The following is an 87,075-nucleotide window of genomic DNA, read 5'->3' as shown; positions in this document are numbered from 1 at the left end:
CGCCCCTCTCCGTCTCTCGCTGCCGGGGCGCCGCGGCGGGGGGGGGCCCCCCTTGTGGTCCCCCCGTGTCGCTGGGGGGGGGGGGGCCGCGCGGGCGGCCACCGCCACGCTGATCAACGGTCGCCGCGCGCCCGCGCCGACGGGTCGTCCGGCGGCACGGGCCGGGACACGCCGTCCCCGGTGAACCGCACCTCGTCGAGCGCGAACAGCTCGGCGCCGTCGCCGCGGAACACGAAGAACAGGGCACCCGAACCGCCCGGGTCGAGCACCGGAGCCGACGGCACGTCCACGTGCTCGCCACCGGTGCCCGCGATCTCGACTGTCTGCAGCAGTTCCCCGTCCGCGGAACCGGCCCGCACCTCGATCACGCCGCCGTCCCCGGCCGCCGCTACGCGGTAGCCGATGCCGTCGACCCCGGTCAGGTCCACCGGGTCGAACGAGATCCAGTCGCCGTCGTCGACGGCGCCGACCTCGCTGCCGCCCGCCGCGTCCGGGTTCGCCACGACCTCGACGCCGTCGGCCTCGGTGAAGAACTCGGCCTGCTTCTCCTTGGGCTGCAGCACGACCCGGCCGGTACCGGTCACCGGCGGCAGGCCTTCGGCACCGCCGTCGGTGTAGTCGGCGGTGAGCACGCCGAACAGGTCGGCGTCGAGCCCGTGGCCCTCGTCGGCCGGGGTCTCGATGACGCCTTCGCAGCCGCGTTCCTCCTTCAGCGGGTGCGCGTGCGTGTCGTGGCCGAGCGCGTAGCCGACGGCGACCCGGGAGCAGTCGATCTGCTCGTCCTCGGCGTCGGTGACGCTCACCCGGAACGGCACCTCCTCGCCGAAGGCGAACACCCCGCCGTCGGGCGGGAGTTCCACGTGCACCTGCGGCGGCGTGTTGCCGACGACGATCTGCACGCTGGCGTACCCGGTCCGGCCGGTCTCATCGGTGACGGCGAGCTTCGCGGTGTGCGCGCCGCGCTCGTCGTAGGTGAACGACACCGGCCCGGGTTCGGTCGAGTCCACCTCGCCGTCGTCGGTGAAGTCCCACGCGTAGCTCAGCTCCCCGCCGTCGGGGTCCGCGGTGCCCGCCGGGTCGAAGGTGACCGCCAGCGGCGCCTCCCCGGCGGAGGTGACGTCCGCGGCGAGCCGCGGGCGCGGCGTCTTCGCGTCGGGGCTGTGCTCGATGCGGTACAGCGCCGAATCGTCCGCGCCGCCGAAGTAGCTGGAGCCGTAGTCGAGCACGTACAGCGCGCCGTCCGGACCGAACTCGACGTTCATCGGCCGCACCAGGTCCATCGAGTCGAAGAACGGCCGGATCGCCGCCAGCTCCCCGTCCTGCCCGACCTCGAACTCCTTGATCCAGCCGCGGTCCCACTCGTAGTGGAACACCTTCCCGTCGTAGCGCTCCGGGAACTTCAGCGGCTCGTCCAGGTCCGGGTCGAAGTGGTACACCGGCCCGCCCATCGGCGATTCCGATCCCTCGCCGAGTTCGGGGACCGAGTCGTCGTCGTAGGGCAGCCACGCGGGTTGCGCGGGCGGCAGGTCGACGAGCCCGGTGTTGTGCGGGCTCTCGTTGCGGGGTGCCGCGCAGTCGAACGGCTCGCCGGATTCGCCGGTGGCGAAGTCGTGGTCGATGAACGGTTCGTTGTCGCCGATGCAGTACGGCCAGCCCAGGTTCTGCGGTTCCCGGATCAGGTCGTACTCGACGATGCCCGCGGGTCCGCGGTCCGGGTCGGCGGCGCCCGCGTCGGGTCCGTACTCGCCGAGGTGGATCCAGCCGGTGCGCTCGTCGACGGCGAACCGGAACGGGTTGCGCAGGCCCATCGCGTAGATCTCGGGCCGGGTGCGGTCGGTCCCGGCCGGGAACAGGTTGCCGTCCGGGACGGTGTAGGTGCCGTCCGGTTCGACGTGGATGCGCAGGATCTTGCCGCGCAGGTCGTTGGTGTTGCCCGCGGTGCGCTGCGCGTCGAAGGCGGGGTTGCGCTCGGGCCGTTCGTCGATCGGCGCGAAGCCGTCCGAGGAGAACGGGTTGGTGTCGTCCCCGGTGGACAGGTACAGGTTCCCGTCCGCGTCGAAGTCGATCTCGCCCCCGGCGTGGCAGCAGGTGCCGCGGTTCGCCGGGACGCGCAGGATCTCCTGCCCGGCGTCGAGGTCGAGCGTGCCGTCGTCGGCGAGCGGGAACCGGGTCAGCGAGTTGTGCCCGTCGAACGGCGCGAAGTCCGCTGCGGTCCCCTCTTCGGGGGCGTCGCCCTCCGGGGTGTCCAGCCGCGGCGCGTAGTACAGGTACACCCACCGGTTCGCCGCGAAGTCCGGGTCCACGGCGATGCCCTGCAACCCGTCCTCGTCGTGGTTGTAGACGGGCAGGTGCGCGGCGAGCGTGGTGGTGGCGTCGGGCGTGGTGAGGAAGACGTCGCCGTCGCGGGAGGTGTGCAGCACGCGCCGGTCGGGCAGCACGGCCAGCGCCATCGGCTCGCCCAGCTTGGTCTCACCACTGGCGAGCGTGATCTGGTCGAACGCCGCGTCCGCCGGTGGTCCGGCGGTGGCGGGCGGGATGGTCAGGGCGGCCGCGGTCACGGCCGCGAAGGTCGCGCAGGCGACCGATCTGGGTAATCGCACCGGGAGGCTCCTCATCGTTCGCGGTCCCGGCGGCGGTGCCGGGACGGGTCGGGTGGTTCGCCCGGTGGCGGTGCGGAAGCCGCCGGACGTCGGGAATTCCGGTTCACCGGAGGGTTTTCGCTCACGAGGCGAAGCCGACGTCGAGGTACTGGTCGACGTTCGCCCGGGTCACCACGGCCGAATAGGTGGTGATGGTGCGGGGGATCTCGTGCTCGGCCAGGTCGGACATCCCGCGCGCCTGGCCGAGCAGCCGGGCCAGCGAGATCGCCGAGGAGCACATCGACGGGTTGTAGAGGACCGTCGCCTGCACCACGCCGTCCCCGGCCTTGATGCGGTCCATCATGTTGCGCGAACCGGCGCCTCCGACGAGGAAGAAGTCGTCGCGCCCGGCGGCCTGCACCGCGGCGAGCACGCCGATGCCCTGGTCGTCGTCGTGGTTCCACACCGCGTCCAGCCGTGCCGCGGCCTGCAGCAGGTTCGTCGCCTGCCGCTCCCCGGATTCGGCGGTGAAGTCGGCGGCGACCCGGCGCGCCACCCGGATGCCGTGCCGGGCGAGCCCGTCCCGGAACCCGGCGCTGCGCTCCTGGGTGAGCGGCAGCGAGTCGGTGCCCGCGATCTCGGCGACGACCGGGTCGGTGACGCCGCGGCGCCCCAGTTCGGCGGCGATGTGCTCGGCGGCGTTGACGCCCATGCCGTGGTTGTCCCCGCCGATCCACACCCGGTAGGCGTCGGCGGAGTCGAAGACGCGGTCCACGTTGACCACCGGGATGCCGGCGCGGGTGGCCCGGCGCGCCACGTCGGTGAGCGCCTTGCCGTCGGCGGGCAGGATCACCAGCACGTCGACCTGTTCGTTGATCAGCGTCTCGACCTGGGCGATCTGCTGGTTGACGTCGCTGCTGCCCTCGGTGGGGCGGAACGTGACGTCCGGCAGCGCTTCGGCCTGCGCGCGGGCGTTGGTGGTCATGGCGGCCATCCAGCCGTGGTCGGCGGCGGGCGCGGAGAACCCGATGGTCACCGGGGCGCCGGGGGCCGCGCCGTCGCCTCCGGCGGCGACGGCGGCCGGTCGTTGCTGCTGCGGCGGATCGTTCGCGAGGCATCCGGTCAGCAGCGCGGTCGCGCCGAGTGCGCCGGTGCCGAACAGGAATCCACGACGAGGAGTTGCGGACATGGCGGTCTCCGGGAGGCGAGGAGGGATTCAGCGGAGTGCGGTGCCGCGGCGCCGCGTGCGGGCCTGCAGCAGCACGGCGAGCACGATGATCGCGCCCTTGACGATGTTCTGAACGTCGGTTTCGAGGTTGTTGAGCGTGAACACGTTGCTCAACGTCGTGAAGATCAGCACCCCGATCACGGTGCCGGTCATGCTGCCGCGCCCACCGGCGAGCAGCGTGCCGCCGATGACGACGGCGGCGATCGCGTCCAGCTCGTAGTACAGGCCGTTGGTGGACGCCCCGGAGGTCGTGCGCGCCACCACCATGATCGCGGCGATGGCGCAGCAGAACCCGGCGAGCGCGTACACCAGGGCGAGGTGGCGCCGCACGTCGATCCCCGCGAGCCGCGCCGCTTCGGCGTTGCCGCCGACGGCCAGCGTGCGCCGCCCGAACGTGGTCCGGTTGAGCAGCGTCCAGCCGCCCGCGAACACGGCGGCGAAGATCCAGATCAGCACCGGCACGCCCAGCAGGTCGGCCTGGAACGCGGCGCCGAACGCCGGGACCTCGACGACCTGCGTCTGCCTGCCGCTGATCCGCTCGGCCAGGCCGCGCGCGGAGGCCATCATCGCCAGCGTCGCGATGAACGGCACCACCCGCCCGTAAGCGACGAGCAGCCCGTTGACCAGCCCGCACCCGGTGCCGACGAGCAGCGCGCAGCCGACCATCGCGAACGCCCCGTACGACTGGGTGGCCCAGGTGGTCATCCACACGCTGCTCAGCGCGACCATCGAGCCGACGGACAGGTCGATGCCGCCCGCCGAGATCACGAAGGTCATGCCGATGCTGACCACGCCGATCGCGGCGGCCAGCCGCAGCACGGTGGAGATGTTGCCCTCGGTCAGGAACGCGTCCGGCCGGGTGGCGTAGCCGACCGCGCACAGTCCGACGAGGACGAACACCAGCGCGGTCAGCCGGATGTCGGCGCGCGCCCACCAGCGGGTCAGCCGGGAGGGGCGGGTCGGGGTGGTGCGAGCCTGCTCGGTCATCGCGCACCCTCCACGACGAGGTCCAGGACGGCGGATTCGGTGAGTTCGGCGGCGTCGGCGGTGCGCACCGCGGTGCCGTCGCGCAGCACCAGGACCCGGTCGGCCAGCGCCAGCACCTCCGGGAGGTCGCTGGAGACGACCACCACCGCGAGGCCGTCGGCGGCGAGCGCCCGCACCAGCGCGTACAGCTCGGCGCGCGCCCCGACGTCGACGCCGCGGGTCGGTTCGTCCAGCAGCAGCGCGCGGCAGCCGCGCAGCACCCACCGGCCGATGACGGCCTTCTGCTGGTTGCCGCCGGAGAACGCGCCGATCGGCCGGTGCGGGTCGGCGGGCCGCAGCTGGAGGCGGTCCACCACCTGCCGGGTCGCGGCGATCTCCGCGGCGCGGTCGGTGAACCCGAACCGGCTGAACCGGGCCAGCGCGGCGAGGGTGACGTTCGCGGCCAGCGGCAGCTGCGGGAGCAGCGCCTGGCTCTTGCGCTCCTCGGGGGTGAGGCCGATGCCCGCCGCCACGGCCGCCGGGACGGAACCGGGCCGCACCCGGCGCCCGTCGACCCGCACCTCACCGGAATCCGGTGTCCTGGCGCCGAAAACGGTCTCCAGCAGTTCGCTGCGACCGCAGCCGACGAGCCCGGCGAGACCGACGATCTCGCCCGCGTGCGCGGTGAAGCTCACGTCCGCGAACTCGCCGCGGCGCCCGAGCCCGCGCACCTCCAGCACCGGCCGTTCGGTGGCGGTGCCGCCCGCGGCTTCGACCTCCGGTGGCGCGCCGCCGGTCATGAGGGCGACGAGTTCGCCGGTGGTCACCTCCGCCACCGGGAGCCCGGCGGCGACGGTGGCGCCGTCCTTGATGACGGTCACGCGGTCGGCGATGCGGCGGATCTCGGCCATGCGGTGCGAGATGTAGACGACGGCGACGCCGTCGGCGGTGAGTTCGCCGATGACGCGGAACAGGTTGTCCACCTCGCCGGCGGACAGCGCGGCGGTGGGCTCGTCCAGCACGATCAGCCGCGCCTCGTACCGCAGTGCCCTGGCCAGCGACACGAGCTGCCGCGCCGCCGCGGGCAGGTTCCCGACCTCCCCGTCCGGGTCGATCTCCGGATGTCCCAGCCGGGTCAGCAGCCGGGTCGCCCCGGCGCGCGCCCGGCCGCGGCGGGTGAACCCGGCGAGGGCGGGCTCGTCGCCGAGGAAGATGTTCTCGGCGACGCTCAACCCCGGCACCAGGTCCAGTTCCTGGTGCACGGCGGCGATGCCGCGCCGCAGCGCGCCCGCCGGGGAGCCGGGCGCGAAGTCCGTGCCGAGCCACCGGATCGTGCCGCCGTCCGCCGGGTGCGCACCGGCCAGCACCTTGATCAGCGTGGACTTCCCGGCGCCGTTCTGCCCGAGCAGGCAGTGCACCTCGCCCGCGCGGACCCGCAGGTCCACCCCGTCCAGGGCGCGCACGCCCGGGAACTCCTTCACGATGCCGGACATCACCAGCGCCTCGGCCGTCCACGGCTGCGTCATCTGGCGCCTCCGACCGGTATCCACCTGCTGTGGTCGGCGGCGCTGCGCTGCACCGCGTCGAGCACCCGCTGCACCCGCAGCCCGGCGGCGAAGTCCGGGCTGGGCGCGGTGCCGTCGCCGATGGCGGTGACGAAGTCCCGCAGCTGGTGGGTGAAGGTGTGCTCGTAGCCGAGCACGTGGCCGGGCGGGTACCAGGCCCGCAGGTACGGGTGGTCGGCTTCGGTCGCGAGGATGCGGCGGAACCCCGCGGTGGCCGCGTCCTCGGTGGCGTCGTAGAAGGACAGCTCGTTCATCGACTCGAAGTCGAACGCGAGGCTGCCCGCGCTGCCGTTGATCTCGATGCGCAGCCCGTTCTTGCGGCCGGCGGCGTACCGGGTCGCTTCGAAGGTGCCGAGCGCGCCCTCGCCGAACCGGGCGGTGAACATCGTCGCGTCGTCCACGGTGACCGGTCCGGTCCGGTCGGCGCCCGCGTCGAGGGGCCGTTCGGCGACGAAGGTGTCGACGAGGCCGCAGACGCTGACGACGTCGTCGCCGAGCAGGTACTGCGCGAGGTCCACCAGGTGCGCGCCGAGGTCGCCGAGCGCCCCGGAACCGGCCCGTTCGGCCTGCAGCCGCCAGGTGAGCGGGGCCTGCGGGTCGAGCAGCCAGTCCTGCAGGTACTGCGCCCGCACGTGCCGGATGCGCCCCAGCCTGCCCTGCTCGATGAGCGTGCGGGCCAGTGCGAGGGCGGGCACCCGCCGGTAGTTGAACCCGACCATCGCCCGGATCCCCCGCTGCTGGGCGCGTTCCGCCGCCTCGGTCATGGCGACGGCTTCGGCGACGGAGTTCGCCAGCGGCTTCTCGCACAGCACGTGCTTGCCCGCTTCCAGGGCGCGGATCGCGATCTCGGCGTGGCTGTCGCCCGGGGTGCAGATGTCGACGACGTGCACGTCGTCGCGGACCAGCACGGACTTCCAGTCGTCGCTGTCCTCCCGCCAGCCGAGCCGGGCGGCGGCGTGGTGCACGGCGTCCTTGCGGCGGCCGCACAGCACCACCATCTCGGGGCGGGCGGGGAGGTCGAAGACCCGGCCCACGGTCCGCCACGCCTGCGAGTGGACCACTCCCATGAAGGCGTGACCCACCAGGGCGACACCGAGTGCGTTCATCCCGTCCTCCTGTCGTGCGCGGTGCATTCCGGAGCGGTTCGCGTAACGGGTGGTGCTGCGGGAGCTCGGTGGGCTCCGCGCCGGTGGATCTGCCGGGGCGCCCCGGTCACGGTGCGGCGGCGCCGCCGAGCACGTGGTCGCTGATCAGCCCGGCCGCGCCGACGACGCCGGCGTGCTCGCCGAGTTCGGACAGCGCGATCGGGAGGCTGCTGGTGGCCAGCGGGGTGGACCGCCGGTAGAGCTCGCTGCGCACTTCGGCCAGCAGCGGGTGCCCGAGCCCGGCCACTCCCCCGCCGACGACGATCATCGCGGGGTTCGCGAAGTTGACGAGCCCCGCCAGCACCTGCCCGAGCCGCCTGGCCCCGTCGCGCACCAGGCCGAGCGCCAGCGGGTCGCCGTGGCGCATCGCGGTTCCCACGTCGTGCGCGGTGAGCACCTCGCGGCCGGCGAGGAGTTCCCGCAGCCCCGGTGATTCGCCGCTGCGGGCCAGCGCGGTCGCGTCCCTGGCCAGCGCGGCGCCGCTGAACCACGCCTCCAGGCACCCGGTCCGCCCGCAGCCGCACACCGGTCCGCTGTCGCGCACCGCGATGTGCCCGATGTCGCCCGCGCTGCCGTTGCTGCCGCGCAGCACCCGGTTGCCGGTGATGATGCCGCAGCCGATGCCGGTACCGATCTTGACGAACAGGAAGTCCGGCACCGACCGGCCCAGCCCGCGGTACATCTCGCCGAGCGCCATCAGGTTCACGTCGTTGTCCACCAGCACCGGCGCGTCCAGGCGCCGCGCGAAGTACTCGCGCACCGGGTAGCGGTCCCACCCGGGCATGATCGGCGGTGCGACGGTGAAGCCGTCCCGGAAGCTCACCGGCCCGGGCAGCCCGACGCCCGCGCCGTGCAGGTCCGGCAGGTGCCCGGCGGCCCGGAGCTCGTCGATCATGTCGGCGGCGCGGCCGAGGACGACGTCCGGACCGTCCTTGATGTCGATGCCTTCGCTGGTGTGCGCGACCAGGTCCAGCAGCCCGTCGGTGATCCCGACGTCCAGCGAGGTCGCGCCGATGTCGACGCCGACGAAGCGCAGCCGCCGGGACAGCTGCACCAGCCCGGAGCGCCGCCCGCCCTGCGAGACGGCCTTCCCGGCGCGTTCGACGAAGCCGAGCTCGTGCAGCCGGGAGAGCTCCTGCCCGATCTTCGAGCGGGACAGCGACACCTGCGCGGCGAGTTCGGCGGCGGCCTGGGCACCGTTGAACCGCAGCGACGTCAGCAGGCGGGCTTGGTGTGCGTTCTCCGGTTGCACCGACTACCCCACTTCTTGCGCGGAGCGTACGAAGTCCGTCACAGAGTAGGCGAACGGTTTCTCCTGCGGTCAAGGAAGATTCCGCGATGTCCCCCGGATGTTCGCTGCCCGATCGGCCGCAGCCTGCCGCGTCCGTTCGGGCGCTCGTCACGGAATCCGGAATGCTGAGCGACGAACGCGCGATCCCGCTTCGGAGTTCTTGCACGGTCCACAATGGACTTGCTCGGACGCTGCGGGAACACCGCCCCGGACCGCCGATCGCGGACCAGCGGGCCACCCGCCATCGCGCCGAACCGCCGCAGCGCCGAAGGACCCCTCCCCGACTGGGCCGAACGCACTTTTCCACACAAAACGGACACCCGTTCCGAGGGCGTCCTCCCGGGCGGAGAACGGCGCCGCCGTCGAGGTGACGGCGGCGCCGGCGCTCCGCGGGCGGACTACTTCTCGGTGCTGAACGCGGCGTCGAAGGCGACCTCGGGCGGTTCGATCGCCACCAGCTTCCGCACGAACGCGAGCGCGTCCGGCGCCCCCAGCATCCGGTCCATGCCCGCGTCCTCCCACTCGACCGAGATCGGGCCGGAATAGCCGATCGCGTTGAGCCCGCGGAAGATCGGCTCCCACGGCACGTCCCCGTGTCCGGTGGAGACGAAGTCCCAGCCGCGCCGCGGATCGGCCCACGGCAGGTGCGAACCGAGGCGGCCGTTGCGCCCGTTGAACTGCTTCACCGACTCCTTGCAGTCCACGTGGTAGATCCGGTCCTGGAAGTCCCACAGGAACGTCACCGGGTCCAGGTCCTGCCAGAGGAAGTGGCTCGGGTCGAAGTTCAGCCCGAACGCGGGCCGGTGCCCGATGGCCTCCAGCGCGCGCCGCGTCGTCCAGTAGTCGTAGGCGATCTCGCTCGGGTGGACCTCGTGCGCGAACCGCACCCCCACCTCGTCGAACACGTCCAGGATCGGGTTCCACCGCGCGGCGAAGTCGGCGTAGCCGCGCTCCACCATCTTCGGCGGCACCGGCGGGAACATCGCCACGGCGTGCCAGATGGACGAGCCGGTGAACCCGACGACGGTCGACACCCCGAGCTTCGCCGCCGCCCGCGCCGTGTCCTTCAGCTCCTCCGCCGCGCGGGTGCGCACGCCCTCTGGTTCACCGTCCCCCCAGATGCGGGACGGCAGGATGCCGCGGTGCCGCTCGTCGATCGGGTGGTCGCACACCGCCTGCCCCACCAGGTGGTTCGACAGCGTCCACACCTTCAGCCCGTGCGCGTCGAGGAGGTCCAGCCTCCCTTGCACGTAGTCGTCCTCGGCCAGCGCCCGGTCCACCTCGAAGTGATCTCCGGAGCAGGCGATCTCCAGCCCGTCGTAGCCCCAGCCGGCGGCCAGCCGGCACACCTCCTCGAACGGCAGGTCGGCCCACTGGCCGGTGAACAACGTGACGGGTCTCGGCATCGTGATCTCCCTTGCTCGACGGCGGGGAAGGAACACTCACCGGGGGCCGCCTCGCGGCGGAGTCGGTCCACATCGGACCGTTGCGGCGCACCACATCCCCGGGACGACGCCCATCTTGGAGCAGCCGGCGGACTCGCACCAGGGGCGGCATGGTCGAGCGCCCACGTGCGCTCCGGGCCGGTGCACCCGTCGAGCGAGAACCGGCCCGAACGCCTCCACTGCCGGATCCCCGATCCGACCTCGTGGACAACAGTGCGAGGTGTCGATCTCGGCGCCGCCGCACCCCTCGACCAGCCCCGCGCCGAGAGTTCGGTCGCGCGCAGTGCACGGCCGATCACCTTCGGTGAACGAGTGAACCGATCGCCGAACCGGTGCCGGGCCGCCGACGAGGATCGTCGAGAATCCAGTGCTGCAGGGGAACTTCCGATCCGCGCCCGCCGGTGCGGATCGGTGACGACCTCCGACCGCGAGGTGGGGGCGAAGGGCGGGAGCGGGACATGTGGCTGGTGGGATTGGTCGTGGTGGCCTTGGCGGTCGCCGGGTTCTTCTGGATGCGCCGCACCCGCAGCGAACTGCACGCGATGATCGGCACCGAGACCTCCACCATCGACGAGCTGGAGGAACTGCGGCGCATCTCCGATGAGCTCGGCGCCCGCGGCGGGTTCCGCAGGACCGCCGAGGTCGTCGGCGCCGCCCACCCCCGCCCCGAAGGCCTGCTCACCTCGGCGCTCAGCGAATCGCCGTGCGTCTGGTACCGCTACCAGGTGGAACGCGTCTACGAGGAGGTCGAGCAGCGCGATGGCCGGACCCGGCGGGTCCGCAAGACCGAAACGGTCTCCGAGCACACCTCCGAAGAGGGCTACGCGCTGATCGACGAGCAGGGCCGCACCATCGGGATCGCCCCGGCGGGCACGAAACCCGAGGGCGTCGAGCAGTCGGTCGAGCGGTTCGAACCGCACGGCGGCGGTGGCGGCGGATTCGGCTTCCAGCTCGGCGGGTTCAGCTTCGGCAACCAGAACTCCACGATCGGGATGCGCTACAAGGAGTGGCTGATCCGCCCCGGCACCCGGCTCTACACCCTCGGCGAGGTGCACGACGCCATCGGCCCGCTGGTGCTCGGCAAGCCGCAGGAGAAGGGGCACTTCATCATCGCCGCCAAGACCGAGCAGCAGCTGCGGGACGAGCGCACCAAGCGCCACCGGCTGCTGGCCATCGGCGTCCCCGTCGCGTTCGTCGCGGGCACCGCCCTCACCATCTTCGACCTGGTGCGCTGATCCGCGCAGGTCACCGCACCGACGGCTGCGCTCGGCCGAGCAGGGGAATAGGTTGATCCACATGGCATCGACCGTTGAGAAGGCCGCACGGCTGCAGGAACTGCACGCGGCACCCGAACTGCTGCTCGTCGTCAACGCGTGGGACGCGATCACCGCGAAGGTGGTGGCCGAGACGCCGGGCACGAAGGCGCTGGCCACCCCGAGCCACGGCATCGCCGCCTCCCGCGGCTACCCCGACGGGGAACGGATCCCCCGCGACGAGATGATCGCCGAGGTCGGGCTGATCGTCCGCGTCGCCGGGGACCTGCCGGTGACCGCGGACCTGGAGGCCGGGTACGGCGACCCGGGCGGCACCATCGCCCGCGCCATCGACGTCGGCGCCGTCGGCGCGAACCTCGAAGACCAGATGAAACCGCTGGACGAGGCGGTGCGGGCCGTGGCGGCCGCGGTGTCCGCCGCGCGCTCGGCCGGGGTGGACTTCGTGCTCAACGCGCGCACCGACGCGTTCCTCAAGGCGGGCGACCGCGATCCGGCGGCGGTGCTCGACGAGGCGATCACCCGGGGGCGGGCCTACCTGGATGCGGGGGCGTCGAACTTCTTCGTGCCCGGCAAGCTCACCGAGGAGCAGATCTCCCGGCTCGTCGCGGAACTGGGCGAGCGCAAGGTGAACATCATCGGCGTGCCCGGTTCGGTGCCGCTGGAGACCGCGCAGCGGCTCGGCGTGTCCCGGGTGTCCTACGGCCCGTGGAGCCAGAACGTGGCGCTGACCGCGCTGGCCGAGCTCACCGAGGACGTCTACGCCGGTGGCGGTCTCCCCGCGAACACCCGCAAGCTCAACTGACGTCCCCGGTGAGTGGCCCATTCGCCCGTTCCTGTTGGGCGGGTGGGCCGCTCACCTCGCTCGATGCGGGGCGGGGTCGACGTCGAGGCGGCGGATCAGCGGGTCCGCCGGGTCCGCCGGCGGGTAGCGGTGCGAGACGGCCGGGTCGTGGCCGGGCACCACGTGCTCCGGGCCGTCGGCGAGCTCGTCGAGCCGCTGCGAGGTGTCGCAGTACTCGTCGCTGCGCACCACCACCGCGAACGGCGCACCCGCCGCCGACTCCCCGCCGACCCGGTTGTCCAGGTAGTGCCTGGCGTCGGAGGCGAGCACCACGTGCCCGCGCGCGGTCGGCACCCGCACCGCCTGGCAGCCCGGGGTGTGCCCGGCCGCCGGGTGCGCGGTGATGCCGGGCGCCACTTCGTACTCGCCCTCCCGCAACCGCACCCGGCCCTGGTGCAGCAGCGCGACCACCTCGCACACGTTCGCCGGATCGTAGGGGCGGCGCAGGAACCGGTGCTGCATCGACGGCCCGGTCGCGTAGGCCAGTTCGGCCCGCGCGACGTGGAAGGTCGCGCCGGGGAACGCACCGAGGTTCCCGGCGTGGTCCCAGTGCAGGTGGGTGAGCACCACGTCGGTGATCGCGGCCGGATCGATCCCGAGGCGGCGCACCGAATCCGCCGGGTTCCGCTCGTAGTCGAGGCCGCGCGCGGTCGCCTCGTCGGCGCCCACGTCGATCAGCACCGCCCGTTCCGCGGAGACGGCGAGCCAGCAGAAGCAGTGCAGCGACTGGTCGGTCTCGGGGTAGCGGAACCCGGGCGTGGGCGCGTAGTTCTCCGGCGCGGTCCGCGGGCCGACGCCGTAGCGCAGCGCGTACAGCTCGTAGGTCATCGCGCGGTGCCCTCCTCGGTCAGGTCGACGACGATGCGGCCGGGGTACCCGGCGTGCAGCTGCGCCATCCCCGCGCCGATCTCGGCCAGCCGGATCGAGCCATCCCCGGCGAGCCGGTCCACCGGCAGCCGACCGGCGCGGTGCAGCTCGGCGAACCGGGGCACGTCGCGCTGCGGTGATCCGGAACCGAGGTAGCTGCCCGCGACGGTGATGTCGTGCGCGACGAGCTCGGCGGGCGGCACCGGCCAGCGCGCCGCCGGGTTCGCCAGCCCGACCGTGGTGAGCCGTCCGCCGCGGCGCAGGCAGCGGTACGCCGAGTCCACGGCCGGTACGGCCCCGGCGGCCTCGATGGCGTGCCGCACCCCGCCGCCGGTGAGCTCGCGGATCGCCGCGATGCTCGCCTCGTCGGCGGGGAACACGTGGTCCGCGCCGAGCTCCCGGGCCCGCGCCCGGTTCGCCTCGTGCAGGTCGACGGCGATGATCGGTGCGGCGCCGACGGCCCGCAGCCCCAGCACCGCGGCCAGCCCCACCCCGCCGCAGCCGAACACCGCCGCCGATTCGCCGAGCCCGACCCGCGCCGAGTGGCAGACCGCGCCGACGCCGGTACTCACCGCGCAGCCCAGCAGCGCCGCGCTGCGCAGGTCGGTGCCGCGCGGCACCGGGATCACCGAGTCCGCGTCGACCACCGCCCGGGTCGCGAACGCGGAGACCCCGAGGTGGTGGTGGATCGGCGAGCCGTCCGCCGCGCGCAGCCGCCGCCCGCCGCCGGCCAGCTCACCGGCCCCGTTCGCGGCGTGCGCGCGGGAACACAGCACCGGCCGGCCTTCCCGGCAGAACTCGCAGCGCCCGCACGCGGCGACGTAGGTGAACACCACCGGGTCGCCGGGCCGCACCGAGCTCACCGCGCGCCCGGTGCTCGCCACCACCCCGGCCGCCTCGTGGCCCAACACCATCGGCAGCGGCCGCGGGCGGTCGCCGGTGAGCACCGACAGGTCGGAGTGGCACAGCGACGCGAAGTGCACGTCCACCAGCACTTCCCCGTCGCCCGGTTCGTCCAGCAGCACCTGCTCGGCGGCCAGCCGCCCGAAGTCCGGTGCGGCGCCGGGTTCGCCACCGGGCCCGCGCAGCACGGCGGCGGTGATCGTCGAGGTCATGCGCGTTCCTCCGCGAGTTCGTCGTCGACGGTGTCGGTGAGGCGGCGGCCGGTGGTCCGCTCGCCGAAGGTGAACAGCACCAGACCCTGGCACAGGATGAACAGCGCCGCGGCGAGGAACGCGCCGCTGAACCCGAACACGGCGAACACCGCCGCGATGAGCACCCCGTTGACGGTGCCCGCGAGCCGCCCCATCCCGTTGGCCAGCCCGGCCCCGGCGCCGCGCAGCGCGGTCGGGAACACCTCCGGCAGGTAGCTGTAGAGCACGGCGGTGTTGGTCTGCAGCAGCAGGGTCGCGAGGAATCCGCCGAGCACCACCAGCCACAGCTGCTGGCCGACGGCGAACAGCCCGATCGCGGCGGCGCTGCTCGCGGCCAGCACCAGGCTGACGGTCTTGCGCTCCCAGCGGTCCGCGACGAGGGTGCCCGCCAGCGCCCCGGCGAACGGGGCGATCGCGAAGACGGTGGTGATGGTCAGCGTCGTCTCGTGGCTGTAGCCCTGCTCGACCAGCAGCGTCGGCACCCAGGCGTTGAACCCGTAGAACCCGAGGATGTGGAACACCATCACCATCGAGGTGACGGTGGTGGTGCGACGGGTGCGGCCGCGGAACAGGGCCGCGAGCGGGGCGCGGTCCGGGCCGCGGTCCGGGGCGGCAGTGCGGGCGACGTCCTGTTCGGCGGCGCGGACCACGTCCTGGTCGGGGGCGAGCCCGGCCTCCCGCTCCAGCCGGGCGATGATCCGCTCCGCTTCGGCCTCCCGGTCCTGCACCAGCAGCCAGCGGGCCGATTCGGGCAGCGCGAACCAGGCCACGGCGGCGGGCACGAGGCCGACGGCCGCGACCACGAACATCCACCGCCAGGACGAGTCGCCCAGCGGCACCAGCAGCCGGGCGGCGCCTGCGATGAACGGCACGCCCAGCAGCCCGATCCCGAGCATCAGCGCCTGGATCCGCCCGCGCCGCCGCTGCGGGAACATCTCGGCGATGTAGACGATGAGCACCCCGGTCACGGCCTGCACCCCGAGCCCGCTGAGCAGCCGGAACACGCCGAGCAGCGCGAAGTTCGGCGCGAGCGCGCACAGCAGCGAGGCCGCCGCGTAGAACAGCGTCGCCCCGATCACGACGCGCCTGCGGCCGAACCGGTCGGCGAGGCGTCCCCCGGCGAGCGCCCCGGCGAACATGCCGAGGAACGACAGCGAGGTGAGGTGGCCGATCTGCTGCACCGACAGCCCCCATTGCTCGCGGATCGCGGGCGCCGCGTAGGAGAGCACGTTCAGGTCGGCCAGGTCGGCGATGAACAGGGCGCCGAGCAGCACCATCCAGGTGCGGTGCGAGCGGGTGGTGTGCGGTAGCCGGTCCAGGCGGGCGACCAGCAGGTTCCGGTCGGGTGCGGTGGTGCCGTCCATGACTCTCCTTTGAGCACGGGACTGCGGCGCGGGGGCGGGGTCAGCCGGGTAGCAGCGATCGGTAGGTGCCGCCGTGGAACACGAGCGGTTCGGCGTCGGCGGCGATGCCGGTGGCCAGCACCCGCAGCAGCACGATGCGGTGGTCCCCGGCGGGCAGTTCGTCGTGCGGGGTGCACTCGAACCAGGCGGCGGCGTCCTCGACGAGGACCGCGCCGCGGTCGGTGGTGCTCCAGCGCACCCCGGCGAACCGGTCGGCGACGCGCGCGGCGAGCCTGCGGCTGAGCTCGCCCTGCCGGGCGCCGAGCACGCTCAGCCCGAGGCCCGGCAACCCGGCCAGCCGTGGCCAGGTGGTGGAGGTGCGCTGCACGCACACCGACACCAGCGGCGGGTCCAGCGACACGGAGGTGAAACTGCTGGCGGCCATGCCGACCGGTTCGCCGTCCAGCCCGCACACCGCGAGCACCCCGGCGGGCACCGTGCCGAACACCTCCCGCAGCGCGGTGGTGTCCCGCACCGGATGCAGCGGCGGGCCGCTCATGCGGGCACTTCCAGGTCGAGCAGCGGCGCGTGCTGCTGGGCGCCGAAGGTGTCCCGCTCCCCCGCGCCGCCCTGCGCGCCCGGCCGGACCAGCGTGAGCTTGAAGGCGAGCGCGGGCGCGAAGAACGTGCACACCCGCACCTGATCGACGCTCGTGCGGTAGAGCGCGGCGAGCCGTTCCGGGGTGAGCACGCCGCTGCCGCGCACGTGCGCGAACACGGCCTCGTCGGAGAACATCACGTCGAAGGTGATCTCGTACGGCCCGGCGTTCTTGCTGCGGACCACTTTCGCCAGTTCGCGCAGCGCGGTCATGCGCCGACCTCCTCGCGCACCACGGCGTGCTCGATGCCCTCGGCGTCCACCAGGTGGTAGAGGCTGAACGCGCACACCGGTCCGATCGGGTTGTCCAGCGGGGTCAGCGGCAACGCCAGGTTCCCGGCGGTGGCCAGCTGTCCCGGGTAGTTCAGGTGCAGCACCCCGACCCGCGCGCTGGTGCAGATGGCCTTCGCCAGTTCCGGAGTGGGCGCGACGGCTTCGCCGAGCACGCCGACCTCGTGGCCCGGCACGGGATGCGGTTCGCGGTCGCCCATCACCGCGTCCCGGCCGTAGACGTGGAACCGGACGGTCGCGGTGCCGTCGGCCAGTTCCGGGTGCAGTTCGGCGGTCTCCGCCTCGACGCGGGCGAGGAAGTCGTCCAGCTGTCCGATGAGGACCGGGTCGTGGATGCCGCCGATGAACGTGCAGCGGTGCCCGGTGATCCGGGCGCCTTCCAGCTTGAGCAGCCGCCGCTCGGTGGGTTCGAACCGGCTGCCGCGGACTCGCACGGTGCGCTCGTCGAGCTGCTCGTAGTCGCAGCCGCTCACGTCGAGCACTCCGCCGGGCCCGGCGAGCAGGTCCGGCCTGCTGTTCTCGTAGAGGGTGTGCGCGGCCACCGACAGCGGGGTGCAGCGCTGCTCGGGCCCCATCGGCCGGATGTCGAAGGAGTCGGCGCGGGCGGTGGCCAGCGCGCCGCCGCCCTTCGGTTCCGCGCACACCCCGCCGCATTCCAAGATCTTCCCGAGGTGCCAGGCGATTCCGGGTTCGACCCCGCGCGGCACGAGGAACGCGGCGTAGGGCGCCGGGTCGTAGGCCCGCCCGGCGACGACGACGTCGACCGGTTCGGACAGCGCCTCCTCGAAGGGTTCGGCGCCGATCTGCGCCACCACCGCGACCGTGTCGTCCACATCGGACTCGGTGGGCCGTTCGCCGCGCACGTTCGGCTCGATCCGGCCCTGCGCCAGCCGATCCCGCACCAGTTCGTGCGGCACCTGCGAGTAGATCGCCGCGACGCGCAGCGCGATGCCCTGTTCGGCGGCGATGCGGCCCAGCAGCGCCACCATGCCGTCGACCTGCTCGTCGGTGCCCGCGCCGCCCGCCGAGCCGATGAGCAGCGGGATCCGGTACCGGTGCACGGCGCGCACCATGGGGCGCAGGTCGCGCAGGTAGGACTCCTCGGTGACCAGGGTGTGCCCGAGCCCCAGCATGGACGGGCCCGGATCGGTCGACCCGGAGTCGACGACGATGGCGTCCACGCCCTCCGCCACGCACGCGTCGAAGTCCGCCTCCCGGTAGCCGTAGCCGAGCATGCCGACCGGCGACAGCACGGTGAACTCGCCGCTCATGCCACCGCCCCGTCCGCCGCCGGGAGCCCGAGGTTGCCGCGCAGCGTCGTGGCCGCGTAGTCCGGGCGGACCAAGCCGCGCCGCCGCAGTTCCGGGGTGACGAGCCGGGAGAAGTCGTCGTAGCTGCCGGGCACCGAGGCGGCGGCGAGGACGAACCCGTCCCCGCAGGTGCCGTGCAGCTCCTCCAGCCGGTCGGCGACGACCTCCGGGGTGCCCGACACGATCTCGGCCTCCCGCAGCCGCCCGCGGCCGGAGAACTCCACGAAGTCCCGCACCGACGGGTTCTCCTTGCCGCTCAACGTGATCACGCGGTCGCGCAGCCCCTGGTAGGACATGGCGCGCAGTTCCGCGGCGGTGAACGGCTCCTCGTAGGGGCGGGCGCCGAAGTCGGTGTTGAGCGCCTCGCACAGCAGCGCCAGCCCGTCCTCGTCGCGGGCGAGGCCTTCCAGCATCTCCTGCTTGCGCCGCACGAGCTCCGGGGTCTCCGCGGTCACCACGTTGATCAGCGGGGCGATCACCACCGAGTCCGGGTCGCGGCCCGCGTCCGCGATGCCCTGGCGCAGCCGGGTGTAGGTGCGGCTGCCGGATTCGACGTTCGCGAAGTGGGTGAAGATGACGTCGGCCCAGCGCGCCGCGAACTCCTGGCCGCGCCCGCTGGCCCCGGCCTGCAACAGCACCGGCCTGCCCTGCGGGGAGCGCGGCACGGGGAACGTGCCGTGCGAGGTGAAGAACCGGCCGTCGTGGTCGAGCCGGTGCACCTTCGCCGGGTCGGCGAACTCGCCGCTGCGCTTGTCGACGAGCAGCGCGTCCGGTTCCCACGTGTCCCACATGCGCGTGACGATGTCGACGAACTCGTCGGCGCGCTCGTAGCGCAGGTCGTGGTCGAGGTGCTCGGTGCGGCCGAAGTTCGCCGCCTCCGAATCGTTCAGCGAGGTCACGATGTTCCACCCGGTGCGCCCGCCGGTCATCAGGTCGGCGGTGGCGAAGTGCCGGGCGATGTGGAACGGCTCGTAGTACGTCGTCGAGTAGGTGGCGGCGACGCCGAGGTGCCGGGTGGCCATCGCCATCGCCAGCATCACCACCGTCGGGTCCATCTTGACCGAGCGGATCCCGTGCCGGACGGCGAGTTCGTGGTCGCCCCGGTAGATGTCGGGCATCGCCAGCCGGTCGTCGAAGAAGGCGAGGTCGAAGCCGCCGTCCTCCAAGGTGCGGGCGATGCGGGTGAAGTAGTCCGCGGTGAGGAAGTCGCTCGCCGAGCCGGGCGCGCGCCACGACCCGACGTAGTTGGAGCAGTTCTGCGCCTGGAGGAACGCGATCAGCGCCATGCTCCGCGGTGAGCTCGTCATCAGCACTCCTGGGTTCGCCGTGCCGGTTTCGCACCGCCGGCCGCGGGCGGCCGGTGGTTCCACAGCGTCGGCGAGCCGTGGCAGCATCTCCAAGCGGAGTGGCAGCATCTGCAACCAACGGGGGTGGCGGGATGGGCGAGGAGCTGTCCGGACCGGCGCGCGTGCTGCACGTGCTCGAAGCGCTGGCCGGGCTCGAACAACCGGCGAACCTGGACGTGGTGGCGGCCGAGGCCGGGCTGGGCAAGTCGAAGGCCTACCGCTCGCTGCGGGTGCTGCAGGAGGAGGGCTACGTCGACCACGTCGGCCGCAGCGGTTACCGCATCGGGAGCCGCGCGGTGGCGCTGTCCTCGCTGATCGGGCCGCGTCCGGCGCTGCTGCGGCTGGCCCGGCCCACGATGGCCCGGCTGGCGGCGGAGGCCGCGGAGACCACCCACCTGCACCTGCGCAGCGGCACCCACCGGGTGGTGATCCTCTCCGAGGACCCGCCGCGCAACCCGGAACGCCAGGGCGGCACCGTCGGCGAGCGCTCACCGCTGACCTCGGGGTGCGGGGGCACGTCGATCCTGGCGTTCCTGCCGCCGGAGCAGGCCCGCGAAGTGCTGCGCAGCGCCGGGACGCCGAAGCCCCGCGGGTTGCGGGCGCGGCTGTCCCGCATCCGCGACACCGGTTTCGCGCTGTCGTTCAGCGACAACCACCCGGCGCTGAACGGGATCGCCGCGCCGCTGTTCGACCCGGAGGACGGCGCCCCGATCGGTTCGATCTCCATCGCCGGACACGAGAGCCGCCTGCCGGAGCGGGTGCTGCTGCGCCTGGTCGACCCGCTGCGCGCGGCCTGCGCGGACCTGGCGCCCCGGCTGGCGGCGTTCCTCGGCCCGAACTCCTCCACCCGGCTGGCGAAGCTCGACGTCACCGTGCAGAACCTGCTGCCCGGCTGAGCGAACCGCCCACCCGGCCCCGCGCCGCCGGACGTCACGCTCGCGGCGGATGCCGCGCGGTGATCGAGCTGCTTGGCTGGGTGGGGCTGATGGGCTTCGCCGTCGACGGAGGGAGCGTCGGTGACCACCTCCGGGGAGTTCGGCGCGCTGGTCGTGCTGCGCGCGAAGCAGGGCGAGTTCGCCGCGCTGCACGCCGTGGACGGGCGGGCGGACGTCGAGCGCCTGCAGCCGCTGCTCGAATTCATCCCGAACGGGACGGCACCGGCGGGTCAGCTGGACGAGGTGGAGGCGGTGGCGCGGCGGCTGCACGGGCTCGGCCGCGCGATCATGGTCGACGCCGCCGAGGTGGCCGGCGCATCCGGGTTCGGCCCAGGTCCGGCGGGCGCGCTCGGGGAGCTGGCCGACCGGCTGGCACACCCGGTGGGCCTGTTCGACGAGCAGGTGCCGGTTCCCTTCGTCCCAGTCGTCCGCGATGCCGCGACCGACGCCGAGCTCGCCGGGCTCGGCCGCCTCTGCCACGAGCTCGGCGCGGGTGGCGCGCTGCGGATCCGGACGGCCGCGGCGGAGCGGGTGGGGCTGCTGCTCGACCGGCTGCGGGTCGAGCCGGGCGAACTCGATCTCATCGTCGATCTCGGCTACCTGCCGGAGCTGCCCGCGCGGGTCGTCGAGCGGGCCGCCGCCGCGGTCGACGTCGCCGCCGGGTGCGGGCCGTTCCGATCGGTCAGCGTGCTGAGCGGCTCCATCCCCCGGTCGCTCGACCGCACCTCGCTCTGGGCGCAGCCGCGAGTCGAGGAGCGGCTGTGGCGGGCACTGGCAGAGGACGGGCGCAGCGGCCTCCGCTTCGGCGACTACGGCGTCGCGCATCCGGTGATCGGCGACTCGTGGGGTGGCAAGCACGTCGCCCTCCGGTACTCCTGCCCGGACCACTGGCTGTACTCGCGGGAACGGCAACCGGTTCCGGACGGCGCAGCGGAAGCGGAGGGCGGACGGGCGCGCACCGTGCGGTCGGTGTGCCGGAACCTCGTCGAATCCGACGAGTACGCGGGTCCCGACTTCTCCTGGGGCGACCGGAACATCCTCGATGCCGCCGAAGGCCGGGGCAGCGGGCTCGGCGCGACGAGCAAGCCGCCCGCGTTCGCGACGTCGCACCACCTCGCCTACTTGGCCGACCGCGCCGCGTAGCAGAACTCCGGCCGTGCGCTCACCAGCGGCGAGTCCGATGTGGACGATCCGATTCGCCGCCGCTCCAGCGCACCCGGGCCGGGCCGGCTTTGCGCTCCGCCGATCTTGCCGGTACCTTGCGTGGCATGGTTCTAGACGAGAGCGGCGTGCTCACCCACTTGCGCCGCGGGGTGCTGGAGTACTGCATCCTCGCGATGATCGACGTCGAGCCGCTGTACGGCCTCGAGATCGCGCGCAGGCTCGGCGAGCACGACATCCTGCTGCAGAGCGAGGGGACGCTGTACCCGCTGCTCGCCCGCCTCCGGCGGCAGGGCCTCGTGGAGACCAGCCAGGTGAAGTCCACCTCCGGCCCGCCGCGCCGCTACTACGCGCTCACCGCGGAGGGCCGCACGGCGCTGGCCACCTTCCGCACCACCTGGTCCAGCTTCCGCAGCGCAGTCGATTCCGCCATGACAGGAGAACAATGATCATGACCAAGACCCACTCCCGCGTGCACGCATACCTGGACGAGCTGAACGACCTGCTGCGCGACGCGCCCGCATCGGTCCGCCGCGACGTGATCGCCGGCGTGCACGAGCACTTCGAGGCCAGCGTCGGTCCGGACGCGGACGCGGCCACCGTCGACGACGCCATCGAGCGCATGGGCACCCCCGAGCAGGTCGCCGCGGAGGCGGGCGTCGAGCCCGGTCGCGCACAGGCCACCCGGCAGGGTTCCGTGCTCGCCGCCGCGCTGGCCTGCCTCGCCCTGGCCGGCGCCTGCTCGCTCACCTACCTCATCGGCGGTCTCCTCGCGCTGTCCGCGGGCTTCGACGCCGACGCCGACTGGGAGATCAACGGCGCCACCGCGGCCGCCGCGATCGTGCTCTCGTTCGCGGCCTGGCTCTGCGGCACGATCCTCGTGGCCGTGAACCGCTCCTGGTCCCGGCGGCAGAAGGCGCTGCTGATCGCCTCCTGGCCGGCGGCCCTGGTCCTCTCCGAGCTCTGCACCCTGCCCACCGGGCCGGTGTTCCTGGTCAACGTGCTCAGCTTCGTCGTCCAGGGCGTCATCGGAGTCCTCTTCGCCGTCGCCATCGCCAAGCTCTGGTTCGCGACGCGGCGCTGACGGCCGGTCCGGTCGCCTCGGACGACAGCGGTGCGGCCCTCGATCTCCACCGCGGGCCGCACCGGACCGAGCACGCAGCCCGGGCGCCCGGGCGGACGAAGCCGGATCCCGCATCCGGTGTCACCTGCGCTCCAGCCGATCCGCTCCCGCACTCGCCTCGCGCCTGGCGCGCTTTCCGGCCCGCATATCGTTCTCGATCGCACGAAAAGCCTTGATCGCTTCTTCTTCTCGCCGGAGCTCGGCCAACACGTGCGCAGCCTCCAACCTGACGGTGTCGTCGCCGCGCTTCGAGGCGATGCTCTCCAACAGAGACACCGCCTCGCTTCGACTCTTGCCACCCCGCACAAAACACACCCGATGCGAACGGGAACAGGAAGAGTCGGCAAACAATGCGAAGATGACCCGCCGCCACCGAACGGGGGCGTGCCGCCACAACTCTCGGGAGGCCTTCTCGACTGCGGTTTCCGACAGGGCACTATCCCGCACCAAGATCTCGAGCAGGCCACCGCAGAATTCGGAACCATATTTGATCGGCTCCAACGCGGCGGCTACACGATCACCATCATCGATGCTCCGATCTTCAACGATTGCCGAGAACGCTTGACGGGCTCGCCCCCGGTCACACTTAGCCGCCAAGTGTGCAGCATCGATTCGAACCTGATATCTTCCAGGCCTTCGGGCAACGAGAACACACAGCTCCGCCTGCTCCTCGCTACTCCTTCCCGGCTCAATCTTCAGAACACGGAGTTGATCTTCAGGGCCGAACCGGTCGATCCGAATCAGCTTGACCAGACCTTCGCGGGCGGCTCCAGGATCGAACCGCAGGAGCGCCTCCAACGCATCGATGCGCATCGGGCCGCTCAATGAAGCACCCTCCAACACATCCAACAGAACGATGCGCGCCAACGAACCGTCACAAGACCCCGCCCGCACGACGGATTTGATCCGCAAAGGTACCGACAACCTGCCGTCTCGCACAATATCAAGAAGAGTTCGATGCCCCTCGTCGAACCTGTCGACCAGCATAGCGGCGGCAGAATGACGCCGACCCGGAGCACTCTCGCTGCTGTTAGCGATCACTCCCAGACATTCGCGCAACTCGCGCACGTCATGTGCGCCGAGCAAATCAGCCACCCGACCCCAGAGGCCCTCGTCCCGAACTTCTTCAAGCAGCACGCGAAGTTTGCTCAGCCCTAAATCAGAATCCACTTTCAGGATTTCCCGAACGGCAGCAAACCGGCCATAATCAGTGAGATTTTCGCCTTCCGAAAGACCAACGAGGACACGCATGCCGCTTTCTTGCGATATTGACACCAATCGCGCGGCAACCTCAACGCGGCGACTTTCCTTGATTTCCGCACATTCCGCCATCCGAGAGAGAAGCGCGATAGCCGTCGCACGGTCATGCTGCCCCAATGCCTCGATCAGCGCCTTTCGGGCTTGCACGTTGGTGTCGTCACGAACCAAGAACGACTCGGCCAATCGAGGAACGCCGGGCACCGCAAGGAAGATCAATTCGCGAAGGGCTTGCAGACACCGTCCTTCGTCCGGATTCGCGCTCCGGTCGGCCAGCCCTTCCAACTCGTGCACGGCGAGCTCCGGATTCACGACCTCGAGCCGCCGGACAGCCTCCTCCCACGCTCCCACTGGAGTCTTGGTGTCGTGCATCTTCCGAAGCACCAGCTTTTCCACGCGACGCCGCACCTTCTCGTCCAAGCGCAAGCCGTGCTGCACCGACTCGACGAGAAAACCGACGTTCTCCTGCCGACGCCAACCCCGGAGCGTCCCGCGCAGGTACCTGCTCAAGTCCACCTCGTCCGCGAGCCAATGCGCAGCGAGGAAGATCCGCACCCGACCGGATGGCCACGCAGCACGGGTGCTCAGCAATTTTCGCACCGTACGACGGTTCGGGGCGGGGTGCTGATCGGCGATCGCGCGCGCCGCGAGGTACTCCTCAACGGTCTTGTGCATGAACTCGAACCGGTCGTCGCTGGTCTGGATCAACACACCGCTCTGGCGCAACGCATCGCTCAGCACCTCCTTCCACTCCTGATCGGAGATGCCGCGCGGCTTGCGGGATCCCGCCCAGCTCACGGCGTTGTCCAGCAGAGATCCTCGGTCTGCCGCCGTTGCACCGCCTTGCCCAAGATGTGCGACGTGCTTCAGCAGATCGTCGAGATCGTCCATCACCTCGTCCACGGCCGCCGCCGCGGAGGGGCCTCCAGCAACGCTGGTGCGCAACTTGTTCCGCACCACCGGATCATTCCGCTTCCGGCGTGCCCAATCCAAGAACTCACGGTAGAGCAGCGCCTGGTTGCTCGGCAGTTCGGCCGTCGGTTGATCCGTGTACAGGGTGCACAGCATCGTCGCGGTGAGCGGAACCTTGGCGAGTGCCAGCATCTCGGTGCGCCGAACGTGCTCCATGAAGTCGGCGGCGGACCCGTTCGTGCCATCGCCCTGTGCGGCCAGGAACCTCTCCGCGAACCGCTCCAGCTCCACGTCCGAGAACGGCTCGATCCGGTAGGTGGGGAAACCCGGCCGCTCGATCTTGCCGAGTTCGTTGTACCTCAGCGGACGACTGGTGATCAAGAACCGATACTCGTTCGACTTCCGGTGCTTTCGGATGCTGGTCATCACAGCGTCGCGCTGCGAGAGTCCAGCGATCTCGTCCAAGCCATCGGCGAAGATCAACCACGGCACTCCTGGAATCGGTTCCTCGCTGAACAGCTCGACGAGTTCACGGGTCGCCAGGCTGGAGCTGAACCACTTCGAGAACCCCTCGGCCAATGCATCGGGAAGCGGTTTGGGCAAGCTCAGGACAGCAGCCGGCACGAGCAACGGGACGAACTCCTCGTACCCGCGTTCGAGCCAGTTGTGGGCAGCGTCCGCGGCCAATCGCCGGACGAGGCTGGATTTGCCCATGCCTGGCGCATCAACGATCTGCACCCCTCCTGCGTGGCGTTGCAACAACTTTTCAGCTCGAAGCAGCTCCACTTCGTCGGCGTCGCCGCCGTCCTCGCGCCGGGCGTCGCGCGCAGCGGTGCGGGACACGTAGATGGTGGACAGCTCGGGGATGCGCGGACACAAGAAGTGGTACGAATGCTTCTGGTCGGCGCCGCTGATGGTCGTCAGGTAGCTGCGGAGCCGCTCGCCCGCGTGCCGCCATTCGCCCGCGCGAAGTTGGTCGGCGTCGAGCAGGTCGAGCCAGGCGTGGTTGGCGCGCCCTGCTTCTGCGGCAGCCTCCGGGACCGACGGGATCTCGACCACCTCGCGACCGTCGTACAGTCCGCACACGGCACCGGTCCGACGGTTCAGCACCGGTGCGCCGGCCGTGTCGGACAACCGAAGCAGGGCTTGGGCTTCGTCCGCAGGCATCCCCGCGGCGAGGCAGGCGATCGGGTGGTCCCCCAACTCGACGCGGACCAGGACGAGAGCGGAACCGACCCGACGCACCGGACCTCCGAGCGCCTCGACGAGCCCTGCACAGGTCAGGACGAGATCTCGCGCCACGACGACGCCTCGCCCCTGCCCAACGGGAACGGTCGCTGAAGCCATCGCTTCCCGCAGTCGGTGATCGGAGCGGGGAGCTTCGAAGTTGATGTTCCCGTTGATGGATTCCGCCTGCACGAGGGGCCCGTTCACCGTGCCGTGCGACTCGTTCTTGACCACCCGGACACACTAAGCGAGTAGATCGAACGCAGGTGTCCGTTTCTGGAATCAGTAGCAATCAGTCCGCATCCTGGCGCTTCCAGGAAGTTTTCTTCACCGGTTCGGCCTAACGTCGCCACTGGCGACGCACCCGGACGACCGAGACGCTCACGGAGACCGGACCGATCGACCACCGCCTCTGGAGAACCGACGAGTAGATCATCTTTGAGTTCGATGCTGGTGCAGGAGATCGAGGAACCAGCGGAGTTTGTTGACCGCGTCCTCAGGTACCGGGTCGGAGTGGAAGTGCATCACCTTGTTCCGGATGAGGCGGATCTCCTCCAACCGGGCGGTGAAGGTGACGCGGTCCAGCGACCACTGCAGCTTTTCCCACAGCTCTTCGTTCTCCAGGGTGCGAAGGTAGTCGCCGATGGAGAGATCATCGAATCCGGTGATCCGGCGACGGCAGATCGTCCGGATCTCGTCGAGCTCGAAGGACTGCCGCACGATCCACCGCAGGGTCTGGTCGACTTCACCGAGCAGGAAGAACGGCGTGGCCATCTCCCCGTAGCGGTGCGCCACATCCGCGGTGGTGACGATCCCTCTGATCTCCTTGGTCTGGTCGCGGACGAACACGAAGTACCGCTGTTGCAACACGGGCAGGATCTCGAAGAGATCGCGGTCGTAGTCGACGACCTCCACGGGGGTGTCGATGGCGTCCGCGACTGTGGCGTCGGGCTTCCGCTGCAGGGCTTGCGCGATCGAACGCCACGTCACGGCACCTCGGAGATGGCGCGGGCCGTTGAGCACCGCCAGTTGCGAGTAGTCGTCCAAGGCCATCTTGGTGATCGCTTCTTCCACCGTCCCGTCCGGGCCGATGAAACCGACTCCGCTCAGCGGCGACAAGTTCCCGACGGTGAGGCGGACGTTCAAGTCGTCCCCGCCGTCGTTCTCGACGCCCCGCAAGTCCGCGATCTCCGGCTCGTCGGTTTGCTCGGACACGTCTCCAGCAGGGGTCGTCAGCGATACGACGGTGTCGAGCGTGACGGCTCGGAAACCGGGCGACGTGGTCAAGCCGTGGTTGGCGAGGTCGGCTTCGATCTGATCGATGTGGTCCGTGCGATCCTTCACGCCCCAGAATCCGAGGAGTTCGCGAACCGTGAGCCGCTCGGGGTCATCGTTGTCGGCCCGTTCGCGCGCCCGGCGCAACCGTTCGTGCACCGCGGGGTGCGGCGCATCCGGCGCCTGCCGGTGCACGCTCGCCACCTTCCGGTCGAGCAGTTCCTGGCGCACGGAGTCCAGCAATCTTTCCTGGCCTACCACCACCCAGGCCCGCCAACCGTCGACGGCCCGCATCCCGGCCGCCACCATGGCCGCGCCCGAGGGACTGCGGAACTCTTCACCGAGCGAATCGACCCGGATGCGCCCTTGTTCGGTCACGGTGGCGAAGAACGTCTGACCAATGCGGTTGCGGTCGAACCGGAGGCGGGTGCCGGGCTCGATCAACCCCTGCTCGAGCAGGTCCGCGACCATCACTCGACGGCCCTCGATCAGGTACTGGGCGCGGCCGGCCGACTTGTCCCCCTCAGCCACGAATGCTCACCACTTCCGCAGCCCGGCGAACTTGCGACGGGAACCGATCGCCTGCTTGAGGATGCGGCGCTTCAACTCCTTCAGGCTCAAGCGCTCCACCCGGGTGAGCTGCAACTCCGCGGCAACGGCCAGCAGACCTGCACGGTCCAGGTGCTGCTCGTCGAGGTATGTGGCGCCTTCCGGCTCGGTCTCGGTGACGCGGAGCCTCGCGGCGATCCCGGCCGCGGCCTCGGGCACGTCAGTCGCCGGTCCCGCCGCGGGCGGCTGTTCCGGAGCCCTGGCCGCGTTGTCGGCTTTCGGATCGTGACCACCCCGAGCACCTACCAGCAGGTCGATGAGCCGCTCCTTCTTGAGGTTGCTGTAGCCCCTCACCCCGAGGTGCTTGGCCACTTCGCGCAGCTGTTTCGCGGTGAATCCGACCTGCGAGAGGTGCTTGCGCCGCGAGTCCTCGGATTCCAGCGAGGGCAGCAGTCGCGCGGTCCCGCTCGGGTCGAGTGCCGATCCCTCGGCCACCGCAGTCGACGGCCGCCGCAGGGGTGTCCGAGTGGTCGTGGCCACTTCCGAGCCACGCACCACCGCCAGCCGGCAGGCGCCCGACAGCAGCTCGTCGACCACGGACTCACCCTGTTCCCGGAGGAAGTCGTTCCAGATCTCGCCCAGCCGCACCACGTCGTCCAGCCGGCCGCTCATTCGATCACTCCCGCGCTCATTCCCAGCTTCCCCAGGACCTCGTCCGTGAGCCGCCCGAACTCGCGGACGACGTCGTCCTTCTGCGGATGGCGCAACATCGCGGGTATCCCGCCTTCTCCCGAGCCGCTGAAGTGCTTCGTGCTGTTGCGGACCATGTTGTGCAGCACCGGCATTTCCGGATTTTGCTTCACTTCCTGGATGTACTCGTGGTGCGCCGCCGTCGGCTGCTGCGAGTAGATCTGCACCATGGTGAACACGACGCCGAGGATCTCCGGCGTGATCGGCCGGTGACCGCCGAATCCACCGTTGTGGTGCGCGAAGTTGTTGAAGTCCCGCTTCAACTCGTCGCAACTCCCCGCGAGGTATTCCAACCCCAGCGTGGACAGGTAATCGGCCTTGGCCGGGACCAGGATCTGTTCGCTGGCCACGATCGCGGTCTTGGTCACGATGCCGAAGTTCGGCGCGCAATCGATGAGCACCAAGTCGTACTCGCTGAAGCGCTCGTCCTGCAACCCGCGCCGCAGGCAGCCATGCAGCTCCAAGAACCTCCGCTGGGAGCTGTCCAGCGTCGTGGTCCCGCCGAGGTGCGCTGCGAGCTGCAGGTCGATGTTGATGAGGCCCAAGTGGGAGGAGATCAGGTCCAGCCTCCCGCCGGAGTGGCCCACCAGGCGGTTCACCGGCTCCGGGGTGAGCACCAGTTCGGCCAGTGAGAACTCCCGCCCAGGAGCATCACCATCGAACCACCTCTTGATCGTGTGCTCGTTCCTGATCCGCTCGTGCCAATCGTCCACCGGGAAGAACGAGAAGGTCAGGTTGGTCTGCGGGTCGAGGTCGAGCAGCAGGACCTTCAACCCTCGACTCGCCGCCACCGCACCCAAGTTCGCGGTGAGGGTCGTCTTGCCCACGCCGCCCTTGTAGTTCATCACTGCCACGATTCGCACAAGTTCCCCCACGCTCTCGCGCCCGATGGTGCGGCGAAACGATGCCCACAGTCGGCCAAGCGGCCCCGATGACCTTGGCAGAGCACGCGTTCTCCAGGCAACGGAAGCGGGAACGCCTCGACACGAACGGACGCTGGGCGGTACCCCGTCCACCGAATCTGCACGGCCGAACGGGTGAGGATTCTCCGGCCATCTCGGTGAACATGCGCACGACCCGGATCGAACCCGAGCTGTCGGTGATCACACCTGCCTAACCTCGTACACGTGCCGCAGACACGGGAGAACGATTCGCAGCAACGACGCAGCCTGCTCGCCCAGCTCGACTACGTCGAACTGGCGGTGAGCGGACGCACTTCGGTGGTCGGCTCCGACCTCACCGATCCCGGGGTGATGGACTGGTCGGCGGCCGCGACGATCCGCGATCCATCGGACGAGGTGGGAACCGAACTGGAATCGGATCTACGGGTGGACGGCATCGCCCTCTCGACGACGACCACGGCTGACCACGGCCAGGTGCTCACCCTCTTCGAGGCGGATGGAATCATCATCGACCTCACCCGTGCGGACGACGTCTTCGACGCTCTAGATGCGCGGAGCGCCGACGACGCTCATTTCCTCCCCCTCTTCGACGGGGAGACCGGGTTCTCGGAGATCGCAGAAGAGCTGGACGCCACGCTGGAGATCGGCGCCTCACGCGTGCTCATCGTGCACCGCGTTCGGATCGCTCCGGCCTGGCGCGGTTTGGGCGGCGTGGGTCGACTGCTGATCGGTCGTACGCTGGCCTGGATGTGCACGGGGTCAGAACTCGTCGCCGTGAACCCCTTTCCCATCGACCTGGGACCACACGTCTCGCGCGACGGCGAACTCTTCGCCGACTCACTGCGCCAGGTCCAGCGCACCTGGGCGTCGATCGGGTTCAACCCCTTCAAGGACGACATCTGGATCATGGACCCTGCACTCGGTGCGCATGAGCGGGCAATCGCCGAGATCAGCCGCGAACTCGGCCTGGACTGACGGAGCCCGCCGAACGCATCGGCATCGTCCAGGTCACCGGGATCTTCGCCATCGCCGAGCTCTGGTTCGCGACGCGGCGCTGACGGGCGGGCGAGGGGATTCCCTCCGCTCACGGACGCGAGGCTCCGGGGCGGGCGGGATCGGGTTGACTGGGACGCGCAGCGGCCTCGGTCCCGAGGCCGTCCCGATCACGAGCGAGGTCCGATGACGCGCAAGATCCTGACCACCGCCGCGCTGGCCGGCTGCCTGTTCTCCGTCGCCGCACCGGCTGCCATGGCCGCGGACTGGCGACCGGTCGGCAGCAGCACGAACAAGGCGGCGCTGGAGGCCCAGTGCGCCGCGGGCAAGGCCGCCGGGAACTGGAACGAGTGCGATTACAAGAAGATCGGCAACGTCTGGAACCTGTTCGTGCGCTGACCCCGGCGGCCGTGCCACCGATCCGCGGCGGGGTCGATCAGGTCGCCGAGCGCGAGCGCTCCCCCGTCCCGGGGATCGCTCGTCGCGGTCCGGTCACCGGTCGTTCTCCGGGCAGCAGCGGGACATCCCGCGCCACAGCAGGTCGATGAGGTCCTCGGTCTGGGCGCGCCAGGCGCCGTGCTGGTCGAGGAAGAGCAGGCCGCCGAGGCCGCGCAGCACGACCTCCGGGTCGAGGTCGGCGCGGACGGTGCCGGCTTCGGCGTTGGCGGCCAGCAGCGCCGCGACGGAGCCGACCATCGCCTCGTGCGCGGTCTTCGGCAGTTCGCCGCGGGCAGCGGTGGCGGCGCTGAGCGCGTTCGCGAGGCCGCGCTTGGTCATCATGTAGTGCGCCAGGTGGTCCGTGGTCCACACCCGGAACGCCTGCTCCGGCGGGTGGCTCTCCAGCAGGCTGGGCACCACGTCGACCAGGTGCCGCACTTCGCGCTGGTAGACGGCGAGGATGAGGTCCTCCGGGGCCGGGAAGTGGCGGTAGACGGTGCCGACGCCGACTCCGGCCCGCTTGGCGATCGCGTTGAACGACACCTCGCCACAGCTCGACAGCGAGTCCGCGGCCGCCGCGAGGATCAGCTCGTGGTTGCGCCGCGTGTCCGCACGCCGGTGGTTCACCGCACCCGTGCTCATCGTTCCTCCCGTTTCCGCTCTGCCGCTGAGAGCCTCCCGACCTGCGAATACCGGCCACTTCCGCACACGTTTGCCGACCGGATACTAATCCGCTAATCTCGATATCGGACAGCGGATTTTTATCCGGTTCCCGGCGCGACGTAGCCAACGCCCCCACCACATCATGCCGCCCGGCTCCGGGGCGCAGTACAGGCGGAGAAGAGTTCCTTTGCACATCTCACTCGAAGTCAACGGCAGCCAGGAGCAGCTCGACGCCGAACCCGGCGTGACGCTGCTCGACGCGCTCCGCGAACGACTCGACATCACCGGACCCAAGAAGGGCTGCGACCGCGGCCAGTGCGGCGCGTGCACCGTGCACGTGGACGGCCGCCCCGTGCTCTCCTGCCTCACCCTCGCGGCCACCGTGAAAGCACCGGTGACCACCGTGGAGGGACTGGGCGAGGACGCGGAGCTGACCCCGCTGCAGCAGGCGTTCGTCGACCAGGACGCCATGCAGTGCGGGTTCTGCACCTCCGGGCAGATCATGTCGGCCCAGGCGGCCATCGACCAGGACGTCACCGACGTCCGCGAGTTCATGTCCGGCAACCTGTGCCGCTGCTCGGCCTACCCGAACATCATCGCCGCGATCGACCAAGCGAGGGGCACCGATGCGACAGTTTGAGCTCACCACCCCCGGCTCCGTCGAAGCGGCCACCGCGGAACCGGCCACCTTCCTGGCCGGTGGCACGACGCTGGTCGACCTGATGAAGCTGGACGTGCTCACCCCGCAGCGGGTGCTGGACATCAACGAGCTGCCGCTGCGCGGCCTCGACGCCGCCGACGGGTTGCGGATCGGCGCGCTGGAGCGGATGAGCGACATCGCCGCGCACCCTGGCGTCTACCCGATGATCTCGCGGGCGCTGCTGCTCAGCGCCTCCCAGCAGCTGCGGAACATGGCGAGCATCGGCGGGAACCTGCTGCAGCGCACCCGCTGCACCTACTTCCGCGACGTCGCGATGCCCTGCAACAAACGCGAACCCGGTAGCGGGTGCCCCGCGTTGGACGGGGCGAACCGGATGCACGCGGTGCTCGGCACCAGTGATTCCTGCTTGGCCACCCACGCCAGTGACGTCGCGGTCGCGTTCACCGCGCTCGACGCCGAAGTGCGGCTGCTGAGCTCCGAAGGCGCCCGCACCGTGCCGCTCGCCGAGTTCTACCGCGTCCCCGGTGACACCCCGGACGTCGAGAACGACCTGCGCCCGGGCGAGCTGATCACCGAAGTGGTGGTCCCGCGCCTGGACTGGGCCGCGAACTCCACCTACGTCAAGGTGCGCGACCGCCAGTCCTACGAGTTCGCGCTGTGCTCGGCCGCCGTCGCGCTGGACGTGCAGGACGGCCGCATCGCCGACGCGCGGATCGCGGTCGGCGGCGTGGCCACCGTGCCGTGGCGGCTGCACGCCGTCGAAGAGGCGCTGCGCGGCGCCCCCGCCACCGAGGAGTCCTTCGAGCGCGCCGCGGGTGCGGCCGCCGACGGCGCCCGGACGCGAGGCGCGAACGGCTTCAAGCCGGCCCTGCTGAAGCGGACCGTGATCCGCGCGCTGCTCGAACTGACCGAGGAGGACCGCTGATGCCCAGTCGACTCGACGGGCCGGTCAAGGCCACCGGCCGGGCCAAGTACGGGGTGGACCACAACCTGCCCGGCACGGCCTACGGATACCTCGCGCTCAGCACCATCGCGCACGGCGAGATCGCGTCGATGGACCTCGCCGCGGCCCGCGCCGCCGCCGGGGTGCTCGCCGTGTACTCGCCGTTCGACCCGCTGGAGCTGAGCACGCCGACGCTCCCCGCGTTCGGCGACACCTGGGTTCCGCTGCAGGACAAGGAGGTCGCGTACTACGGGCAGCCGATCGCGTTCGTGGTCGCAGAGACCTTCGAGCAGGCGCGCGACGCCGCGCTGCTCATCGAGGTCGCCTACCACGAGCGGCCCGCGCTGACCTCGCTGGAGGAGGGGCTCGCGACCGCCGAGGACGCGCCGAGCTCCGGCCACGGCGGCGGCCCGTCCCTGGACATCCTCGCGGACGGCGTCGAGTCCATCGAGGACGCGCTGGCCGCCAGCGCCGTGGTGGTGTCCGAGACCTACTCGACCGCACCGCAGAACCACGCGCCGATGGAGCCGCATTCGGCCGTGGCGTACTGGGATTCCACCGGGCTGACCATCCACAGTGGAACGCAGGGCTCCGACATGCAGGCCGCGGAGCTGTCGATGGCGCTCGGGGTCGAGATGTCCCGGGTGCACGCGCTGAACCCGTACGTCGGGGGCGCGTTCGGCGGCAAGGGCCGCACCTCGGCGCCCGCGTTCCTCGCGGCCGCCGCGTCCCGCGACCTCGGCCGGCCGGTGAAGGCCTCCCTGACCCGCGAGCAGGTGTTCACCGCCACCGCGGGCCGCGCCGCCACCGTGCAGGAGGTCTCGCTCGGCGCCGACGCGGACGGGACGCTCGTGGCGGTGCGGCACGACTCGTGGTGCAGCACCGGCATGGACCGCTCCTTCGTGGAACCGACCTCGCACGGCACCTCCCGCGAGTGGTACGCCACCCCGAACCTGTCGCTGCGGCAGAAGATGGTGCCGCTGAACCTGCCGCCCACCACGTTCATGCGCGCCCCCGGCGAAGCCCCCGGGTCGTTCGCGCTGGAGAGCGCGATGGACGAACTCGCGGTGGCGCTGGAGATGGACCCGATCGAGCTGCGGATGCGGAACAGCTCGATCGCCCCGCCCGGCAAGGACCTGCAGTGGTCGGCGAAGTACCTCGACGACTGCTACCGGATCGGCGCCCAGCGCTTCGGCTGGGACCAGCGCACCCCGCGCGGGCGCACCGACGGCGACTGGCTGGTGGGCCTCGGCACCGCCACCGCCATGTTCCCGGCGCTGCGCTTCCCCGCCTCGGTGCGGGTCACGCTCACCGCGGACGGCAGGGCGGAGGTCGCCACCAGCGGCGCCGACCCCGGCACCGGTCTGCTGACCGTGCTCTCGCTGGTGGGGGCCGAGACGCTGGACATCGCGCCGGAACGGGTCACGCCGAAGCTGGGCGACTCCTCGCTGCCCGCGGGCGGCATGTCCGGTGGTTCCACGGCGACCGCCAGCGCGGGTTCCTCGGTGATGCTCGCGGCCTCCACGGTGCTCGACTCGCTGCTGGAACTGGCGGCCGCGCCCGGCGCGCCGTTCGAGGGCGCCGAGGTCACCTACGCGGACGGACAGGTGTTCGCCGACGGGCGGAGCATGCCGTTCGGCGAGCTGCTGCGGGCGGTGGGCCGCGACTCGCTGTCGGAAACCGGCTCCACCGCGCCCGGCGAGGAGCTGACCAAGCACTCGTTCAGCTCGTTCGGCGCCCAGTTCTGCGAGGTCCGGGTGCACCGCTGGACCCGGGAGGCCCGGGTGTCCCGGCTGCTCGGGGTGTTCGACGCGGGCCGGATCATCAACGAGAAGGCCGCCCGCAGCCAGCTCAGCGGCGGCATGATCTGGGGCGTCTCGGCGGCGCTGCACGAGGCGATGGAGGTCGAGCCCAACGGCCGCATCGCCAACGGGGACTTCGCCGGCTACCTGCTGCCGGTGCACGCCGACATCCCCGACATCGACGTGCAGTTCGTCGAGCACCCGGACACCCTGCACAACCCGGTGGGGGCGAAGGGCGTCGGCGAGATCGGCACCGTCGGCCTGGCCGCGGCGGTCGCCAACGCCATCTACAACGCCACCGGCACCCGCGTCCGCCACATCCCCATCACCATCGAGGACCTCCTCGAGGACTGACGGCCTCCCCGGGGCGCGCGGGTTCGCGCTCCCCGGGGAGTTCGGCATTCGGGTGATGATGCGCCCATCGCCTCCACCGCGGAACGGGCGGGGCGGTATGCCGTTCTTCCTCGTGGCCGGCTTGGCCCGCCACGACCCGCGTCGTACTCCGTCCGGGCGTAACTCGATCAACCCGTTCTGCGGAAGCGCCTGATCGTTCTACCCTCCCGATCGATCTTGCTTCGCCGGACGATCGGGGAGATCACATGGCACAGGGCACGCCGTACCGGATCGAAGTCCTAGCGGGTGGAGACCCGTTGCGGACCGAGCGGTGGACCCGGTCGTTGCGGGACGACCTGGCCGAACTGGACGGGTTGTCGGTCGGGTTCGTCGAAAGCGCCCCCGGTGCCCCCGGCAGCAAGGGTGGCGCGTTCACCGATCTCGCCCTGGCGGTGACCGCGCTCGTCGCCTCCAAGCAGGCAGCACCCGTGCTCACCACGGCGATCATCGAGTGGTGCCGCCGGGAACGCCGTCGCGTCGTTCGCATCACCAAGGGCGACGCCACGCTAGAGATCACCGGCAAACCGGGTGCCGCTCAGCAAGAACTCGTGCGCGAATTCCTCCGCACGTTCGGAGACGAGGGGTGACGGGACGACCGCTGCGCCGACACGCGCTCCTCATCCACACCGAGAACTACCAGGACGGGCACTTCGAGGCCCTGCCATCGACCCGCGCGGATGTCTGGCAGCTCAAGCAGGTGCTCGAACACCGCAGCATCGGCGGATTCGCCTCCGTGCGGATCGCGAGCGATCGTACCGCCGACGACATGCGCGTCGAGATCGCCGAATTCCTCGACGAACGCGAGCCGGACGAACTCGCCTTCCTCTACTTCTCCGGGCACGGGGTGCGCGCGGTGGAGACCACCGGCGAATTCCACTTCATCGCGTCCGACACGGTGCACGACCGGCTCGCCACCACGGGGGTGCCCGCCGGGTTCGTCAACGGGGAGTTGGAACGGTGCTGGGCGGCGCACAAGGTCGCGATGCTGGACTCCTGCCGCAGCGGCGGATTCGCACTCGGATTCCGGACCGCCGACCCGACGCGAGGCGCGGCGAAATCCGGGCGGGATGCACCGCTGAACAGCCGAGGCGTCTACGTGCTCAGCTCCTCGGGAGCCGCGGAGGAGTCGTTCTCCGGTGCGGACACACCGGATGGCCCCGCGCCGTCGGTCTTCACCGGCGCGGTGGTGGAAGCCCTGCGCACCGGCAAGGTCGCCAAGGATGGTTCCGGAACCGTATCGGTGGACGAGCTCTTCGAACACGTCAGTGAACGGCTCCACGGGAAGCGCGGCCAGGTTCCCACGAAATCCTCGTTCGGGGTCACCGACCGGATCGTCATCGCCTCCTCCCCCGTGGGCGAACCCCCCGTGCTCAAACCGGCACGCCAGGCCGCGGCGGCAGAATCGCCGACGGGAACCGATCACCCCGTCGGGAGAACGGCGAAGGGGAATCCCGGTTGGCAAGGGCTGATCGACTACTACCGGTCCTGCGTGTTGGACGACAAGGTGGAGACGCCGTACCTGGCGGTGTCCGAACACGGCCGCGATTACGCGTGCCTGCCCGGGTCCGAACGCATGCTGTCCGGCGACCTGGACGAGGGCGGCACCACAGAGGTCCCCGAATCGGCGGACCCCTTTCTCGCGGCAGTCGGACCGAACGACGAGCTCTGGGCCGGGTACCCGGCCGTCATGCTCCACCGCGCGCGGGAACGGGCCGTCTGGGACTCGCCCAGGTTCGCGCCGCTGCTGATGCGCCGAGTCGAACTCGTCGGCGGAGCCGATGGTGAACGACCTCGGTTCCGCCCGTTCGGACCGGTGACGCCGCATCCCGGCTTGGCGAGTGATCAGCTCGGCGAGACGGAGGCGGCCGAGCTGATCGCGACGTACCAACCGACCTGGCACGCCGGCCAGCAGGACCGGATGGCCACCGACGCCCGCAACCTCCTGGCGACGGAGTTCGGCTTGGATTGCGTGCAGGAGCTCAAACCGGCTTTCCTCGAGGAGTCCATCGACGCGAAGTCGCCCGGCGACGGAGCCCGCAACGCGGCGGTGCTCATCCGCGTCTCCCGCTCCGACGACGGCGGGAACAGCCTGGTCAAGGACCTCGACCACATCGCAGCGAACGCCGACCGGATCCGGGACACCGCGCTGGCTGCGTTGCTGTCCGAGCGTCGCGCGGAACCCACCGCCACGTCCGGACATCCGATCACGCCGCTCGCGGCGAACGAAGCGCAGCTCGCCGTTTTGCGGTCGGCGAGCTCGCACCGGCTCACCGTGGCCACCGGACCGCCCGGCACCGGTAAGAGTCAGCTCGTCGCGAACGCAGTCGCGACCGCGGTCGCCCACCAGCAGTCCGTGTTGGTCGTGTCCACCAACAACGAAGCCGTGAACGAGATCTGGCGACGCTGCGACGAGCTCCTGCCGGACGGCGTGGTCCGCACCGGGTCGAGCACCGGCGAGCAGGACTACCTGCAGCACGAGATCGATGCGCTGCAGCGGCTGGCGAAGCACCAGCCACCGGAGTCGAACCTCACCACCGTTCTCGCGGAGCACCGCCGGTCGGTCGACGACCGTGCGAGTGTGCAGCGAGAACTCGCGCACAAAGCGCGGCTGGAGACACGGATGCTCACCGCGGGTCGCGAGCGAAGCCGGCACGCGCAGTCCCTCGGCCACACGATCGCGGGACTCGCGGCGCGGCTGGGTTCCCGATCGGCGCGGTGGGAGACCAGGGCCCGCAAGGTCGCTGCCACACGAGTTTTCGGAGCCTGGCGACGCGCTCGTCTGCTGCGGGCACTCGACGTCCAGGTCGATTCGGACCCGGCGAAGGCATGCCTCGATGTCGCCGGCTTCGCCGCGGCTCAGACAGAGTGGTCCCGCCACCGCGATGAAGTGCTCGGCAGGCCCTCGGACGAATCGCTCGCCGCGTCGGCGGAAGCGGCGGAAACCGCACTGCGAGCCGCTTCCCGGCGAGTCTGGCAGGTCGCCGCCGACACGGCGGTCAACGCGGGGAAAGCGGATCTCCGGGCCACGGTCCAAGATCTGTCGACGAGATCGCGCACCTGGTCGGCTCGGCTGACCGCGCTCCGGCACGTGCGGGCCTGGGCGACGACGAGCCTGTCCATCCGGCGATTCCCTCCGCGCCCGGGCATGTTCGACCTCGTGATCATCGACGAGGCCAGCCAGTGCTCCATCCCGCAGGTCTTGCCACTGCTGTTCCGGGCGAAGCGCGCGCTGATCATCGGCGACGTGATGCAGCTCGAACACATCACCACCATCGAAGCGAGACGCGAAGCGCTCATCCGGCGCCGCACCGGCGTCACCGCAGGATTCCTCGAACAGCGGCGACTCGCCTACCAACGCCACTCCGCATTCCACGCGGCCGAGCGCGCCAACAGCGGCAGCCTCCTCCTGGACGAGCACTACCGGTGCCACCCCGACATCGCGGCGGTGTCCAACGAACTCTTCTACGGCGGCGCCCTCACGGTGCTCACCGATATCAGAGGACGCCCCGACGCAGGTCGAGCTGCCGTGAACTGGGCGGATGCATCTGGCCGGTCGGAGCGTCCTCGCTCGGGCGATTCGTGGATCAACCGCGCCGAAGTCGCAACGGTGCGCAACTGCGTCGCCTACCTCCTCGAAAGGCTCCCGGCGCACGCCACGATAGGCGTGGCCACGCCGTTCAAAGCCCAGAAGGACCTGCTCGCCGACGCACTGCGTACCGAGGAACGCGTCCGCGTCGGAACGGTGCACACCTTCCAAGGCGGCGAACGCGACGTCATCGTCCTGTCCCTGGTCGCAGCTCCGGAAATGCGCCGTGGCGCGGTCAACTGGGTGAACCGGCAGCTGAACCTGTGGAACGTCGCGATCACGCGAGCCCGCTCGCACCTCATCGTCGTCGGCGGCAGGGAGTTCTGGCGGGGGCGAGGAATCGGTGGCGATCTGGTCGGGGCCGCCGAGCTCACCGATGTCGCCCGCACCGGACGGGATGGATCGCCCACGGACACCGCCCAGCGCCTGTACGAACTGGTCTCCGATGCCCCGGACGTGCGTATCGAGCTGGGTGGCAGGGTGAACGGCTACGCGGTCGACGCCATCGTGCGGCGCGACGACGGACGGGAGCACCCGGTGCTGATCGACAGCGGTGGTGCGGCGGGCTCCGATGCAGGTCACCACCTGCACCGGATGATCCGCCGCTGCTCGTTGCTCGACCCGGTCGATGCCGCCCCCGACGCCGTCCGCCTGCCCGAGTGGACGCTGTACGACGCCGGGGCTGCACTCGCCGGATTCGGCATCGCCGACGCCGCAACGCCACCCGAGCGGTGAGTCCGTCGTCGGCGGGAGCCGCCTCGATCCGGTCGGAGCTCCCCGTCACGCTCGTTTTCTGGTGGTGAGGAAGAGGAAGGTGCTCGGGCCGCCGGCGTCGACCACGTCCATGCCCGCTTCGTCGCAGGCGCGCGCGAGGTCGTCGAGGTCGAAGGAGCGCAGGCCGAAGATGCGTTCGTGGCAGCGTTGGAAGTGGCGTTGGAAGGAGCGGGTGCCGGGCCGGTAGGTGGTGGCGGTGAAGGTTCCCGCCGGGTGCAGGCAGCGGGCGATCTCGGCGATGACCCGCTGCGGCTCCGGCAGCACGTGCAGCGCGTCGGAGCAGTTCACCGCGCCGAGGAACCCGTCGGGGAACGGCAGGGCGCGGGCGTCGCCCTCGGTGAACAGCACGCCGGGGACCGCGAACCGGGCGACCTCCAGCAGCGCCGCCGCCGAGTCCAGGCCGAGCACGCGGTCCGGGCCGACCTGCTCGGCCAGCACCCGCGTCCAGCGGCCCGCGCCGCACGCCACGTCGAGCACCGGGCCGGGCGCGGGACGCAGGTTCCGGCGCAGGTAGGCGTCCTCGTCGCGGACCGAGACGGTCCGGTCCCAGTTGGCTCCGGGCACCGTGGCGGATTCGGGGCGCAGCAGTTCGGCGTCGCGCACCGCGACCGGGTCGTGCTCCAGCAGCCGCCGGTACGCGCCGGGCGGCACGGTCCCGGTGAACTGGGGTGGATCGGGCAGCTCCGGCCAGCCGATCTCCTGCTGCACCTGGTGTTCGGCGCGGGCGCCCTGGTAGGCGAGCAGCGCCGCGGTCTCCGCCTCCCACAGGTCCGCGAGTTCCGCACCGGCCCGGGCGGGGCCGGTGACCGGCACGAGCGGCTCCCAGAAATCGGGCGACGGCCAGGACCGCCCGAGCTGGGCGGTGCGGGTGGGATCGGTGAGGTCCGGGGCGGTCAGGCAACGCCGGATGCGGGACAGCTCCGCTTCGTCGGTGATCCGCCCCGCCACCGGCAGGATGCGATCGCGGTGCGCCGGGAAGTGCGCCAGCAGGTACAGCACCGCGGTGCGCAGGCACTGCTCGGTGTCGGGCCGTTCCAGCAGCCGCAGCGGCGCGTCGAGGCGTTCGGTGAACACGTCCCGGATCTGTCCGGGCAGGTACGAGCGGGTCGCGTCCTCCCCGGCGAGCAGCCCGAGCAGCACCGCGACCCGCGGCCGGTTGGGGTGCGGCGGGCCGGTGAGGACCTCCATCGGCCCGACCAGGTCGGCCGGGCCCACGGCGGCCGGGTCGAGCAGCTGTTCGGCGAGCCGGGTGAAGGCGGCATCGGCCGTGCCCCGGTCCGGGTGCGCCAGCGCGGCCCGCAGACCGCCCCAGCCGTGACCGGGTTCGCGGTCCGCGGGGACCCGGTGCAGTCCCGGTTGCTCTTGTGCACGCATCGACTCGACTCCTTCGCTGTTCCCACCGCTGCCCCGCGGCACCCGAGCGCCCGGACCGGGAGGCGCCCGGGGCGCGGCATCGCCGAATTCGGGAAGCGGTCGGGGACCCCTGTCGCGGGGCGGGATGTGCGGATCTGAAGGGGCGCGTCGTTGCGCCGGATCGCGGTCGGCGGAGATCCGCGCGACTGACCGCGGGGCCCGGACCTCCTCGTCCGGGGCGCGTTCGCCGCAGGCGGGCCGGGATCGATCCATCATGGACGCATCGGACCTGCGGTGACCACCACCGAAAGCGTTTTCCTGCATCCCCGCGTCGAGTGAGCACCGGACCGCTCCTGATCACCGACGGTGGATCCGCACCCGCACGACCGACCCCGTCAGCGCGGTGCACCTCCCCCCAACGGGTAGCCGTCGCCGATCTTCCTTGCCGTGCGCACGACGGCGCTGCCATGCTCGGCCGCGCCTTCCGGCGGTCGATCGTCGGTGCGCGCCGGGAGATCCGATCCACGATCCCGGTCGCGCGGAAACCCCTGCGCCGCAACGCATTCCCGTCCCGGCGCGACGGCGCGCAGGCGCCCGCTCCCCCGCTCCCGCGGAGATCCAGGAGAACACGATGCGCATCCCGTTATGCAGTGCCGCGGTTCCGCCGGTGCCGCGATGAGCGGCGACGAGCTGGCCCGCGCCCAGGCGATCCTCAGCGACCTCTGCTTCGCCCCGTGCGCCCGCCACCCGGAGGACCGGATCCGCGACCACCTGGAGCTCGACCCGGCCGAGATCGCCGAGCTGGAGCTGCAGCTGCGCAGCAGGCACCACATCCACCTCGACCTGTGGGACGCCTTCGACCACACGCTCGCCGAGCTCGCCGCCATGCTGGCCGACGGCGCCGCGACGCCCCTTCGGGAGGTGACTCCCGCCCCGGCGCACCACTCGATCAGGCCACGGCGTTGACGGTGCGCGACGGGTTCTGCCCGGGGGGCTTGGGCCGGGCGGGTGAGACGTTCCCTCTCGATCGAGTGCACCTGTCGTCGCGATCTTGGCCCGTTGCTCGAAACCTGGTTGCCTGCTCCACCGAGACCACTCCCCGTGGGCCGGACGGCGCATCCCGACGGCCCCAGCCGACCCCCGCCCGCCCCGGCGGAGTTAGGACAGGTGCGCACGTGCAACCGTTCCAGCTGCCCGAGTTCTACGTGGCTCATCCGGCGAGGCTGAACCCGCACCTGGAGCGCGCCCGCCGCCACACCAAGGAATGGGCCTACCAGCAGGACATGATCGACGTCCCGCAGCAGGGCATCGCGATCTGGGACGAGCAGGACTTCGACGCGCACGACTACGCGCTGCTGTGCGCCTACACGCATCCCGACGCGCCCGGCCCCGAACTGGACCTGGTCACCGACTGGTACGTGTGGGTCTTCTACTTCGACGACCACTTCCTGGAGCTGTACAAGCGCACCCACGACATGGCCGCCGCCCAGGAGCACCTGGACCGGCTGGCGCTGTTCATGCCGATCGAAGGGCCCATCACCGAGACGCCGCGCAACCCGGTCGAGGGCGGCCTGGCCGACCTGTGGAACCGGACCGTGCCCGCCCGGTCGGCGGACTGGCGGCGGCGGTTCGTGGAGAGCACCCGCAACCTGCTCGACGAATCGCTGTGGGAGCTGCACAACATCAACCGCGGCCGCCTGTCCAACCCCATCGAGTACGTGGAGATGCGGCGCAAGGTCGGCGGCGCCCCCTGGTCGGCGAACCTGGTGGAGCACGCGGTGAACGCCGAGGTGCCCGCGGAGATCGCCGCGACCCGGCCGATGGAGGTGCTGCGCGACACGTTCTCCGACGCGGTGCACCTGCGCAACGACCTGTTCTCCTACGAGCGCGAAGTGCTCGACGAGGGCGAGCTGTCCAACGGGGTGCTCGTGTTCGAGCGGTTCCTCGACTGCGCCACCCAGGATGCTGCGGAGGCGGTGAACGACCTGCTGACCTCGCGGCTGCACCAGTTCGAGCACACCGCGCTCACCGAGGTGCCCGCCCTGTTCGAGGAGCACCAGGTGGACCCGGCCGCGCGCGCCGGGGTGTTCGCCTACGTGAAGGGCTTGCAGGACTGGCAGTCCGGCGGGCACGAGTGGCACCTGCGCTCCAGCCGCTACATGAACGGCGAGACCCGCGACGACCCGGTCCCGGCGAACGGGCTGTCCGGGCCGACGGGGCTCGGCACCTCCGCCGCGCACATCGCCACCTCGCTGCTGCGCACCGCGCCGCAGCGCGCCCGGTCGTTCCGGCACCAGCCGTACCAGCCGGTGGGCCCGGTGCCGCGCCAGGCGATGGACATGCCGTTCACCGCGAAGTCCAGCCCGCACCTGGACCACGCGCGCGAGCACACCGTGGAGTGGGCGCACCGGATGGGCCTGCTGGACGGTTCGGTGTGGACCGAGCAGCTGATCCGGGACTTCGACCTGGCGCTGTGCGCCTCCGGCATCCACCCGGACGCCAGCGCCGAGCAGCTGGACCTCTCCACCGACTGGCTGGCCTGGGGCACCTACGGCGACGACTTCTACCCGGTGGTGTTCGGCCGCACCGGCGACTACGCCTCCGCGAAGGTGTGCACCGAGCGGCTGCCGCTGTTCATGCCGGTCGAGGACGAGCCGGTGCCGGAGCCGGCGAACGCGCTGGAGGTGTCGCTGCTGGACCTGTGGCGGCGCACCACCGCACCGATGGGCACCGATGCGCGCCGCACGTTCCGCCGCACCATCGTCGTGATGATCGACAGCTGGTTGTGGGAGCTGGGGAACCAGCTGCAGAACCGGATTCCGGACCCGGTGGACTACATCGAGATGCGGCGCCGGACGTTCGGCTCGGACCTGACGATGAGCCTGTGCCGCCTCTCGCACGGGAACGTGGTGCCGCCGGAGATCTACCGGACGCGGACGCTGCGGTCCATCGAGAACTCGGCGGCGGACTACGCGTGCCTGCTCAACGACGTGTTCTCGTACCAGAAGGAGATCGAGTACGAGGGCGAGCTGCACAACTGCATCCTGGTGGTGCAGAACTTCCTGGACTGCGACAAGGACCGCGCGGTGCGGGTCGTGGTGGACCTGATGAACGCGCGGATGAGCCAGTTCCAGCACGTGGTGGCCGAGGAGCTGCCCGCGCTGTTCGAGCAGTTCGACCTGGACGACGCGGCCCGCGAAGTGCTGCTCGGCTACGTGGAGGAGCTGCGGAACTGGCTGTCCGGAATCCTGGTGTGGCACGACGGCTGCTACCGGTACCAGGAGTCGGCGCTGCGCAGGCAGCCCGCGGCGGCGCCGGTGGTGGCGGCCGCGGTGCTGGGAGGCCCGACCGGGATGGGGACCTCAGCAGCCCGCATCGCGGAGACCCTGCGTGCCGCCGGGGTGAGTTGATCCCGTTTCGTAGGGCTCGAGTGGCGGAACCTCACTGCCTGCCTTTGAACTGGGTTTGCATAGCACTCGGGTAGCGGAACCTCAGCGGTTCCCTCGCTGCGGGATCGATTTCTCATGTACCAAGCCCGTACACAGCGAAATCGCTGTCCTCGCGAGGGAACCGCTGAGAACCCGCCGGTGGTCCGGTTGATCAGGTGGTCGGTAGCTCAGCGGCTTCGCCGCTGACAAGACACTGCAAGGCCGCCTGCGGTCGAGTTCGACGACGAGTGTGCGGAGCGACCGTCAGGTGCCGGTGGTGATGGGCCGCGGGCTCTCCTCGTCGGCCGTGCTGCGGCGGAACGGGGCCGCGAGGGTCGGCAGGACGTGGTGCCGGTTGCGGATCAGCGCCGCGATGGCGAGCACCGCGTACACCGCGCAGAGCACGTAGCGCGCGGTCTGGCCGGGCAGTGCGAACTGCGCGGCGAACAGCCCGAGCAGCGCCCACGCCGCCCAGCGCGGGAACCGCAGCGCCAGCAGCGCGGCCACGCCCAGCAGCGTCTGGGTGGCGGTGAGCAGGAACTCCTCGATCTGCCGGGCGTCCAGGTGCAGCGCAGTGCCGCCGCCACCGGCGAGGTAGGCCAGCGGGAGGCTGCCGACGAGCAGCGTCCACTGGTTCACCTTGCTGGAGATCAGCGTGCCGATCGCGTCGTCGCCCTTGCCGCGGATCGCGAACAGGATCGCCACGATGAACTCCGGCGCCTCGGAGGCCAGCGGCGCCAGCCACTGCACCAGCAGGAACCGGTCGATGCCGAGCTCGGTGCCCGCGGCGATCAGGTTGTGCGCGAACGGTTCAGCGCAGGCGAGGATGACGGCGGCGGCGAACACGAACAGCACCACCACCAGGGTGCGGCGCGGCCGCTGCGGCAGCCGGCCGATGGTGGCGGCCGGGCCGACCAGGTCCGGTTCCCCGACCTCGGCGCGGGAGACCTTCCACAGGTAGAAGACGAAGAACCCGAGCAGGGCGAAGCCGAGCAGCAACGAGATCTGCCCGGTCGCGGGCACGACGAACGCGACGACGGAGGCGATGGCCAGGAACCCGAGCTCCACCCGGTACGGGGAGTCCAGGGTCAGCTCGCGCACCGTCGCACCGGTCCGCTTCTTCGCGACGGCGAGCCCGATCAGCACCACCGACGACCAGCCGAGGCCCAGCAGCAACCGGTTCGAGCCGGTCATGTTCGCGGCCGCGTAGGCGACGTACTCGGGGTTCGACCCCGCGGTGTAGGCGAAGTACAGGTCGACGGCGTACTCGGGAAGCACGGCGATCACGGCGAGGATCGCGATCGCCAGGCCACCGGAGATGTCGACCTGCGCGGCCTCGGCGGCCCAGGCGAGCACGAACGAGGCGGCGACGACGGCCATCCCGAACAGCAGCAGGCCGAGCAGCGGCGCCGGGGCCGCTCCGGTGGCGCGCACGACGAGCGCGGGCGCGGTGAGCGCGGCGCACAGCCCGATCGGGCGCAGCAGCTTGACGAACACGGGGGTCCTTCCTGGACGGTGGCGCCTCGCCGGGACGTCCAGGGGGTCTCGGCCAGGCGGTGCGACGGCTGGCCGAAGGTCTCGCCCACCCGGCTTCGGCCGGGCCCCGCCGCCGGAGAACGCGGAGTTCTCAGCATGTCGACAGCGGGCTTGCGGGCTACTCCCCTTCGGAACGACTACGAGGCTGCCACCTGCGGAGATGTCGCCACAACCGATGATCGGAACGCCCCTGCGGCGAGATTTCCGCCGCTGCGCACCGGATTCGTCCCGTCGGCACGCCGAAACCCGCCGAACGGCGTCCCGCAGGAGCGGGCGTGCCCAGGGACGCCGCGCGGTGGCCGGTGCGACCGCGGCGGAGTCCCGGTGGTCCCGGCACCGGCACCCGGAATCCGGCGGCGTGAGCACGCTCACGTCCTCGGGTGCGGCGCACCGCACGGCGACCGGTGATCGGCGGATGGCGTAGTTTTGCTCCCAGGTGACGGGATTCCCGGTGAGGGATTTCCCGACGCCGTCCCCGACCGCCCCGCTCCCAGGGAGTAGCCATGTGCCGTTTGCTCGGTGTCGTCGCCCGCGAACCCGCGACGCTCGGCGACCTGCTGGCGGAGGAAATCCCTGAATTCCTGGAGTTGTCGCGGGAACACGCGGACGGCTGGGGAATCGCGTCCTGGTCCGGGACGGAGGCGGCGGTGGTGCGCGACGTCGCGGCGGCGCACGACTCGGCCCGGTTCGAGGCGGCGACCCGCACCGAGCTGGACTCGGGGCTGCTGCACATCCGGCTCGCCAGCTCCGGTTCGCCGGTGGCGCCGCAGAACACGCACCCGTTCATCGCGCCGGGAATCGCCTTCGCGCACAACGGTTTCTTCGCTCCCAGGGATGCGCTGGACGCGGTGATCCCGGGTGAGCTGCTGGCCACCGCGGCGGGCAACACCGACTCGGAGCGCTACTTCCTGCTGCTGCGCGCGCTGCTGCGCGAGCACGACCCGGCCACCGCGATCTCGCTGGCGGCCGCGCGGATCCGGGCTCGTGCCACCGAATTCGCCAGCTTGAACTGCCTGCTGCTGACCGAGGACGCGCTGTACGCGTACTCCGAGGAGGACCCGGAGTCCGAGGTGAGCAAGCGCCGCGGGCCGGACTTCTTCCGGCTGCGCTACCACGCCACGGCGGACCGGGTCGCGGTCGGTTCGAGTGGGATGCCGTCCGCGGAGGTGGACTGGACGCTGCTGCCGTACCGCCAGGTGCTGGAGATCGGTCGCGGCGACCTGCGGGTCACCGTCCACCCCGAACTCCCGGCGGTCACCGCGGCCTGACCCGTCCGCTTCGCCCGGTTCGCGGCCGGTTCCGCGCCGAACCTGGAACGAACCTTCCCACGATGTGGTACGCCCGCGAAGTGCCGTCGGCAGCGCTTTCCGGGGCTCCGGGCGGGTTTTGCGGGGTCCCGCCCGCTCGGGTACAAACGATCACGCACTTGATCAGGAAGTGCTCGGGTCCCGCGGACATCGCCGCCGCGGACCGATTCTCCCCGTGACGCGCCCCGCACCTCGGGTGCCCGCGCGCGTCCGCCGTTGACCCCGGGAAGCCGAGAACCACCATGAACAGCCCAGCACCACCCGCCGACACGACGTCCACATCGGACGGTTCGGCGCACTCCCCCCGCCTGCGCAAGGAGCTCGGCTTCTGGAGCCTGACCGCGATCGGGTTCAGCGGCATCATGGGCTCCGGCTGGCTGTTCGGCGCCCAGTACGCCGCGCAGGCCGCCGGCCCCGCCTCGCTGCTGTCCTGGGTGGTCGGCGGCGCCGCGTTCACCCTCATCGCGCTGGTGCTCATCGAACTGGGTGCGAGCCGCCCGGTCGCCGGTGGCATCGTGCGCTGGCCGTTCCTGTCCAACGGCCCGCTGACCGCGGGGATCGTCGGCTGGTCGGTGCTGCTGGCCACCAGCAGCGCCACCGCGGCCGAGGCCTCCGCCATCACCCAGTACGCCAGCCACTACCTGCCGTGGCTCTACGAGGACGACGCGCTGACCGCGCCCGGCCTGGTGCTCTCCGCCGCGCTGCTGGCGCTGGTGATGCTGTTGAACTGGTTCGGCGTGCGGCTGTTCGCGCGGGTCAACTTCGCGCTCACCGCCATCAAGTTCGGCGTTCCGGTGATCACGCTGGTCGCGCTGCTGGCCTCCGGGTTCTCCCAGGGCGGCGACCCGGTGGCCGCGGGCGGCGGGTTCGCCCCGTACGGCTGGACGGCGGCGCTGAGCGCGGTCGCCACCGCCGGGATCATCTACACCATCAACGGTTTCGCCCCGACGATCGATCTGGCCGCCGAGGCCCGCGATCCGCGCCGCGACATCCCGCGCGCGGTGCTCACCGCGATCGGGCTGGCGGTGCTGCTGTACCTGGGCCTGCAGGTGGCGTTCCTGTACGCGGTGCCGGAGAGCGCGCTGGCCGGTGGCTGGCACGGCATCGACTTCAGCTCCCCGTTCGGCGAGCTCGCGCTGCTGCTGAACCTGGGCTGGCTGGCCGCGCTGCTCTACGCCGACGCGGTGGTCTCCCCTGGCGGGGCGCTGCTGGTCGGCATCGCGGGCAACAGCCGCGTCACCTACGCGATGGCGCGCAACGGCGCGCTGCCGAAGCGGGTCACCGAGGTGCACGCCGGGTCGGGCGTGCCGCGGGCGGCGCTGCTGGTGAACTTCACGCTGGCGCTGATCCTGCTCGCCCCGTTCGACGGCTGGCAGGACATCATCGGCGTGGCGGGCAACCTGTTCCTGCTGAACTACTCGGTGGCGGCCGTGTCGGCGGCGGCGTTCCGGCGGGCCCGCCCGGACGCGGTGTCCGGCTGGGTGCCGGGGATGCGCTGGCTCACCCCACTGAGCTTCGTGGTGTCCGCCGAGATCATCTACTGGTCGAAGTGGGACAAGCTGAGCGTGGTGCTGCCGCTGGCGCTGCTCGCGGTGCCGCTGTTCGCGCTGATCACCAAGTACCGCGGGGCGTTCCTCGCGCAGCTGCGGCAGAGCGCGTGGCTGATCACCTACCTGGTGGTGCTGTTCGCGATCTCGGCGCTGGGCGGTTTCGGCGGCACCGAGCTGATTCCGGCGCCGCTGGACAGCGCGCTGGTCGCCGTCGGCGCGCTGCTGATCTACTTCTGGGGCGCCCGCTCCGGTGAGCGGCACCTGGCGAACTCGGACGCGGACGAGCGGGAGATCACCGACTGACCGGACACCGCGGCGGCCCGACCGCCGCACCGGAACGGCTCGCGGCGCACCACCGGCCGCGGGCCGTTCCGCGTTTCCGGGCCCGCCACCAGCGGCGTCCCGCATCGTGGCCGCAGCGGCGCGGTGGGGCGCGGCGAACGTAGAGTTCTCGGTGCGGCGAGCGGGAAACCCGGCTCGCCACCGCCCGGCGAGGGAGGAACCGATGCGGGACACCGTGCGCGGCCCCGGTTTCCGGGGCGCCCGCCGACGGCACGTGGACCTGCTGCGCATCGCCAGCGCGGCCTGTCGCTGAGCAGCTCGCTCGCGTCCGGTTCCGCTCCCTCCGCAGGAGGTCCGCCCCCGCATGTCCGCACATCCCGAGCACCCGCTGCACCTGGCCGTCGCGCTCGACGGCGCCGGGTGGCATCCCGCCGCGTGGCGCGATCCGCAGGCCACGCCACAAGCGCTGTTCACCCCCGGCTACTGGACGGCGCTGGTCCGCGCCGCCGAACGGGGCCTGTTCGACTTCGCGACGATCGAAGACGCACTGGGCCTGCAGTCCGACGACCACCTCAGCACCACCGACCGCCGCACCGACCGGGTGCGCGGCAGGCTCGACGCGGAGCTGATCGCCGCGTTCGTCGCGCCGCTGACCAGCAGGATCGGCCTGGTGCCGACGGTCACCACGACGCACACCGAGCCGTTCCACCTCGCCTCGGCGCTCGCAACGCTGGACCACGACAGCCTGGGCCGCGCGGGCTGGCGGGTGCAGACCTCGGTGCGCTCCGACGAGGCCGCGCACTTCGGGCGGCGCGCCCTGCCCGAGATCCGCCGCGAGCTCCTCGGCACCCCGGAGGTCGACGCCGCGGTGGCCGACCTGTTCGAGGAGGCCGCGGATGCCGTCGAGGTGGTCCGCCGGTTGTGGGACAGCTGGGAGGACGACACCGAGATCCGGGACGCCGCCACCGGCCGTTTCCTGGACCGGGACAAGCTGCACCACGTCGACTTCAGCGGCCGGTTCTTCTCGGTCCGCGGTCCCGGGATCGTGCCGCGCCCGCCGCAGGGCCAGCCGCTGGTGGTGGTGCTGGCGCACGGCCGGACCGCCTACGAGCTGGCGGCCCGCTCGGCGGACGTGGTGCTCGTGACGCCGCAGCAGGCGAGCGACGTGCCGCGGATAGTCGCCGAGGTGCGCGCGGCCGAACGGGCCGTGGGCCGCACCGGCGCTCCGCTGCGCGTCCTCGCCGAACTGGTCGTCGCGGTGGACGCGGACGCGGCCGCCGCGCGGGACCGGGTGCGGCCGCTCGACGAGCTGGCCGGTGCGCCGCTGCGCTCCGATGCCGCGATCGTCACCGGTTCCCCTGCGGAGCTGGCCGACGTGCTGCAGGAGTGGCGGGCGGCGTCGCCGGAGCTCGACGGGTTCCGGCTGCGGCCCGCGGCGCTGCCCACCGATCTCGACGCGCTCGCCGACGGGCTGGTGCCCGAGCTGCAGCGGCGCGGCGCGTTCCGCACCGAGTACGACACCGTCAGCCTGCGCGAGCGCTTCGGGCTGGCGCGCCCGGCCAGCAGGTACGCGAACACCGCGGAGGTGGCCCGATGAGCGCGGCCAAGCAGGTGGTCCTCGGCGCCTACTTCCCCGGCGTCAACCACGACACCGTGTGGAGCGACCCGGCCTCGGGCAGCCACATCGACTTCGCGTCCTTCGAGCACTGGGCGCGCACCGCCGAGCGCGGCAAGCTGGACCTGCTGTTCCTCGCCGAAGGGCTGCGGCTGCGCACCCGCGGCGAGGCGATCTTCGACCAGGACGTGGTGGGGCGCCCGGACACGTTCACCGTGCTGGCCTCGCTGGCCGCGGTCACCGAGCACGTGGGGCTCGCCGGGACGATCAACTCGACGTTCAACGAGCCGTACGAGCTGGCCCGCAAGTTCGCCACCCTCGACCTGCTCTCCGGCGGGCGGGCGGCGTGGAACGTGGTGACCAGCTTCGACGCGCCCACCGGGGAGAACTTCCGCCGCGGCGGGTTCCTGCACCCCGCGCAGCGCTACGAGCGGGCCGGGGAGACGCTGGCGGCGACGCGGCGGCTGTGGGACTCGTGGGGCTCGGACGCGGTGGTGGCCGACCGGGCGACCGGCCGGTTCCTGCGCGACGAGCACGTCGGCGACTTCGCGTTCCGCGGCGAGCAGTTCGACATCGCCGGGCGGTTCGCCACGCCGCGGTCGCCGCAGGGTCATCCGGTGGTGCTGCAGGCCGGGGAATCGCCTGCGGGGCGGGACTTCGCGGCGGCGAACTCGGATGCGATCTTCTCCCGATACCAGCGGTTCGACGAGGCACGTGCGTTCTACACCGACGTGAAGGCGCGGGTGCGCAAGGCGGGGCGGGACCCGGACGAGGTGAAGATCCTGCCGTCGGCCGCGATCATCCTCGGTGACACCGAGGCCGACGCCCGCGACCGGCACGCCGACATCCGCAGCCGCCAGATGGACCCGTTCACCTCGATCGTGCTGGCCGAGACGGTGTGGAACCGGGATCTGTCCGATGTGGACCCGGACGGGCCGGTGCCGGACCTGGAGCCGACGCCCGAGGCCCCCAAGTGGATCAAGGGCCGGGCGCCGTTGACGCAGGACGCGCACGCCACCGCCGAGGCCTGGCGGGAGCTGGGCCGCCGCGAGGGGCTCACGTTGCGGCAGGTGGTGACGAAGGTGTTCGACCGCAACGTCTTCGTCGGCACCCCGTCCTCGGTGGCCGCCGAGATCGACCGGTACGTGCGGGAGGGGGCGGTGGACGGGTTCATCCTCGGCTCGCACGTGAGCCCGTCCGGCCTCGACGAGGTGGTGGACCGGGTGGTCCCGCTGCTGCAGGACCGCGGCGTGTTCCGCACCGAGTACACCGGTACGACGCTGCGGGACAACCTCGGCCTCGCACCGGCGTCCCGCTTCGGCGAACCCGGCACCGCCGGCTGATCCACCAGGTGAATGGCCCATCGGCCCGGTCACGATGGGCGAATGGGCCATTCACCTGAGTGGTCCGGGGACTCGACGGAGCGAGGTCGCGGTCAGCAGCACCAGGAGCGCGGCCAGCGGGGCGGTGCAGGTGGCGGCGAAACCCCAGCGCGCGTCCAGGTCGTAGAGCGGCACCCACAGCACCGGCGCCAGCGCCCCGCCGAAGAACTGCGCCGCCAGCGCCAGCGACGCCGCCCCACCCCGGTTCGACGGGGCGCTCGTCGCGGCGAGCTCGTTGACGATGGTGCGGATGCCGGTGACCGCGGCACCCGCCGCCAGCACCCCCGCGACGACCGGCAGCGGCCCCGGGCCGAGCGCGGCGGCGAGCAACCCGGCCGCGAGCAGCCCGTTCAACACCATCCCCCGCCCCCGCGGCCCGGAGCGCTCCGCCCACCGGCCCAGCGGCCCGGCCGCCGCCACCCCGGCGGCACCGAACGCCGCGCTGACCAGACCTCGTTGCACCGGACCGAAACCGAAGTCGTCCGCGACCCGCAGCACCACCAGCACGGTGAGCCCGATCGCCCCCAGGTAGCTCAGGAACGACAGCGCCGCGGCCAGCCCCAGCCTGCGGTTGAGCAGCACCCGCCAGGACACCGCACCGGTGGCCCGGCGCGCCGAGGCGGCCGCGTCCGGCGGCAGCAGCACCAGCACCCCCGCCAGCAGCGCGGGGAAGGCGAATGCGAGCCGCCAGTGCCAGGCCGCCGCCACCCCGGTGAGCAGCGGGCTGAACCCCTGCCCCGCGGCCTGCATCGCCGCGAACCACCCGAGCGCGCGCCCGCGCCGCTCCTCCGGCACCGAGTCGATGATCGAGGCCACCAGCAGCGGCGTGATGAACGCGTTCGCCGCGCCCTGCACGGCCCGCCCGAGCAGGAACACCTCCATCGTCGGCGCGACCGCGCACAGCACCGACACCAGCCCGAACACCACCAGCGAGGCGCGCACCACCCGCCCGCGGCCCCAGCGCTCGGCGAGGGTCCCGGACACCAGCAGCAGCGCCGCGAACGGCACCATGTAGACGGTGACGGAGGCCGCGGCGACCGTCACCGAGCTGTCCAGCCCGACGGCGACCTCGTGCACCATCGGCGTGATCATCGTGCTGCCGTAGGGACCGAGGACCCCGCCCGCGTACAGCGGCCACACCCGAGGTCCGCGGCTCGACATGCTCGGCACCTCCCACCGGACCGGCCGGTGCCGTCCGCCGTCCCGCCGGTTCAGATCCGGACGAGGTTCTCGACCACCTTGCCGTATCCGGAGTCCTCCTGCACCAACCCCCAGCTCACCATCCAGTCGTAGGTGCGCTGGAACTCCGCCTGTGGGTAGGGGCGCGGTTCCACGAAGCGCAGCCGGTCCAGCCGGAAGTCCGCGGCGGAGAGCCGTTCGATCTCCGGCGGGACCTCGCCGATGAGGTGGTGCAGGTAGGGCCGCGGGTCCTCGTTGAGCTTGTGCACCGCCTTCACCACCGCGCGGTTGATCGCCTCGTAGGTGCTGGTGGGCAGGTCGGGGCTCGCGATCTCCGAACCGGCGTAGTACGCCTCGGCGAGCAGCCGGTACCCCTGCTTCTCGGCGACCGAGATCCACGGTTCCATCAGCGCGACGGCCGCGATCTCCCGGTCCCGCAGCGCCTCGAAGCGCTGCTGCGGCCCGCCGACGTGCACCACCTTGATCTCCTCGCGCGGCAGGAACCCTTCCAACGTCTGCAGGGCGAGGTAGTGCGACCCGTGGTGGAAGTTCACGCCGACCGCTTCGCGCGCCAAGTCCTGCGGGTGCACGGCGGGCGAGTCCGGGTGCACGTACAGGCCTTGGCTGAGCACTGCGGCGCGCTTGCTCACCACCCGCCCGCCGACCTGGGTGTCGACGGACCGCCGGATCTGGCCCCACTCGCAGGCGCGGTACAGGGTGGCCTCGCCGCTCTCGAAGTGGGATTTGGTGCTGCCGAACGCGCTGAGCAGCTGGTGGTCCTCCAGGAAGCCGACGCCGGCGCCCGCGTAGCCCTTGGGGACGAACTCGACCTCCAGGCCTTCCTCGGCGTAGTAGCCCTCGTCGGCGGCGACCAGCTGCGGCAGCGAGAACACCAGCGACAGCAGTTCCATGGTGACCTTGTCGTGGGCCATGTCGGCCTCCTCCTCGTTCGTCCGGTCTTGGTGGTGCGGGGGTCACGCCCCCGCGGTCAGGTCGGCGACGATGTCGCCGTGCAGCGCGAACAGCTCCGGGTCCTCCGGGGATCGAGGACGCGCGGCGGGCACCTCGTGGCTGCGCACGACGCGGGCGGGGCGGCCGCCGAGCACGACGATCCGGTCCGCCAGCAGCGCCGCCTCCAGCGGGTTGTGCGTGACGAGCAGCCCGGTGCGCGGCCGGGCCGTCCACAGCTCCTGCAGCAGCAGCCGAAGCCGACGGGCGGTCAGCTCGTCGAGGGCGCTGAACGGCTCGTCGAGCAGCACCACGGCCGGTTCGACGGCGAAGGCCCTGGCCACCGCGACGCGCTGGCGTTGCCCGCCGGAGAGCACCGAGGGGTAGGAGTCGGCGTGCTCGGCCAGCCCCACCGCCGCCAGCACGTCGGCGGCCGCGGCGGAATCCAGCCCGGCGGCGTCCAGGGCGAGTTCCACGTTGCGCCGCACCGGGATCCAGTCCAGCAGGCGCGGCTGCTGGAACACGACGCCGAGGCGTCCGGACGGCACGCGCACCTGCCCCGAGTCGGCGCGTTCCAGCCCGGCGACCAGGTGCAGCAGCGTGGTCTTGCCGGTCCCGGACGCCCCGACGACGGCGACGAGCTCGCCTTCCGCCACGTCGAGCGAGAAGTCCTCGAAGACCGGTTCGACCCGGCCGGTGCGCACGTCGCGGAACCGCTTCGACACCGCGCGCAGCGAGATCGCGCTCATACCGCCACCGCCTTGCGCCAGCGGGTGAGCCGCCGTTCCAGGTTCTGCAGCAGGCCGTACTCCAGCAGCGCCATCACCGCGCCGAACAGCAGCGTCCAGCTCAGCACTCCGGCGACGCTCTGCGCGGCGAACTCGTTGTTGAGCTGGTAGCCGACGCCGCTGGAGAGCCCGAAGACCTCCACCAGCACGATCACCTTCCAGGACAGCGACAAACCGAGCCGCGCCCCGGAGAACAGGGCCGGTTGCAGCGCGGGCAGCCACAGGTACCGCAGGCGGCGCCACAGCGAGAAGCGGTACACGTGGGTCATCTCCAGCAGCTCGCCCGGCAGCGCGCGGATGCCCTGGTGCACGTTCAAGGTCAGCGCCGGTGCGGCGGACAGCGCGACGGCGAGCACCGGGTTCGCCAGCCCCACCCCGAACCAGATGACGCACAGCAGCGCCCACACCAGTCCGGGGACGGTCAGCCCGAGCAGCACGGCGGGTTCGAAGAAGCGGCGGACGATCGCGTTGCGGCCCATCGCGATGCCCACCACGAGCGCGGCGGCGAAGGCGAGCGCGAAGCCGAGGGACACCCGGCCCAGGGTCACGCCCAGCTGGGTGAGGATGTCCCCGTCGACGACGATCTCGGCGAAGCGGGTGGCGATCTCGCCGAGTCCCGGCATCAGGACGCTGTCCGCGAGCACCGCCATCAGCTGCCAGCCCGCGCCGAGCAGGAGCACGAACGCGGCGGGCGGCCACGCGGCGGCGGCGAGGCGGCGCCACGAACCCGGCCCGGGTGGTGGTGCGGTCGCCGGGGCGACGGCCGGGCCGGGGCGGCGGGTTGCGGTGGTGGTGCTCATGCCCGCCCCACCACCCGGAACGGCTCCGCTGGGGGCGCGGACTTGATCAGCCCTGTTCGGACGGCGACGTCGATCTGATCGCGCAGCCCGGCGAACACCGATTCGTCCCAGACCGTCGGGTACACGTCGGCGAGCCGCTGCGGCAGCAGTTCGACGGCCCGGCGCTCGGTCGCGGGGATGCCGTAGTACTCGTGCAGCTCCGCCAGCACCGCCGGGTTCTCGGCGATCACCTGGTGGGCGGCGAGCCGCAGCCGGGCGATCCCGGCGGCCTGCGCGGGGTTCGCGTCGAGCCACTCGTCGGCGGCGCCCTGCCCGTTGAGCAGCAGGCGCCCGCCGTCGCCGGTGCCCTCGCTCCACAGCTGCTGCACCGAGACGAGTTCGCGGGCACCGCGGCCGACGAGCAGGGTGGCGTTCGGTTCGATGGTGACGATCGCCTCCACGTCGCCGCGGTCGAACAGCGCAAGCCCGGCCAGCACCGCGCCCTGGTGCACGTCGTAGTCGGCGTCGAAGTCGATGTCGTTCACCGCGGCCGCCAGCTGCGCCGAGCGGTAGGCATCGCTGTTGTTCGGCGGGGTCGCGATGGGTTTGCCGCGCAGGTCGCGCACCGTGCGGTACGGGCTGTTCTCCGGGACGAGCCAGTGCACGTGGTTGTTCAGGCTGGTGCTGAACAGGCTCACCTCGGCGCGCGCCTCGGCGGCGACGACGGCACCGATCGGCCCCATGCTGGCCACGTCGAGCGCGCCGGACAGCAGCTTGTTCTGCACGTCGCCGGGGCCGGTCCCCGCGACGTGCTCCAGGTCCAGGTCGCCGAAGAGGCCGTAGCGCTCGGCGATGGGCCGGATCACCGCGCCCGCGGTGCCCTTCTGGGTGTCCTCCACCTTCGCCGCCCCGGGCGATCCGCTGCCGCAGCCGGACAGCACCCCGGCGCTCGCGAGTCCGAGCGCCGCCGCCAGGCCGCCGCGCAGCACGGCGCGGCGGCCGACCGGGCCGCGGAGAACTGGTGGGGCACCACCGGTCCAGGTGTTCATGACGACGCTCCAAGAGCAGGGGACGGAGGAGTGGCCCGACCCGGGCACGCCGACGCGCGCCGGGGAGGGCGGAGAGGAAGCGGGAAGTGCGGTGGAGACCGGGGTTCAGCGGGAACAGAGCCCGCCGTTGAGCGAGCACCAGTCGACGTACCTGCGCCGGGTGAGACCGGCGGGCCGGTTCACCGCAACCCCAGCAGGGTGCGGTAGCCGTGCGCGCCGGAGGTGAGGCGCCAGGAGCGCATCCACGCGTAGCTCTCGGTGAACCGGCGTTCGGTCACCGGGGTGGCGCGGGTGTAGCGGAAGTGCTCGGTGCCGAGCTCGGATTCGTCGAGCTCGCCCGCCACCTCGGCGACCAGGTGGTGCCGGTACCGGGCGGGGTCGGCGTTGATGAGGTCGACCGCGGCGTCGACGACGCCGACGAAGGTCTCGCGGGCGGTGTCGGACAGCTCGGGGGCGATGACCTCCACACCCCGGTAGAAGTAGGTGCCGAGCAGGTGGGCGCCGCGCTTGCGCGCCAGGCTCAGGTACGGCTCCATCAGCATCACGGCGCGGACCGCGCCGGATTCGGCCCGCTGCAACCGGACTTCGGGGAAGCCGACGTGCTCGACGACGACGTTCTCCCGCGCCACCGCGCCTTCCAGCAGGTGCAGGGCGGTGTAGTGCGAGCCGGTGAACTCGTTGACGCCGACCGGGATCCCGCTCAGGTCGTGCGGTTCCTGCAGCGCGGGGTCGAAGCTCACCAGGGCTTGGGCGACGATCGCGGGTCGCAGGTAGCCGAGCCTGCCGGGCCTGCGATTGCGCTCCAGGCGGTCGATTCCGCCCCATTCGCACAGGTTGTAGACGTCGGCCTGCGCGTGCTCGAACAGCGATTCCTTGCGCCGTGCCGCAGGATCGCGCTCGGTGCGGTCCTCGGGTCCGGCGCGTTCGGCGAAGCGGACGTCCAGTCCGGCGGCGGCGAACATGCCGTGTTCCAGGGCGACGATCTCCGGCAGGTCGAACACCGGGTGGTTCGGGGAGATGACCACGTTCGCGTCGGATCGCTGCGGGCTCATCGGTCACCTCCCTGCCGGTCGCGGTATCGATGAGCAACGTAGGGCGGGGCGACGCGGCCGGTCAACGGCTACTTGCACGATGTGGCAACACCTCCCACATCACGGAAGTCGCTGGTGGCGGGTTGACCCGGACGAGGTTCGGTGGCACGCGCGCCCGGGACGTCAGGCGTCCGCGGCGCCCAGCGACAGCGGCAGCCCGTGCAGGTCCTCGGCGGCGGCGCGGACGGCCGCGCCCAACCGTTCCAGCTCCTCGTCCGCCATCCGCGCGGCCGGGCCTTGCACCTCGACGACCAGCCGCCCGCCGTCGCGGTGCCCCGGGACCGGGGCGGCGACGGCGCGCAGCCCGGCGCGGTCAGGATCGTCGAACACGGCGCATCCGCGGAACCGGGCCGCCATCAGGTCCACCTCGTGCTCCCAGCGCTCCTGCTCGCCGGAGCCGGGCAGCAGCTCGTCGAGAACCTCCCGCACCGGGCGGTCGCCGCAGGCCAGCAGCGCCCGGCCCATCGCCGAGCGCAGCAGCGCGCGGTGCTCGCCCTGCACGCCCTGGAACCGCAGCGGCTGCGCGGATTGCGCCACCAGCAGCACCAGCACCTGCTCGCCCTGGCGCATGCCGAGGCTCGCGGTCTCCCCGGTGCGGTCGACGAGGTCCCGCAACACGTCGGCCGCCTCGGGCACCCCGGCCGAGGCCAGCGAGCGGCGGGCGAGCCGCAGCAACAGGGGACCGGGCAGGAAGCGCTCGGTACCGGAGTCCCGGCACAGCAGGCCGCCGGAGCACAGGGTGCGCAGCAACCGGTGCACGGTGCTCATCGTCAGCCCGCTCTCGCGCACCAGCTCGGTCAGCGTCAACCCGTCGGCGCTGTCCACCACCGCTTCGAGCAGCGCCGAAGCGCGCGCGACGGATTGCACCTCCGAGCCGCGCTCCTTGGCACCGGTCCGCGCTGGGGTCTCACCTGGCTTCGACACGGCGCGAGTATCGGCCACCCCGCGCCGCGGCGGCAACGAGGCCCACGACAGGGGTGCTCGCCGCGCTCGCGGCGGACCGACGTGTCCGGGGTCACCCCGGCCGCCGCGGCTCACCGGAGCCCGCCCTGCGGCGGCAACCGGCGCGTTGACCTGCGACTTCCCACCTCGTGCGACGGATCGGCGGCGGCTTGACGGCGGCGGGCCCCGTCGTGAGACTTCCCGGCATGCCAACTCGGTCGGCCCGTTCCGGGCGGCTCAGCACGCAACACCCAGCCGCGCACCGCGGCTGTACCGGCTGACCCACCGCCGCACGTTCCCGGCGCGCCGCACGGTGCGCGCCGCCGCGATGTTCCGGCGCCGCAACGGCGTTCCAGCTCCAGTCCATTGCGGACACGATCTCCCGCGACCTCCCGGTCCACTGCGGACCGGGGTCGCCCCGGCACGCCCCGGTTCCAGCGGCCGCACCGCGGTGCGGCCGGGCGCGCACCGCCGCGCGCCGGAAAACCCCGCCACAGCAACGCGTTCCGCCGTTCGCGGCGACCGCGCACGATCTGCAGAAGGCACCGATGGGAAGACATCCGACCAAGAAACGCCCCCGGCAGCTGCACCTCGGCTACGCCCACCGGACCGGCGGACCGCCGGACGAGGCCGAACGAGCCGTGCGCCTCGCCGAGGACGCCGCGTTCGACTTCGTGTTGTTCGACGGCAGGCTCGGTCCTGGCACCGGGCTCGAACCGTTCACCGCCGCCGCGCACGCGGCGGTCCGCAGCACCCGGATCGGCCTGCTGGCCACCGGTGATCCGCTGCGGCAGGAACCGTTCAACCTCGCCCGGCTGGTGGCGTCCCTGGATCACATCTCCGGCGGGCGCGCCGGCTGGCTCGTCACCGAGGAACACCCCGGCGGCGACCGCACCGGTCCGCTCCCCCGGTCCGCCGCGGTGGAGCGCACCCGCGAGTTCGTCGAGCTGGTGCGGGCGCTGTGGGACAGCTGGGACGACGGCGCCTTCGTGCGGGACAAGGATTCCGGCGCGTTCGTCGACGCGGACCGCATCAGCGCCGTCGACCACGTCGGCGCGCACTTCCAAGTGCGCGGACCGCTGAACCTGGCGCGCCCGCCGCAGGGACGACCGGTGCTGGCGCACGCCGGCGACGAGCTCGCCGCCGCCGTCCCGGACGCCGAACTGGCGCTGCCCGGCGGTGCCGCGGCCCGCACCGGGCGCGGCTTGGTGCTGCCCGACCTGATCCCCGTCATCGGCGAGGACGTGGCCGACGTCCGGGACCTGCACGAACAGCTGCACGCCGAGCCGAGCGGCGAACGCGCGCTGGCCAGCGGATCGGTGCTCGTCGGCGATCCGGACACCGTCGCCCGGCACATCGCCGGGGCCTTCTCCGCCGGGACGGTGGACGGCTACCTGCTGCACGCGCCCCCGCAGCCGGGCCAGCTGCGCCGGTTCACCGAACTGGTGGTGCCGCTGCTGCGCCGCCACGGCGTGTTCCGCCACGACTACGCGGGCCGCAGCCTGCGCTCGCACCTGAACCTCGACCGACCGGCCCGCCGCGATCCCGCCCGGCGGCCCGCACCACCGCGAACGGGGACCGCGTCATGACCGCACGACGACTGCACCTCGGCCTGATGTTCTGGGCCACCGGCACGCACCCGGCGGGATGGCGGCACCCGTCGGCGCGCGCGGACGGCGCCTACGACATCGGATTCATCCAGCAGGTCAGCAGGATCGCCGAGGACGCCGCCTTCGACTTCGTGTTCCTCGGCGACCGGCTCGCCACCGATCCGGCGCTGGCGCGCACCAACCCGGCGCAGATGTCGCGACTGGAACCGTTCACCGCGGGCGCCGCGATCGCCGCCGCCACCAGCAGGATCGGCATCGCGGTGACCGCGAACCCGACCTACCACGACCCGTACTCGGTGGCCCGGCTGACGGCCTCCCTCGACCACCTCAGCGGCGGCCGCGCCTCGTGGAACCTGGTCACCGGCGCGGACGCCGCGGCGGCGGGGAACTTCAGCCGCACCGAGCACTGGGACACCGACCGGCGCTACGACCGGGCGGGCGAGTTCGTCGACGTGGTGCGCGCGCTGTGGGACAGCGGCGCGCACGGCGCCCCCATCGACCACCGCGGCGCGCACTTCGAGGTGGACGGGCCGCTCGACGTCCCGCGACCGCCGCAGGGGCAGGTGGTGCTGCTGCACGCGGGCACCTCGGAACGCTCCCGGGACCTCGCCGCGCGGGAGGCGGACGTGGTGTTCTCCGGGCACCCCGACTTCGAGTCGGCCCGCGAGTACTACGCCGACGTGAAGGCCCGGGCCGCCGCGCACGGCAGGGACCCGGGGCTGCCGCGCATCCTGCCCGGGCTGAGCGTGTACACCGGCGCCACCACGCGGGACGCCGTCGCCGAGTACGACCTGCTCAACTCGTTCCTGCCGCTGGACGAGGAGGAGCGGACCGCAGGCCCGCTGCACCGCGGCGGCGCCCTGGGGCAACGGCCCCGCCGCAACCTGACCTCGGTCTCCCGGGAGCTCGGCGTCGACGTGCGCGGCCACGACCCGGACGAGGAGGTGCCCGCCGCCCTCGCCGACGAGCTCGACGAGCAGGGCCGGGCGCTGCTCGACCAGGTGCGCGCGCACACCCACCGGGACCTCTCCGGCGAGCACCGCATCACCTACCAGGACCTGATCGACGGGCTCGGCACCGGCGCGGGCCGGGCCTCGGTGGTCGGCGATCCGGTGCAGGTGGCCGACTTCGTGCAGCACTGGTTCGACGGCGGTGCCGCGGACGGGTTCAACATCTTCCCGCCGCACGTCCCCGGTTCGGTGCGCGCCTTCGCCGACCTGGTGGTGCCCGAACTCCGGCGGCGCGGGCTGCACCGCGACGACTACGCGGGCGGCACGTTCCGCGACCACCTCGGGCTGGACGTGCCGCCGGTCGGCCCCGCACCGGTGAGGAGGCCGACCGCGCCATGACCGTTCGAGAAGCACCGGCCGCGCCGGCCACCGCGACCGCGCCCGCCGCCGGGAAACGACGGCACCGCACCGGATTCGCGCTCCTCGGCGGGCAGCTGCTGCTGGTCGCCGCCGTGCTCGCGGTGCTCCAGTGGGCCGTGGACAGCGGCCGGGTCAAGCGGATCTACCTGGCCTCCCCCACCGAGATCCTCGGCGCCTACCCGGCGCTGTTCACCGAGCAGGACCTGCTCGGCAATCTGCTGCTGACCCTCGGGGAGGCGGCCGCGGGCGCATCGCTGGCCCTCGTGCTCGGCGTCGCCACCGGCGTGTGGATGGGCCTGTCCCGCAACGCGGGGACGTTCCTGAACCCGTTCGTGGCCGCGCTGATGGCGGTGCCGAAGGTGACGATCATCCCGCTGCTGACGCTGTACCTCGGCATCGGTGCCGCGCACAAGATCGTGATCGTCTTCCTGTTCTGCTACTTCCTGTTCGTCTACAACACCATCGCGGGCATCAAGCAGGTCTCCGCGGACCACCTCAAGGTCGCCCGCTCGTTCGGGGCGAGCCGCGCGCAGCTGATCCGCAAGGTGGTCCTGCCTTCGGCGACGACCTCGATCGTGGCCGCGATCAAGGTGGAGACCGGGACCGCGCTGGTGGCCGCCCTGTTCGCGGAGATCACCGCGTCCAAGGGCGGGCTGGGCAACCTGCTCAACCGCGCGGTCGGGGTGTACGACACCGCCTCGGTCTTCGCGCTCGTCCTGTTCACCACCGTGCTGTCCGCGCTGATCATCTCCGGTGTGGGCCTGCTGGAACGCAAGGTCCTGCTGCGCTGGAAGCACTCCTGACACTCCTTGGAGCACACATGAACCGCCGCGAGTTCGCCCGGTTGTCGCTGACCGCCGCGGCCCTGCTGCCCCTCGCGGGCACCGCGGCCTGCGCCGGAGGCGGTGGCACCCGGACCGACGGCGCCGACGCCACCATCACCCTGCAGGCGGGCACCCAGTACACCCAGCAGCCGATCCGCTGGGGCGTGGAACGCGGGCACTTCGCCGCCCAAGGCCTCACCGTCGAGTTCACCGACGTCGAGGACGCCGTGACCGGTGTGGCCACCGGCGAACTCACCTTCGCCTTCGGCCCCACCACCGAGTACCTGCGCGCCGCCGTGCTCGGCTCCCCGCTGAAGATCGTGTCCTCGGCGTTCCGCAGCAAGGGCCCGTACTTCCTCATCGCCCGCCCCGGCATCACCCGCGTCGAAGACCTGCGCGGGCGCACCGTCGGCAACTCCAAGGCGGGCAGCAACCTGGACACCACGCTGCGGTACGTGCTGCGCGCCCACGGGCTCGACGCGGACCGGGACGTGGCGCTGGTGAACAACGGCATCAACGAGCAGGCCTACGGCACGCTCAGCACCGGCCAGGTCGACGCCACGATCATCCACCAGCCGTTCCCCGCGCTCGGCGAGTTCGAAGGCGAGGCGGTCACGCTGGCACGGGCCTGGGACTACCTGCCCGAGTACCACACGGGGGTGCTCATCTCGGGTGACGACGTCATCCGCGAGCACCCCGACGTGCTGCGCCGCGCGCTGCGCGCCTACTTCGCCTCGTACACCGATGCGAAGGCGAACTACGCGACCTACGTCCCGTGGCTGCAGGGGAAGCTGAAGCTCGCCCCGGAAGCCGTCGCCCGCGCCATCCGGCAGGAGGACGACGTGTGGGACGCGAACCCGGACGTCGACCCCGCCGCGATCCGGCACAGCCAGGAGATCGAGGTCGAAGTGGGCAACCAGGACCGGATCTACGACGCGGAGCGCTTCATCGACCTGCGGTTCATCCCGCAGGAGTTCCGCAAGCCCTTCACCTACCCCCGGCCCCGCGCCGGACGCTGAGCGGACGGGAGCAGACGCGATGGCGATCTTCGAGGTGCGCTCGGTGCACAAGTCGTTCGGTTCGAACGAGGTGCTCGCCGACATCGACCTGGACGTGGCCGCGGGCGAGTTCGTCTGCCTGCTCGGGCCGAGCGGTTGCGGGAAGAGCACCCTGCTCGAGGTGCTGGCCGGGTTGCAGGCACCGACCTCCGGCGAGGTGCGCTTCCGCGGCGAACCGATCACCGGACCGCGCGAGGGCATCGGGGTGGTCTTCCAGGACGCGTCGCTGTACCCGTGGCGCACCGTGCTGGCGAACGTGGAACTGGGCTTGGAGCTGCGCGGCGTGCGCCGGTCCGCGCGCCGCGCCGCCGCCCGGGAGCACCTCGACCTGGTCGGCCTGTCCGGCTACGAGGACGCGTACCCGCACCACCTCTCCGGCGGCATGCGCCAGCGGGCGGGCATCGCGCGGGCGCTGACCGCGGAACCGGAGGTGCTGCTGATGGACGAACCGTTCGGGGCCGTGGACCACCTCACCCGCACCCGGCTCCAGCAGGACCTGCTGCGCATCCGCGCGCGGACCGGGGCGACCGTGGTGTTCGTGACGCACGACGTCGGGGAGGCGGTGTTCCTCGCCGACCGGGTCCTGCTGCTGGCTGCCGGGCCGGGGCGGGTCGTGCGCACCTTCGACGTCGACCTGCCACGGCCGCGGGAGCGCGGATCGCTGCCGCTGCTGCAGGAGGAGAGCCGTCTCTACCGGGCACTGTCCGAATCGGACGAACGCGTCGGCCCGGCCGGGAGCTGAGCGGCCCCGTTCCCGCTCCCGCGATCACCGCACTCCGGGGTGGGGTTCGGCGCCGAGCAGTTCCTCGGTGGTCTGCCACAGCCGGCGGGCCAGGTCCGCGTCCCGGCCCTGCCGCGAGGTGGCTGCGGGGCGCATCCGGTGGTAGTAGCTCCCGTTGACCTCGCCCGGATCCGCCGCCAGGTGCACCAGCGGCTCGGCGCCCCGCTCCGGACCGAGCAGGAACGTCCGGCCCAGCCGCGTCCGGTACAGCAGTGCGATCCCGCCGCCGCTGTCCCGGCCGAAGCCGGAGCCGACGGTGCCGGGGTGGAAGGCGACCGCGGTGATGCCGGTGTCCGGGGTGCGCCGCGCGAGTTCCTCGACGAACAGCACCTCCGCCAGCTTCGCCTGCCCGTAGGCCTGCAACGACGAGTAGCGGCGGCGGGAGAAGTCCAGGTCCTGCAACGAGATCCGGGCGACCCGGTGCAGCATGCTGCTGGTCACCACGGTCCGCGCGCGGGACGCGCTGAGCCGCTCGTGCAGCAGCGACTGCAGCAGGAACGGGGCGAGGTAGTTGCTCTGCAGCGTCAGCTCGAACCCGTCCTCGGTGACGCGGCGGTCCGGGACGATGCCGCCCGCGTTGTGCACCAGCACGTCGATGGCCGGGCAGCGCGCCAGTAGCCGGTCGGCCAGCTCGCGCACCTGGGCCAGCGAGGCGAAGTCGGCGACCAGCGGCTCGACGCCGATCTCGGCGGCGACCGCGGCGGTCTTCTCCGGCGAGCGGCCGATCGGGACGACGGTGGCGCCGCGCGCGGCGAGCTCGCGGGCGGCGACGGCGCCGATCCCCGCGCTGGCGCCGGTGAGCACGATGGTGCGGCCGGTCAGGTCCCCGCTCACGCGGCCCGCTCCGAGGTCGTCGGGTGCGCGGCGTGCGAGCAGCCGATGATCGCGTCCAGCCGGTCCCGGGTCCGCACCAGCTCGTCGACCTGCCGGTCGATGCGGTCCCGCTCGGCGACGAGCCGGTCCATCATGCGCGGGTCGGCCTCACCGGTCTCCACGCACGGCAGCAGGCCGAGGATCAGCTTGCTGGACAGCCCGGCGCTGTAGAGCTGCTGGATGAGCCGCACCCGCTCGACCGCGGCCTCCGCGTAGGTCCGCTGCCCGCTGGGCGTGCGGTCGGCGCGCAGCAGGTGCTGCTCCTCGTAGTACCGCAGCGCGCGGACGCTCACCCCGGTCCGCTCCGCCAGTTCACCGATCCGCATCGGGCCTCCTCGTCTCGTGCGTCGCGACGCCGGGGCCTCCCTGCCGCGCCCGGGTAACCTCGGACACATTTCTTTGCCCCTGACGTCAGCGTCAGGTTTTAGCGTAGCGGACGCAGATCGCACCAGTACCCGAGGAGAGATCGTGTCCAGCAGCAGCACCACCGACCGCGCGGCGAAGGCGCTGTCCCGCCCGTTCGCGCTGGCCGGCATGACCGTGCCGAACCGCATCGCCATGGCACCGATGACGCGCGATCTCTCCCCCGGCGGAGTGCCCGGCGCCGATGTCGCGGCCTACTACGCGCGGCGCGCCGCCGCGGGCACCGGCCTGATCATCACCGAGGGCACCTACGTGGACCACGCCTCGGCCGGGCTCAGCGACTCGATCCCGCGCTTCCACGGCGAGGACGCGCTGGCCGGCTGGAAGAACGTCGTCGCCGAGGTGCACCAGGCGGGCGGGAAGATCGTGCCGCAGCTCTGGCACGTCGGCATGGCCCGTCCCGCGGGCGCCCCGCCGTTCCCGGACGCGCCGCCGATGGGCCCGTCCGGACTCGACCTCAAGGGCGAGGAGGCCGGGCAGGCCATGACCCAGGCCGACCTGGACGCGGTCATCGAGGCGTTCGCCCGGGCCGCCGCGGACGCCGAGCGCGTCGGGTTCGACGGCGTGGAGCTGCACGGCGCGCACGGCTACCTCATCGACCAGTTCCTGTGGGAGCGCACCAACCGGCGCACCGACGCCTACGGCGGCGACCCGGTGGCGCGGACGCGCTTCGCCGCCGAGGTCGTGGCCGCCGTGCGCCGGTCGGTCTCCGCCGACTTCCCCGTCGTGTTCCGCACGTCGCAGTGGAAGATGTACGACTACCAGGCGCAGCTGGCCACCACGCCGCACGAGCTGGAAGCCGTGCTCGCGCCGCTGGCCGAGGCCGGGGTGGACGCCTTCCACGCCTCTACGCGGCGGTACTGGCGCCCGGAGTTCGAGGGTTCCGACCTGAACCTCGCCGGGTGGACGAAGAAGCTCACCGGCAAGCCGTCCATCACGGTCGGCTCGGTGGGGCTGAACCAGGAGTTCACCAAGGCGTTCAGCGGCCAGACCTCCGAGGTCACCGACATCGACGAACTCGTGGAACGCCTGGAGCGCGACGAGTTCGACCTGGTCGCGGTGGGCCGCGGACTGCTCGCGGACCCGCTGTGGAGCGAGAAGGTGCTCTCCGGGCGCCTGGACGAGGTGGCCCCGTTCAGCTCCGAGCTGCTCACCTCGCTGCACTGACCGCACGCGCGACGGCTCCCGCCCGTTCCGGCGAACCGGAGGGCGGGAGCCGTCTCGGCGATGCGTCAGGTCGTTCGTCGCGTCAGGTCGTGGTCATCACTACCGGGGGCTCACTTGCGCCAGCCGCCCCAGTGGCCCCAGCCCCAACCGTGGCCCCAGCCCCAGCCGTGACCCCAGCCGTGACCCCAGCCCCAGCCCCAGCCGTGGCGCCGGTGCCGGCCCCAGCCGCCGGAGCTGTAGACGAAGATGCTCTTCACTTGCATGGTCATTACCTGCTTCCCACGAACCCGGCAGGCGAATTTCATTCCGTCCACCGGTGCCTCGGTGATGCTGCGGATTCGATGGGAGTCGTTCTTCGCGGCCCCGTACGCGTCGGGTGGTCGTCTCGGCGGGCCAGGCCCGGCGCGATTACGACCCACGCTAGCCGTCGGGCCGGCGGCCGGACCACGGGAATTCGGCCCGTGCACGATGCGTGGCGGGGGCGCCTGCGCGCGGCGCCCCCGCGCGGCCTCACTCGGTGGTGTTCAGGTCCACGTCGACGGTGAAGTCGTCCTCGCCGTCGAAGTAGTCCGAGTCGTCCTCGGACGGCGAGTAGGTGTCGACGATCATCTTGCCCGCGTCCACGTCGAACTGGAGCAGCCGCAGGTAGCCGAGCCCGCCCTCGGGCGCGCTCTGGTAGTCCGCGAGGATCTCCGGCACGGTGCGGCCGTCGCCGAGGTCCTTCACGTTGTGCGTGGCACCGTGGTTGTGCCCGCACAGCACGGCCTTCACGTTGCGGTGCGGCTCGACGATCCGGTCGAAGATCTCCTGGCCCTGCTCGCTGTAGGAGCCGTCGGTCTCCAGGTACGCGTGCACGCTGATGATCACCGGGGTGTCGGGGTGCGCGGCGAGGACCTGCTCGGCCCACGCGAAGTCCTCCTCCTGCATGTCCCAGGTCAGCGACAGCATCATGACCTGCTTGCCCGCCACGTCCACGAGGTCGTAGTGCTGGCGGTTGTTCTCGAACGACTCGCCGCGCACCGGCGAACCGGCGAACCGGTCGTCGCCGAAGTAGTCCTCGTACCGCCCGTCCACGTCGTGGTTGCCCTCGACGACGCCGTACGGGAACTTCGCGTCGTCCAGCTTCTTCATGCTGGCGTCGGCGTTCTTCCACTGGTCATCGTCGTCGGAGTCGTCGACGATGTCGCCGGTGTGCGTCGCGTAGCCGATCTTGCGCTCCGCGGCGTTGTCGACGAGCCACTGGGTCTGCGCGTCGAAGTGCTCGGGGTGGCTCTCCGAGTAGTACTGGGTGTCGGGGATCCAGGCGATCGCGGCGTCGTAGCTCGCGGGGTCGGGCAGCTCGGCGGCGCGCGCCCCCGGGCCCGCCAACGCGCTCGGCGCCGCGATCGCGGCGGCGGCGGTCAGGCCGGTGGCGGCCAGGGCGATCAGCAGACGGCGGTCAGGCTTCACTGCGGCTCCTCGGCTCGGCGTACGTCCGGCACATCGTGTCGCCACCGCGTGGAGCCGACCCGACACCACGACGTCGCCCCGGTGAACCACCCCTGAACACGCACCGATCCCCGGTTTTCCCGTTCTCGCCGGTGCGGTCCGGGGTGGTCCACCGGCCGATCAGCCGAGGTGGTCCAGGATCGCGGCGGTGACCTCGGTGGTCTTGGCGGTGCCGCCGACGTCGGGGGTGCGGATGCCCGCGGCCGTGGTGGCGTCGATGGCGTCGCGGAGGCGGGTCGCTTCGGCGTGCAGGCCGAAGTGGTCGAGCATCAGCGCCGCGCTGCCGAGGGCGCCCGCCGGGTTCGCCAGGCCCTGCCCGGCGATGTCGGGGGCGGAGCCGTGCACCGGCTCGAACATGGACGGGAACCGGCGCTCCGGGTTCAGGTTGGCGCTGGCGGCGAGGCCGAGGCTCCCGGCGAGCGCGGAACCGAGGTCGGAGAGGATGTCGGCGTTGAGGTTGGAGGCCACCACCACCGACAGGTCTTCCGGCTTGAGCACGAACTTGGCAGCCATCGCGTCGACCAGCACGCTCTCGGTCGCCACGTCGGGGTACTCGGTGGCGACCCGCGCGAACACCTCGTCCCACAGCACCATGCCGTACTGCTGGGCGTTGCTCTTGGTCACCGAGGACACCTTCTTGCGCGGGCGCTGCCGGGCGAGGTCGAAGGCGAAGCGGATGATGCGCTCGCAGCCGTGCTCGGTGAACAGGGCGGTCTGCAGCGCCACCTCGTTGCCGGGTCCGCGGCCGGAGAGGTTCCGCCCGCCGAGCCCGGCGTACTCGCCTTCGCTGTTCTCCCGCACCACCACCCAGTCCAGTTCGGCGTGGTCCGCCTTGCGCAGCGGTGAAGTGATGCCGGGGTGGAAGCGCACCGGGCGCACGTTGGCCCACTGGTCGAAGTTCTGGCAGATGTTGAGCCGCAGCCCCCACAGGCTGATGTGGTCGGGCACCGAGGGCCAGCCGACGGCGCCGAAGTAGAGGGCGTCGAAGTCGCGGAGCCGCTCCAGCCCGTCCGCGGGCATCATCCGGCCGGTCTCGGCGTAGTAGCCGCAGCCCCACGGGAATTCGGTCCAGTCGAAGGCGAACGCGCCGCCGGAGTCCGCGGCGAGGGCGTCGAGCACGGTGCGCCCGGCGGCGACGACCTCCTCGCCGACCCCGTCGGCGGGGATCGCGGCGATGCGGAAGGTGCGGGTGGCGGAGGCTGCGGACATCGGGTCTCTCCTGGGGATCGCTGCGGGCGGTGTGGCCCGAGTGAAGCCCGGCGGCGGAGCCCGCGTCCAAGACGTATCGGCGATGCGATTCATCGCCTGCGCCTATCCCCGCTGTTCAAGACAGGTAGTCCACGGCCCGGTGCGCACCGGCGACCGCGCGGAACGCTTCGGCGATGGGGGTGAGCGGCGCGGCGCGGCTCAGCAGCGCCACGTGCAGCCGGGCCGGGTGCTCGATGCGGGCGAGGCGCAGCCCGGAGCGCCGGGCCAGCGGCACCCACGCGGCGGGCAGCACGGCGAGGCCCACGCCCTGCAGCACCAGCGGCAGGATCGAGGTGCGGTGCGCGACTTCCGCGGCGATCCGCACCGGGACGCCTGCGGCGAGCGCGTCGTCGACGATGCCGCGCATCAGGCTGCCCGGCGGGGAGGCGATCACCCGCACGTCGGCGAGGTCCGCGGGCCGCACCGGCTCGCCCGCGGGGAACTCGTGTTCCGGGGCGCCGACGAGCACGAAACCCTGCTCCTCCAGCGGGAGCACGTCGATGCCGGGCGCGCGGGGTGGTTCGGGCGCGCCGACCAGGCCGAGTTCGCAGGCGCCCTGCTTGAGCAGCTGCACCACTTCGTCGGAGGTGAACGCGGCGTCGGCGCCGACGACGACGCCGGGGTGGCGGCGGGCGAACTCGGCGGTGAGCGCGCCGAGCGGTTCGATGCCGGGCGAGGGCATCGTGGCCAGCTCCACCCGTCCGCGCAGCACGCCCTTCACCGAGTCCACGGTGGCCCGCGCCGCCCGCAGGTCCCGGAGCACCTGCCGCGCGGGCCCGACCAGCTCGCTGCCCGCGTTGCTGATCACCACACCGCGCCCGACCCGGTGGAACAGCCGCACGCCGAGTTCGCGTTCGAGCCCGGCGATGGCCTGCGACAGCGACGGCTGCGCCAGGTGCAGCGCCTGGGCGGCGCGGCCGAACCCGTCGTGGTCGACGACGGCGAGGAAGTACTCCAGCTGCCTGGTATCCATCGCGGTCGGCCTCCCAGCGGGCGTCGTCGCAGCGTGCGCGGCATTCATTCGGTGAACCTATGACTCGGGTAGCAACTTACTCTTGGACGCCGCGACGGCGGCCGGGCCACGGTGGTTCCCACGTTCCGGCCGGGTCGAGGAGGATTCATGGGGCGGGTGCTGGTCGCGCTCGATTCGTTCAAGGGTTCGCTCGACGCGGCCACCGCCACCGCCGCCCTCGCCCGCGGGCTGCGCGGGCACCGCAGCCGCCCGGAGGTGCTGGAGCATCCGGTCGCCGACGGCGGCGAGGGCACCTTGGCCGCGTTCGAGGCGGCCGGTTTCGAGCGGGTGCCGGTGCGGGTGCGCGGCCCGGTCGGCGGCGAGGTGATCACCGGTTTCGCGCACCGCGCCGGCACCGCGGTCGTCGAGTCGGCGGACGCGTCCGGCCTGGGCAGGCTCCCGGGACCGCCGTCCCGGGAGACCGCGGTGGCGGCGTCGACCTGCGGCACCGGGCAGGTGATCGCGGCCGCGCTGGACGCGGGGCACCGCGAGGTGGTGGTGGCCCTCGGCGGCAGCGCGAGCACCGATGGCGGCGCCGGGCTGCTGGCCGCGCTCACCGGACGGGACCCCGAGCTCCCCCGGACGGCGGAGCTCGCCGGGCTGCACCCCCGGCTGCGCGGACCGGACGCGACGCGGCTGGTGGTGGCCTGCGACGTGGACAACCCGCTGTGCGGGCCGCACGGCGCGGCCGCGGTCTACGGGCCGCAGAAGGGCGCGGACGCCGCGCTGGTCGCCGAACTCGACCGGGACCTGCGGGAGTGGGCCCGGGAGCTGGCGGTGACGACCGGGCGCGCGGTCGCGGACTCGCCCGGCGCCGGAGCCGCCGGTGGCGCCGGGTTCGCGCTGCTGGCGCTGGGCGGGCGGCGGGCCGCGGGCATCGAGCTGGTGCTCGACCTGACGGGCCTCGCCGACCGGCTCGCCGGAGCGGACCTCGTCGTCACCGGCGAGGGCGCGCTGGACCGGCAGACGTTGCGCGGCAAGGCACCGGCCGGGGTGGCGCGCGCCGCCCGCGACGCCGGTGTCCCGATCGTCGCCGCCGCAGGCCGAAATCAACTGTCCACTTCGGACTTGTCGGCGGCCGGGTTCGCCGCGGCGTTCGCGCTCACCGACCTCGATCCCGACCCGGCGCGCTGCATGCGCGACGCCGAACCGCTGCTGGAACGCCTCGGCGCGCGCATCGCCGAGGAACTCCCCCGCGACTGACCCGGACCGCCACCCCACCTACGTGCAGGAGGATGCAATGACGCATACCGCACCGCAGCCCGCCCCGAAGCCCTGGTATCGGCAGTTGTACGTGCACGTGCTGATCGCGATCGTCGTGGGCGTGCTCCTCGGGTGGTGGCGTCCCGAGCTCGGCGAGGCGATGCAGCCGATCGGCACCACGTTCATCGCGGCGATGAAGATGCTGATCGGGCCGATCGTGTTCCTCACCATCATCGGCGGCATCGCCAACGTCGCGGACCTGAAGAAGGTCGGCATCACCGGGTTGAAAGCGCTCACCTACTTCCAGCTGGGCACGATCGCCGCACTGGTGATCGGGCTGGTCGCCATCAACGTCACCCGGCTCGGCGCGGGCGTGCACGCGCGGCCCGAGTCGCTGCACGCGAACGGCGACGCCCAGCAGTACATCGCCGACGGCGCGGGGCAGCACTGGTGGGAGCTGTTCACCCACCTGGTCCCGGAGAGCTTCTTCGGCGCGTTCGTCGACGGCGACATCCTGCAGATCATCTTCCTGGCCGTGCTGTTCGGCATCGCCGTCAAAGCGGTCGGGCCGGTCGGCGAGCCGATCATCGCCGGGGTGAACCGGCTGACCGAGGTCGTGTTCAAGGTCCTCGGCTTCGTGATGAAGGCCGCGCCGCTGGGTGCGTTCGGCGCGATGGCCTACGCGGTCGGCGCGTTCGGGGTGTCCACGTTGAGCAGCCTGGGCACGCTGATCGCCCTGTTCTACGGGACTTCGCTGTTCTTCGTGGTGGTGGTGCTCGGCGGGGTGCTGGCCGGCTACGTGCGGTTGAACGTGTTCCGGTTGTTCCGGTACTTCAAGGAGGAGTTCCTGCTGGTGCTCGGCACGTCCACCGCGGAACCGGCGCTGCCGGGGCTGATGCGGAAGCTGACGGCGCTGGGCGCGGACCGCGCGACGGTGGGCCTGGTGGTGCCGACCGGGTACAGCTTCAACCTGGACGGCGCGGCGATCTACCTGTCGCTGGCGGCGCTGTACATCGCGCAGGCCACCGACACGCCGCTGAGCCTCGGGCAGCAGCTGGGCCTGCTGGCGGTCATGCTGCTCACCTCGAAGGGCGCGGCCGGGGTGGCGGGCGGCGGGTTCATCGCGCTCACCGCCACGTTGTCGACCATCGGAACGGTGCCCGCGGCAGGCATCATGCTGATCTTCGGAATCGACAAGTTCATGTCGGAGTGCCGGGCGCTGGTGAACTTCTACGGCAACGCGGTCGCGACGCTGGTGATCGCGAAGTGGGACGGTGCGCTGGACGTGGAGCGCGCGCGGGCGGTCCTCGCCGACCCCACCGGCGCCGCGACCCTCGCCGCGGCCCCGGATCCGGCCGACCACGGCGATCCGGCCCCAGCCGATTCCCCTACCACCACGGGAAAAACCGCGCCGGCGGAGAACGCGGTGGATCAGGTGATCCGCTGACGCTCCCCACAGATGGAGGAGCCGCCGAGCCCCGCGACGGCCCCCTGGTCGTGGTTCCGGTCAGCGGCGGCGCCGATGAGCCGACGACCGCCGGCGCGACGGGATCACCCGCGGGTTCGCAGCGCTTCCTCGCGAGGAGGGCGAATTCTCCGGTGGCGGACCCGCCGACAACGCTCGCGCGACGAGGGCGCCGCGCCGCACCACCCCGGCGAACCCGTTCACCAGTCGAAGAAACCACGTCCGGTCTTGCGCCCGAGTTCGCCTCGTTCCACCTTGTCCCGCAGCAGTTGCGGCGGTGCGAACCGTTCCCCGAGGGTGGCGTGCAGGTGTTCGGCGATGGCGAGGCGCACGTCGAGGCCGACGAGGTCGGTGGAGCGCAGCGGTCCCATCGGGTGCCGGTAGCCGAGCTGCATCGCGGTGTCCACGGATTCGGCGTCGGCGACGCCTTCTTCCAGCATCCGGATCGCTTCCAGGCCGAGCAGCACGCCGAGGCGGCTGGTGGCGAAGCCCGGCGAGTCCCGCACGAGCACTTCGGTCTTGCCGAGGCCGTGCACCCAGTCGCGGGCACCGCCGAGCACGGCCTCGGAGGTGTCGGGGCCGGCGACGAGCTCGACGAGCTGCGAGGCGGGCACCGGGTTGAAGAAGTGCATCCCGAGGAAGCGGCTCGGTTCGCGCAGCGCGGCGGACAGCTCGGCGATCGGCAGCGAGCTGGTGTTGCTGGCCAGCACGGCATCGGGGCCCAGCACGCGTTCCGCGCCGGTGAGCACCGCGATCTTGAGTTCGAGCTGTTCGGGGACCGCTTCGACGACCAGCTCGACGTCCCCGGGCAGGTCGGCGACGGCGGGCAGCACCCGCAGCCTGGCGAGCAGGTCGGCGGCGTCCTCGGCGAGCCTGCCGCGTTCGGCGGCCCGCTGCACGCTGCGCTCGATCCGGTCGGCCGCCGTGGCGGCGGCGTCGGCACCGCTCTCCGCGACGGACACGTCGGCGCCCGCGATGGCGAAGGTCTGCGCGATGCCCGACCCCATCCGGCCGCCGCCGATGACGGCGACCTTGCCGGGGACAGCTGGTGTGCTCATGACGTTCCTCCGCTCCCAGGACCGAGGCGGTGCCCCGGCGTCGTCAGTTGCCGGCAGCGCGCACGGCCTGCCGCCGTCCGGGATCGGCGCGGCGGTCCCGGCGCGGCGCGGGGCGCGCCGGCCGGGACCCATTCTTAACCGTCCGGTCAGTCGGTGATCGACCGGTCCCCCGGTGGTGGGTTCCGGTGCCGCCGAACCGGTGAACGCCGCCATGCCGGACGCCGCTCACAGGCCCAGCATCACCGTCTTCGCCTCGGTGTAGGCGTCGAGGACGTCGGTGCCGTGCTCGCGACCGAGCCCGGACTGCTTGAACCCGCCGAAGGGCACGGTCCCGCTGCTCATCTCGTGCCCCGAGTTGAGCCACACCGTGCCCGCGCGCAACCGTCCGGCGACGCGGTGGGCGGTGCCGACGTCGCGGGTCCACACCGAGGCGGACAGCCCGTAGGTGGTGTCGTTGCCCGCCCGCACCACCTCGTCCTCGTCGGTGAACGACTGCAGCGCGGCGACGGGCCCGAAGATCTCCTCCCGCGCGACCCGCATGTCGGCGGTGACGTCGGTGAGCAGCGTCGGCGGCACGTACAGCCCGCCGATGCCCGCGCCGCCGGCGGCGATGGTGGCGCCTTCCTGCCGGGCGAGGTCCAGGTAGGAGGTGACGCGCTCGTAGTGCCCGCGGAAGGCCAGCGGACCCATCAGCGACCGCGGGTGGAACGGGTCGCCGATCGGGATGCGCGCGAGCTCGGCGGTCAGCAGCTCGGCGAACCGCTCGCGGACGGGCTCCTGCACGAAGATGCGGCTGCCCGCGACGCACGCCTGCCCGCTGCCCGCGCAGAAGCCCAGCGCCGCCTGCGCGGCGGCGGCCGCCAGGTCGGCGTCGGCGAACACGATCGCGGGCGATTTCCCGCCGAGCTCCAGGGTGACGCGCGCCAGCGAATCCGCCGAGGTGCGCACGATGTGCTTGCCCACCTGGCCCGACCCGGTGAAGCTGATCTTGTCGACGCCGGGGTGCGAGATCAGCGCCTGCCCGGTGACCTCGCCGGGACCGGTGATCACGTTGACCACCCCGGCGGGCAGTTCCGCGGCCAGCAGCGCGGCGAGCCGCAGCGCGCTGAGCGAGCTCTGCTCGGCGGGCTTGAGCACCACGGTGTTGCCGGTCGCCAGCGCGGGCGCCAGCTTCCACGCGGCCTGCAGCAGCGGCCCGTTCCAGGCGACGATCGCGCCGACCACGCCGACCGGCTGGCGCAGCACGTAGTGCAGCCGCGACGGGTCGGTCGGGCCGACCTGGCCGTAGAGCTTGGTGGGCCAGCCCGCGTAGTGCCGGAACACCTCGACGACGTGGTCGACCATGCCGCGGGTCAGCGCCAGCGGGGCGCCCATGTCCAGCGAGTCGAGGGTGGCGAGCTCCTCGCGGTGCTCCCGCACCACGTCGGCGATGCGCAGCAGCACGTCCCCGCGGCGCTGCGGGCTGATCGCGGACCAGGACGGGTCCTCGAACGCGGCGCGCGCGGCGGCGACGGCGGCGTCCACGTCACCGGCGTCGGCGAGGGCCAGGTCGGCGAGCTCCCGCTCGGTGGCCGGATCGACGGTCGGGAACGACGTCCCCGCACCGGCCTGCCGCCACTCCCCCGCGATGAACAGCCCGTGCGGGCCTGCCAGGAAGTCGGGGTGCGGGCGCGGCGTGGACTCGTCGAGGGTCAGCGGTGCGGACACGGTTTCCTCCGGTGGTTCGGCGGCCGCGCGCATCGCGGCCGTGCCACGACTCTGCGGCCATCGCGCGGAAACCTCGGAGGTCCGCCGACCCTAGGAATCCCCGACCCACCTTCGCGGTCCGCCGTCAGGCGCCGGTGATCAGCATCGAGATCAGCACCACCACGAGCAGCACCAGGTACGCCACCGCGTGCACCCGGTCCGGGATGCGCCCCGCCACCCGCTTGGTGATCGCGATCGCGGGCAGCGATCCGCACAGCAGCGCCGCCGCGGACAGCAGGTCGACGAACCCGATCCGCCCGGCCACGGCGACCGCCGGAGAGCCGAACGCGTACACGGCGGTGCCGGCCAGCGCGATCGGCACGCTCAGCGGGTTCGCCATCGCCGCCGCGTCCGCCATCGGGAATCCCCGGCGCCGCAGCAGGGGGACGGTGAGCACGCTGCCGCCGACGCCGAGGAGCGCGGCGACCGCGCCGATCCCGGTGCCGCCCGCGGTCGCGGTGGCGCGGCCGAGCGGGCGCGGCCGCGCGGCCCGGTCCCGGGATCCGAGGAAGCCGCTGCGGAACACCCCGTCGACGATGGTGATCGCCAGGTACGCCACGAACAGCAGGTGCAGCACCCCGTCCGGCACCAGCCCGGCCAGCAGCGACCCGAGCACCGCGCCCACCGCGATGAACAGCACCAGCGGCCACAGGTACTCGCGGCGCAGCCGCCCGGCGCGCGCTTGCGCCACCGTCGCCGACAACGAGTTCACGATCATCACCGCGGTCGAGGTCGCCACCGCCACGTGCATCGCATCGGCTCCGGAGGTGGCGGCGACGAACCCGAACACCACGGGCACGGTCACGAACCCGCCGCCGAAGCCGAACAGGACCGTGGTGACGCCGGTCAGGCAGCCGAAGCAGCACAGCACGAGGAAGGAGGTCAGCACTCCGGGCACGCTAGGCGCCGCACGAGCCGGCGCGCATTCGTCATCCGGCCACGTCCTTTCGAGCACCCGCCGAACCGGGCATATCCTCGCGGGGTGCGCAACGTCCCGATCGCGGAGCTGGAGGACCTGGACCGGCCGGTGCTGGCGATCGGCACCGACTACCCGCCGGGCCACCTGCTGCCGCGGCACCGCCACCGCCGGGCGCAGCTGCTGTACGGCGCGACCGGGGTGATGCGGGTGGAGACCGCCGACGGTGACTGGACGGTGCCCGCGCACCGCGCGGTGCTGGTGCCCGCCGGGACCGATCACCAGGTGCTGATGGACGGCGTGACGACCCGCAGCCTCTACCTGGAGCCGCGGGCGGTGCCGTGGTTCCCGGACCGGTGCCGGGTCGTGGAGGTGTCACCGCTGCTGCGCGAGCTGCTGCTGGCCGCGGTGGACGTGGCACCCGAGTACGACCCGGCGGGGCGGGACGGCGCGCTGATCGAGCTGGTGCTGCACGAGATCCGGTCGCTGGCGCCGCTGCCGTTCGACCTGCCGCTGCCGCGCCACCCGGGCCTGCGGCGGTTGTGCGAGCGGTTCGCGACGGCGCCGGACGTGCACGATCCGGGGGCGCGGTGGGCGGCGGAGCTGCACGTCGGGGAGCGCACCTTCAGCCGGTTGTTCCCGGCGCAGACCGGGCTGAGCTTCCACGCGTGGCGGCAGCGGGCCTGCGCGCTGCACGCGGTGCGCTCGCTGGCCACAGGCCGGACGGTCACGTCGGTGGCGGCGGAGCTGGGCTACGGGAACCCGGCGGCGTTCACCACGATGGTGAAACGGGAGACGGGTTCGGCGCCCAGCGCGTTCCGACCGTGACGAGCGGCCGGATCAGCCCGCACCGGACGGGTCCTCACCGGTGCGGTCCCGTCCCCGCTGCTCGCCCACGGCTTCGCGGTGCTTGGCGTGGGCGCGGCGCAGCAGGTCGCGCAGCCCGGGTTCGTCGTGGATCTCCGCCCGGAACTTGGCGGGCAGCGCGTCCAGCTGCCGCTCCTCGTCGAGCAGCTTCTCGTAGGTGCGCTGCCGGATCGCCGGATCGGTCTCGTAGCCCTCGTCGAGGTACTGCTCGGCGTGCCTGCGGGCCCCGGCGACGGTGTTCTTCGCCCGGCCGCGCGCGCTCAGCAGCGAGGCCAGCACGGTGATCACCAGCACCCCGATGATCACGCCGAGGGACAGCCCGGTGCTGATCTCCACGATGTGCACCGGATCGCCGTCGTTGATGAACGGCACGTTGTTCTCGTGCAGCGCGTGCAGCACCAGCTTGACGCCGATGAACCCGAGGATGAACGCCAGCCCGTAGGACAGGTAGATCAGCCGGTCCAGCAGCCCGTCGATGAGGAAGTACAGCTGCCGCAACCCCAGCAGCGAGAACGCGGTGGCCGTGACCACCAGGTACACGTTCTGGGTGAGCCCGAAGATCGCCGGGATGGAGTCCAGCGCGAACAGCAGGTCGGTGCCGCCGATGGACACCATCACCAGCAGCATCGGGGTGAGCATCCGCTTGCCGTCGACGTGCGTGAACAGCTTGTCGCCGTCGTAGTCGTCGCTGGTGTGGAAGAACCGCTTCGCCAGCCGGATGATCACGTTGTCGGCGGTGCGGTCCTCCGATTCGGAGGGCCGCAGCAGGTTCCCGGCGGTGATCAGCAGGACGAGCCCGAACAGGTAGAACACCCACGCCAGGCTGTTGATCAGGGCGGCGCCGATGAAGATGAACCCGGTGCGGGCGAACAGCGAGAACACGATGCCGAACAGCAGCACCTTCTGCTGGTCGGCGTGCGGCACCTGGAAGCTGGAGATGATGATCAGGAAGACGAACAGGTTGTCCACCGACAGCGCCTTCTCGGTGACGTACCCCGCGAAGTACTCGGCGCCCATCGTGGCCCCGCCGAAGACCAGCACGAGCAGCCCGAACACGATCGCGATGCCGACGTAGAGCGCCGACCACACCGCTGCCTCCCGCAAACCCGGGGTGTGCGGTTTGCGGACGTGGAAGACGTAGTCGAACAGCAGCAGCCCGACGATCACGACGATCGTCAGGATCCAGACGTAGCCGGGGACGCCCATCTCAGGCCAGCCAGGCGAGCGCGGCGGCGACGAGCGCCCCGGTCCCGGTGCGCAGCGTCGGCTGCGGGACCGGGGCGAAGGTGCCGGAGTGGTTGACCGGGACGTCCTGCGCGACGCGGCCCTCCCGCCGCGCCCGCTCGTAGCGGTCCGGGTCGGTGCCGCCGAACGTCCAGTACGAGTACGGGATCCCCCACGCGGCGGGCAGGTCGCCGAAGTCCTCGCTGGCGGTGACCCGCCCGACGTCCACCACCCGGTCGGCGCCGAAGTGGCCGGTGAGCGCCGAGGTGACGCGATCGGTGGTGTCGGGGTCGTTGTCGGTGAGGGAGAACCGGGCGAACGTCTCGAACTCGGGCTCGTGCGGCGAGTTCGAGGCCTGGCACTCGGCGCGGACGATGCGCTCCACCGCGTCGAGGACCTGGGTGCGGGTCTGCTCGTCGTAGGTGCGCAGGTTCAGCTCGATCGTCGCCCGGTCCGGGATGACGTTGCTCTTCGTCCCGGCGAGGATGCTGCCGACGGTGAGCACCACCGGCTCGGTGGGGGCGACCTCGCGGGACACGACGGTCTGCAGCCGCACCACGACGTGCGCGGCGAGCACCACCGGGTCGACGGTGGCCTGCGGCATCGAGCCGTGCCCGCCGCGGCCGTGCACGGTGATGCGCATGCTGTCGGCGGCGGCGAACGTGGGTCCGGGGTGCGTGCCGACGGTGCCCGCCGGGTACGGCATCACGTGCTGGCCGAGGGCGACGTCCGGTTTCGGCACCAGGTCCGCCAGCCCGTCGTCGACCATGCCCTGCGCGCCGTCCCCGGCCTCTTCGGCGGGCTGGAACACGGCGAGCACGGTGCCGCTCCAGTGCCCGGTGCCCGCGGCGAGCAGTTGCGCGGCGCCGAGCAGGCAGGTCACGTGCACGTCGTGCCCGCATGCGTGCATGACGGGCGAGCCGTCGCCGTCCTCGCCGGTGGTGGCGGTGCTGGCGTAGGGCAGGCCGGTCGTCTCCCGCACCGGCAGCGCGTCCATGTCGGCGCGCAGCAGCACCACCGGCCCGGACCCGTTGCGCAGCACCCCGACGACGCCGGTGCCGCCGACCCCGGTGTGCAGCTCGTAGCCCTGCTCGCGGAGGCGCCCGGCGACCTTCTCCGCGGTGCGGTGCTCCTGGTGGGACAACTCGGGGTGCTGGTGCAGGTCCCGGTAGAAGTCCTCCTGCCAGCTCGTGGCGTCCTCGGCTCCCGCGAGCACGGACGAGACGGGGTCGGCGGTCATGGCGGCTCCTCGCTCGGCGCTGTCGGGCTCCCCTGGATTGTGCGCAGCGGGAGGGTCGTTCGCCGGGCGGAGCCGACGGCCTGCCGGGAACTCGTCGCGCCCGGTCAACCGTCCTGCTCGCGGGGGCCGCGACCGGGCGCGGTGGGCACGTTCAGCTCGAACACGACGCCGAGCATCCGGGTCGCGAAGCACACCGGCGCGGCGACCCCGGCCACCACCAGCGGCCCCAGTTCGAGCTGCACGGCGCCCACCGCGATCCCGGCACCGACCAGCGCGGGCACCGCGTACAGGTCGCTGACCAGCACGGTCGGCACCTTCCGCAGCATCACGTCGCGCAGCGTGCCGCCGCCGACGGCGGTGAGCCCGCCGAGCAGCACGGCCTGCACGCCGCCGAGCCCGAACTCCAGCGCCTTCGTCGCCCCGGTCACGCAGAACACGCTCAGCCCGACCGCGTCGAACACCACGATGAGCACGGTGAACCGCTCCAGCGGCAGGCTCAGGAAGAACGCCACCAGCGCGCCCGCCGCGGCCGCCCCCAGGTAGGCGAGGTCGCTGAACGTGGCGGGCGGCAGCGACTGGATGAGCACGTCGCGCAGGATCCCGCCGCCCAGCGCGGTCATCATCCCCAGCGTCAGCACCCCGACCAGGTCCAGCCGCACGGCCCGCACCGCGGTGAGCGCCCCGTTGAGGCCGAACGCGAACGTTCCGATCAGGTCCAGCACCAGCAGCAGCTGCGACGACTCCGCCATCCCAGCAGTGTGCAACCGCACCACCCGACCGACTCCACGGGCACCGGGCTCCGCCGACCGCCGCTCCAGCACTCCCCACCAGGTGAGTGCCCCACCCGCCCAACGAGACTGGTCCAACGGGCCACCCACCTACAACGCCCCACCAGGTGAGTGGGCCACCCGCCCAACGCCACTGGTCCAATGGCCCACTCACCTACAACTTCCCACCAGGTGAGTGCCCCACCCGCCCGACCAGACTGGTCCGGTGGGCCACTCACCTGCGGTGGCCCGCCAGGTGAGTGGGCCGCTCGCCCGGTGTGGCCGGTCGGGTGGGCCACTCACCTGGTCATCGGGGGCTGCGGGTGGCGCGCTACAGCTCGGTGCTCTTGGTGGCGTTGCCGTGGGCGAGGTGGGGCGGGTAGCGGGACTCGTTGCGGTCGATCTTGTCGTGCGCGGCCTGGACGAGGTCGATGCCGGTGGCCTCGGCGAACTGCACGAGGTACAGCAGCACGTCGGCGGCCTCGTCGGCGAGCCTGCCGGTCAGCTCGCCGTTCGCGAGGCCGTCGGCGACGGCGGTGTCGTCCAGCCACTGGAGTTCGGCGATCAGCTCCCCCGCCTCACCGCTGAGCGCCATCGCGAGGTTCTTCGGGGTGTGGAACCGGCCCCAGGCCCGCGCTTCGGCGAAGCCGCGGAGCCGGGACCGGAGCTCTCCGATGCTGTCCATGCGGCCACGGTAGCGGCGGGCGCGGTCAGCTCCGCGGGGCGCTCCCGGCGAACTGCATCGCCTTGTACGGCCAGTTCCGCTCGGTGTTCCACTGGCTCACCACGAGGTGCAGGTCGTCGAGGGTGGAACCGGGCACGATGTAGCCGCCGTAGAGCTGCGCGACCTGCCCGCGGGAGTGGTCCTCGCCGGGCCAGGACGAGCCGTGCACGGCGGTCGCGCGCGGTGCCTCGTACAGGTTCGCGGTGGGCACGTCCAGGTTCAGCACGTCGATCCGGTAGTCGCCCGCGTTGAACAGCGACAGCAGCCACCGGCCGCCGACGGGGCGCAGGCACAGCTCGCCGTAGGCACCGGTGAGCGCGATCGTCGGCGGGTTGCCCCACGCCCACCGGCCGTCGCGGAACCCCCAGCCCTCCCAGGCGCCCGGGTCGGTGATCCGGTCGGCGGGCACCCGGTGCAGCAGCAGCCCCTGGTCGCGGCGGAACCCGGTGGTGAACGCGTACGCGTAGCCGTCGTCGCCGAGGCCCCAGGTCAGCATCTGGAACAGCCCGCCGTGCAGGTCGCCGGGCCAGGTGGCGCCGGTGTGCTGCCAGGTCTCGCCGTTGTCGGTGGAGGCGTGCACCTCGGTCCAGTGCACGTTGCCGATCCCCTCGCACACCATGACGTGCAGGTACATCACGTCCCCGACGGTGATCAGGTCGGTGGGGATGACGGTGCTGACCCGCCGACCCTGGATCACCGAGTCGTGCCGGTACGCGAGCGCCTGCCCCGCGTAGGAGTCGGGTCCGATGGAACCGGTCCAGCCGATGCCCTCGGTGGCGGTGTCCGGGTCGGCGAACAGGACCACCGGGGAGCGCCAGCCGGGACCGCCGACGCCGGCGCGTTCGAAGGTGTCGCCGAACACCGACACGATCCGGCCGTCCGGTGCCTGCGCCATCACCCCCAGGTCGGTGCCGCCGATGCCGAACCGGTCCGTGACACCGGGACCGGTCAGGTCCTTCACCTTGCGCACCCGCTCGCCGTCCTCTCGGTCTCGCACCGGCCGGTCCGGTGCCGTCACCCGACTGTAGGTGCGCGGCCCCCGGTGATCGCACGCCGGGCGCGGCGCTAACCCGGTTTCTCCGCGTCGTCGGCGGACTCCGGTCCGGCCCCGGGCGAGGGGTCGGATTCGGCCTCCGCGCCGGGTTCGGGCTGCGGTTCCAGGTCCGCGGGCGGTGCGGCGAGCGCGCGGACACCGGCGTTGAGCAGCGCGATGACCGGCACCGAGAACACCGCGCCCGCCACTCCCGCACCGAGGAAGCCGGCGGTGACACCGAGGACGATCGCCAGCGGGTGCAGCCGCACCGCGTGCCCGAGGATCAGCGGCTGCAGCACGTGCCCCTCCAGCTGCATCACCCCGACGACCACCGCCAGCACGATGATCGCGGGCAGCGGGCCGGTCGTGACCAGCGCCATCAGCACCGCGATCGAGCCGGTGATCATCGCGCCTACGTAGGGCACGAACGCGCCGAGGAACACCAGCGCGGCCAGCGCCGCCGACAGCGGCACCCCGACGAGCGCGCAGCCGACGCCGATGCCCACCGCGTCCATCAGCGCCACGGCCGCGCTCGCCCGCACGTAGGCGACCAGCGAGCGGAACGCGTGCTGCCCGGCCACGTCGACCCGGTCCCGGACGCGCCCGGGAACCAGCGCGCGCAGCACGAACCGCCAGATCCGGGTGCCGTCGCGCAGGAAGAAGATCAGCGTGAACAGCGCCAGCAGCAGCCCGCTGCCGACGCTGAGCACGGTGGTCGCGGTGCTCAGCGCCCCCGCGGTGAGCCCGCTCTGGCTGGTGCGCAGGTAGTCGGTGATGCGCTGCACCCAGCCGTCCAGCTGCCCCTGGCTCAGCGCCAGCGGTCCGGTGCGCAACCAGTGGTGGATGCCCTCCACGGTCTGCGCCGCCTGCGCCTGCAACCCGGGCAGCCCGTTGATCACGGTGATGATCACGAGGGTGAGCACGCCGCCCACCACCACCAGCCCGAGCAGCAGCGCCAGCACGGTCGCGGCGGTGCGCGGCACGCCCCACCGGGTGAGCTTGCCGACCAGCGGTGCCAGCAGCGCGGCCAGCAGCAGCGCCACGCCGAGCGCGATCACGAGCTCGGCGAGCGCGGACACGATGCGCGCCAGCACCACCAGCACGCCCGCGATCGCGAGCAGCCGCCAGCTCACCGCCCCCGCGATCCGCAGTCCGCGCGGCACACCGGGTTCCCCCTGTTGCTCCACACCGCACATGATCGGCCGAACCGGCCCGGATTAAACGTGGCATCCGGGTGTGTCGGCGGCGGCTGGTAGGAGTTCCCCGACGGAAGACGAGCGGCCGCGGGGCCGGGCAGGAGCGAAACGATGCCGTTCGCCGACGAACTGGTGGGTCCCGACGTGGCACGGGACCTGGCGCGGGTGTTCGACCGAGCGGGCGCGGTGCGGGCCGCCGCGGCCCGGCTGGGCCCGCTGGGTCTCCGGCAGCGCTGCGACCTGCTGCGGGACGCGCTGCTGGCGGACGTGCCCGGTGATCTCGCCGCCCTGCTGGACGCGGTGCGGGCGGCGCGCGAGTTCCCCGAGTTCACCGGCTGGCTGGTCTGGCCGGTGACCGAAGCCGTGGTCTCCCGCGCGGTCGCCGACGGCACCGGCGGGGCGTTCGACGCGGCGTTGGACTCGCTGGCCGAGCTGACCCCGCTGCTGAGCTCCGAATTCGCGCTCCGGGGGCTGCTGGAGCACGACCTGCACCGCGCGCTGCCGCGGATCGAGGAGTGGACGCGCGCTCCGGACGAGCACGTGCGGCGGCTCGCGTCCGAAGGCACCAGGCCCTACCTGCCGTGGGCGAAGCGGGTGCGGGCGCTGCTGGCCGAACCGGGCGCCACGGTGCCGATCATCGACGCGCTGCACGGCGACACCAGCGAGTACGTGCGCCGGTCCGCGGCCAACCACCTCAACGACCTCAGCCGGGACCACCCGGCGCTCGTCGTGGACACCGCAGCGCGCTGGCTCGCCGAGCCGGGCGAGCACACCTCGCGGGTGGTGCGGCACGGGCTGCGAACCCTGGTCAAGAAGGGGCACCCGGGGGCGCTGGCCCTGCTCGGCTACTCCCCCGCGCCGCAGGTGCGGGTGGAGGCGCTGGCGCTGGGCGCGGACCTCGTCGCGATCGGTGGGGCGCTGGAGTTCCGCAGCACCCTGGTCAACACCGGCGCCGAACCGGTCGCGCTCGCCGTCGACTACCTGGTGCACCACCGGAAGGCGAACGGCGGGCGGACCGCCAAGACCTTCAAGCTCACCACCAGGACCCTCGAACCGGGCGGCACCTGGGAGCTGGCCAAGCGCCACTCGTTCCGCGAGATCACCACCCGCCGCTACCACCCGGGCGGGCACGCCCTGGAGCTCCAGGTCAACGGGGAGGTCCGCGCCCGCGCCGAGTTCACGCTGACCGACGGCCGCTGACGCCCGCCCGCGGCGCCGCCGCGAGATCGTCGGTGGTGTCTGGTTCCATCGGGGGTGGATGATCATTCGTGGAGCTGGAGGTGCGGTGGTGCGGGAGGCGACCGGAGGTTCGGTGGCGCGCTGGGTCGAGGTCTACCTGGAACACCTCCAGGCCAGGAAGCTCGCCGCGAACTCGCTGCGCGCCTACCGGCTGGACCTGGGCTCGGTGGGCGCGGCGCTGGCGGAGATCACCGGCACCCGCGTCGCGGAGCTCCCGGTGGCCGAGGTGACCGCCACCGAGCTGCGCTCCGCTTTCGCCCGGCACGCCGCGGCCCGCTCGGCGTCCTCGGTGACGCGGGCGTGGTCCACCTGGAACGGGTTCTTCGGCTTCCTCGTGGTGGAGGGCGCCGTCGGCGGCAACCCGATGCAGGTGGTGCCGAAGCCGCGCAGCTCCCCGGCCACGCCGAAACCGCTGCAGGGCGAGGACACCCCGGAACGGCTGCTGCGGCTGGTCGCCGAAGGCGGGCGCCGGGCGCGGAACCCGTGGCCGGAGCGCGATCTCGCGGTGCTGGCGGTGCTGCTGTGCACGGGGGTGCGCTCGGCGGAGCTGCTGGACCTCACGGTGGCCTCGCTGGCCGGGCGGCCCGGCGACCGGCGGCTGCACGTGCGCGGCAAGGGCGGCAAGAACCGGTCCATCCCCATCGAGGGAGCGCTGGACGACGTGGTCGGCGCCTACCTGAGCTCGCGGCGGGTGCGGTTCGGCGATCGGCTGCCCGGTGCGGAACCGCTGTTCGTGGACCACCGCGGGGAGCCGCTGCGCCGCGGCGGGCTGCAGTACCTGGTGCGCCAGTCGTTGCGCGCGGCCGGGATCTCGGACCGGGTGCAGCGCGGCGCGATGGTGCACGCGCTGCGGCACACCTTCGCGACGCGGCTGGCCGAGGACGGGGCGAACGCGGCGGAGATCGCGAAGCTGCTCGGCCACGCGTCGATCAACTCCAGCCAGACCTACATCGACGTGACCGCCCGCGAACAGCGGATGTCGGTGCGCGCCAACCGGACCCACCAGGTCCTCACCGACCTCACCCCGCGCCGCAGCTGACCGGTCCTGCCGATCGGCCGAGCGGGACGCCGGTTCGCCGACGTGGTCCACAATGGACCAACCGTGGTGCCGCCGGAAAATCGGTCGACGCCCCCGCGCGGGGCGGATACCGTCACCGCGGTGCCGCCGGCCCGGCGGCCTCGTGGAGAGCAGGTGCCGGATGGCGTGCTGCATCGGCGAACTCGTGCTCGATTGCCGGGATCCGGAGGCGCTGGCCCGGTTCTGGTGCGAGGTGCTGGACTTCGTGGTGCTGGACCGGCAGGACGACGGCATCGAGATCGGCCCGCGCACCGGGTTCGGCGGACCGCAGCCGACGATCGTGCTCAGCCCGTCCACCGATCCGCGGAGCGGGAAGCTGCCGCTGCACCTCGACGTGAACGCCACCGACCGCGACGCGGACGCGGAGCTGGACCGGCTGCTGGCGGCGGGCGCCCGGCCGGTGGACGTCGGGCAGACCGGCGCGGAACCCTGGTACTGCCTCGCCGATCCGGAGGGCAACGAGTTCTGCCTGCTCCGGGCGCGCCTGGACCCGGTCTAGGAGCTGTTTAGGAACCTGGGGCCCGCTGGTGGAACGCAGTGAGGTCTCCGGTAGATGGATCAACGACCAAGAAGATCGACATCTATCCGGA

At 72.1% G+C, this 87,075-nt stretch carries 74 protein-coding genes and 1 pseudogene; 32 read left to right on the top strand and 43 right to left on the bottom strand.

The window, feature by feature from the left end; genetic code table 11:
• Nucleotides 1–113: 113 nt before the first annotated feature.
• The 7 genes from ABZ805_RS10420 to ABZ805_RS10390 form a co-directional block, all read right to left on the bottom strand.
• Nucleotides 114–2,600 (bottom strand): PQQ-dependent sugar dehydrogenase, encoded by a 2,487-nt coding sequence (locus tag ABZ805_RS10420; RefSeq protein ID WP_358437315.1) that lies wholly within the window; start codon nucleotides 2,598–2,600, stop codon nucleotides 114–116.
• Nucleotides 2,601–2,721: 121 nt separating this feature from the next.
• Complete coding sequence (locus ABZ805_RS10415; RefSeq protein WP_358437312.1) at nucleotides 2,722–3,768, bottom strand: substrate-binding domain-containing protein; 1,047 nt, start codon at nucleotides 3,766–3,768, stop codon at nucleotides 2,722–2,724.
• A 27-nt stretch (nucleotides 3,769–3,795) separates the two neighbouring features.
• Nucleotides 3,796–4,794, bottom strand: a complete 999-nt coding sequence (locus ABZ805_RS10410; protein ID WP_358437309.1) for an ABC transporter permease — start codon at nucleotides 4,792–4,794, stop codon at nucleotides 3,796–3,798.
• Nucleotides 4,791–6,299 (bottom strand): sugar ABC transporter ATP-binding protein, encoded by a 1,509-nt coding sequence (locus tag ABZ805_RS10405; RefSeq protein WP_358437306.1) that lies wholly within the window; start codon nucleotides 6,297–6,299, stop codon nucleotides 4,791–4,793. Before ABZ805_RS10405 ends, ABZ805_RS10410 begins: the two co-directional genes overlap by 4 nt.
• A complete protein-coding gene (locus ABZ805_RS10400) occupies nucleotides 6,296–7,444 on the bottom strand; it encodes a Gfo/Idh/MocA family oxidoreductase (protein ID WP_358437304.1) in 1,149 nt (382 codons plus the stop codon). The genes ABZ805_RS10405 and ABZ805_RS10400 overlap by 4 nt, the downstream gene beginning before the upstream one ends.
• A gap of 106 nt (nucleotides 7,445–7,550) precedes the next feature.
• Nucleotides 7,551–8,735, bottom strand: a complete 1,185-nt coding sequence (locus ABZ805_RS10395) for an ROK family protein (RefSeq protein WP_358437301.1) — start codon at nucleotides 8,733–8,735, stop codon at nucleotides 7,551–7,553.
• A 437-nt stretch (nucleotides 8,736–9,172) separates the two neighbouring features.
• Nucleotides 9,173–10,180, bottom strand: coding sequence for a sugar phosphate isomerase/epimerase family protein (locus ABZ805_RS10390; protein WP_358437299.1), 1,008 nt, complete (start codon nucleotides 10,178–10,180; stop codon nucleotides 9,173–9,175).
• A 497-nt stretch (nucleotides 10,181–10,677) separates the two neighbouring features.
• On the opposite strand from ABZ805_RS10390, the gene ABZ805_RS10385 reads away from it, so the two are divergent.
• Both ABZ805_RS10385 and ABZ805_RS10380 read left to right on the top strand, forming a co-directional pair.
• Complete coding sequence (locus ABZ805_RS10385; RefSeq protein ID WP_358437296.1) at nucleotides 10,678–11,454, top strand: GIDE domain-containing protein; 777 nt, start codon at nucleotides 10,678–10,680, stop codon at nucleotides 11,452–11,454.
• A 61-nt stretch (nucleotides 11,455–11,515) separates the two neighbouring features.
• The gene (locus tag ABZ805_RS10380; protein WP_358437293.1) at nucleotides 11,516–12,295 is read left to right on the top strand and encodes an isocitrate lyase/phosphoenolpyruvate mutase family protein; all 780 of its coding nucleotides are present in this window, start codon (nucleotides 11,516–11,518) and stop codon (nucleotides 12,293–12,295) included.
• Between the two features lie 51 nt (nucleotides 12,296–12,346).
• Here ABZ805_RS10380 and ABZ805_RS10375 read toward each other — a convergent pair whose 3' ends face one another.
• Genes ABZ805_RS10375 through ABZ805_RS10345 form a run of 7 tightly spaced genes read right to left on the bottom strand, consistent with a single transcriptional unit; the run spans nucleotide 12,347 to nucleotide 19,263 of the window.
• Entirely contained in the window at nucleotides 12,347–13,162 is an 816-nt protein-coding gene (locus ABZ805_RS10375; RefSeq protein ID WP_358437290.1) for an N-acyl homoserine lactonase family protein, read from the bottom strand.
• Complete coding sequence (locus tag ABZ805_RS10370; protein WP_358437288.1) at nucleotides 13,159–14,316, bottom strand: zinc-binding dehydrogenase; 1,158 nt, start codon at nucleotides 14,314–14,316, stop codon at nucleotides 13,159–13,161. Before ABZ805_RS10370 ends, ABZ805_RS10375 begins: the two co-directional genes overlap by 4 nt.
• Nucleotides 14,313–15,719, bottom strand: a complete 1,407-nt coding sequence (locus ABZ805_RS10365) for an MFS transporter (RefSeq protein WP_358437286.1) — start codon at nucleotides 15,717–15,719, stop codon at nucleotides 14,313–14,315. Before ABZ805_RS10365 ends, ABZ805_RS10370 begins: the two co-directional genes overlap by 4 nt.
• A gap of 40 nt (nucleotides 15,720–15,759) precedes the next feature.
• Nucleotides 15,760–16,257: a flavin reductase family protein gene (locus ABZ805_RS10360; protein WP_358437283.1), complete on the bottom strand. Its 498-nt coding sequence runs from the start codon at nucleotides 16,255–16,257 to the stop codon at nucleotides 15,760–15,762.
• A complete protein-coding gene (locus ABZ805_RS10355; protein ID WP_344928176.1) occupies nucleotides 16,254–16,568 on the bottom strand; it encodes a DUF4387 domain-containing protein in 315 nt (104 codons plus the stop codon). The genes ABZ805_RS10360 and ABZ805_RS10355 overlap by 4 nt, the downstream gene beginning before the upstream one ends.
• Complete coding sequence (locus ABZ805_RS10350; RefSeq protein ID WP_358437280.1) at nucleotides 16,565–17,917, bottom strand: acyclic terpene utilization AtuA family protein; 1,353 nt, start codon at nucleotides 17,915–17,917, stop codon at nucleotides 16,565–16,567. The genes ABZ805_RS10355 and ABZ805_RS10350 overlap by 4 nt, the downstream gene beginning before the upstream one ends.
• Complete coding sequence (locus tag ABZ805_RS10345) at nucleotides 17,914–19,263, bottom strand: NtaA/DmoA family FMN-dependent monooxygenase (RefSeq protein ID WP_358437278.1); 1,350 nt, start codon at nucleotides 19,261–19,263, stop codon at nucleotides 17,914–17,916. The genes ABZ805_RS10350 and ABZ805_RS10345 overlap by 4 nt, the downstream gene beginning before the upstream one ends.
• A gap of 131 nt (nucleotides 19,264–19,394) precedes the next feature.
• Between ABZ805_RS10345 and ABZ805_RS10340 the strand changes: the two genes are divergently transcribed.
• The 4 genes from ABZ805_RS10340 (at nucleotide 19,395) to ABZ805_RS10325 (ending at nucleotide 22,482) form a co-directional block, all read left to right on the top strand.
• Nucleotides 19,395–20,198, top strand: coding sequence for an IclR family transcriptional regulator (locus ABZ805_RS10340; protein WP_358437276.1), 804 nt, complete (start codon nucleotides 19,395–19,397; stop codon nucleotides 20,196–20,198).
• A gap of 120 nt (nucleotides 20,199–20,318) precedes the next feature.
• Entirely contained in the window at nucleotides 20,319–21,380 is a 1,062-nt protein-coding gene (locus ABZ805_RS10335) for a hypothetical protein (RefSeq protein WP_358437273.1), read from the top strand.
• A gap of 125 nt (nucleotides 21,381–21,505) precedes the next feature.
• Nucleotides 21,506–21,847 (top strand): PadR family transcriptional regulator, encoded by a 342-nt coding sequence (locus ABZ805_RS10330; protein WP_358437271.1) that lies wholly within the window; start codon nucleotides 21,506–21,508, stop codon nucleotides 21,845–21,847.
• A 2-nt stretch (nucleotides 21,848–21,849) separates the two neighbouring features.
• Nucleotides 21,850–22,482, top strand: a complete 633-nt coding sequence (locus ABZ805_RS10325) for a hypothetical protein (protein ID WP_358437268.1) — start codon at nucleotides 21,850–21,852, stop codon at nucleotides 22,480–22,482.
• A gap of 120 nt (nucleotides 22,483–22,602) precedes the next feature.
• On the opposite strand, the gene ABZ805_RS10320 is transcribed toward ABZ805_RS10325, so the two are convergent.
• From ABZ805_RS10320 to ABZ805_RS10305, 4 genes are all read right to left on the bottom strand, one after another.
• Nucleotides 22,603–26,151, bottom strand: coding sequence for a hypothetical protein (locus ABZ805_RS10320; protein WP_358437266.1), 3,549 nt, complete (start codon nucleotides 26,149–26,151; stop codon nucleotides 22,603–22,605).
• Between the two features lie 198 nt (nucleotides 26,152–26,349).
• Entirely contained in the window at nucleotides 26,350–27,723 is a 1,374-nt protein-coding gene (locus ABZ805_RS10315) for a CBS domain-containing protein (protein ID WP_358437263.1), read from the bottom strand.
• Between the two features lie 6 nt (nucleotides 27,724–27,729).
• Nucleotides 27,730–28,389 carry a hypothetical protein gene (locus ABZ805_RS10310; RefSeq protein WP_358437260.1) on the bottom strand — a complete coding sequence of 220 codons (660 nt, stop codon included), beginning with the start codon at nucleotides 28,387–28,389 and terminating at the stop codon, nucleotides 27,730–27,732.
• A 20-nt stretch (nucleotides 28,390–28,409) separates the two neighbouring features.
• On the bottom strand, nucleotides 28,410–29,354 hold the full coding sequence (locus tag ABZ805_RS10305; RefSeq protein WP_358437257.1) for an AAA family ATPase: 945 nt from the start codon (nucleotides 29,352–29,354) through the stop codon (nucleotides 28,410–28,412).
• 264 nt (nucleotides 29,355–29,618) lie between these two features.
• Between ABZ805_RS10305 and ABZ805_RS10300 the strand changes: the two genes are divergently transcribed.
• Both ABZ805_RS10300 and ABZ805_RS10295 read left to right on the top strand, forming a co-directional pair.
• Nucleotides 29,619–30,368 (top strand): hypothetical protein, encoded by a 750-nt coding sequence (locus ABZ805_RS10300; RefSeq protein ID WP_358437254.1) that lies wholly within the window; start codon nucleotides 29,619–29,621, stop codon nucleotides 30,366–30,368.
• Between the two features lie 204 nt (nucleotides 30,369–30,572).
• Nucleotides 30,573–30,785 (top strand): hypothetical protein, encoded by a 213-nt coding sequence (locus ABZ805_RS10295; RefSeq protein ID WP_358437251.1) that lies wholly within the window; start codon nucleotides 30,573–30,575, stop codon nucleotides 30,783–30,785.
• A gap of 93 nt (nucleotides 30,786–30,878) precedes the next feature.
• Here ABZ805_RS10295 and ABZ805_RS10290 read toward each other — a convergent pair whose 3' ends face one another.
• Nucleotides 30,879–31,466 carry a TetR/AcrR family transcriptional regulator gene (locus ABZ805_RS10290; protein WP_358437249.1) on the bottom strand — a complete coding sequence of 196 codons (588 nt, stop codon included), beginning with the start codon at nucleotides 31,464–31,466 and terminating at the stop codon, nucleotides 30,879–30,881.
• A 208-nt stretch (nucleotides 31,467–31,674) separates the two neighbouring features.
• On the opposite strand from ABZ805_RS10290, the gene ABZ805_RS10285 reads away from it, so the two are divergent.
• The 6 genes and pseudogenes from ABZ805_RS10285 to ABZ805_RS10260 all read left to right on the top strand — a co-directional run bounded on the left by ABZ805_RS10285 (nucleotide 31,675) and on the right by ABZ805_RS10260 (nucleotide 39,607).
• Nucleotides 31,675–32,127 carry a (2Fe-2S)-binding protein gene (locus tag ABZ805_RS10285; RefSeq protein ID WP_358437246.1) on the top strand — a complete coding sequence of 151 codons (453 nt, stop codon included), beginning with the start codon at nucleotides 31,675–31,677 and terminating at the stop codon, nucleotides 32,125–32,127.
• Complete coding sequence (locus ABZ805_RS10280) at nucleotides 32,114–33,073, top strand: xanthine dehydrogenase family protein subunit M (protein WP_358437243.1); 960 nt, start codon at nucleotides 32,114–32,116, stop codon at nucleotides 33,071–33,073. Before ABZ805_RS10285 ends, ABZ805_RS10280 begins: the two co-directional genes overlap by 14 nt.
• A complete protein-coding gene (locus tag ABZ805_RS10275) occupies nucleotides 33,073–35,247 on the top strand; it encodes a xanthine dehydrogenase family protein molybdopterin-binding subunit (RefSeq protein ID WP_358437241.1) in 2,175 nt (724 codons plus the stop codon). The genes ABZ805_RS10280 and ABZ805_RS10275 overlap by 1 nt, the downstream gene beginning before the upstream one ends.
• 245 nt (nucleotides 35,248–35,492) lie before the next feature.
• Nucleotides 35,493–35,873 (top strand): hypothetical protein, encoded by a 381-nt coding sequence (locus ABZ805_RS10270; protein ID WP_358437239.1) that lies wholly within the window; start codon nucleotides 35,493–35,495, stop codon nucleotides 35,871–35,873.
• A pseudogene (locus ABZ805_RS10265) lies at nucleotides 35,870–36,604 on the top strand (caspase family protein); the annotation flags it as partial. The gene ABZ805_RS10270 and the pseudogene ABZ805_RS10265, both read left to right, overlap by 4 nt.
• Before the next feature lie 600 nt (nucleotides 36,605–37,204).
• Nucleotides 37,205–39,607 carry an AAA domain-containing protein gene (locus ABZ805_RS10260; RefSeq protein WP_358437318.1) on the top strand — a complete coding sequence of 801 codons (2,403 nt, stop codon included), beginning with the start codon at nucleotides 37,205–37,207 and terminating at the stop codon, nucleotides 39,605–39,607.
• Nucleotides 39,608–39,652: 45 nt separating this feature from the next.
• Here the strand turns inward: ABZ805_RS10260 and ABZ805_RS10255 are convergent, their stop codons facing one another.
• Nucleotides 39,653–41,020: a class I SAM-dependent methyltransferase gene (locus tag ABZ805_RS10255; RefSeq protein WP_358437237.1), complete on the bottom strand. Its 1,368-nt coding sequence runs from the start codon at nucleotides 41,018–41,020 to the stop codon at nucleotides 39,653–39,655.
• 654 nt (nucleotides 41,021–41,674) lie between these two features.
• On the opposite strand from ABZ805_RS10255, the gene ABZ805_RS10250 reads away from it, so the two are divergent.
• On the top strand, nucleotides 41,675–41,965 hold the full coding sequence (locus ABZ805_RS10250) for a hypothetical protein (RefSeq protein WP_358437234.1): 291 nt from the start codon (nucleotides 41,675–41,677) through the stop codon (nucleotides 41,963–41,965).
• 209 nt (nucleotides 41,966–42,174) lie between these two features.
• Nucleotides 42,175–44,409, top strand: coding sequence for a germacradienol/geosmin synthase (locus ABZ805_RS10245; protein ID WP_358437232.1), 2,235 nt, complete (start codon nucleotides 42,175–42,177; stop codon nucleotides 44,407–44,409).
• A gap of 282 nt (nucleotides 44,410–44,691) precedes the next feature.
• Here the strand turns inward: ABZ805_RS10245 and ABZ805_RS10240 are convergent, their stop codons facing one another.
• Nucleotides 44,692–45,924 carry a sodium:proton exchanger gene (locus ABZ805_RS10240; protein WP_358437229.1) on the bottom strand — a complete coding sequence of 411 codons (1,233 nt, stop codon included), beginning with the start codon at nucleotides 45,922–45,924 and terminating at the stop codon, nucleotides 44,692–44,694.
• A 542-nt stretch (nucleotides 45,925–46,466) separates the two neighbouring features.
• Here ABZ805_RS10240 and ABZ805_RS10235 point away from each other — a divergent pair.
• The 4 genes from ABZ805_RS10235 (at nucleotide 46,467) to ABZ805_RS10220 (ending at nucleotide 52,060) form a co-directional block, all read left to right on the top strand.
• Nucleotides 46,467–47,231, top strand: coding sequence for a class II glutamine amidotransferase (locus tag ABZ805_RS10235; protein ID WP_358437226.1), 765 nt, complete (start codon nucleotides 46,467–46,469; stop codon nucleotides 47,229–47,231).
• Between the two features lie 281 nt (nucleotides 47,232–47,512).
• Nucleotides 47,513–49,123, top strand: coding sequence for an APC family permease (locus tag ABZ805_RS10230; RefSeq protein ID WP_358437223.1), 1,611 nt, complete (start codon nucleotides 47,513–47,515; stop codon nucleotides 49,121–49,123).
• 343 nt (nucleotides 49,124–49,466) lie between these two features.
• Nucleotides 49,467–50,699 (top strand): LLM class flavin-dependent oxidoreductase, encoded by a 1,233-nt coding sequence (locus ABZ805_RS10225; protein ID WP_358437220.1) that lies wholly within the window; start codon nucleotides 49,467–49,469, stop codon nucleotides 50,697–50,699.
• Nucleotides 50,696–52,060, top strand: a complete 1,365-nt coding sequence (locus ABZ805_RS10220) for an NtaA/DmoA family FMN-dependent monooxygenase (protein ID WP_358437217.1) — start codon at nucleotides 50,696–50,698, stop codon at nucleotides 52,058–52,060. Before ABZ805_RS10225 ends, ABZ805_RS10220 begins: the two co-directional genes overlap by 4 nt.
• Nucleotides 52,061–52,111: 51 nt before the next feature.
• Here the strand turns inward: ABZ805_RS10220 and ABZ805_RS10215 are convergent, their stop codons facing one another.
• From ABZ805_RS10215 to ABZ805_RS10185, 7 genes are all read right to left on the bottom strand, one after another.
• On the bottom strand, nucleotides 52,112–53,260 hold the full coding sequence (locus ABZ805_RS10215) for an MFS transporter (protein WP_358437214.1): 1,149 nt from the start codon (nucleotides 53,258–53,260) through the stop codon (nucleotides 52,112–52,114).
• 50 nt (nucleotides 53,261–53,310) lie between these two features.
• The gene (locus ABZ805_RS10210) at nucleotides 53,311–54,210 is read right to left on the bottom strand and encodes an ABC transporter substrate-binding protein (RefSeq protein WP_358437212.1); all 900 of its coding nucleotides are present in this window, start codon (nucleotides 54,208–54,210) and stop codon (nucleotides 53,311–53,313) included.
• Between the two features lie 42 nt (nucleotides 54,211–54,252).
• The gene (locus ABZ805_RS10205) at nucleotides 54,253–54,975 is read right to left on the bottom strand and encodes an ABC transporter ATP-binding protein (protein ID WP_358437209.1); all 723 of its coding nucleotides are present in this window, start codon (nucleotides 54,973–54,975) and stop codon (nucleotides 54,253–54,255) included.
• Nucleotides 54,972–55,814 (bottom strand): ABC transporter permease subunit, encoded by an 843-nt coding sequence (locus ABZ805_RS10200; RefSeq protein WP_358437206.1) that lies wholly within the window; start codon nucleotides 55,812–55,814, stop codon nucleotides 54,972–54,974. The genes ABZ805_RS10205 and ABZ805_RS10200 overlap by 4 nt, the downstream gene beginning before the upstream one ends.
• Nucleotides 55,811–56,842, bottom strand: coding sequence for a PhnD/SsuA/transferrin family substrate-binding protein (locus ABZ805_RS10195; RefSeq protein ID WP_358437204.1), 1,032 nt, complete (start codon nucleotides 56,840–56,842; stop codon nucleotides 55,811–55,813). Before ABZ805_RS10195 ends, ABZ805_RS10200 begins: the two co-directional genes overlap by 4 nt.
• Before the next feature lie 179 nt (nucleotides 56,843–57,021).
• Nucleotides 57,022–57,894, bottom strand: a complete 873-nt coding sequence (locus ABZ805_RS10190; protein ID WP_358437201.1) for a nitrate ABC transporter substrate-binding protein — start codon at nucleotides 57,892–57,894, stop codon at nucleotides 57,022–57,024.
• A 162-nt stretch (nucleotides 57,895–58,056) separates the two neighbouring features.
• Entirely contained in the window at nucleotides 58,057–58,857 is an 801-nt protein-coding gene (locus tag ABZ805_RS10185) for an IclR family transcriptional regulator (RefSeq protein ID WP_358437199.1), read from the bottom strand.
• Between the two features lie 566 nt (nucleotides 58,858–59,423).
• Here ABZ805_RS10185 and ABZ805_RS10180 point away from each other — a divergent pair.
• The 5 genes from ABZ805_RS10180 to ABZ805_RS10160 are packed head-to-tail and all read left to right on the top strand — an operon-like array spanning nucleotide 59,424 to nucleotide 64,479.
• A complete protein-coding gene (locus ABZ805_RS10180; protein ID WP_358437196.1) occupies nucleotides 59,424–60,464 on the top strand; it encodes an LLM class flavin-dependent oxidoreductase in 1,041 nt (346 codons plus the stop codon).
• On the top strand, nucleotides 60,461–61,834 hold the full coding sequence (locus tag ABZ805_RS10175) for an LLM class flavin-dependent oxidoreductase (RefSeq protein WP_358437193.1): 1,374 nt from the start codon (nucleotides 60,461–60,463) through the stop codon (nucleotides 61,832–61,834). The genes ABZ805_RS10180 and ABZ805_RS10175 overlap by 4 nt, the downstream gene beginning before the upstream one ends.
• A complete protein-coding gene (locus ABZ805_RS10170) occupies nucleotides 61,831–62,658 on the top strand; it encodes an ABC transporter permease subunit (protein ID WP_358437191.1) in 828 nt (275 codons plus the stop codon). The genes ABZ805_RS10175 and ABZ805_RS10170 overlap by 4 nt, the downstream gene beginning before the upstream one ends.
• A 17-nt stretch (nucleotides 62,659–62,675) precedes the next feature.
• Complete coding sequence (locus tag ABZ805_RS10165; RefSeq protein WP_358437188.1) at nucleotides 62,676–63,698, top strand: ABC transporter substrate-binding protein; 1,023 nt, start codon at nucleotides 62,676–62,678, stop codon at nucleotides 63,696–63,698.
• Between the two features lie 19 nt (nucleotides 63,699–63,717).
• Complete coding sequence (locus ABZ805_RS10160; protein ID WP_358437185.1) at nucleotides 63,718–64,479, top strand: ABC transporter ATP-binding protein; 762 nt, start codon at nucleotides 63,718–63,720, stop codon at nucleotides 64,477–64,479.
• Nucleotides 64,480–64,503: 24 nt separating this feature from the next.
• Here the strand turns inward: ABZ805_RS10160 and ABZ805_RS10155 are convergent, their stop codons facing one another.
• Together ABZ805_RS10155 and ABZ805_RS10150 are read right to left on the bottom strand one after the other, a co-directional pair.
• Nucleotides 64,504–65,352: an SDR family NAD(P)-dependent oxidoreductase gene (locus ABZ805_RS10155; RefSeq protein WP_358437183.1), complete on the bottom strand. Its 849-nt coding sequence runs from the start codon at nucleotides 65,350–65,352 to the stop codon at nucleotides 64,504–64,506.
• Nucleotides 65,349–65,717, bottom strand: a complete 369-nt coding sequence (locus tag ABZ805_RS10150) for a MerR family transcriptional regulator (RefSeq protein ID WP_358437181.1) — start codon at nucleotides 65,715–65,717, stop codon at nucleotides 65,349–65,351. Before ABZ805_RS10150 ends, ABZ805_RS10155 begins: the two co-directional genes overlap by 4 nt.
• Before the next feature lie 142 nt (nucleotides 65,718–65,859).
• Between ABZ805_RS10150 and ABZ805_RS10145 the strand changes: the two genes are divergently transcribed.
• On the top strand, nucleotides 65,860–66,981 hold the full coding sequence (locus ABZ805_RS10145) for an NADH:flavin oxidoreductase (protein WP_358437178.1): 1,122 nt from the start codon (nucleotides 65,860–65,862) through the stop codon (nucleotides 66,979–66,981).
• A 110-nt stretch (nucleotides 66,982–67,091) separates the two neighbouring features.
• Here ABZ805_RS10145 and ABZ805_RS10140 read toward each other — a convergent pair whose 3' ends face one another.
• The 4 genes from ABZ805_RS10140 to ABZ805_RS10125 all read right to left on the bottom strand — a co-directional run bounded on the left by ABZ805_RS10140 (nucleotide 67,092) and on the right by ABZ805_RS10125 (nucleotide 70,690).
• Complete coding sequence (locus tag ABZ805_RS10140; RefSeq protein WP_358437176.1) at nucleotides 67,092–67,250, bottom strand: hypothetical protein; 159 nt, start codon at nucleotides 67,248–67,250, stop codon at nucleotides 67,092–67,094.
• Nucleotides 67,251–67,491: 241 nt separating this feature from the next.
• Entirely contained in the window at nucleotides 67,492–68,430 is a 939-nt protein-coding gene (locus ABZ805_RS10135) for a metallophosphoesterase (protein WP_358437173.1), read from the bottom strand.
• A 159-nt stretch (nucleotides 68,431–68,589) separates the two neighbouring features.
• Nucleotides 68,590–69,678, bottom strand: coding sequence for a tartrate dehydrogenase (locus ABZ805_RS10130; protein WP_358437170.1), 1,089 nt, complete (start codon nucleotides 69,676–69,678; stop codon nucleotides 68,590–68,592).
• Nucleotides 69,679–69,793: 115 nt separating this feature from the next.
• Nucleotides 69,794–70,690, bottom strand: a complete 897-nt coding sequence (locus tag ABZ805_RS10125; protein WP_358437167.1) for a LysR substrate-binding domain-containing protein — start codon at nucleotides 70,688–70,690, stop codon at nucleotides 69,794–69,796.
• A gap of 147 nt (nucleotides 70,691–70,837) precedes the next feature.
• On the opposite strand from ABZ805_RS10125, the gene ABZ805_RS10120 reads away from it, so the two are divergent.
• Both ABZ805_RS10120 and dctA read left to right on the top strand, forming a co-directional pair.
• On the top strand, nucleotides 70,838–71,932 hold the full coding sequence (locus ABZ805_RS10120) for a glycerate kinase (RefSeq protein ID WP_358437165.1): 1,095 nt from the start codon (nucleotides 70,838–70,840) through the stop codon (nucleotides 71,930–71,932).
• Between the two features lie 37 nt (nucleotides 71,933–71,969).
• Nucleotides 71,970–73,379: a C4-dicarboxylate transporter DctA gene (gene dctA / locus ABZ805_RS10115; protein WP_358437162.1), complete on the top strand. Its 1,410-nt coding sequence runs from the start codon at nucleotides 71,970–71,972 to the stop codon at nucleotides 73,377–73,379.
• A 218-nt stretch (nucleotides 73,380–73,597) separates the two neighbouring features.
• Here dctA and ABZ805_RS10110 read toward each other — a convergent pair whose 3' ends face one another.
• The 3 genes from ABZ805_RS10110 to ABZ805_RS10100 all read right to left on the bottom strand — a co-directional run bounded on the left by ABZ805_RS10110 (nucleotide 73,598) and on the right by ABZ805_RS10100 (nucleotide 77,090).
• Nucleotides 73,598–74,455, bottom strand: a complete 858-nt coding sequence (locus ABZ805_RS10110) for a 3-hydroxyacyl-CoA dehydrogenase family protein (protein ID WP_358437160.1) — start codon at nucleotides 74,453–74,455, stop codon at nucleotides 73,598–73,600.
• 225 nt (nucleotides 74,456–74,680) lie between these two features.
• On the bottom strand, nucleotides 74,681–76,162 hold the full coding sequence (locus ABZ805_RS10105; protein WP_358437158.1) for an aldehyde dehydrogenase family protein: 1,482 nt from the start codon (nucleotides 76,160–76,162) through the stop codon (nucleotides 74,681–74,683).
• Between the two features lie 124 nt (nucleotides 76,163–76,286).
• Nucleotides 76,287–77,090: a sulfite exporter TauE/SafE family protein gene (locus ABZ805_RS10100; RefSeq protein WP_358437155.1), complete on the bottom strand. Its 804-nt coding sequence runs from the start codon at nucleotides 77,088–77,090 to the stop codon at nucleotides 76,287–76,289.
• Nucleotides 77,091–77,183: 93 nt separating this feature from the next.
• Here ABZ805_RS10100 and ABZ805_RS10095 point away from each other — a divergent pair, with 93 nt between their 5' ends.
• The gene (locus tag ABZ805_RS10095; RefSeq protein WP_358437153.1) at nucleotides 77,184–77,945 is read left to right on the top strand and encodes a helix-turn-helix transcriptional regulator; all 762 of its coding nucleotides are present in this window, start codon (nucleotides 77,184–77,186) and stop codon (nucleotides 77,943–77,945) included.
• 12 nt (nucleotides 77,946–77,957) lie between these two features.
• Here the strand turns inward: ABZ805_RS10095 and ABZ805_RS10090 are convergent, their stop codons facing one another.
• The 6 genes from ABZ805_RS10090 to ABZ805_RS10065 form a co-directional block, all read right to left on the bottom strand.
• A complete protein-coding gene (locus tag ABZ805_RS10090; RefSeq protein ID WP_358437149.1) occupies nucleotides 77,958–79,190 on the bottom strand; it encodes a TerC family protein in 1,233 nt (410 codons plus the stop codon).
• Nucleotide 79,191: 1 nt separating this feature from the next.
• Entirely contained in the window at nucleotides 79,192–80,448 is a 1,257-nt protein-coding gene (locus ABZ805_RS10085; protein ID WP_358437147.1) for an amidohydrolase, read from the bottom strand.
• Nucleotides 80,449–80,552: 104 nt separating this feature from the next.
• The gene (locus ABZ805_RS10080) at nucleotides 80,553–81,197 is read right to left on the bottom strand and encodes a trimeric intracellular cation channel family protein (protein WP_358437144.1); all 645 of its coding nucleotides are present in this window, start codon (nucleotides 81,195–81,197) and stop codon (nucleotides 80,553–80,555) included.
• 349 nt (nucleotides 81,198–81,546) lie between these two features.
• Complete coding sequence (locus ABZ805_RS10075) at nucleotides 81,547–81,900, bottom strand: nucleotide pyrophosphohydrolase (RefSeq protein ID WP_358437141.1); 354 nt, start codon at nucleotides 81,898–81,900, stop codon at nucleotides 81,547–81,549.
• A gap of 25 nt (nucleotides 81,901–81,925) precedes the next feature.
• Entirely contained in the window at nucleotides 81,926–82,936 is a 1,011-nt protein-coding gene (locus ABZ805_RS10070; RefSeq protein WP_358437138.1) for a DUF4185 domain-containing protein, read from the bottom strand.
• A 68-nt stretch (nucleotides 82,937–83,004) separates the two neighbouring features.
• Entirely contained in the window at nucleotides 83,005–84,159 is a 1,155-nt protein-coding gene (locus tag ABZ805_RS10065) for an AI-2E family transporter (protein ID WP_358437136.1), read from the bottom strand.
• Nucleotides 84,160–84,279: 120 nt separating this feature from the next.
• Between ABZ805_RS10065 and ABZ805_RS10060 the strand changes: the two genes are divergently transcribed.
• The 3 genes from ABZ805_RS10060 (at nucleotide 84,280) to ABZ805_RS10050 (ending at nucleotide 86,984) form a co-directional block, all read left to right on the top strand.
• Complete coding sequence (locus ABZ805_RS10060) at nucleotides 84,280–85,368, top strand: DNA alkylation repair protein (protein WP_358437134.1); 1,089 nt, start codon at nucleotides 84,280–84,282, stop codon at nucleotides 85,366–85,368.
• 88 nt (nucleotides 85,369–85,456) lie between these two features.
• Complete coding sequence (locus tag ABZ805_RS10055) at nucleotides 85,457–86,446, top strand: tyrosine-type recombinase/integrase (protein ID WP_358437131.1); 990 nt, start codon at nucleotides 85,457–85,459, stop codon at nucleotides 86,444–86,446.
• 160 nt (nucleotides 86,447–86,606) lie between these two features.
• Entirely contained in the window at nucleotides 86,607–86,984 is a 378-nt protein-coding gene (locus ABZ805_RS10050; RefSeq protein WP_358437129.1) for a VOC family protein, read from the top strand.
• The last annotated feature ends 91 nt before the right edge of the window (nucleotides 86,985–87,075 follow it).

This window comes from Saccharopolyspora sp. NPDC047091, from assembly GCF_040643635.1.
Taxonomy (GTDB): Bacteria; Actinomycetota; Actinomycetes; order Mycobacteriales; family Pseudonocardiaceae; genus Saccharopolyspora_C.
The sequence above is the reverse complement of the archived record's forward strand: the minus strand, read 5'-3'. Positions and strand labels throughout refer to the sequence as shown.

Coding starts and splice junctions, on each gene's coding strand:
- ABZ805_RS10270 (WP_358437239.1), top strand. CDS start 35,493: ATGGCACAGGGCACGCCGTACCGGATCGAAGTCCTAGCGGGTGGAGAC.
- ABZ805_RS10290 (WP_358437249.1), bottom strand. CDS start 31,466: ATGAGCACGGGTGCGGTGAACCACCGGCGTGCGGACACGCGGCGCAAC.
- ABZ805_RS10280 (WP_358437243.1), top strand. CDS start 32,114: ATGCGACAGTTTGAGCTCACCACCCCCGGCTCCGTCGAAGCGGCCACC.
- ABZ805_RS10205 (WP_358437209.1), bottom strand. CDS start 54,975: ATGAGCGCGATCTCGCTGCGCGCGGTGTCGAAGCGGTTCCGCGACGTG.
- ABZ805_RS10385 (WP_358437296.1), top strand. CDS start 10,678: ATGTGGCTGGTGGGATTGGTCGTGGTGGCCTTGGCGGTCGCCGGGTTC.
- ABZ805_RS10295 (WP_358437251.1), top strand. CDS start 30,573: ATGACGCGCAAGATCCTGACCACCGCCGCGCTGGCCGGCTGCCTGTTC.
- ABZ805_RS10110 (WP_358437160.1), bottom strand. CDS start 74,455: ATGAGCACACCAGCTGTCCCCGGCAAGGTCGCCGTCATCGGCGGCGGC.
- ABZ805_RS10170 (WP_358437191.1), top strand. CDS start 61,831: ATGACCGTTCGAGAAGCACCGGCCGCGCCGGCCACCGCGACCGCGCCC.
- ABZ805_RS10140 (WP_358437176.1), bottom strand. CDS start 67,250: ATGACCATGCAAGTGAAGAGCATCTTCGTCTACAGCTCCGGCGGCTGG.
- ABZ805_RS10225 (WP_358437220.1), top strand. CDS start 49,467: ATGTCCGCACATCCCGAGCACCCGCTGCACCTGGCCGTCGCGCTCGAC.
- ABZ805_RS10380 (WP_358437293.1), top strand. CDS start 11,516: ATGGCATCGACCGTTGAGAAGGCCGCACGGCTGCAGGAACTGCACGCG.
- ABZ805_RS10085 (WP_358437147.1), bottom strand. CDS start 80,448: ATGACCGCCGACCCCGTCTCGTCCGTGCTCGCGGGAGCCGAGGACGCC.
- ABZ805_RS10255 (WP_358437237.1), bottom strand. CDS start 41,020: ATGCGTGCACAAGAGCAACCGGGACTGCACCGGGTCCCCGCGGACCGC.
- ABZ805_RS10075 (WP_358437141.1), bottom strand. CDS start 81,900: ATGGACAGCATCGGAGAGCTCCGGTCCCGGCTCCGCGGCTTCGCCGAA.
- ABZ805_RS10230 (WP_358437223.1), top strand. CDS start 47,513: ATGAACAGCCCAGCACCACCCGCCGACACGACGTCCACATCGGACGGT.
- ABZ805_RS10375 (WP_358437290.1), bottom strand. CDS start 13,162: ATGACCTACGAGCTGTACGCGCTGCGCTACGGCGTCGGCCCGCGGACC.
- ABZ805_RS10400 (WP_358437304.1), bottom strand. CDS start 7,444: ATGAACGCACTCGGTGTCGCCCTGGTGGGTCACGCCTTCATGGGAGTG.
- dctA (WP_358437162.1), top strand. CDS start 71,970: ATGACGCATACCGCACCGCAGCCCGCCCCGAAGCCCTGGTATCGGCAG.
- ABZ805_RS10355 (WP_344928176.1), bottom strand. CDS start 16,568: ATGACCGCGCTGCGCGAACTGGCGAAAGTGGTCCGCAGCAAGAACGCC.
- ABZ805_RS10150 (WP_358437181.1), bottom strand. CDS start 65,717: ATGCGGATCGGTGAACTGGCGGAGCGGACCGGGGTGAGCGTCCGCGCG.
- ABZ805_RS10125 (WP_358437167.1), bottom strand. CDS start 70,690: ATGGATACCAGGCAGCTGGAGTACTTCCTCGCCGTCGTCGACCACGAC.
- ABZ805_RS10370 (WP_358437288.1), bottom strand. CDS start 14,316: ATGACCTCGACGATCACCGCCGCCGTGCTGCGCGGGCCCGGTGGCGAA.
- ABZ805_RS10175 (WP_358437193.1), top strand. CDS start 60,461: ATGACCGCACGACGACTGCACCTCGGCCTGATGTTCTGGGCCACCGGC.
- ABZ805_RS10250 (WP_358437234.1), top strand. CDS start 41,675: ATGAGCGGCGACGAGCTGGCCCGCGCCCAGGCGATCCTCAGCGACCTC.
- ABZ805_RS10365 (WP_358437286.1), bottom strand. CDS start 15,719: ATGGACGGCACCACCGCACCCGACCGGAACCTGCTGGTCGCCCGCCTG.
- ABZ805_RS10415 (WP_358437312.1), bottom strand. CDS start 3,768: ATGTCCGCAACTCCTCGTCGTGGATTCCTGTTCGGCACCGGCGCACTC.
- ABZ805_RS10390 (WP_358437299.1), bottom strand. CDS start 10,180: ATGCCGAGACCCGTCACGTTGTTCACCGGCCAGTGGGCCGACCTGCCG.
- ABZ805_RS10350 (WP_358437280.1), bottom strand. CDS start 17,917: ATGAGCGGCGAGTTCACCGTGCTGTCGCCGGTCGGCATGCTCGGCTAC.
- ABZ805_RS10360 (WP_358437283.1), bottom strand. CDS start 16,257: ATGAGCGGCCCGCCGCTGCATCCGGTGCGGGACACCACCGCGCTGCGG.
- ABZ805_RS10190 (WP_358437201.1), bottom strand. CDS start 57,894: ATGAGCCCGCAGCGATCCGACGCGAACGTGGTCATCTCCCCGAACCAC.
- ABZ805_RS10325 (WP_358437268.1), top strand. CDS start 21,850: ATGACCAAGACCCACTCCCGCGTGCACGCATACCTGGACGAGCTGAAC.
- ABZ805_RS10130 (WP_358437170.1), bottom strand. CDS start 69,678: ATGTCCGCAGCCTCCGCCACCCGCACCTTCCGCATCGCCGCGATCCCC.
- ABZ805_RS10060 (WP_358437134.1), top strand. CDS start 84,280: ATGCCGTTCGCCGACGAACTGGTGGGTCCCGACGTGGCACGGGACCTG.
- ABZ805_RS10080 (WP_358437144.1), bottom strand. CDS start 81,197: ATGGCGGAGTCGTCGCAGCTGCTGCTGGTGCTGGACCTGATCGGAACG.
- ABZ805_RS10330 (WP_358437271.1), top strand. CDS start 21,506: ATGGTTCTAGACGAGAGCGGCGTGCTCACCCACTTGCGCCGCGGGGTG.
- ABZ805_RS10260 (WP_358437318.1), top strand. CDS start 37,205: ATGGCCACCGACGCCCGCAACCTCCTGGCGACGGAGTTCGGCTTGGAT.
- ABZ805_RS10120 (WP_358437165.1), top strand. CDS start 70,838: ATGGGGCGGGTGCTGGTCGCGCTCGATTCGTTCAAGGGTTCGCTCGAC.
- ABZ805_RS10410 (WP_358437309.1), bottom strand. CDS start 4,794: ATGACCGAGCAGGCTCGCACCACCCCGACCCGCCCCTCCCGGCTGACC.
- ABZ805_RS10215 (WP_358437214.1), bottom strand. CDS start 53,260: ATGTCGAGCCGCGGACCTCGGGTGTGGCCGCTGTACGCGGGCGGGGTC.
- ABZ805_RS10345 (WP_358437278.1), bottom strand. CDS start 19,263: ATGACGAGCTCACCGCGGAGCATGGCGCTGATCGCGTTCCTCCAGGCG.
- ABZ805_RS10235 (WP_358437226.1), top strand. CDS start 46,467: ATGTGCCGTTTGCTCGGTGTCGTCGCCCGCGAACCCGCGACGCTCGGC.
- ABZ805_RS10210 (WP_358437212.1), bottom strand. CDS start 54,210: ATGGCCCACGACAAGGTCACCATGGAACTGCTGTCGCTGGTGTTCTCG.
- ABZ805_RS10340 (WP_358437276.1), top strand. CDS start 19,395: ATGGGCGAGGAGCTGTCCGGACCGGCGCGCGTGCTGCACGTGCTCGAA.
- ABZ805_RS10405 (WP_358437306.1), bottom strand. CDS start 6,299: ATGACGCAGCCGTGGACGGCCGAGGCGCTGGTGATGTCCGGCATCGTG.
- ABZ805_RS10195 (WP_358437204.1), bottom strand. CDS start 56,842: ATGAACACCTGGACCGGTGGTGCCCCACCAGTTCTCCGCGGCCCGGTC.
- ABZ805_RS10160 (WP_358437185.1), top strand. CDS start 63,718: ATGGCGATCTTCGAGGTGCGCTCGGTGCACAAGTCGTTCGGTTCGAAC.
- ABZ805_RS10200 (WP_358437206.1), bottom strand. CDS start 55,814: ATGAGCACCACCACCGCAACCCGCCGCCCCGGCCCGGCCGTCGCCCCG.
- ABZ805_RS10220 (WP_358437217.1), top strand. CDS start 50,696: ATGAGCGCGGCCAAGCAGGTGGTCCTCGGCGCCTACTTCCCCGGCGTC.
- ABZ805_RS10090 (WP_358437149.1), bottom strand. CDS start 79,190: ATGGGCGTCCCCGGCTACGTCTGGATCCTGACGATCGTCGTGATCGTC.
- ABZ805_RS10050 (WP_358437129.1), top strand. CDS start 86,607: ATGGCGTGCTGCATCGGCGAACTCGTGCTCGATTGCCGGGATCCGGAG.
- ABZ805_RS10275 (WP_358437241.1), top strand. CDS start 33,073: ATGCCCAGTCGACTCGACGGGCCGGTCAAGGCCACCGGCCGGGCCAAG.
- ABZ805_RS10165 (WP_358437188.1), top strand. CDS start 62,676: ATGAACCGCCGCGAGTTCGCCCGGTTGTCGCTGACCGCCGCGGCCCTG.
- ABZ805_RS10180 (WP_358437196.1), top strand. CDS start 59,424: ATGGGAAGACATCCGACCAAGAAACGCCCCCGGCAGCTGCACCTCGGC.